This is a genomic window from Citrobacter sp. 21OH12SH02A-Citro (assembly GCF_027919895.1).
In the GTDB taxonomy this organism is placed as follows: Bacteria; Pseudomonadota; Gammaproteobacteria; order Enterobacterales; family Enterobacteriaceae; genus Citrobacter; species Citrobacter braakii.
The window spans coordinates 2,130,050-2,245,392 of the sequence record NZ_CP114801.1 but is presented as its reverse complement, the minus strand read 5'-3'; the positions used below and the strand labels follow the sequence as shown (position 1 = coordinate 2,245,392).

The 115,343-nt window shown below is 51.4% G+C and carries 109 protein-coding genes, 2 tRNA genes, 3 other RNA genes, 1 pseudogene and 1 other annotated feature (1 of these 116 cut by a window edge); of the genes and pseudogenes, 56 read left to right on the top strand and 59 right to left on the bottom strand.

The annotated features are described in order from the left end of the window. Positions 1–480, bottom strand: the 5' portion of a protein-coding gene (locus O6D90_RS10900) for an EAL domain-containing protein (RefSeq protein ID WP_016156641.1). The gene continues 210 nt to the left of window position 1, outside the view; only the first 480 of its 690 coding nucleotides appear in the window; it begins with the start codon at positions 478–480; its stop codon lies off the left edge, out of view. A gap of 441 nt (positions 481–921) precedes the next feature. Between O6D90_RS10900 and fabI the strand changes: the two genes are divergently transcribed. The 7 genes from fabI to osmB all read left to right on the top strand — a co-directional run bounded on the left by fabI (position 922) and on the right by osmB (position 9,035). After that, positions 922–1,710: an enoyl-ACP reductase FabI gene (gene fabI, locus O6D90_RS10895; protein ID WP_016156642.1), complete on the top strand. Its 789-nt coding sequence runs from the start codon at positions 922–924 to the stop codon at positions 1,708–1,710. Between the two features lie 199 nt (positions 1,711–1,909). Beyond that, positions 1,910–3,055 (top strand): carboxymuconolactone decarboxylase family protein, encoded by a 1,146-nt coding sequence (locus O6D90_RS10890; protein ID WP_016156643.1) that lies wholly within the window; start codon positions 1,910–1,912, stop codon positions 3,053–3,055. Positions 3,056–3,144: 89 nt separating this feature from the next. Next, positions 3,145–5,079 (top strand): exoribonuclease II, encoded by a 1,935-nt coding sequence (locus O6D90_RS10885; protein WP_016156644.1) that lies wholly within the window; start codon positions 3,145–3,147, stop codon positions 5,077–5,079. Between the two features lie 265 nt (positions 5,080–5,344). Beyond that, on the top strand, positions 5,345–7,336 hold the full coding sequence (pdeR, locus tag O6D90_RS10880) for a cyclic di-GMP phosphodiesterase (RefSeq protein ID WP_271143315.1): 1,992 nt from the start codon (positions 5,345–5,347) through the stop codon (positions 7,334–7,336). A 182-nt stretch (positions 7,337–7,518) separates the two neighbouring features. After that, positions 7,519–7,701, top strand: a complete 183-nt coding sequence (locus O6D90_RS10875) for a hypothetical protein (protein ID WP_016153241.1) — start codon at positions 7,519–7,521, stop codon at positions 7,699–7,701. A 94-nt stretch (positions 7,702–7,795) separates the two neighbouring features. Further along, entirely contained in the window at positions 7,796–8,548 is a 753-nt protein-coding gene (locus tag O6D90_RS10870; protein WP_016153242.1) for a DNA-binding transcriptional regulator YciT, read from the top strand. A 268-nt stretch (positions 8,549–8,816) separates the two neighbouring features. Continuing rightward, positions 8,817–9,035, top strand: a complete 219-nt coding sequence (gene osmB, locus O6D90_RS10865; protein WP_003020583.1) for an osmotically-inducible lipoprotein OsmB — start codon at positions 8,817–8,819, stop codon at positions 9,033–9,035. 90 nt (positions 9,036–9,125) lie between these two features. On the opposite strand, the gene yciH is transcribed toward osmB, so the two are convergent. The 5 genes from yciH to pgpB form a co-directional block, all read right to left on the bottom strand. Continuing rightward, positions 9,126–9,452, bottom strand: coding sequence for a stress response translation initiation inhibitor YciH (gene yciH / locus O6D90_RS10860; RefSeq protein WP_016153243.1), 327 nt, complete (start codon positions 9,450–9,452; stop codon positions 9,126–9,128). Next, on the bottom strand, positions 9,453–10,190 hold the full coding sequence (gene pyrF / locus O6D90_RS10855; protein ID WP_049282555.1) for an orotidine-5'-phosphate decarboxylase: 738 nt from the start codon (positions 10,188–10,190) through the stop codon (positions 9,453–9,455). A 191-nt stretch (positions 10,191–10,381) separates the two neighbouring features. Then, the gene (gene lapB, locus O6D90_RS10850; protein WP_016153245.1) at positions 10,382–11,551 is read right to left on the bottom strand and encodes a lipopolysaccharide assembly protein LapB; all 1,170 of its coding nucleotides are present in this window, start codon (positions 11,549–11,551) and stop codon (positions 10,382–10,384) included. A gap of 6 nt (positions 11,552–11,557) precedes the next feature. Beyond that, positions 11,558–11,866: a LapA family protein gene (locus O6D90_RS10845; RefSeq protein ID WP_006684318.1), complete on the bottom strand. Its 309-nt coding sequence runs from the start codon at positions 11,864–11,866 to the stop codon at positions 11,558–11,560. A gap of 149 nt (positions 11,867–12,015) precedes the next feature. Beyond that, entirely contained in the window at positions 12,016–12,780 is a 765-nt protein-coding gene (gene pgpB / locus O6D90_RS10840) for a phosphatidylglycerophosphatase B (protein WP_016156647.1), read from the bottom strand. Positions 12,781–12,982: 202 nt separating this feature from the next. On the opposite strand from pgpB, the gene ribA reads away from it, so the two are divergent. Continuing rightward, complete coding sequence (gene ribA, locus O6D90_RS10835; RefSeq protein ID WP_016153247.1) at positions 12,983–13,573, top strand: GTP cyclohydrolase II; 591 nt, start codon at positions 12,983–12,985, stop codon at positions 13,571–13,573. A gap of 50 nt (positions 13,574–13,623) precedes the next feature. Here ribA and acnA read toward each other — a convergent pair whose 3' ends face one another. From acnA to topA, 5 genes are all read right to left on the bottom strand, one after another. Next, positions 13,624–16,299 carry an aconitate hydratase AcnA gene (acnA, locus tag O6D90_RS10830; RefSeq protein WP_016153248.1) on the bottom strand — a complete coding sequence of 892 codons (2,676 nt, stop codon included), beginning with the start codon at positions 16,297–16,299 and terminating at the stop codon, positions 13,624–13,626. 267 nt (positions 16,300–16,566) lie between these two features. Continuing rightward, entirely contained in the window at positions 16,567–16,737 is a 171-nt protein-coding gene (locus tag O6D90_RS10825; RefSeq protein ID WP_016156649.1) for a hypothetical protein, read from the bottom strand. Positions 16,738–16,740: 3 nt separating this feature from the next. Continuing rightward, complete coding sequence (locus O6D90_RS10820) at positions 16,741–16,881, bottom strand: YmiA family putative membrane protein (RefSeq protein WP_213083732.1); 141 nt, start codon at positions 16,879–16,881, stop codon at positions 16,741–16,743. 314 nt (positions 16,882–17,195) lie between these two features. After that, positions 17,196–18,170 (bottom strand): HTH-type transcriptional regulator CysB, encoded by a 975-nt coding sequence (cysB, locus tag O6D90_RS10815; protein ID WP_016153251.1) that lies wholly within the window; start codon positions 18,168–18,170, stop codon positions 17,196–17,198. 208 nt (positions 18,171–18,378) lie between these two features. Continuing rightward, positions 18,379–20,976, bottom strand: coding sequence for a type I DNA topoisomerase (topA, locus tag O6D90_RS10810; protein ID WP_016153252.1), 2,598 nt, complete (start codon positions 20,974–20,976; stop codon positions 18,379–18,381). A gap of 397 nt (positions 20,977–21,373) precedes the next feature. On the opposite strand from topA, the gene O6D90_RS10805 reads away from it, so the two are divergent. Beyond that, positions 21,374–21,625, top strand: a complete 252-nt coding sequence (locus O6D90_RS10805; RefSeq protein ID WP_003020616.1) for a YciN family protein — start codon at positions 21,374–21,376, stop codon at positions 21,623–21,625. Positions 21,626–21,678: 53 nt separating this feature from the next. Here the strand turns inward: O6D90_RS10805 and sohB are convergent, their stop codons facing one another. Next, positions 21,679–22,725 (bottom strand): protease SohB, encoded by a 1,047-nt coding sequence (gene sohB / locus O6D90_RS10800; RefSeq protein ID WP_016153253.1) that lies wholly within the window; start codon positions 22,723–22,725, stop codon positions 21,679–21,681. Between the two features lie 210 nt (positions 22,726–22,935). Here sohB and O6D90_RS10795 point away from each other — a divergent pair, with 210 nt between their 5' ends. Further along, on the top strand, positions 22,936–23,697 hold the full coding sequence (locus O6D90_RS10795) for a YciK family oxidoreductase (protein ID WP_016156651.1): 762 nt from the start codon (positions 22,936–22,938) through the stop codon (positions 23,695–23,697). Then, the gene (cobO, locus tag O6D90_RS10790; RefSeq protein WP_016156652.1) at positions 23,694–24,284 is read left to right on the top strand and encodes a cob(I)yrinic acid a,c-diamide adenosyltransferase; all 591 of its coding nucleotides are present in this window, start codon (positions 23,694–23,696) and stop codon (positions 24,282–24,284) included. The genes O6D90_RS10795 and cobO overlap by 4 nt, the downstream gene beginning before the upstream one ends. 83 nt (positions 24,285–24,367) lie before the next feature. Here the strand turns inward: cobO and rluB are convergent, their stop codons facing one another. The 3 genes from rluB to rnm all read right to left on the bottom strand — a co-directional run bounded on the left by rluB (position 24,368) and on the right by rnm (position 26,839). Next, a complete protein-coding gene (gene rluB, locus O6D90_RS10785; RefSeq protein WP_006684306.1) occupies positions 24,368–25,243 on the bottom strand; it encodes a 23S rRNA pseudouridine(2605) synthase RluB in 876 nt (291 codons plus the stop codon). A gap of 100 nt (positions 25,244–25,343) precedes the next feature. After that, on the bottom strand, positions 25,344–25,964 hold the full coding sequence (locus O6D90_RS10780) for an L-threonylcarbamoyladenylate synthase (RefSeq protein ID WP_016153256.1): 621 nt from the start codon (positions 25,962–25,964) through the stop codon (positions 25,344–25,346). Beyond that, complete coding sequence (rnm, locus tag O6D90_RS10775; protein WP_016156653.1) at positions 25,961–26,839, bottom strand: RNase RNM; 879 nt, start codon at positions 26,837–26,839, stop codon at positions 25,961–25,963. The genes O6D90_RS10780 and rnm overlap by 4 nt, the downstream gene beginning before the upstream one ends. Positions 26,840–26,956: 117 nt before the next feature. Between rnm and trpL the strand changes: the two genes are divergently transcribed. From trpL to trpA, 6 genes are all read left to right on the top strand, one after another. Beyond that, the gene (gene trpL / locus O6D90_RS26355) at positions 26,957–27,019 is read left to right on the top strand and encodes a trp operon leader peptide (RefSeq protein ID WP_071600350.1); all 63 of its coding nucleotides are present in this window, start codon (positions 26,957–26,959) and stop codon (positions 27,017–27,019) included. Continuing rightward, positions 26,996–27,090: a sequence feature (Trp leader region), on the top strand. Its footprint overlaps the gene before it by 24 nt. A 23-nt stretch (positions 27,091–27,113) precedes the next feature. Next, positions 27,114–28,676, top strand: coding sequence for an anthranilate synthase component 1 (locus O6D90_RS10770; RefSeq protein WP_016156654.1), 1,563 nt, complete (start codon positions 27,114–27,116; stop codon positions 28,674–28,676). Further along, positions 28,676–30,271 carry a bifunctional anthranilate synthase glutamate amidotransferase component TrpG/anthranilate phosphoribosyltransferase TrpD gene (trpD, locus tag O6D90_RS10765; protein ID WP_016156655.1) on the top strand — a complete coding sequence of 532 codons (1,596 nt, stop codon included), beginning with the start codon at positions 28,676–28,678 and terminating at the stop codon, positions 30,269–30,271. The genes O6D90_RS10770 and trpD overlap by 1 nt, the downstream gene beginning before the upstream one ends. Positions 30,272–30,274: 3 nt before the next feature. Then, positions 30,275–31,633 (top strand): bifunctional indole-3-glycerol-phosphate synthase TrpC/phosphoribosylanthranilate isomerase TrpF, encoded by a 1,359-nt coding sequence (gene trpCF, locus O6D90_RS10760; RefSeq protein ID WP_016156656.1) that lies wholly within the window; start codon positions 30,275–30,277, stop codon positions 31,631–31,633. Between the two features lie 10 nt (positions 31,634–31,643). Then, positions 31,644–32,837: a tryptophan synthase subunit beta gene (gene trpB / locus O6D90_RS10755; RefSeq protein WP_003020645.1), complete on the top strand. Its 1,194-nt coding sequence runs from the start codon at positions 31,644–31,646 to the stop codon at positions 32,835–32,837. After that, the gene (gene trpA, locus O6D90_RS10750) at positions 32,837–33,643 is read left to right on the top strand and encodes a tryptophan synthase subunit alpha (RefSeq protein WP_016156657.1); all 807 of its coding nucleotides are present in this window, start codon (positions 32,837–32,839) and stop codon (positions 33,641–33,643) included. The genes trpB and trpA overlap by 1 nt, the downstream gene beginning before the upstream one ends. Positions 33,644–33,675: 32 nt before the next feature. Here trpA and O6D90_RS10745 read toward each other — a convergent pair whose 3' ends face one another. The 3 genes from O6D90_RS10745 to ompW form a co-directional block, all read right to left on the bottom strand. Continuing rightward, positions 33,676–35,148 (bottom strand): GGDEF domain-containing protein, encoded by a 1,473-nt coding sequence (locus O6D90_RS10745; protein WP_016156658.1) that lies wholly within the window; start codon positions 35,146–35,148, stop codon positions 33,676–33,678. 185 nt (positions 35,149–35,333) lie between these two features. After that, the gene (locus tag O6D90_RS10740; RefSeq protein WP_016153262.1) at positions 35,334–35,609 is read right to left on the bottom strand and encodes a hypothetical protein; all 276 of its coding nucleotides are present in this window, start codon (positions 35,607–35,609) and stop codon (positions 35,334–35,336) included. 132 nt (positions 35,610–35,741) lie between these two features. Beyond that, a complete protein-coding gene (gene ompW / locus O6D90_RS10735) occupies positions 35,742–36,380 on the bottom strand; it encodes an outer membrane protein OmpW (protein WP_016153263.1) in 639 nt (212 codons plus the stop codon). Positions 36,381–36,663: 283 nt separating this feature from the next. On the opposite strand from ompW, the pseudogene O6D90_RS10730 reads away from it, so the two are divergent. The 4 genes and pseudogenes from O6D90_RS10730 to yciA all read left to right on the top strand — a co-directional run. Further along, positions 36,664–36,750, top strand: a pseudogene (locus O6D90_RS10730) (YkgJ family cysteine cluster protein); the annotation flags it as partial. Positions 36,751–36,778: 28 nt separating this feature from the next. After that, positions 36,779–37,522, top strand: coding sequence for a YciC family protein (locus O6D90_RS10725; protein WP_271143303.1), 744 nt, complete (start codon positions 36,779–36,781; stop codon positions 37,520–37,522). 54 nt (positions 37,523–37,576) lie between these two features. Then, positions 37,577–38,116, top strand: coding sequence for a septation protein A (locus O6D90_RS10720; RefSeq protein WP_016153265.1), 540 nt, complete (start codon positions 37,577–37,579; stop codon positions 38,114–38,116). A gap of 165 nt (positions 38,117–38,281) precedes the next feature. Continuing rightward, positions 38,282–38,683 (top strand): acyl-CoA thioester hydrolase YciA, encoded by a 402-nt coding sequence (gene yciA, locus O6D90_RS10715; protein WP_016156659.1) that lies wholly within the window; start codon positions 38,282–38,284, stop codon positions 38,681–38,683. A 75-nt stretch (positions 38,684–38,758) separates the two neighbouring features. Here the strand turns inward: yciA and tonB are convergent, their stop codons facing one another. Then, positions 38,759–39,475 carry a TonB system transport protein TonB gene (tonB, locus tag O6D90_RS10710; protein ID WP_016156660.1) on the bottom strand — a complete coding sequence of 239 codons (717 nt, stop codon included), beginning with the start codon at positions 39,473–39,475 and terminating at the stop codon, positions 38,759–38,761. Between the two features lie 224 nt (positions 39,476–39,699). Here tonB and O6D90_RS10705 point away from each other — a divergent pair, with 224 nt between their 5' ends. After that, entirely contained in the window at positions 39,700–39,996 is a 297-nt protein-coding gene (locus tag O6D90_RS10705) for a YciI family protein (protein ID WP_003020675.1), read from the top strand. Positions 39,997–40,047: 51 nt separating this feature from the next. On the opposite strand, the gene O6D90_RS10700 is transcribed toward O6D90_RS10705, so the two are convergent. After that, positions 40,048–40,221, bottom strand: a complete 174-nt coding sequence (locus O6D90_RS10700) for a YciY family protein (protein WP_016153268.1) — start codon at positions 40,219–40,221, stop codon at positions 40,048–40,050. Between the two features lie 142 nt (positions 40,222–40,363). Here O6D90_RS10700 and cls point away from each other — a divergent pair, with 142 nt between their 5' ends. Further along, positions 40,364–41,824, top strand: coding sequence for a cardiolipin synthase (gene cls, locus O6D90_RS10695; protein ID WP_016156727.1), 1,461 nt, complete (start codon positions 40,364–40,366; stop codon positions 41,822–41,824). Positions 41,825–41,858: 34 nt separating this feature from the next. Beyond that, positions 41,859–42,188, top strand: a complete 330-nt coding sequence (locus tag O6D90_RS10690) for an HI1450 family dsDNA-mimic protein (protein ID WP_003020691.1) — start codon at positions 41,859–41,861, stop codon at positions 42,186–42,188. A gap of 36 nt (positions 42,189–42,224) precedes the next feature. On the opposite strand, the gene O6D90_RS10685 is transcribed toward O6D90_RS10690, so the two are convergent. The 7 genes from O6D90_RS10685 to ychE all read right to left on the bottom strand — a co-directional run bounded on the left by O6D90_RS10685 (position 42,225) and on the right by ychE (position 50,139). Beyond that, entirely contained in the window at positions 42,225–43,061 is an 837-nt protein-coding gene (locus O6D90_RS10685; protein ID WP_016156728.1) for an ion transporter, read from the bottom strand. Between the two features lie 46 nt (positions 43,062–43,107). Next, positions 43,108–44,112: a murein tripeptide/oligopeptide ABC transporter ATP-binding protein OppF gene (gene oppF, locus O6D90_RS10680; RefSeq protein WP_016156729.1), complete on the bottom strand. Its 1,005-nt coding sequence runs from the start codon at positions 44,110–44,112 to the stop codon at positions 43,108–43,110. Then, on the bottom strand, positions 44,109–45,122 hold the full coding sequence (gene oppD, locus O6D90_RS10675; protein WP_003833364.1) for a murein tripeptide/oligopeptide ABC transporter ATP-binding protein OppD: 1,014 nt from the start codon (positions 45,120–45,122) through the stop codon (positions 44,109–44,111). The genes oppF and oppD overlap by 4 nt, the downstream gene beginning before the upstream one ends. An 11-nt stretch (positions 45,123–45,133) precedes the next feature. Next, a complete protein-coding gene (oppC, locus tag O6D90_RS10670) occupies positions 45,134–46,042 on the bottom strand; it encodes an oligopeptide ABC transporter permease OppC (protein WP_003020701.1) in 909 nt (302 codons plus the stop codon). 14 nt (positions 46,043–46,056) lie between these two features. Continuing rightward, a complete protein-coding gene (gene oppB, locus O6D90_RS10665; RefSeq protein WP_003020708.1) occupies positions 46,057–46,977 on the bottom strand; it encodes an oligopeptide ABC transporter permease OppB in 921 nt (306 codons plus the stop codon). Between the two features lie 121 nt (positions 46,978–47,098). Beyond that, entirely contained in the window at positions 47,099–48,730 is a 1,632-nt protein-coding gene (oppA, locus tag O6D90_RS10660; protein ID WP_016156730.1) for an oligopeptide ABC transporter substrate-binding protein OppA, read from the bottom strand. 761 nt (positions 48,731–49,491) lie between these two features. After that, positions 49,492–50,139 (bottom strand): NAAT family transporter YchE, encoded by a 648-nt coding sequence (gene ychE, locus O6D90_RS10655; protein WP_003020714.1) that lies wholly within the window; start codon positions 50,137–50,139, stop codon positions 49,492–49,494. 487 nt (positions 50,140–50,626) lie between these two features. Here ychE and adhE point away from each other — a divergent pair, with 487 nt between their 5' ends. Further along, positions 50,627–53,305, top strand: a complete 2,679-nt coding sequence (gene adhE, locus O6D90_RS10650; protein ID WP_016153272.1) for a bifunctional acetaldehyde-CoA/alcohol dehydrogenase — start codon at positions 50,627–50,629, stop codon at positions 53,303–53,305. Positions 53,306–53,543: 238 nt separating this feature from the next. Here the strand turns inward: adhE and tdk are convergent, their stop codons facing one another. Next, the gene (gene tdk / locus O6D90_RS10645) at positions 53,544–54,161 is read right to left on the bottom strand and encodes a thymidine kinase (protein WP_019076935.1); all 618 of its coding nucleotides are present in this window, start codon (positions 54,159–54,161) and stop codon (positions 53,544–53,546) included. 623 nt (positions 54,162–54,784) lie between these two features. Between tdk and hns the strand changes: the two genes are divergently transcribed. Then, on the top strand, positions 54,785–55,198 hold the full coding sequence (gene hns / locus O6D90_RS10640; protein ID WP_003020723.1) for a histone-like nucleoid-structuring protein H-NS: 414 nt from the start codon (positions 54,785–54,787) through the stop codon (positions 55,196–55,198). A gap of 136 nt (positions 55,199–55,334) precedes the next feature. On the opposite strand, the gene galU is transcribed toward hns, so the two are convergent. The 3 genes from galU to rssA form a co-directional block, all read right to left on the bottom strand. After that, positions 55,335–56,243 (bottom strand): UTP--glucose-1-phosphate uridylyltransferase GalU, encoded by a 909-nt coding sequence (galU, locus tag O6D90_RS10635; RefSeq protein WP_016153274.1) that lies wholly within the window; start codon positions 56,241–56,243, stop codon positions 55,335–55,337. 204 nt (positions 56,244–56,447) lie between these two features. Beyond that, on the bottom strand, positions 56,448–57,461 hold the full coding sequence (gene rssB / locus O6D90_RS10630; RefSeq protein ID WP_271143302.1) for a two-component system response regulator RssB: 1,014 nt from the start codon (positions 57,459–57,461) through the stop codon (positions 56,448–56,450). Positions 57,462–57,551: 90 nt separating this feature from the next. Continuing rightward, positions 57,552–58,463 (bottom strand): patatin-like phospholipase RssA, encoded by a 912-nt coding sequence (gene rssA, locus O6D90_RS10625; RefSeq protein ID WP_016156731.1) that lies wholly within the window; start codon positions 58,461–58,463, stop codon positions 57,552–57,554. A 111-nt stretch (positions 58,464–58,574) separates the two neighbouring features. Here rssA and O6D90_RS10620 point away from each other — a divergent pair, with 111 nt between their 5' ends. From O6D90_RS10620 to O6D90_RS10590, 7 genes are all read left to right on the top strand, one after another. Beyond that, positions 58,575–59,030 carry a YchJ family protein gene (locus O6D90_RS10620; protein WP_016153277.1) on the top strand — a complete coding sequence of 152 codons (456 nt, stop codon included), beginning with the start codon at positions 58,575–58,577 and terminating at the stop codon, positions 59,028–59,030. A 55-nt stretch (positions 59,031–59,085) separates the two neighbouring features. Continuing rightward, positions 59,086–59,928 (top strand): formyltetrahydrofolate deformylase, encoded by an 843-nt coding sequence (purU, locus tag O6D90_RS10615; protein ID WP_016153278.1) that lies wholly within the window; start codon positions 59,086–59,088, stop codon positions 59,926–59,928. A 156-nt stretch (positions 59,929–60,084) separates the two neighbouring features. After that, a tRNA-Tyr gene (locus O6D90_RS10610) sits at positions 60,085–60,169 on the top strand. A gap of 36 nt (positions 60,170–60,205) precedes the next feature. Continuing rightward, positions 60,206–60,290, top strand: a tRNA-Tyr gene (locus tag O6D90_RS10605). A 44-nt stretch (positions 60,291–60,334) separates the two neighbouring features. Then, positions 60,335–60,466: non-coding RNA, RtT sRNA (locus O6D90_RS10600), on the top strand. A gap of 44 nt (positions 60,467–60,510) precedes the next feature. Beyond that, a non-coding RNA gene (locus O6D90_RS10595) (RtT sRNA) lies at positions 60,511–60,642 on the top strand. A 44-nt stretch (positions 60,643–60,686) separates the two neighbouring features. Continuing rightward, positions 60,687–60,818, top strand: a non-coding RNA gene (locus O6D90_RS10590) — RtT sRNA. Between the two features lie 166 nt (positions 60,819–60,984). Here the strand turns inward: O6D90_RS10590 and narI are convergent. The 5 genes from narI to O6D90_RS10565 all read right to left on the bottom strand — a co-directional run bounded on the left by narI (position 60,985) and on the right by O6D90_RS10565 (position 69,435). Then, positions 60,985–61,662, bottom strand: coding sequence for a respiratory nitrate reductase subunit gamma (gene narI, locus O6D90_RS10585; RefSeq protein ID WP_016153281.1), 678 nt, complete (start codon positions 61,660–61,662; stop codon positions 60,985–60,987). Further along, entirely contained in the window at positions 61,662–62,372 is a 711-nt protein-coding gene (gene narJ / locus O6D90_RS10580; RefSeq protein ID WP_271143301.1) for a nitrate reductase molybdenum cofactor assembly chaperone, read from the bottom strand. Before narJ ends, narI begins: the two co-directional genes overlap by 1 nt. Continuing rightward, positions 62,369–63,907 carry a nitrate reductase subunit beta gene (gene narH, locus O6D90_RS10575; protein ID WP_003833388.1) on the bottom strand — a complete coding sequence of 513 codons (1,539 nt, stop codon included), beginning with the start codon at positions 63,905–63,907 and terminating at the stop codon, positions 62,369–62,371. Before narH ends, narJ begins: the two co-directional genes overlap by 4 nt. After that, on the bottom strand, positions 63,904–67,647 hold the full coding sequence (locus tag O6D90_RS10570; protein ID WP_016156733.1) for a nitrate reductase subunit alpha: 3,744 nt from the start codon (positions 67,645–67,647) through the stop codon (positions 63,904–63,906). The genes narH and O6D90_RS10570 overlap by 4 nt, the downstream gene beginning before the upstream one ends. Before the next feature lie 396 nt (positions 67,648–68,043). Further along, positions 68,044–69,435 (bottom strand): NarK family nitrate/nitrite MFS transporter, encoded by a 1,392-nt coding sequence (locus O6D90_RS10565; RefSeq protein ID WP_016153284.1) that lies wholly within the window; start codon positions 69,433–69,435, stop codon positions 68,044–68,046. 340 nt (positions 69,436–69,775) lie between these two features. On the opposite strand from O6D90_RS10565, the gene narX reads away from it, so the two are divergent. Further along, a complete protein-coding gene (narX, locus tag O6D90_RS10560; protein ID WP_016156734.1) occupies positions 69,776–71,572 on the top strand; it encodes a nitrate/nitrite two-component system sensor histidine kinase NarX in 1,797 nt (598 codons plus the stop codon). Beyond that, the gene (narL, locus tag O6D90_RS10555) at positions 71,565–72,215 is read left to right on the top strand and encodes a two-component system response regulator NarL (protein ID WP_003020756.1); all 651 of its coding nucleotides are present in this window, start codon (positions 71,565–71,567) and stop codon (positions 72,213–72,215) included. The genes narX and narL overlap by 8 nt, the downstream gene beginning before the upstream one ends. A gap of 21 nt (positions 72,216–72,236) precedes the next feature. On the opposite strand, the gene O6D90_RS10550 is transcribed toward narL, so the two are convergent. Further along, the gene (locus tag O6D90_RS10550) at positions 72,237–73,622 is read right to left on the bottom strand and encodes a YchO/YchP family invasin (RefSeq protein WP_071600324.1); all 1,386 of its coding nucleotides are present in this window, start codon (positions 73,620–73,622) and stop codon (positions 72,237–72,239) included. Positions 73,623–73,798: 176 nt separating this feature from the next. Between O6D90_RS10550 and O6D90_RS10545 the strand changes: the two genes are divergently transcribed. Further along, positions 73,799–74,152 (top strand): DsrE/DsrF/TusD sulfur relay family protein, encoded by a 354-nt coding sequence (locus tag O6D90_RS10545; RefSeq protein WP_016156736.1) that lies wholly within the window; start codon positions 73,799–73,801, stop codon positions 74,150–74,152. Between the two features lie 262 nt (positions 74,153–74,414). Continuing rightward, entirely contained in the window at positions 74,415–74,660 is a 246-nt protein-coding gene (locus O6D90_RS10540; protein WP_016156737.1) for a DUF1883 domain-containing protein, read from the top strand. A 54-nt stretch (positions 74,661–74,714) separates the two neighbouring features. On the opposite strand, the gene O6D90_RS10535 is transcribed toward O6D90_RS10540, so the two are convergent. Both O6D90_RS10535 and chaB read right to left on the bottom strand, forming a co-directional pair. Further along, positions 74,715–75,410 carry a gamma-glutamylcyclotransferase gene (locus O6D90_RS10535; RefSeq protein ID WP_016156738.1) on the bottom strand — a complete coding sequence of 232 codons (696 nt, stop codon included), beginning with the start codon at positions 75,408–75,410 and terminating at the stop codon, positions 74,715–74,717. A 196-nt stretch (positions 75,411–75,606) separates the two neighbouring features. Then, on the bottom strand, positions 75,607–75,837 hold the full coding sequence (chaB, locus tag O6D90_RS10530; protein WP_016153288.1) for a putative cation transport regulator ChaB: 231 nt from the start codon (positions 75,835–75,837) through the stop codon (positions 75,607–75,609). A gap of 275 nt (positions 75,838–76,112) precedes the next feature. Between chaB and chaA the strand changes: the two genes are divergently transcribed. After that, entirely contained in the window at positions 76,113–77,213 is a 1,101-nt protein-coding gene (chaA, locus tag O6D90_RS10525; protein WP_271143300.1) for a sodium-potassium/proton antiporter ChaA, read from the top strand. 152 nt (positions 77,214–77,365) lie between these two features. On the opposite strand, the gene kdsA is transcribed toward chaA, so the two are convergent. The 6 genes from kdsA to hemA are packed head-to-tail and all read right to left on the bottom strand — an operon-like array spanning position 77,366 to position 82,670. After that, on the bottom strand, positions 77,366–78,220 hold the full coding sequence (gene kdsA / locus O6D90_RS10520) for a 3-deoxy-8-phosphooctulonate synthase (RefSeq protein ID WP_016156739.1): 855 nt from the start codon (positions 78,218–78,220) through the stop codon (positions 77,366–77,368). 35 nt (positions 78,221–78,255) lie between these two features. After that, entirely contained in the window at positions 78,256–79,065 is an 810-nt protein-coding gene (gene sirB1 / locus O6D90_RS10515) for an invasion regulator SirB1 (RefSeq protein WP_003020775.1), read from the bottom strand. Between the two features lie 2 nt (positions 79,066–79,067). Next, the gene (sirB2, locus tag O6D90_RS10510; RefSeq protein ID WP_016153291.1) at positions 79,068–79,460 is read right to left on the bottom strand and encodes an invasion regulator SirB2; all 393 of its coding nucleotides are present in this window, start codon (positions 79,458–79,460) and stop codon (positions 79,068–79,070) included. Continuing rightward, positions 79,457–80,290, bottom strand: a complete 834-nt coding sequence (gene prmC, locus O6D90_RS10505) for a peptide chain release factor N(5)-glutamine methyltransferase (RefSeq protein ID WP_016156740.1) — start codon at positions 80,288–80,290, stop codon at positions 79,457–79,459. Before prmC ends, sirB2 begins: the two co-directional genes overlap by 4 nt. Then, entirely contained in the window at positions 80,290–81,372 is a 1,083-nt protein-coding gene (gene prfA, locus O6D90_RS10500; RefSeq protein ID WP_016153293.1) for a peptide chain release factor 1, read from the bottom strand. The genes prmC and prfA overlap by 1 nt, the downstream gene beginning before the upstream one ends. 41 nt (positions 81,373–81,413) lie before the next feature. After that, a complete protein-coding gene (gene hemA, locus O6D90_RS10495) occupies positions 81,414–82,670 on the bottom strand; it encodes a glutamyl-tRNA reductase (RefSeq protein ID WP_016153294.1) in 1,257 nt (418 codons plus the stop codon). A gap of 211 nt (positions 82,671–82,881) precedes the next feature. Between hemA and lolB the strand changes: the two genes are divergently transcribed. The 4 genes from lolB to dauA all read left to right on the top strand — a co-directional run bounded on the left by lolB (position 82,882) and on the right by dauA (position 87,325). After that, entirely contained in the window at positions 82,882–83,505 is a 624-nt protein-coding gene (gene lolB, locus O6D90_RS10490) for a lipoprotein insertase outer membrane protein LolB (protein WP_016156741.1), read from the top strand. After that, complete coding sequence (ispE, locus tag O6D90_RS10485) at positions 83,502–84,353, top strand: 4-(cytidine 5'-diphospho)-2-C-methyl-D-erythritol kinase (RefSeq protein ID WP_016156742.1); 852 nt, start codon at positions 83,502–83,504, stop codon at positions 84,351–84,353. The genes lolB and ispE overlap by 4 nt, the downstream gene beginning before the upstream one ends. A gap of 217 nt (positions 84,354–84,570) precedes the next feature. After that, entirely contained in the window at positions 84,571–85,518 is a 948-nt protein-coding gene (gene prs, locus O6D90_RS10480; RefSeq protein WP_001518537.1) for a ribose-phosphate diphosphokinase, read from the top strand. A 151-nt stretch (positions 85,519–85,669) separates the two neighbouring features. After that, positions 85,670–87,325 (top strand): C4-dicarboxylic acid transporter DauA, encoded by a 1,656-nt coding sequence (gene dauA, locus O6D90_RS10475; protein WP_016153297.1) that lies wholly within the window; start codon positions 85,670–85,672, stop codon positions 87,323–87,325. Positions 87,326–87,422: 97 nt separating this feature from the next. Here the strand turns inward: dauA and O6D90_RS10470 are convergent, their stop codons facing one another. After that, a complete protein-coding gene (locus tag O6D90_RS10470) occupies positions 87,423–88,886 on the bottom strand; it encodes a pyridoxal phosphate-dependent decarboxylase family protein (protein ID WP_016156743.1) in 1,464 nt (487 codons plus the stop codon). Between the two features lie 15 nt (positions 88,887–88,901). After that, complete coding sequence (locus O6D90_RS10465; RefSeq protein WP_019076946.1) at positions 88,902–90,287, bottom strand: diaminobutyrate--2-oxoglutarate transaminase; 1,386 nt, start codon at positions 90,285–90,287, stop codon at positions 88,902–88,904. Positions 90,288–90,898: 611 nt separating this feature from the next. On the opposite strand from O6D90_RS10465, the gene lysC reads away from it, so the two are divergent. After that, positions 90,899–92,260, top strand: coding sequence for a lysine-sensitive aspartokinase 3 (lysC, locus tag O6D90_RS10460; protein WP_016156744.1), 1,362 nt, complete (start codon positions 90,899–90,901; stop codon positions 92,258–92,260). A 124-nt stretch (positions 92,261–92,384) separates the two neighbouring features. Here the strand turns inward: lysC and ychH are convergent, their stop codons facing one another. Further along, positions 92,385–92,666 (bottom strand): stress-induced protein YchH, encoded by a 282-nt coding sequence (gene ychH, locus O6D90_RS10455; RefSeq protein WP_016153301.1) that lies wholly within the window; start codon positions 92,664–92,666, stop codon positions 92,385–92,387. Positions 92,667–92,940: 274 nt separating this feature from the next. Between ychH and pth the strand changes: the two genes are divergently transcribed. After that, complete coding sequence (gene pth, locus O6D90_RS10450; RefSeq protein WP_271143299.1) at positions 92,941–93,525, top strand: aminoacyl-tRNA hydrolase; 585 nt, start codon at positions 92,941–92,943, stop codon at positions 93,523–93,525. A gap of 115 nt (positions 93,526–93,640) precedes the next feature. Next, on the top strand, positions 93,641–94,735 hold the full coding sequence (gene ychF, locus O6D90_RS10445) for a redox-regulated ATPase YchF (protein ID WP_016153303.1): 1,095 nt from the start codon (positions 93,641–93,643) through the stop codon (positions 94,733–94,735). Positions 94,736–95,125: 390 nt separating this feature from the next. Here ychF and O6D90_RS10440 read toward each other — a convergent pair whose 3' ends face one another. Beyond that, positions 95,126–96,175 (bottom strand): alpha/beta hydrolase, encoded by a 1,050-nt coding sequence (locus O6D90_RS10440; protein WP_016153322.1) that lies wholly within the window; start codon positions 96,173–96,175, stop codon positions 95,126–95,128. 219 nt (positions 96,176–96,394) lie between these two features. Here O6D90_RS10440 and O6D90_RS10435 point away from each other — a divergent pair, with 219 nt between their 5' ends. The 7 genes from O6D90_RS10435 to O6D90_RS10405 all read left to right on the top strand — a co-directional run bounded on the left by O6D90_RS10435 (position 96,395) and on the right by O6D90_RS10405 (position 102,506). Further along, on the top strand, positions 96,395–97,075 hold the full coding sequence (locus O6D90_RS10435; RefSeq protein ID WP_016156746.1) for a heavy metal response regulator transcription factor: 681 nt from the start codon (positions 96,395–96,397) through the stop codon (positions 97,073–97,075). Between the two features lie 15 nt (positions 97,076–97,090). Continuing rightward, positions 97,091–98,560 (top strand): heavy metal sensor histidine kinase, encoded by a 1,470-nt coding sequence (locus O6D90_RS10430; RefSeq protein WP_016156747.1) that lies wholly within the window; start codon positions 97,091–97,093, stop codon positions 98,558–98,560. Between the two features lie 70 nt (positions 98,561–98,630). Continuing rightward, positions 98,631–99,281, top strand: coding sequence for a flavodoxin (locus O6D90_RS10425; protein ID WP_032931593.1), 651 nt, complete (start codon positions 98,631–98,633; stop codon positions 99,279–99,281). A 51-nt stretch (positions 99,282–99,332) separates the two neighbouring features. Then, entirely contained in the window at positions 99,333–99,980 is a 648-nt protein-coding gene (locus O6D90_RS10420; protein WP_016156749.1) for a DUF4405 domain-containing protein, read from the top strand. 107 nt (positions 99,981–100,087) lie between these two features. Then, entirely contained in the window at positions 100,088–100,567 is a 480-nt protein-coding gene (locus tag O6D90_RS10415; RefSeq protein WP_016156750.1) for a (R)-mandelonitrile lyase, read from the top strand. After that, on the top strand, positions 100,545–101,306 hold the full coding sequence (locus tag O6D90_RS10410; protein WP_016156751.1) for a carboxymuconolactone decarboxylase family protein: 762 nt from the start codon (positions 100,545–100,547) through the stop codon (positions 101,304–101,306). The genes O6D90_RS10415 and O6D90_RS10410 overlap by 23 nt, the downstream gene beginning before the upstream one ends. A gap of 135 nt (positions 101,307–101,441) precedes the next feature. Further along, on the top strand, positions 101,442–102,506 hold the full coding sequence (locus O6D90_RS10405; RefSeq protein WP_016156752.1) for an alpha/beta hydrolase: 1,065 nt from the start codon (positions 101,442–101,444) through the stop codon (positions 102,504–102,506). Between the two features lie 142 nt (positions 102,507–102,648). Here O6D90_RS10405 and O6D90_RS10400 read toward each other — a convergent pair whose 3' ends face one another. From O6D90_RS10400 to O6D90_RS10375, 7 genes are all read right to left on the bottom strand, one after another. Then, a complete protein-coding gene (locus tag O6D90_RS10400; protein ID WP_016156753.1) occupies positions 102,649–102,987 on the bottom strand; it encodes a hypothetical protein in 339 nt (112 codons plus the stop codon). 231 nt (positions 102,988–103,218) lie between these two features. Continuing rightward, the gene (locus O6D90_RS26350) at positions 103,219–103,407 is read right to left on the bottom strand and encodes a hypothetical protein (RefSeq protein ID WP_016156754.1); all 189 of its coding nucleotides are present in this window, start codon (positions 103,405–103,407) and stop codon (positions 103,219–103,221) included. A gap of 62 nt (positions 103,408–103,469) precedes the next feature. Next, positions 103,470–103,862 (bottom strand): YidH family protein, encoded by a 393-nt coding sequence (locus O6D90_RS10395; protein ID WP_016156755.1) that lies wholly within the window; start codon positions 103,860–103,862, stop codon positions 103,470–103,472. Beyond that, entirely contained in the window at positions 103,846–104,727 is an 882-nt protein-coding gene (locus O6D90_RS10390; RefSeq protein ID WP_016156756.1) for a MurR/RpiR family transcriptional regulator, read from the bottom strand. The genes O6D90_RS10395 and O6D90_RS10390 overlap by 17 nt, the downstream gene beginning before the upstream one ends. Before the next feature lie 43 nt (positions 104,728–104,770). Next, positions 104,771–105,649: a hypothetical protein gene (locus tag O6D90_RS10385; RefSeq protein ID WP_016156757.1), complete on the bottom strand. Its 879-nt coding sequence runs from the start codon at positions 105,647–105,649 to the stop codon at positions 104,771–104,773. Between the two features lie 2 nt (positions 105,650–105,651). Continuing rightward, the gene (locus tag O6D90_RS10380; RefSeq protein ID WP_016156758.1) at positions 105,652–107,412 is read right to left on the bottom strand and encodes a sulfatase; all 1,761 of its coding nucleotides are present in this window, start codon (positions 107,410–107,412) and stop codon (positions 105,652–105,654) included. Between the two features lie 14 nt (positions 107,413–107,426). After that, positions 107,427–108,971 carry a PTS transporter subunit EIIC gene (locus tag O6D90_RS10375; RefSeq protein WP_016156759.1) on the bottom strand — a complete coding sequence of 515 codons (1,545 nt, stop codon included), beginning with the start codon at positions 108,969–108,971 and terminating at the stop codon, positions 107,427–107,429. Between the two features lie 157 nt (positions 108,972–109,128). Here O6D90_RS10375 and O6D90_RS10370 point away from each other — a divergent pair, with 157 nt between their 5' ends. The 3 genes from O6D90_RS10370 to O6D90_RS10360 all read left to right on the top strand — a co-directional run bounded on the left by O6D90_RS10370 (position 109,129) and on the right by O6D90_RS10360 (position 112,493). Beyond that, positions 109,129–110,358 (top strand): anaerobic sulfatase maturase, encoded by a 1,230-nt coding sequence (locus tag O6D90_RS10370; RefSeq protein WP_088582987.1) that lies wholly within the window; start codon positions 109,129–109,131, stop codon positions 110,356–110,358. Between the two features lie 267 nt (positions 110,359–110,625). After that, entirely contained in the window at positions 110,626–111,477 is an 852-nt protein-coding gene (locus O6D90_RS10365) for an aldo/keto reductase (protein WP_016156762.1), read from the top strand. 26 nt (positions 111,478–111,503) lie between these two features. Next, positions 111,504–112,493: an aldo/keto reductase gene (locus tag O6D90_RS10360; protein WP_016156763.1), complete on the top strand. Its 990-nt coding sequence runs from the start codon at positions 111,504–111,506 to the stop codon at positions 112,491–112,493. 24 nt (positions 112,494–112,517) lie between these two features. Here the strand turns inward: O6D90_RS10360 and O6D90_RS10355 are convergent, their stop codons facing one another. Then, positions 112,518–113,411 carry a LysR family transcriptional regulator gene (locus O6D90_RS10355; protein WP_016156764.1) on the bottom strand — a complete coding sequence of 298 codons (894 nt, stop codon included), beginning with the start codon at positions 113,409–113,411 and terminating at the stop codon, positions 112,518–112,520. 148 nt (positions 113,412–113,559) lie between these two features. Between O6D90_RS10355 and O6D90_RS10350 the strand changes: the two genes are divergently transcribed. Then, positions 113,560–114,351 carry an SDR family oxidoreductase gene (locus O6D90_RS10350; RefSeq protein ID WP_016156765.1) on the top strand — a complete coding sequence of 264 codons (792 nt, stop codon included), beginning with the start codon at positions 113,560–113,562 and terminating at the stop codon, positions 114,349–114,351. A gap of 142 nt (positions 114,352–114,493) precedes the next feature. Here the strand turns inward: O6D90_RS10350 and O6D90_RS10345 are convergent, their stop codons facing one another. After that, positions 114,494–115,045, bottom strand: coding sequence for a LuxR C-terminal-related transcriptional regulator (locus O6D90_RS10345; RefSeq protein WP_016156766.1), 552 nt, complete (start codon positions 115,043–115,045; stop codon positions 114,494–114,496). Further along, a complete protein-coding gene (locus O6D90_RS10340; RefSeq protein WP_016156767.1) occupies positions 115,045–115,290 on the bottom strand; it encodes a hypothetical protein in 246 nt (81 codons plus the stop codon). Before O6D90_RS10340 ends, O6D90_RS10345 begins: the two co-directional genes overlap by 1 nt. Positions 115,291–115,343 lie beyond the last annotated feature (53 nt).

Genomic DNA, 115,343 nt, shown 5'->3' with positions numbered 1-115,343 from the left:
AAAACCACGATCCAACTTCACAACATCAAAACGACCGCAAACCAGCGGACTGGCCCCAATGCTGCCGGAGCCCAGATCGCCCAGCCATAATGCGTTTGGACCGTCGCAAAGTGAATTAATCAGCAGATTATTCAGACATACGGTATTCGTCAGAAAACGCTCTGAAAGTTCCAGGGCGACAAAAGGCATGGCATGTAGCGCCGATTTAACGCTCGGGTCGCCAATTGCCAGCAGCGCCATTTCATCAATGAGGTTCAGAGTACAGAAAAGGTTGTGGCTCTCAAACCAATTACGCTTTTCGGCAATTAATCGAATTTGCTCGAGCATGAAATTACGTTTTTGTTCGCTATTCCACGCTGAAATGATGAACTCTGGATGTATCGGCGAAACCGTATCTGAAACAAACCGGACGCTCATCTCAACACCCAGTAACGTATCAGTTGTGTCTCTCATCGGTTCCGCGATGAAATGATAGTGCATAAGACCACTCCAATTGATCATAACTTCCTGATAATGCACTTTTAATCACAATCAATCAATAATAACGATCAATTTATCAATATCGATCGATAAAAACAATATATCATAACGAACTGAATACGGTCATATTTTTTGTTTTAAGAAAGTTCCTACATTGCTATGTTTTAAAACATAAGCTAGCAGTTAATAATACCATTGAGATGCCTTTAAAGCCTTGTATTTTCTCCATCCCCCCGCGCTTCGCAGAATGAATGAGACTTAACCAGGGAAAGTGTTATAACCCTCATGTGTAATGAAAAGTGATTATCAGTAAGGGATGATAACTATTCTACAAGGCACAAAGAGTGGGATATAATTGCTGCCCCATTTCGAAACACCTTCAAATTGTGATCATAACTCATTGATTGCTAAAAATAAGCAATGACCATAAGGATTAAAGCTATGGGTTTTCTTTCCGGTAAGCGCATTCTGGTAACGGGTCTTGCCAGCAAACTGTCCATCGCCTGGGGTATCGCTCAGGCCATGCATCGCGAAGGGGCTGAACTGGCGTTCACCTACCAGAATGACAAACTAAAAGGCCGCGTCGAAGAATTTGCAGCTCAACTGGGTTCCAGCATCGTACTGCAGTGTGATGTGGCGGAAGATGCCAGCATTGATGCACTGTTTACCGAACTGGGCAAAGCCTGGCCGAAATTCGACGGTTTCGTGCACTCGATTGGTTTTGCGCCCGCAGACCAACTGGATGGCGACTATGTGAATGCAGTCACCCGCGAAGGCTTCAAAATTGCTCATGACATCAGTGCTTACAGCTTTGTGGCGATGGCAAAAGCCTGCCGTTCCATGCTGAACCCAGGCTCGGCGCTGCTGACGCTATCCTATCTGGGCGCAGAGCGCGCCATCCCTAACTACAACGTGATGGGCCTGGCAAAAGCCTCACTGGAAGCGAACGTCCGCTATATGGCTAATGCGATGGGTCCTGAAGGCGTGCGTGTGAACGCTATTTCTGCCGGTCCAATCCGTACACTCGCCGCTTCCGGCATTAAAGATTTCCGTAAAATGCTGGCGCATTGTGAAGCGGTTACGCCGATTCGCCGCACTGTAACCATTGAAGATGTGGGCAACTCCGCAGCATTTTTGTGCTCCGATCTTGCTGCCGGCATCTCTGGTGAAGTCGTTCACGTCGATGGTGGCTTCAGTATCGCGGCAATGAACGAGCTGGAACTTAAATAATCGTAAGTCTTCTATGGGCGGTCTTGCCCCGCCCATGACTCTCCTCTGCCCGCCGCCATATATGCTTTTCTGATATTTATTATCACGGAACAATCTTTCATCCCCTCTTCTGCTTACGTCAGGATATTGCAGCGCAAACGATCCGGCGTAGTAGTAGACGACGTGTCCGGGTCGCCACTTTTTAGACCAAGGACCGCCCATGGAACAACGCCGAATTGAAGGCAAAAGCCACTGGTATCATGAGACGCAATCCAGCAAGCATCCGCAAGATATTCTGCCGCTGGTGCCGGAAGCCGCTCATGTCGACGACTGCTTTTTACTGGATCTGGCGATACCTGATGACGCCCTTTTGCCTTTTCAATCCTGGTTAATCCCTGCCCGTAAACTTGCCCAGGTTCTCTTCCCGGTTCACGTAAACCTGAATCAGATGCACACATTCAGCGCCTATGAACGGATGAGTACGGCGCTTACCGTCGCTCAGGTGTATGGCGTCCAGCGATTGTGCAATCACTATGCCGCGCGGTTAACACCGCTTCCTGGTCCTGACTCGTCACGGGAAAGTAACCATCGGCTGGCGCAAATCACCCAATATGCTCGCCAACTTGCCAGCTCTCCTGACGTTATAGGCGCACGCGATCGCCAGCATCTGGATGCGGTCGGGCTGACCACCAGCGATAGTATTTTGATGAATCAAATTATCGGCTTCGTCGGTTTTCAGGCCCGGACCGTGGCCCTGTTTCAGGCCTGGTTTGGACATCCGGTGCGCCGAATACCGGGGCTGGATATACAGCAATTCGCTCACGCTTCGCCATTTAGTGCAACAAACGCTACCTGGCACGCTGCGCCATTCCCAATCGAAAAATATCCTGCTCAGGACGAGACGAAGGCCAGACATTTTCCCGCTGAACTGCAAGCGTTGGTGCCATTACTGATTCATTCACCGGTCATTTTAGATTTATTCACGACACTGATTTCCAGTACCCGGCGCAGCGCAGTACCGGTGCAGGCATTTTCACTGGCGGCGCTAATGACGTCACGGATTAACGGCAGCGTGGCCTGCTTTAATGAACAGGCACATACAGCCAATGAATTAGCTAACGTTATCGCCCTGCTTCGCCAGGAGGAACGTGAATTACAGCGTTGGGAACAGCGACATCCGGTTGAGCGCGTCACCCTGCAGGCGGTACAATGGCTAACCCGAGCGCCCGACCGTTTTAGCGCCGCGCTGTTAACCCCTTTGTTCGATCAGGGCATCTCTTCTGAACAAGCGATTAACCTGCTGGCCTGGAGCGGATTGTGCGGATGGTTGAATCGCTTGAAAATCGCGCTGGGCGAGACTTATTAACCGATCCACTTACTGAAAGAGCGCTTGCCGCAACTGAGAGAATCGCGTAAAACTGTCAGCCGCTCTTTTAGCCACGAAAATAGACAATTATGCTTCAGGACAACCCGCTGCTAGCGCAGCTTAAACAGCAACTGCATTCCCAGACGCCACGTGCTGAAGGGGTGGTAAAAGCCACGGAAAAAGGCTTTGGCTTCCTGGAAGTCGATGCACAAAAAAGCTATTTCATTCCACCGCCGCAGATGAAAAAAGTGATGCATGGCGACCGCATTGTTGCGGTTATCCATACAGAAAAAGATCGTGAATCTGCCGAGCCGGAAGAACTGATCGAACCCTTCCTGACGCGCTTCGTGGGTAAAGTTCAGGGCAAAAATGATCGTCTGTCCATTGTGCCGGATCATCCGTTACTGAAAGAAGCGATCCCTTGCCGTGCCGCCCGCGGCGTTGAGCACGATTTTAAAGAAGGTGACTGGGCCGTCGCTGAAATGCGTCGCCACCCGCTGAAAGGCGATCGCACCTTCTATGCCGAGTTAACCCAATTTATCACTTTTGCTGATGACCACTTTGTCCCGTGGTGGGTCACGCTGGCACGCCATAATCTCGAAAAAGAAGCGCCGGACGGTGTGGCAACTGAGATGCTGGATGAAGGTCTGGTTCGTCAGGACTTAACCGCCCTCAACTTTGTCACCATCGACAGCGCCAGCACCGAAGATATGGACGATGCGCTGTATGCTGAAGATCTGGCCGACGGCAAACTGCAATTAACTGTCGCCATTGCCGACCCTACGGCCTGGATTGCAGAAGGCAGCAAGCTGGATAAAACAGCAAAAATTCGCGCGTTTACTAACTATCTGCCGGGGTTCAACATCCCGATGCTACCACGCGAACTGTCTGACGATCTGTGCTCTTTACGCGCGAACGAAGTGCGTCCGGTTCTGGCTTGTCGTATGACCATCACCGCGGATGGCGCGATTGAAGACAACATCACCTTCTTCGCAGCGACGATTGAGTCGAAAGCGAAGCTGGTCTACGACAACGTCTCCGACTGGCTGGAAGGCGCCGGCGACTGGCAGCCTGCAAATGACGCGATTGCTGAACAAATCCGTCTGCTACACCGTATTTGCCTGAGCCGCGGTGAATGGCGTCATAACCATGCTCTGGTATTTAAAGATCGCCCGGATTACCGTTTTGTTCTTGGTGAAAAAGGTGAAGTCCTGGACATCGTCGCTGAGCCACGCCGCATCGCAAACCGAATCGTGGAAGAATCCATGATTGCGGCAAACATTTGCGCCGCCCGCGTGCTTCGCGACAAGCTCGGCTTCGGTATTTATAACGTCCATATGGGATTCGACCCGGCCAACGCCGACGCTCTGGCCGCGCTGCTAAAAACCCATGGTATGCACGTTGATGCCGAAGAAGTCCTGACGCTGGAAGGTTTCTGCAAACTGCGCCGCGAGCTGGATGCGCAGCCTTCTGGTTTCCTCGACAGCCGAATTCGCCGTTTCCAGTCTTACGCTGAAATCAGTATCGAACCAGGGCCGCACTTTGGGCTGGGTCTGGAGGCTTATGCCACCTGGACCTCTCCTATTCGAAAATATGGCGATATGATTAACCACCGCCTGCTTAAGGCCGTCATCAAAGGTGAAACCATCGCCCGCCCTGGGGATGATACCACGGTGCAAATGGCGGAACGTCGTCGCCTGAACCGGATGGCTGAGCGTGATGTGGGCGACTGGTTATACGCCCGTTTCCTGAGTGACAAAGCCGGGACCGATACCCGCTTTGCGGCCGAGATAATTGACGTCAGCCGCGGCGGTATGCGCGTACGTTTAGTTGATAATGGTGCAGTAGCATTTATTCCTGCCCCATTCCTGCACGCCGTTCGGGACGAGCTGGTATGCAGCCAGGAAAGCGGCACGGTGCAAATTAAAGGTGAAGTGGTTTACAAAGTCACGGATGTGATTGACGTAACCATCGCCGAAGTTCGCATGGAAACCCGCAGCGTTATCGCGCGTCCAGCCGCGTAACACGTATCAATCCAGCGACCTTTCTCATTTTGTGAAAGGTCGTTTCTTTTTCCCGCCCAAATTCCCACCACCGCACTACACTTCTTTCATTCGGTCAATTTTATTTTTTTACTTTTTTCAGTTCCGTTGGCTTTGCTTTTTACGGATTCTGGATTAAACATAAATATATAAAAAAAACAATACGTTCAGCCATAATCACCCCGAATGAATCATGGCTACCCATACTTTTGAGGCTCTATGCGCTTTAAACGGGATAGTACACATGATGAAAGACGTCCGGGAGCTGGTTACGTTGTATAGCTATGTGGGCACTCATAACCCCTACTGGCGTTTGTCAGAGGATTGCAACATCCTGCATTTCTCTATCGACGAAGCGTCAGAAGCTGATCAGACCATCGAATTATTACCTGAACAAGCCGATCGCATTCGCGAAATGACGGTGATCACGTCAAGTCTGTTAATGACGTTGCCCATTGAAGATGACGACATTCCCGTGCATCTGGTCGGTCGAAAAATCAATAAGCGCGAATGGGCCGGTAGCGCATCCGCCTGGGATGACACCCCTTCCGTCGCCCGCGATCTGGCCCACGGCCTCTCTTTTGCCGAACAAGTCGTTTCCGAAGCCAATTCCGTTATTGTCATTCTTGACCGCATGAGCAACATTCAGCGGTTTAATCGCCTGTGCGAAGAGTACACCGGCCTCAAAGAACGTGAAGTCATTGGTCAAAGTGTATTCACATTATTTATGAGCCGTCGTGAAGCAGCGGCTTCACGGCGCAATATTGAGGTCTTTTTTCGCGAAGGTAACTCGTATGAGGTTGAACGCTGGGTCAAGACCTGCAAAGGCCAGCGTCTGTTTCTGTTTCGCAATAAATTTGTGCATAACGGTAGCGGCAAGAACGAAATTTTTCTGATCTGTTCCGGGACCGATATCACTGAAGAACGCCGCGCGCAGGAACGACTGCGGGTGTTGGCGAATACCGACTCCATCACTGGATTACCAAACCGCAACGCAATTCATGAACTGATCAGCAATGCGATTGAGAACGCGGGCGATACGCAGGTCGGTATTGCGTACCTCGATCTGGATAACTTCAAAAAGGTAAACGATGCCTACGGGCATATGTTTGGCGATCAGCTACTACAAAGCGTGTCGCTGGCAATCCTCAGTTGCCTCGAAGACAACCAGATCCTGGCGCGGTTTGGCGGCGATGAATTCATTGTTCTTGCCACCGAAACATCCCAGGGCACACTGGAAGCCACCGCATCACGCATTCTGACGCGTCTGCGCCAGCCCTTCCGCATCGGTCTGATTGAAGTCTATACCGGATGCTCTATTGGTATATCCCTCGCACCTCAGCATGGTCAGGACTGCGAGAGCGTCATTCGTAACGCGGATACAGCCATGTACACCGCGAAAGAAGGCGGCCGTGGGCAGTTTTGTGTTTTTTCTCCGGAAATGAATCAGCGGGTATTTGAATATCTGTGGCTGGATACTAATCTGCGTAAGGCACTGGATAACGATCAACTGGTTATCCATTATCAGCCAAAGATAACCTGGCGCGGTGAAGTGCGCAGCCTGGAGGCGCTGGTTCGCTGGCAATCTCCGGAACGCGGCCTCATTCCACCGCTGGAGTTTATATCCTACGCCGAAGAATCGGGGCTCATCGTCCCGCTGGGGCGTTGGGTTATTCTCGACGTTGTGCGCCAGGTCGCGAAATGGCGTGACAAGGGAATAAACCTGCGCGTGGCGGTAAACGTTTCTGCCCGCCACCTCGCCGACCAGACGCTTTTTACCGCACTTAAGCAGGTGCTTCACGAGCTCAACTTTGAGTATTGCCCCATCGATGTTGAATTAACAGAAAGCAGTTTGATAGAAAATGAGCAACTGGCGTTGTCAGTCATTCAGCAGTTTAGCCAGTTAGGTGCGCAAATCCATTTGGATGATTTTGGTACCGGTTATTCGTCGCTGTCTCAACTGGCCCGCTTCCCGCTAGATGCCATTAAACTGGATCAGACCTTTGTCAGAGAGATCCACAAACAATCCATTTCACAATCGCTGGTACGGGCCATAGTTGCGGTAGCACAGGCGCTCAACCTGCAGGTCATCGCCGAAGGCGTGGAAAGCGCGAAAGAGGATGCGTTTCTGACCAAAAATGGCGTCAATGAGCGTCAGGGGTTTTTATTCGCCAAACCAATGCCAGCAGCCGCATTTGAACGTTGGTATCGCCGCCACCTGAGTAAAAAACTGCGCTAATGCAGAGAGAATGAAGGCGATAAATAGCCATAAATGGACATTACATGACGACGCTATCCGCATGTAATCACAGAATATATAATATTCTTCAATCGTTCAGGTTAATACTATTTTTCCCTTCTCTTTTGCCATGAAATTCTGCATCATGAAATTCAAACTCTATTGCCATTAGGATGACGACCATGTCTGATATCGACGCTCAGCGTCTGGCCGAACGTATTGATACCGTGCTGGATATCCTCGTTGCAGGTGATTACCACTCAGCCATCCACAATCTTGAAATTTTGAAAGCTGAACTGTTAAACACGGTCAAAGAAGATGCCGAATCTTTGGCGAAAAAGCAGAAGGCGCCATGGGAGATCTGATGACAGTGATCTTTTGATGTCGCTGCTATCAGCAACTGCAGATAATGCAGTTTCCGTTTAATTTCCGATACGATATCGCAATAAAATTAATACTATGAATTCCCGACAACAATCTATTTTGCAGATGGTGACCGATAAAGGTCAGATGAGCGTCGCCGATCTGGCAAAAGTCACCGGTGTCTCCGAAGTGACGATTCGACAGGATCTGAACACGCTGGAAAAACAGAGTTACTTACGCCGAGCCCACGGTTTTGCTGTTTCATTGAACAGCGATGATGTTGAAACGCGCATGATGACTAATTTCACTCTGAAACGTGAACTGGCTGAATTCGCTGCATCTCTGGTCAGTCCAGGCGAATCCGTATTCATTGAGAATGGCAGCAGCAATGCACTTCTGGCCAGAACGCTGGCAGAGCAAAAAGATGTCACCATCATCACCGTGAGCAGCTACATTGCTCATCTGCTCAAAGAAACGCCCTGTGAAGTGATACTTCTCGGTGGAATTTACCAGAAAAAAAGTGAGAGCATGGTCGGCCCCTTAACTCGCCAGTTTATCCAACAGGTACACTTCAGTAAGGCCTTTATCGGCATTGACGGCTGGCAGGCTGATACCGGTTTTACCGGACGCGATATGATGCGTTCTGACGTGGTTAACGCGGTGCTGGAAAAAGGCGCAGAAGTTATTGTGTTGACCGACAGCTCAAAATTCGACGCCATTCACCCTTACACGCTGGGTCCATTAGAGCGATTCAGCCGCGTAGTAACGGACTCCAGACTCAGCGCCAGCGTACAAATGCAGCTCGAACATTCAGGATTAATCGTCAATATCATTGATGCCCACGCATAAAATCTTCAGTAGATGGTTTGTCAGCAGACAAATCATCTGCTCTCTGAGAGTTATCTGACAATCCAATTAAGACTTTTTACCTGTCGTTAACAGGATAAAGTCGTAAAATTAATGTTAGCGATATAACAGGAACGAACCTCCAACTTCAGGATAGTGTTTGTAATGCCTTCGCTAAACGGTTTCACGGAAATATCTTCGATAGTCTTAATTTGACGCTATCCTTAAAGAACACTGGATTCCGTGAATCAATAATTCAGGAGAAAGTATTATGTTAGTAACGAGCAAAAAAATGACCGCTGCCATTCTGGCGATTACTCTGGCAATGTCGCTGAGTGCCTGCTCTAACTGGTCCAAACGAGATCGTAACACCGCAATCGGTGCTGGTGCAGGTGCAATAGGTGGTGCAGTCCTGACTGACGGTAGCACGCTGGGTACGCTGGGTGGTGCTGCAGTAGGTGGTATTATTGGCCACCAGGTGGGTAAATAATCTACGGTTAAACGGCTCGATATAATAATACGTTTACTTTTTCAGGTCTGTATTATTAAAAAGCCACGGAAATTTTCCGTGGCTTTTTTATTAACCGCCAGCCAGTTTAACTTTCATTCCTTTAGCTTCCAGCAGCGATTTAATCAGGTCGCGTTTATCCCCCTGAATTTCAATCACGCCATCTTTCACTGCTCCACCGCAACCACACTTTTTCTTCAGTTCTGCGGCTAATTTGGTCAGTTCGGCATCGTCTTGATCAATACCGGTAATCAGGCACACGCCCTTCCCTTTGCGACCACTGGTCTGGCGCTGGATACGAACAATGCCATCGCCTTTTGGACGCTCAGGCGCTGTTTTCGGTTCATCAATACGCCCGGAGTCGGTAGAGTAGACCAGACGAGAGTTTGAGTCGTTCATTTACGCACCTCGTTTCAGGGAAGCATTGATCATCTTCAGCGTCTGCGCGGGATCGGCCGACTGGGTGACAGGACGACCAATCACCATGTAATCCACACCTGCTAATTGCGCCTGTTCCGGTGTCATAATACGACGCTGATCGCCCGCCTCGCTGCCTTCTGGACGAATACCCGGTGTCACCAGCTTAAATGCCTGGCCCAACGCCTGCTTGAATCGCACCGCTTCCTGAGCTGAGCATACGACACCATCCAGACCACAATTCTGGGTTAAGCGCGCCAGTCTTTCAGCATAATCCGCAGGTGACAACGTCACGCCTAGATCGGCGAGGTCGCTGGCTTCCATACTGGTCAGAACCGTCACGGCAATCAGCAACGGCGCGTCCTGGCCAAAAGGCACTAAGGCTTCACGGGCTGCAGTCATCATACGCGCCCCGCCAGAAGCGTGAACGTTAACCATCCAGACGCCAAGTTCGGCAGCAGCGGCAACTGCATGCGCGGTGGTATTGGGAATATCATGAAATTTCAAATCAAGAAAGATGTCAAAACCACGCTGTTGCAGATCGCGAACCAACTGAGGTCCAAAAAGCGTGAACATCTCTTTGCCCACTTTCAAACGGCAATCACGAGGATCAATTCTGTCGACAAAAGCTAATGCTTTATCACGATTAGAATAATCGAGAGCGACAACGACAGGAGAATCGGTAACAGCACGAGAAGAAGATGAAGCAGTAAACGTCATGACCAGACCTTCTTGAGGATGGGCGCCCACGGCGGCGCGAAATGGGTAAACGGCGTGCATTCTACCTGCGGTAATAGAAAATTAACAGGCGCGATTACATTTCTGCCAGGCGAACCGGCAGCGGAGGTTGAGGATGGATTGATTACATACCAATAGTATGTTGTAACTAAAGTGAGGTTTTTTTTTTAAAATTACAGCCCATCAAGTCCGCGAATGGGCTTAATGGTTGACCATGAACGGCAGGATGGACAGTGCCAGTACAGCGTATACGCCGTAAAACCGCACTTCTGACAGCGGTAGCGCGGTTTACTGCGTACCTGCTCTCCGACCATATCGCGCAGAACCATCAGGCTCTCTTTGGCACGCCCTTCTTCGGCTTCGTGGAGATGATAATCCATCAGCTTGTGGAACACGCGCATCGTAGGATGACGTTGCAGCTGACGAGTGATATAGACCTGAGCGGTATCAGCCCCCTCACGCGCCTCAAGAATATCAGCCAGCATCAGTTCGGCGGCGGCACCAGTATTTTCCTCAACGGCCCGACGTAAAAACTCCGCCCACTCATCGTTTTTCCCCAGATGCTGGTAGCAGCTTTGCAGCATTTCCAGCGTTTCGCTGACCAGCTCTTTGTCCTGGGAAATGACCCGTTGCAGGCTTTCAACCGCCTTCGCGTAATCACCTTTTTCCATGTACACGCGCCCCATCATGATGGATACTCGTGCACTGTTTTTGTCTGCCGCCGCGCCTTTTTTCAACAGCGTCATGGCGCGATCCATATCGTCGCTACCCATTTGCTGTAAGGCCAGTTCGCAGTAGAAGTGGGCTATCTCATTACGCTGCTTGTCTTTGCCGAGTTTCACCAGACGCTCTGCTACATCAATGGCTTTTTGCCATTCGCTGGTGGCCTGATAAATTTGCAACAGTTGCTGTAATGCGCCAACCCGAAAATCAGTTTCATCGGTAAGCTGATTGAACATGTCTTCCGCGCGGTCGTACAGTCCCGCGGCCATGTAGTCGCGCCCCAGCTGTTGCACGGCCAGCAAACGCTGCTCGTAGGTCAGCGAGGCACTTTCCATTAACGTTTGATGGATGCGGATTGCGCGATCGACTTCACCGCGAGAGCGGAACAGGTTTCCGAGGGTGAGATGAGCCTCAACGGTGCCTGTGTCCTCTTTTAGCATATCAAGGAACAGATCCACCGCTTTATCTTGTTGATTGCTCAGGAGGAAGTTAACCCCGGCGACATAGTCACGAGAAAGACGGTTAGCTTCATCCTGCTTGGTTTGTTGCGCACTTCTGCGACCCATATACCACCCATAGGCAGCGGCTACAGGTAAAAGCAGAAACAACAACTCCAACATAAATAATTATTCCTTCACAACCGACGAATCGGCAGATACCGCAACGTCGGTCGCAGGCGCAAGCTGGTTTTCCAGTCGTTTGATTTTACGTTCGGCGCGCGCAAGAGACACACGAACCTTCAGCCAGAAAAGGCCGCAAATTAGCCAACCAATCGCAAACCCTGCGGCAAACAATACAGCAAGCAGCGTAGAGATACGATACTCACCCTGAGCCAGCAGGTAATTAAACGTAACCTGTTGATCGTTTTGCGCACCCAATGTCACCGAAATAACAAAAATCGCCAACACCAGTAAGAAAATGAGTAAATATTTCACATTACTTCCCGTTATGTGGTTTGAGCGAATAAATCGTGTCCAACTTACCGCGTTGAGCCCTTTAAATTACCATTTTAACAACGAGTGCGAAACGGAAAAGCGCTTTCCACTTTCTGATTTAAGGGCAAAATTTGAAAAATCAATCATCGCTAGCTTTCTTGTTCTCGCTGCGCGATTTCTTTTTCCTCCTGCACTGGTGGGGTTAATGGTCCGCATACCCGCTGTGCAAGCCAGGTTGCCAGCGTCACCAACAGCCACGAAATCAGCGTTGCCACCACCAAATCACGGGGCCAGTGCATGCCTAACAGCAAGCGGCTGCCCATCACGCCGGTCGCCCAGATCAGCAGAAACACAATCGTCAGCGTACGTCTGCGCGGCCATAACAGCCCTACGCCCAGTAAAGCCCAACTGGCGGCAAACATCGTATGTCCGGACGGAAAGGCAAAACCCGTTTCTTTTTGCCAGTGCTTGCGTAAAAACGTTGGAATATCCTGCTGTTCGGCCAATTGTTCTTTGACTAAATGCCCACGATCTTTACGTTTTAAAGTGTAGAACTCATCAACCGGAATATGGTGCGTTTTTTCCAGCCACACGACAAAAGGTCGCGGTTCTTGCACCCTGTCTTTTACCCAGGACTTCACGCCCTGTCCCACTAAAATCGCCGCTGCCAGAATAGCAAACAACATTATCGCGGCTTTAAGACGAAAACGCAGGCACCACAGAAACCATGCACAAAGCGCAACGTGAGTGATAATTCCCCACGGCTGCGTCACCGTTTCCGTTACCCAGTACAAGGACTTTAACCACCAGACATTGTGCCCCGGCTGCCAGCTCCAGCCTGATACCCATACGGCAACCGGCATGATAAGTAGCAGTCCGGTCCCCACTGCGGTGCGCTTTGCAATAGACAGCATTGCCTCTCCTTTCGTCGATAAGTATCACAATCATAACTGAAAAATTCACACGTCGGGAAAATTGACAATTTTGTGCCATTCCAAAAGCGAATCCGTGGTCGCGATTAGGTGAACGTCGTTGCCTTATGGCAAAATAGTGTAATACAGAACAGAAGCCGACAGGCGAAGGCACGACGAGTGCCAGCATAATCTGGAGAATTACATGCAGCTTAAACGTGTGGCAGAAGCCAAACTGCCAACCCCCTGGGGTGATTTCCTGATGGTGGGATTTGAAGAACTGGCAACCGGACACGATCATGTCGCACTGGTTTTTGGCGATATCACAGGCCAAACACCTGTCCTGGCGCGCGTCCACTCCGAATGTTTGACTGGTGATGCGCTGTTTAGCCTGCGTTGCGATTGCGGTTTCCAGCTTGAAGCGGCCCTCACCCACATTGCTGAAGAAGGGCGTGGCATTCTGCTTTATCACCGTCAGGAAGGACGCAACATTGGCCTGCTCAACAAAATCCGCGCTTACGCGTTGCAGGATCAGGGTTATGATACCGTTGAAGCGAATCATCAGTTGGGATTTGCGGCAGACGAGCGCGATTTCACGTTGTGTGCCGATATGTTCAAGCTGCTGGGCGTGGATGCGGTACGTTTGCTGACCAATAACCCGAAGAAAGTAGAAATCCTGACCGAAGCGGGAATCAATATTGTTGAACGCGTGCCGCTGATCGTGGGCCGTAATCCAAAAAATGAACATTATCTGGACACCAAAGCCGCCAAGATGGGACATTTGCTGGGCAAATAATCGTTGTCACCGCCTATCAAAAAGCCTGCTCTCGCAGGCTTTTTTGCATTTTAATTCAACATATTACGAATCACGTAGTGCAGAATGCCGTCGTTTTGGTAATACGTTAGCTCCGTCGCGGTATCAATGCGACAGCGACATAGAATCACCTCTTTACGCCCATCTGCGCGTACCATACTCACCGGAACTGTCGCCCCCGGTTTAATGTTTTGTAGGTCCGTAATATCGATCGCCTCCTCACCGGTTAATCCCAGCGTTTTACGCGTGACGCCCTGCGGGAATTCCAGCGGTAAAATGCCCATGCCAATCAGGTTAGAACGGTGAATTCGCTCAAAAGACTCTGCGATAACCACGCGAACTCCCAGCAAACGTGGGCCTTTCGCCGCCCAGTCACGGCTGGAGCCGGATCCATATTCTTTCCCGGCAATCACCGCCAGAGGCACGTTCTCCTGCTGGTATTGCATGGCCGCATCATAAATAGCCACCACTTCGGTTCCCGGCAAATGACGCGTCATGCCACCTTCCACGCCAGGTACCATCTCATTGCGAATACGAATATTGGCAAAGGTACCACGCATCATCACTTCATGATTCCCGCGTCGTGAACCGTAGGAGTTAAAATCTTTACGCTCAACGCCATGGCTTTGCAGATAACGCCCCGCTGGGCTGTCTGGCTTAATACTGCCGGCAGGAGAAATATGGTCGGTGGTAACAGAATCTCCGAGCATCGCCAGAATACGCGCACCGTGAATGTCCTGAACCGGATCCGGCGTAGCCTGCATACCATCGAAGAACGGTGACAAACGGATATAGGTCGAGTCAGACTGCCAGCCATAGGTATCAGCGCGATCAACCTGGATTGCTTTCCATTCTGGCGTGCCTTCAAAGACTTCAGCATACTCTTTATGGAACATGGCGGTAGAGACCTGCTCAACGGCGCGGGCAATTTCCTTGGCTGTCGGCCAAATATCTTTCAGATAAACAGGATCGCCTTTTCTGTCATGGCCTAACGGATCTTTCGTCAGGTTGATATTCATATTCCCCGCCAGCGCGTAGGCTACCACCAGCGGCGGAGACGCCAGCCAGTTGGTCTTCACGAGCGGATGGATACGACCTTCAAAGTTACGGTTTCCAGAAAGCACTGCCCCAACTGTAAGATCGCCTTTTTTGATGGCTGTTTCGATAGGATCGGGTAAGGGTCCAGAGTTGCCAATACAGGTGGTACAGCCATAACCCACAAGATTAAATCCCAGCTCATCAAGGTACGGAGTGAACCCAGCCTTTGCCAGATAATCGGAAACCACCTTCGATCCTGGCGCCAACGAGGCTTTCACCCATGGCTGACGTTTCAAACCAAGCGTGACGGCTTTTTTCGCCAGCAGCCCCGCCGCCATCAATACGCTTGGGTTTGAGGTGTTGGTACAAGAGGTGATAGCGGCTATCACCACCGCGCCGTCCGGCAGCTTATACTGCTGACCGCTCATGGTATAGTCCACTGGCTGACGGTCTTTCAGCGAGCTATTCACCTCGAGTTCATTACTCGCCGAAAAGGCTTTCGGCACATCAGCCAGCGCCACCCGATCCTGCGGACGCTTCGGTCCAGCAAGGCTTGCCTCTACGCTGCCCATATCCAGCTCCAACGAACTGGTAAACACAGGTTCATCCCCTGGGTTACGCCACATTCCCTGCGCTTTGGCATAGGCATTGACCAACTCAACCTGTTCCTCACTGCGCCCGCTCAGACGCATATACTCAAGGGTAATGTCATCGATCGGGAAGAAACCGCAGGTTGCGCCGTATTCCGGTGCCATGTTCGCAATGGTTGCTCGATCGGCCAGAGGTAAGGTGTCCAGCCCATCACCGTAGAATTCAACGAATTTACCGACTACACCGTGCTTACGCAGCATCTGGGTGACGGTCAGAACCAGGTCGGTGGCAGTGATGCCTTCCCGCAGTTTACCCACCAGTTTAAAGCCCACAACATCCGGGATCAGCATTGAGACCGGTTGACCCAGCATTGCTGCTTCAGCTTCAATGCCTCCAACGCCCCAGCCCAGCACACCGAGACCATTAATCATCGTGGTATGGGAATCGGTACCGACCAGTGTATCGGGATAAGCCACCCACTCACCGTCCTGTAACTCGCTCCAGACAGCTTTGCCAAGATATTCAAGGTTAACCTGGTGGCAAATCCCCGTACCCGGCGGTACAACGCTGAAGCGACTAAATGCCTGCTGTCCCCATTTCAGGAACACATAACGTTCATGGTTACGTTCCATTTCCAGGCGCACGTTTTCTTCGAAAGCATCATCATCACCGAAACGATCCACCGTTACAGAGTGATCAATGACAAGATCCACTGGCGAAAGCGGATTCACTTTTGCCGTATCCCCACCCAGACGTTTCACCGCTTCGCGCATGGCGGCGAGATCGACCACCGCCGGCACGCCGGTAAAATCCTGCATCAGAACACGAGCAGGTCGATAGGCAATTTCTCGATCGGCATGAGCGGTCTTCAGCCAATGCGCAAGCGCATGAATATCATCTTCGGTAACGGAATTACCGTCCTGCCAGCGAAGCAGGTTTTCCAGCAAAACTTTTAGCGATTTCGGTAAACGGGTGATATCACCCAGTGATTTAGCGGCCAGCGGCAGACTGTAGTAACGGTAGGTTTTATCTTTAACCTGCAATGTGTCCTTACTGGCTTCTCGTAGGGTCGACGACATAGCTCCTCCTTAATGACAGGGTTGGATCCCCTGATTTTCCTCAGGGTTAGTATTAAAGATAACACAAACAAAATGTAACGCTTTGATAACAACTCAAATTGATAAAAGTGGAGGGCTACAAAAGGGGCAACTGAAGTATCTGGCGAGGAGAAAGGTTTAAGCGGTCAAGGTTAATACGGTGATAAGCATGGCTCATCACGATTGCCCGGAATAAAATATTTGCAGTACAAGACAACGGACTAATAATAATTATAAAATTCGTATCAATTATTGTTTCTGTTCATCATCATCCGCAAACAGATCGATAAACGCCCGTTGTTCAGGAGAGAGTTTCCAGGTCGCTGGAATATTCGGCTTATTCTCTGCGCTGCGTTGACCCTCTTGTTCATGGTCATCCGGAGATGGCATCACGGTGGAGCGTTGTTCCAGTGTGGACATGACCTACCCCCACACATTCCAGGCCACGAGCGCGACAATAACCCAGAACACGGCAGAGCCAAGAAACACAGCGAACCAGGCTTTACGTTTCATGACGGGATCCCGGCGTGCTGGCTGGTTTCCTGAAGGCATCGCTAACCTCATACTATCGAAATCACTTATCATTTAAGCACCAAACAATCGGTACAATTAATCATCAGATAGGAGGAATCCTAATAAAAAAGGTCAAAAAAAGCCAGTTAATTTTCATACTCGACCTGATAAATAAATTAATTATTTGATCGGTTATAAATATTTGAGAGGGATTTTTGGCGACCTTACTAATTTGAAACTACTTTAGCAAGTGTTTACCATAAACAATATATGGTTAATATATAGAGGAAAAATATTGAATAGATTCAGACTCTGCCGTCGGTATCGCTTTATGTTTGAGGATACCGACGAGGTAACAGCCGTTATTATTTCTCAGGCAATTTAATATCTTTAAACATGGCTTCAATATCGTCGTTGGAACGTAGCGCCACCGCAGTATCCACCACATCACGCGTCAGATGCGGCGCGAAACGTTGAATAAAATCATACATGTAACTGCGTAAAAAAGTGCTGCGACGAAAACCAATCTTGGTGGTGCTATGGCTGAAGATATCATGGGCATCAACGCGCACCAGGTCAGGGTCGGAGACAGGATCAACCGCCATACTGGCAATTACCCCCACGCCGAGTCCCAGGCGTACATAGGTCTTAATGACATCGGCATCGGTCGCGGTAAAAACTATACGCGGCTCCAGACCCGCACGGTTGAACGCGGTGTCCAGTTCCGAACGTCCGGTAAATCCAAACGTGTAGGTCACCAGCGGGTACTGCGCCAGTTCTTCAATGGATACGGCGGATTTGCCCGCCAACGGATGGTCCGGCGTAACGACAATCGAACGGTTCCAGTGGTAGCAAGGCAGCATCACCAGATCGTCATACAGGTGCAGGGCTTCCGTCGCGATAGCAAAATCTGCATTCCCTTTCGAGACGGCTTCGGCGATTTGCGTCGGCGACCCCTGGTGCATATGCAATGAGACGCGTGGATAACGCTCAATAAAGCCTTTAATAACGTTCGGCAAAGCGTAACGCGCCTGAGTGTGCGTGGTGGCGATATACAGTGAGCCTTTGTCCGGCCAGGTATGTTCGCCAGCAACGGACTTAATGGCGTCCACCTTCGACAAAACTTCTCGCGCGATTCGAATGACTTCCTGCCCCGCTGGCGTAACCTGGGTCAGGTGCTTACCGCTACGGGCAAAAATCTGGATGCCAAGTTCATCTTCCAGCATACGAACTTGCTTACTGATACCTGGCTGCGAGGTATAAAGCCCTTCCGCCGTTGAGGAGACATTAAGGTTGTGGTTCACCACCTCAACAATGTAGCGAAGCTGCTGTAATTTCATGTTAAGCCATCCCGATTTGCGCCATCAAATCATCGTTTCAGAGCAGGCTCGTTGGCGCTGCTAATACGATTTAATAATAAAAAGTGTGTTAACTATAACCACTATATCATTTCTATGTGAGCTGTATAGGGATGGCAAAAAATAATACGCCAGAAACAAAAAGGGCCGCTTACGCGACCCTTTGAGGAGAAACTCAGCCGGAATGCTGTTATTTCTTCCCTTCTACCCATTTACCGTCAACGAAGAACGCGGACCAGCCGGTCGCCTTACCGTCTTTCTCCGCAGCAACGTATTGCTGCTTGGTTTTACGGCTGAAACGAACCATCGACTTGTTGCCGTCCGGGTCAGTCTGCGGCGCATCTGCCAGATAGCGCAGTTTTTCCGGCAGACGATCGCGGAAGCGGTACAACTCTTCAACCAGCGGCGCACGTGTCTCACGTGATTTCGGGAACGTATTTGCCGCCAGGAAGATACCTGCAGCACCATCACGTAACACGAAATACGCATCAGATTTTTCACACGGCAGTTCCGGCAACGGAACCGGATCCTCTTTCGGTGGAGCAACTTCACCGTTACGCAGGATCTTACGGGTATTTTTGCACTCGTCGTTGGTACACGCCATGTACTTGCCGAAACGTCCCATTTTCAGGTGCATTTCAGAGCCACATTTCTCGCACTCAACGATAGGACCGTCATAACCCTTGATGCGGAATTCGCCTTCTTCGATCTCATAGCCGTCGCAGGTAGGGTTATTACCACATACATGCAGCTTGCGCTTAGGATCGATAAGGTAGCTGTCCATCGCCGTGCCGCACTTCTGGCAGCGACGTTTGGCGCGCAAAGCGTTGGTTTCCGCATCGTCGCCTTCCAGCACGTTCAGCACTTCGTTTTCCGGCACCAGGTTAATGGTGGTTTTGCAACGCTCTTTCGGGGAAAGCGCATAGCCAGAACAACCCAGGAAAACGCCGGTGCTGGCGGTACGAATACCCATCTTGCGACCGCAGGTTGGGCAATCAATGCTGGTCAGCACCATCTGGTTCGGACGCATACCGCCCTCTTCAGGATCTTTCTCGGCTTTATCCAGTTGCTGAGTAAAATCAGTGAAGAAGTTGTCGAGTACGCCCTTCCATTCGGCTTCGTGATTTGCCACCTGGTCGAGGCTGTCTTCCATCTGCGCGGTAAAGTCGTAGTTCATCAGTTCGCGGAAGTTTTCTTCCAGACGATCGGTGACGATTTCACCCATTTTTTCAGCGTAGAAGCGACGGTTCTCAACGCGAACATAACCGCGATCCTGAATCGTAGAAATGATCGACGCATACGTGGATGGGCGACCAATCCCACGTTTTTCAAGCTCTTTAACCAGCGAAGCTTCACTGAAGCGCGCAGGCGGTTTGGTAAAGTGTTGCGCAGGTGTCAGTTCGATGAGCGTCAACGTATCGCCTTTATCCACCGCAGGTAAAATGCGGTCTTCATCGCCCTTACGCAGCGCAGGCATCACTTTCGTCCAGCCATCGAAGCGCAGAATACGACCACGCGCCTTCAGACGGAAATCACCCGCACCCACCGTCAGCGTGGTGGAATCATATTTAGCAGGCGTCATCTGACAGGCAACAAACTGGCGCCAGATCAGCTGATACAGTTTTTGCGCATCGGCTTCCATATCTTTCAGCGATTCCGCCTGAACGGCGACATCGGAAGGACGGATAGCTTCGTGCGCTTCCTGCGAGTTCTCTTTGCTGGCGTACTGGTTCGCGCTCTCCGGCAGATACTTTTTGCCGAAATTATCGCTGATGTAATCGCGAACCATGTTCACCGCATCCTGACTCAGGTTGGTTGAGTCAGTACGCATATAAGTGATGTAGCCCGCTTCATACAAGCGCTGCGCCATCATCATGGTTTTCTTCACGCCGAAGCCCAGACGCGTGCTGGCGGCCTGCTGTAGGGTGGAGGTGATGAACGGCGCACCCGGCTTGCTGCTGGTCGGCTTATCTTCACGTTCCAGAACGCTGTAGCGCGCTTTTTCCAACAGGCTAACGGCGGCAAGCGTTTGTTCCCGGTTGACCGGACGGAACGGTTTATCATTCTGATGCGTCACCTCAAGCGGTAACGCGTCACCGCCTGGCGTCGTCGTGTTAGCATCAATTTCCCAGAACTCTTCTGGAACGAATGCTTTGATTTCGCGTTCACGCTCAACCACCAGACGCACGGCAACCGACTGTACGCGGCCTGCTGACAGGCCTCGCGCAATTTTTTTCCACAGCAGCGGCGACACCATATAGCCCACAACACGGTCCATAAAGCGGCGCGCCTGTTGCGCATTGACGCGGTCGATGTTCAGTTCGCCCGGTTTTTCAAACGCCTGACGAATAGCGTTTTTGGTAATTTCGTTAAACACCACGCGACTGTAGCGGGTGTCGTCGCCGCCGATCACTTCCCGCAGGTGCCACGCAATGGCTTCCCCTTCGCGGTCAAGGTCGGTTGCGAGATAGATGTGGTCGGCTTTTTCAGCCAGTTGCTTCAGTTCAGAAACAACTTTTTCTTTACCGGGCAGCACTTCATAGCGCGCATCCCAGTTGTGCCACGGGTCAACACCCATACGATTGACGAGAGCGCCACGTTCATCCTTTTTGGGCTTTTTAGCCGTTTTGGTGGAGGTTGAGTCGGCGCTCTTTTTAGTTGCTGAGCCACTGGTCGGCAAATCACGGATATGACCGACGCTGGATTTCACCACGTAGTCATTACCCAGATACTTGTTGATCGTTTTGGCTTTTGCCGGGGACTCAACGATGACAAGAGCTTTACCCATATTCACCTTTACCTAATTTGATTCTTCCAGAATGCGTCGCACGTTGATTCACCTTCCACTGGCGACGAGACATCGATATGGTCTCTGCGTCGGCGGATATCAACCCTTAAACTGATTCGCGCTTGTAATGTAACTCTCATGTAACTGAGTTAACAGGCTTTTTCGCTCACAAACGCTATAGCACGACGGAGTATTGGTCGAATGTCAAGCAAATCTGTTGCCAGATTGACGAAAGCGTCACACTGTACCTGATAAAATGCGTTACGCAACTTTATTAGCATGCAAAAACAAATCTCGCCACTTGCAACACTGTCGTAAGACCTTCATTTAAGTCAGGGAATATTTGCCCATAAGCCGGGCTCGGCGTAGACTAATGTCCTTGTTTAAGGAGTAAATAATGCATAAAGACACTCAACCCATCGATCGCGAAACACTGCTGATTGAAGCCAACAAAATCATTCGTGAGCATGAGGACACGCTGGCGGGGATTGTCGCCACCGGCGTAACGCAGCGAAATGGCGTGCTGGTTTTCAGCGGAGATTACTTTTTAGACGAGCAAGGGCTACCGACGCCCAAAAGTACGGCGGTGTTTAATATGTTTAAACATCTGGCGCACGTACTTTCTGAAAAGTATCACTTGATCGATTAACACGAGAAATGATTTGCCGGATGACGGCTGCGCCTCATCCGGCAATTACAATTTTACATCAGCGGTTTTTGCCCCCGCTGCCACCAGCGCATCAGTAAACGATCGGCGCTCTCGGCGGCACTGCCGGTAAAACGGTCCATCAGTTTTTTACGCTGCAGATAACGTACGTTTAATACGTCACGACCGTCCATCAGTCCGAGGATCACCTCATCACTGGTATTGATCTCATCCACCAGCCCGTTGGCCAGCGCCTGTTGACCAAACCAGTGTTCACCCGTGGCAACCTGCTCAATGTCCAGAGCCGGACGCATGCGCTGTACAAAATCTTTAAACAGATGATGGGTTTCGTTCAGGTCTTCGCGGAATTTCTGCCGCCCTTCTTCCGTGTTTTCACCAAGTAAGGTCAGCGTACGCTTGTACTGTCCGGCGGTGTGCAGTTCGATATCAATATCTTTCCCTTTCAGGAAGCGGTGAAAGTTCGGGATCTGTGCCACAACGCCAATAGAGCCGACAATAGCAAACGGCGCCGAGACAATTTTATCCGCCACGCAAGCCATCATATATCCGCCGCTCGCAGCGACTTTATCTACCGTAACGGTCAGCGGGATCTGCTTATCGCGCAGACGTTGTAACTGGGACGCGGCCAGGCCATAGCCGTGTACTACGCCGCCCGGACTTTCCAGACGAACTACGACCTGATCCTGGGGTTTAACGACCGCCAGGACTGCCGTCACCTCTTCGCGTAATGCGCTGACCTCATGGGCATCCATACTGCCTTTAAAATCAAGTACCCATACCCGTGGTTTATCAGATGACGTACTGTCTCCCAGTTTCGCTTTTGCCTTAGCGGCCTTCGCCTCAAGCTTGTGTTTCTTTTTCTGCGCCTTATGCCAGAATTTTTGCTGATGCCCATCCAATAAGGCCAGCGACAGGTCTTCTTTCATCTCTTTATATTGATCGCTGAGATTAATAACCCGCAATTCCCCACGCTGACGTTTGCGTTGTGTCGCGTTTACGATCAGCATAACTACCACCGCAATAGCCACCACGACAGTGACAATTTTTGCCAAAAACAACCCATATTCAGACAACAATTCCACGTGACCCACCTTGGTTAAACAACGCTACTTTCGCTCAGTGTACAACAGCCTTGTTAACCCGTCTTGCTTCATCCATTCAGTAAAAAGCATGACAACGCGTTCATTTTGCGGTGTTATTGCCTTTGGCTGATTGAAAAAGAACAGGGTTTAAGGCATAAAGCCCAAAAGTTATCGCGAACGAGATGGCCAGGACGTCGCCGAGGAGTAGCCGTGCATTATCAACCGAAACAAGATCTTCTACAGGACCGCATTATTCTGGTCACCGGTGCCAGCGATGGTATCGGGCGTGAAGCCGCACAGACCTACGCGCGTTACGGCGCGACCGTTATTCTGTTAGGGCGTAACGAAGAAAAGTTGCGTCAGGTTGCCCGCTCCATCGCCGAAGAAAAAGGTACGCAACCACACTGGTTCACGCTGGATCTGCTCACCTGTACGTCTGACGAATGCCACCAGCTCGCACAGCGCATTGCCGCGCATTTCCCGCGTCTGGATGGCGTACTGCATAATGCCGGATTGCTCGGTGACATTTGCCCGATGAGCGAGCAAAACCCGCAGGTATGGCAGGACGTGATGCAGGTAAACGTGAACGCCACCTTTATGCTGACTCAGGCATTGCTGCCGTTGTTGCTCAAATCCGATGCCGGATCGCTGGTCTTTACCTCCTCCAGCGTCGGTCGCCAGGGGCGCGCCAACTGGGGGGCATACGCCACCTCCAAATTTGCTACCGAAGGAATGATGCAGGTTCTGGCTGATGAATATCAGAACCGCCACCTGCGCGTAAACTGTATCAATCCTGGTGGAACGCGTACCGGCATGCGAGCCAGCGCGTTCCCGACGGAAGATCCGCAAAAATTGAAAACCCCCGCCGATATTATGCCGCTCTACCTGTGGCTGATGGGCGATGACAGCCGCCGTAAAACCGGTATGACTTTCGATGCCCAGCCGGGCCGTAAACCAGGAATCGCCCAATGAGTGAAGAACGCTATCAGCAGCGCCAGCAGCGCGTAAAAGACCGGGTTGACGCCCGTGTTGCCGCCGCCATAGACGAGCGCGGGATTATTATTGTGTTCACCGGAAATGGTAAGGGTAAAACCACCGCCGCGTTCGGTACCGCCACGCGCGCAGTAGGCCACGGTAAAAAAGTCGGCGTAGTGCAATTTATTAAGGGGACGTGGCCAAACGGTGAACGAAACTTACTCGAACCCCACGGCGTTGAGTTTCAGGTCATGGCGACAGGATTTACCTGGGAAACGCAGAACCGCGAGTCCGACACCGCAGCCTGCATGGCAGTGTGGGAACACGGCAAGCGGATGCTGGCCGACGCTGAGCTGGATATGGTGATACTGGACGAGCTGACCTATATGGTTGCATACGACTATCTGCCACTCGACGAGGTCATCAATGCCCTAAACGCGCGCCCTGCCCATCAAACGGTCATTATCACCGGTCGTGGATGTCATCGCGATATTCTGGAGTTAGCGGATACGGTCAGCGAACTGCGGCCGGTTAAGCACGCCTTTGAAGCGGGCGTGAAAGCCCAGATGGGGATCGATTACTGATAGTAGGCCGGATAAGGCGCTTACGCCGCATCCGGCTCCACGCTAACGCCTGATGGCGCGTTGCTTATCAGGCCTACTCATGATTAACCGTTGTTGCTGCGACCGCCCGGACGACGGCTGCCGCCAACCTGCGAGTGGCGCTTCACCGCACGGCGGATCTGGTTTGCCTTCATACGGCGACGATCTTTCTCGACGGCAACTTTAGAGGTGGTTTCCGGCTTCAGTTCCACCAGTTCACGCAAATAGTTGGTCTGCGCGAGGTCAAGTTCCGTCCAGCCGCCACGCGGCAGGCCCTTCGGCAGTGGGATATCACCGTAACGTACACGGATAAGACGACTTACCTGCACGCCCACGGCTTCCCACAGGCGACGGACTTCACGGTTACGCCCTTCGGTCAACGTGACGTTATACCACTGGTTGATCCCTTCACCGCCGCTGAACTTGATCGTTTTAAATGCGGCCGGACCATCTTCCAGCTGCACGCCACGACTCAGATCGCGCAGTTTCGCGTCATCAACCTGACCAAACACACGCACCGCATATTCACGTTCAACTTCGCGGCTTGGGTGCATCAGACGGTTCGCCAGTTCGCCATCGGTGGTAAACAGCAGTAAACCACAGGTATTCACGTCCAGACGTCCCACGGCAATCCAGCGCGCATCGCGCAGTTTTGGCAGACGATCAAACACGGTCGGACGACCTTCCGGGTCGTTACGGGTACACAGTTCACCTTCTGGCTTGTAATAAGCCAGAACACGGCAGATTTGCTCCGCAGATTCTTTCACCGAAATCAGATGACCGTCGATACGGATTTTCAGACCCGGCGTAACTTCAACGCGATCGCCGAGCGTGGCAATTTTGCCATCAACGCTCACGCGACCCGCGGCAATTATGGATTCAATTTCACGGCGAGAACCGTGGCCAGCGCGCGCCAGCACTTTTTGTAACTTTTCGCTCATAGAGCTTCCTTTAGATGTCGCCTTCACAGGCGTCGAACAGGAGAATCAACGGCGCCAGTCAGCGCCATTTTAAGGCCGCGTAGTATAGCGGTTCGCGCCCTTATAAGAAAGGTTTAACGTCGCCGACGCCTTCGCGCAATACCACCGGGGAATCATCGGTTAAATCAATGACCGTGGTTGGCTGCTGGCCGAGATATCCACCGTGGATAATCAAATCCACCACTTTCTCCAGACGATCTTTGATTTCTTCCGGATCTGACTCGGTAAATTCGCTGCCCGGCAGCATCAGTGATGTAGAGAGCATAGGCTCGCCCAGCGCTTCCAGCAGCGCCAGCGCAATCGGATTCGAGGGTACACGCAAGCCGATGGTCTTACGTTTTTCCTGCAACAGTCGACGTGGTACTTCTTTCGTCCCCTTCAGGATGAACGTGTAGTTGCCCGGCGTGTTGTTTTTAATTAAACGGAAGGCCACGTTGTCGACAAACGAATAGGTCGACAGTTCGGACAGGTCACGACACATCAGCGTAAAGTTGTGCCCGTCCGGCAGGTGACGGATGCGACAAATGCGCTCCATTGCGCCTTTATCTTCAATTTTGCAACCCAACGCATAGCCGGAATCAGTTGGATAGACGATCACCCCTCCTTTACGCACGATTTCAACGGCCTGATTGATCAGTCGCTGCTGTGGGTTTTCGGGATGAATATAAAAAAACTGGCTCATACTTTCCTCTCTGTGGTCTCGGGCTGTTCCCAAAGTTGCCAGACGCCTTCTACGCCTGCGGGCAACCAGAGTTTACGACCCAGCTCAATCCATGGGCAGGGTAGATGAAAATCAGACCCTTGCGATGCCCACAGTTGATGCTGACGCGCAAGCGTCGCCAGATGGGTGCGTTCATTGGGAGACTGCTGGCACTGTGCCACTTCCATCGCGTCGCCGTGATGTTCAGCAAAATGCGCAACCAGTCTTTTCAGCCACTTAGCGCTAAGATCGTACCGCCCAGGATGAGCCAGAACTGCCTTACCGCCAGAATGATGAATGACATCAATAGCTTGTTCTATTGTACACCACTGTGGCGGAACGTAACCGGTTTTCCCACGAGCAAGATATTTTTTAAAGACATCCGCCATGGTTGTGGCTTTTCCGCACTCCACCAGGAAACGCGCGAAATGCCCCCGAGTGATCGCCCCGCCATCAGCCAGGCGTAATGCCCCTTCCCACGCGCCGGGAATATGCGCTTTGTCGAGTCGTTCAGCAATCAGGCGCGCGCGCTGCTGACGACGTTCCGTTTGCTGCGCCAGAAATTCGCATATCATTGGATGGGCGATATCAATGTTCAGACCCACGATATGGATCTCATGGTTTTCCCAGACTGTTGATATCTCGACGCCAGGGATCAAATTTAACGCTAAACCCGCACGTGAAATTTCTTCTCTTGCCGCCGCAATACCCGCCGTGGTGTCATGATCGGTGATCGCCAGTGTACCGACTCGCATCTCTACCGCACGGTGTACTAAGGCTTCTGGCGTTAATCGCCCATCGGAGGCTGTAGTATGACTGTGCAGGTCATAAATCACTGCGTAATTCGTGTCGCTCAATGCGGCTCCCGTTTCACTAAATGTCTTAACCCGCCCATCATAGCGGTTTAGACAAATATACTGAAATCAGGTGTTGACTTTATTCCATTGAACTAGTTAACTAGTACGCAAGTTCACATGAAGAAGGTATCTGAGATGAAAGCAACATTGGTTCTGCACGGTTGGTGGCGCACTTCCTGATTTCGGGCAGTGTCTTACGTCTGCAATATGCAACCAGATACCCGGCCCGCCAAATGAGCGGGCTTTTTTTTGAACAAAATTAATGAGAATAACGATGCAAACACAAAAACCGACACTCGAGCTGCTTGCCTGCGATGCCGCCTACCGTGAAAATCCGACGGCGCTGTTTCATCAGGTGTGTGGCGCACGTCCGGCAACGCTGCTGCTGGAATCTGCCGATATCGACAGCAAAGACGATCTGAAGAGCCTGCTGCTGGTCGACAGCGCATTACGCATTACCGCCATCGGTGACACTGTCACCATTCAGGCATTATCCGCTAACGGCGCATCGCTGCTGCCGCTGCTGGATGCTGCCCTGCCCGCGGGTGTTGAGAACAAACAACAGCCGAATGGTCGCCATCTGCGATTCCCTGCTGTTAGCCCGCTGCTGGATGAAGACGCCCGCTTATGTTCCCTGTCCGTATTTGATGCCTTCCGTTTATTGCAGGAGCTGGTGAATGTTCCTGCGCAAGAACGTGAAGCGATGTTCTTCGGCGGTCTGTTTTCCTACGACCTGGTTGCCGGTTTTGAAGATTTACCTCAGCTTGAAGCGGGCAACCGTTGCCCTGACTACTGCTTCTATCTGGCAGAAACGCTCATGGTCATCGACCATCAGAAGAAAAGCACCCGCATTCAGGCCAGCATATTTACCCCCAGCGATGCAGAAAAACAGCGTCTTAATGCCCGTCTGGCGCAACTGAGCCAGCAGCTTACCGAACCTGCGCCGCCGCTGCCCGTCACTGAAGTTCCGCACATGCGCTGCGAATGCAATCAGAGCGATGAAGAGTTTGCCGCCGTGGTTCGTGGTATGCAAAAAGCCATTCGCGCTGGCGAAATTTTCCAGGTGGTTCCATCCCGTCGTTTCTCGCTGCCCTGCCCGTCACCGCTGGCGGCCTACTATGTGCTGAAGAAAAGTAACCCCAGCCCGTACATGTTTTTTATGCAGGACAACGATTTCACACTGTTCGGCGCCTCTCCGGAAAGCTCGCTGAAATACGATGCCACCAGCCGGCAGATTGAAATCTACCCGATTGCCGGGACCCGCCCACGCGGTCGTCGTGCGGACGGGTCACTGGACCGCGATCTCGACAGCCGTATTGAGCTGGAGATGCGTACCGATCATAAAGAGCTTTCCGAGCACCTGATGCTGGTAGACCTTGCGCGTAACGACCTGGCACGCATCTGTACGCCCGGCAGCCGCTACGTTGCTGACCTCACCAAAGTGGATCGTTATTCCTTCGTTATGCACCTGGTTTCCCGCGTAGTCGGCGAGCTGCGTAGCGATCTGGATGTGCTGCATGCTTACCGCGCCTGTATGAACATGGGTACGCTAAGCGGAGCACCGAAAGTTCGCGCCATGCAGCTTATCGCCGAGGCCGAAGGCCGTCGTCGCGGCAGCTATGGCGGTGCAGTAGGTTACTTCACGGCCCATGGCGATCTGGATACCTGTATTGTGATTCGTTCCGCCCTCGTGGAAGACGGTATTGCCACCGTACAGGCTGGCGCCGGAATTGTTCTGGATTCCGTTGGGCAGTCAGAAGCCGATGAAACCCGTAATAAAGCGCGTGCGGTTCTGCGTGCTATCGCCACCGCACACCACGCACAGGAGACCTTCTAATGGCTGACATTCTGCTGCTCGATAATATCGACTCTTTTACCTATAACCTGGCAGATCAGCTGCGTACTAACGGTCATAACGTGGTGATTTACCGCAACCATATTCCGGCCCAGACATTAATAGACCGCTTAGCGACCATGAAAAATCCGGTGCTGATGCTCTCCCCAGGTCCAGGTGCGCCAAGCGAAGCGGGCTGCATGCCGGAGCTGTTAACCCGCCTGCGCGGCAAGCTGCCGATCATCGGCATTTGTCTGGGGCATCAGGCCATTGTCGAGGCCTATGGTGGATACGTGGGACAGGCGGGGGAAATCCTGCACGGCAAAGCGTCCAGCATTGAACACGACGGTCAGGCAATGTTCGCCGGTCTGGCAAATCCGCTGCCGGTGGCGCGCTATCACTCGCTGGTTGGCAGCAACGTTCCGGCCGGATTGACCATCAACGCCCACTTTAACGGCATGGTGATGGCGGTACGTCACGATACCGATCGCGTATGTGGCTTCCAGTTCCATCCAGAATCCATTCTGACCACCCAGGGCGCACGTCTGCTGGAGCAAACGCTGGCCTGGGTGCAACAGAAACTCGAACAGACCAATACCCTGCAACCTATTCTGGAGAAACTGTATCAGGCCCAGACGCTGTCTCAGCAGGAAAGCCACCAGCTGTTCTCCGCCGTGGTACGCGGTGAACTGAAGCCGGAACAACTGGCTGCGGCGCTGGTGAGCATGAAAATTCGTGGCGAGCACCCGAATGAAATTGCCGGTGCGGCAACCGCGCTGCTGGAAAACGCCGCCCCGTTCCCGCGACCTGATTATCTGTTTGCCGATATTGTCGGTACCGGCGGTGATGGCAGCAACAGTATCAATATTTCCACCGCCAGCGCCTTTGTGGCGGCCGCTTGCGGGCTGAAAGTCGCCAAACACGGCAACCGCAGCGTCTCCAGCAAGTCGGGTTCTTCGGATCTGTTAGCGGCTTTTGGCATCAATCTGGATATGAACGCCGATAAATCCCGTCAGGCACTTGACGACCTCGGTGTGTGTTTCTTGTTTGCGCCGAAATACCACACCGGTTTTCGCCATGCTATGCCGGTACGCCAACAGTTGAAAACCCGTACGCTGTTTAACGTCCTCGGCCCGTTGATTAACCCGGCACATCCGCCGCTGGCGCTGATCGGCGTTTACAGTCCGGAACTGGTGCTGCCGATTGCCGAAACGCTGCGCGTGTTGGGGTATCAGCGGGCAGCCGTGGTGCACAGCGGAGGCATGGATGAAGTTTCCCTGCATGCACCGACCATTGTGGCAGAGTTGCATGATGGCGAAATCAAGAGCTATCAACTGACGGCGGAAGACTTTGGCCTGACACCTTACCACCAGGAACAGCTGGCTGGCGGCACGCCGGAAGAAAACCGTGACATTCTTAGTCGCTTGTTACAAGGTAAAGGTGAAGCCGCTCATGAAGCTGCTGTTGCCGCGAATGTCGCCATGTTAATGCGCCTGCACGGTGAAGAAGATTTAAAAGCCAATGCGCAAACCGTGATTAATGTACTGCGCAGCGGTACGGCCTATGACCGTGTCACTGCACTGGCAGCAAGAGGGTAAATGATGCAAACCGTTTTAGCGAAAATTGTCGCAGACAAGGCGATTTGGGTAGAAGCCCGCAAACAGCAACAACCGCTGGCCAGCTTTCAGAATGATGTTCAACCCAGCTCTCGTGATTTCTACGATGCGCTGCAAGGTGCACGCACCACCTTTATTCTGGAGTGCAAAAAAGCGTCTCCGTCAAAAGGCGTGATCCGTGATGACTTCGACCCGGCACAGATTGCGGGCGTATATAAACAATATGCTTCCGCGATTTCCGTACTGACCGATGAGAAATATTTCCAGGGGAGCTTTGATTTCCTGCCCATCGTCAGCCGCATCGCACCGCAACCGATTCTGTGTAAGGACTTTATTATCGATCCTTACCAGATTTACCTGGCGCGCTTCTATCAGGCGGACGCCTGTCTGCTGATGCTGTCGGTGCTTGATGATGAGCAATATCGTCAACTCGCCGCCGTCGCCCACAGTTTGAAAATGGGCGTACTGACCGAAGTCAGTAACGATGAAGAGCTGGAGCGAGCTATCGCACTGGGCGCCAAAGTCGTCGGTATCAACAACCGTGATTTACGCGACCTGTCGATCGATCTGAATCGCACCCGCCAACTTGCGCCGCGACTGGGTCATGGCGTAACCGTCATCAGCGAGTCCGGTATCAATACCTATGGTCAAGTGCGAGAACTCAGCCACTTCGCCAACGGTTTTCTGATTGGCTCTGCGTTGATGTCGCATGATGATCTGCATGCTGCCGTGCGTCGCGTTCTGCTCGGCGAAAATAAAGTCTGCGGTTTAACCCGGCCTCAGGATGCAAACGCGGCATACGAAGCGGGTGCCATATACGGCGGGTTGATTTTTGTGTCCACATCGCCACGCGCGGTCAGCGTTGAACACGCGCGCGAGGTCATGACCGGCGCACCGCTGCAATATGTCGGGGTGTTTCGCAACGCAGAGATCACCGACGTGCGCGAAACAGCGGCGGCTCTGGGGCTAACAGCCGTGCAATTGCATGGTAGCGAAGACCAGGCCTATGTTGACGCCCTGCGCGACGCGCTACCCGAACAGGTGCAAATCTGGAAGGCGTTAAGCGTCAGCGAAACGTTGCCAGCTCGTGATTATCAGCACGTCGATAAATACGTATTCGACAATGGTCAGGGCGGCAGCGGTCAACGCTTCGACTGGTCACTTTTAGGCGGACAATCGCTGGATAACGTTTTACTGGCTGGCGGACTCGGCGCTGATAACTGCGTTGACGCGGCAAAAACCGGCTGTGCCGGTCTCGATTTCAATTCTGGCGTAGAGTCACAGCCGGGCATCAAGGATGCACGTCTTTTGGCTTCGGTCTTTCAGACGCTGCGCGCATATTAAGGAAAAGGACATGACAACATTACTCAATCCGTATTTTGGTGAATTTGGCGGTATGTATGTGCCACAGATTCTGATGCCTGCCCTGCGTCAGCTGGAAGAAGCTTTTGTCAGCGCGCAAAAGGATCCTGAATTTCAGGCGCAGTTTACAGACCTGCTGAAAAACTATGCTGGTCGTCCAACTGCACTGACCAAATGCCAGAATATTACTCAAGGCACCAACACTACGCTGTATCTCAAACGTGAAGATTTGCTGCACGGCGGCGCGCACAAAACCAACCAGGTGCTGGGCCAGGCATTGCTGGCGAAACGTATGGGGAAAACGGAGATCATCGCCGAAACCGGCGCGGGCCAGCACGGTGTTGCATCAGCTCTCGCCAGCGCACTGCTGGGGCTGAAATGCCGTATTTATATGGGTGCAAAAGACGTTGAACGCCAGTCGCCAAACGTTTTCCGTATGCGTCTGATGGGGGCTGAAGTTATCCCGGTTCACAGCGGTTCTGCAACGCTGAAAGATGCCTGTAACGAAGCGCTGCGCGACTGGTCTGGCAGCTACGATACCGCGCACTATATGCTCGGTACGGCGGCAGGTCCACATCCCTTCCCGACCATTGTTCGTGAATTTCAGCGCATGATCGGCGAGGAAACTAAAGCGCAGATCCTTGAAAAAGAAGGTCGCCTGCCGGACGCGGTTATCGCCTGCGTGGGCGGCGGTTCTAACGCCATCGGTATGTTCGCGGACTTTATTAATGAAACCAGCGTCGGTCTGATTGGCGTCGAGCCTGGCGGCCATGGGATTGAATCAGGGGAACATGGCGCACCGTTGAAGCATGGTCGTGTCGGGATTTACTTCGGCATGAAGTCCCCGATGATGCAGACCGAAGAAGGACAGATTGAAGAGTCTTACTCTATTTCCGCGGGGCTGGATTTCCCGTCTGTCGGGCCGCAGCATGCGTATCTGAACAGCATTGGTCGCGCCGATTATGTTTCGATCACCGACGACGAAGCGCTCGAGGCCTTCAAAACGCTGTGTCTGCACGAGGGGATTATTCCGGCGCTGGAGTCCTCCCATGCCCTGGCACACGCATTGAAAATGATGCGTGAAAACCCGGAAAAAGAGCAGTTACTGGTGGTTAATCTCTCCGGTCGCGGCGACAAAGACATTTTCACCGTACACGATATTCTGAAAGCGCGAGGGGAAATCTGATGGAACGTTACGAAAACCTGTTTGCACAGCTGAAGGACCGCAAAGAAGGTGCTTTTGTCCCCTTCGTAACTCTGGGCGATCCGTCTGTTGAGCAGTCACTGAAAATCATTGATACGCTGATTGAAGCCGGTGCCGATGCCCTTGAGCTCGGTATTCCGTTCTCCGATCCGCTGGCTGACGGTCCAACCATTCAGGAAGCTACCCTGCGTGCATTTGCCGCCGGCGTCACGCCGTCGCAATGCTTTGAAATGCTGGCGTTGATTCGCCAGAAGCACCCTACGATTCCCATTGGCTTGCTGATGTATGCCAACCTGGTGTTTAGCAAGGGCATTGACGAGTTTTACGCCCAGTGTGAAAAAGTGGGCGTGGATTCCGTGTTAGTGGCCGATGTTCCCGTTGAGGAGTCCGCGCCATTCAGAGCTGCGGCGCTCCGCCACAACATTGCGCCAATTTTTATCTGCCCACCGAACGCTGATGAAGAACTGCTGCGCCAGATAGCCTCTCATGGCCGCGGCTATACCTATTTGCTTTCGCGTGCGGGCGTGACCGGTGCAGAAAATCGAGCGGCATTACCGCTGCATCACCTGGTCGAAAAGTTGAAAGCATATGATGCTCCGCCTTCTTTACAGGGATTTGGTATCTCTGCGCCTGAACAGGTAACCGGCGCGATTGACGCTGGCGCTGCTGGCGCTATTTCCGGCTCGGCAATTGTGAAAATCATTGAGAAAAATGTTGCGGCACCGGAACAGATGCTGGCTGAGCTGAAAGCTTTTGTCAGCGCGATGAAAGCCGCCACCCGGCAGTAAGCTAAATCAACCGCCAGAGACTTCTGGCGGTTTTACGCTTCTTTCGTGTGCTTCATTTTATACATGGCGCTATCTGCATTCTGAATAGCCACATCCAGTTCACCGTTCACCTCTGCAATCCCCCACGATACTGACAATGGCACGGTATGACCATCCACTACAAACACATGGCTGGTCACCTGCCCGCTGATACGTTGAGCGATTGCGATGGCATCAGTTGCCTGCGAGCGAAACAGCAGGATCATAAATTCATCCCCGCCGGTACGAATCACAATATCGTGACTTGTGCGGGTGTTTGATAACATCCTGTTGGCGATAATTTGCAGCGCACGATCGCCTGCCGCGTGACCCCAGGTATCATTGACGGCCTTGAACTTATTGCAGTCCAGTAGCACCACCGAACAGTGTGATAAATCTCGGCGCTTGATGATGTCGAGTATTCGGCGATTAAAGCAACCGGTCAGGGTGTCTATATAAACCTTCAGGTCGCTTTCGTTCAGCCATGATTTTAGCGAGAAACTAATTATGATGAAAAAGAACGGTGCCAGCAGGATCACGATCCCGGCATGGGGATCGCGTGTCATAAAACGGCCTAATGAAAGCGAATAGTGCAGCGCATATTTCTCCGAAAAATTGCGCACTAAAAAACGGGATTGACCTGTACATTTACCGGATAAACAGAGACTTTCATTGTTGGTCAAATTTACCAATTCCACATTCAGCTCTGGTGGGAGCTGGTAGTCAAATGCTTGAGCCAACGCTTCCTGCAATTCGGGCTTTGAATGGTCATAAACCAGATAGGCCACGATTTGGTCTGATATCTCTTTGCCAGACAGATCGTAGATATAGCTCACCACGCTGTAAGCTTTTTCACCGGTAATTTTATCGGTATAGAAGTTCGTTGAACTAAGGGCTTTGTTTTTGACGTTTTTTTGCAACAGTCGGGTATAGAAATCGACCGGCGGATAGAAAAAGTTGGTGAGATCCCGCGCCATTTCAGAATTTGAGAAACTGAAGTTGCGCGAATCGGAAGCCATAAACCAGTAAAAATAATCAGAATTTTTGGCGATAATATAACGATGTTCATCGAAGCTGCCCGGATTTAGCTCGTTAACCATACCGCGAATAAACTCCGCCGCCGTATACATACACAGCGCGTTGTGGCTGGCTTGCTGGGCAATAATTGTCCCTGTTACCGAATGCAGACGCTTTGGGTCGGCGTTAATTCCCCATTCAATCTCATTGCGGGGAACAAATTGTGAAATATCGCCACATTGCTCACCCGATTTAATATGGTGATAGCGCTCACCAATCGCATCGGCGATCAGCTCATTATCGTTAAAAATGTCCATCATGCGCGCTTGCATGCGGTTAACACCGTCACTGACTGCAGCCATCCGCTGCTCATAAATTATAAACAGAAACAACGACGTAAATATCAACGTAATGAGCCCTGATACCAGCAGTGCCTGCCTGTTTCTGAGCTTGTCCTGCACAATCTTCACGAGTTCACCCTGATAGTTAACATATTGCCAAACCGGTTACCCGTTTCTGTCGTTGCATAACTGCGCTGTATGTTGATTGAGAATGTTAACCGTCCCTAAGCTGATGCCTTAGAAGCCCGCCGTTGTGTGCGCTAAAGTTACAGACTTATACAATAAAAGCACATTTTTGTTAACATAAATGCAAACTAATCATCACCCTCAATCGGATACCCTGCCCGACGAATGGCCTCACGACAATCGCTCACGCCTGCGGCATAGCCCGCTTCAATCTCACAAACAGGACTGGCGCTGCAATAAGGTAGTTTAACCGGAGTCGCAATGCGTTTCTCCAGCACTTCAATTTTATCCATAAAATTCAATAAATCACGCGCGGCACTCACGGCGAACTCTGCCGTTTCATCTCCGGTGAATGGTTCCAAAAGTGTGATTTTTTGTTGTAGCAGGTGGCGAGTCAACATCATCGTCAATACCCTCAAAGCCAGTTTGCTTAAAGAGTAGCATTACATCGATGGGGAGAAAGGCAGGAAGAAATAAACTGGTAATAAAAAAGCTGACCGTGGAACGATCAGCTTTTCCGTATTTTAATCAAGAACTTAGAAGCGATAACCCGCGGAGAACATAAACACCCACGGATCGAGGCGGACGCTGTCATGCTGCTGCGCGCCAGCCAGTTTGTAGCTCGCGGTGGTGTCGATATCCATGTACCAGACTGACATGTTAATCAGCCAGTCGCGGTTAATCAGATAGTCCATACCCACTTGCCCTGCTGCGCCCCAAGAGTCTTTCAGGCTCAGGTCAGATAAACCGGTTTCTTTGCCGTTATTGTTAAAGCCTTCGTCAAAGAAGGTGGTGTAGTTCACACCGACACCAACGTAAGGACGCAGTTTGCTGCTGGAATCGCCGAAATACCACTGTGCCATTAAGGTCGGCGGTAAATGGTGAACGGTCGCAATATCACCTGTTGTGGCAGTGCCAATTTTATGGCGGAACGGCGTGGCTGCCAGTAATTCAACACCGATATTGTCGGTTGCCATGTAGGTAAATGTCAGACCCAACTGCGTGTTATTGCTGACATCAAAGCCACCCAGGCTCCCCAGCGTACCACCCGCGCCTTCCGTCGGTCTGACGGTGGCAGAACCTGCACGAATAAAGAATTCTCCGGCCTCATGCGCAAATACGTTACCAGAGAGAAGAGTTGTTAAAGCCACTGCTGCAACTGTTAATTTTTTCATGTCCGCTCCATCGTTATGGTTATAAAAGCGGAACGAATATACCCACATTGGAGTAATAAGTGATCTAACCTGGATCACATTGACTTTGATAATTTAACATTTATTGATCCAGATTAAGTTAGAACTTGCATTCAAAATCCTGGTTAACCTAATTCAGATCAATTTTGATATATTTTCGCCACGCAAGTACCTGGCCTCCGTTGCAGAATAGCGATGGTTATTTGTTCGTGATGCGCAGAGAACAACCAACGTTCTTGCATGACGCTGAAGTCATAGTCAAAAATTACCGGGGCTTTACAAAGATATGCTTTTCCATACACCGCGCGATGCTGCCACTGTAGAGTTATCCAGGGTACAATTGCCCACAAATGAACACCTGCAAAACTCAAGGAGAGTGCATGTCTATCACGGCGAAATCCGTTTACCGTGACACGGGAAACTTTTTCCGTAATCAATTCATTACCATCTTGCTGGTATCGTTGTTGTGCGCGTTTATCACAGTGGTGTTAGGGCATGCCTTTTCTCCCACCGACGCACAAATTGCGCAACTTAGTGAAGGCGATCAGTTAACCAGCAGCGTGGGATTGTTCGATCTGGTGCAAAACATGACCCCGGAGCAACAGCAAATTTTGCTACGCGCTTCCGCGGCGTCGACGTTTTCCGGTCTGATTGGTAATGCCATCCTCGCCGGAGGCATTATCCTGATGATTCAGCTGATTTCAGCCGGTCATCGGGTCAGCGCGTTACGCGCCATCGGTGCCAGCGCGCCGGTTTTGCCGAAGCTGTTTATTCTGATTTTTCTGACTACTCTGCTGGTGCAAATCGGTATTATGCTGGTTGTGGTACCCGGTATTCTGCTGGCTATCCTGCTGGCACTTGCACCGGTGATGTTAGTACAGGACAAAATGGGTGTCTTTGCCGCGATGCGCAACAGTATGCGTCTGGCGTGGTCGAATATGCGCCTGGTTGCACCAGCAGTGATCGGTTGGCTGTTGGCAAAAACGTTGTTGTTGCTTTTTGCGCCAAGTTTTGCGGTACTTACGCCAAATGTAGGCGCGGTATTGGCGAATGCGCTGAGCAATATGATCTCCGCCGTGTTGCTGATCTATTTGTTCCGCCTGTACATGCTAATTCGCCAATAAACCCTGAACGCATTCCGGGCTTGTACCCGGTGCTTTTGATGACGGAATCGAAGAATGAAGCAGTTTCTTGATTTTTTACCGCTGGTTGTCTTTTTTGCTTTTTATAAGCTCTATGACATCTACGCGGCGACCTCGGCGCTGATTGTTGCGACGGCTGTGGTTTTGATTTACAGCTGGGTCCGCTATCGCAAGGTCGAGAAGATGGCATTAATCACTTTTGTTCTGGTAGCCGTGTTCGGTGGCCTGACCATTTTCTTCCACAATGATGAATTCATTAAGTGGAAAGTAACGGTGATTTACGGGCTGTTTGCCGGTGCGCTGCTGGTTAGCCAATGGGTGATGAAAAAGCCGCTGATTCAGCGCATGTTAGGTAAAGAGCTGAGCTTGCCACAGCCGGTTTGGACAAAACTTAACTTCGCCTGGGCCGTCTTCTTTATCCTGTGCGGTCTGGCGAATATCTATATCGCGTTTTGGCTACCGCAGAATATTTGGGTCAACTTTAAAGTATTCGGCCTGACCGCCCTGACTTTACTATTTACGTTACTGAGCGGAGTCTATATTTACCGCCACCTTCCGCAGGAAGATAAATCGTAATAAATGCTCGCCAGATCTCCGGATCTGGCGAATTTTTATCCCTTCGCGTTCCTTGTTGCCATCAACCAGGCTTACTTCCGCCTCGCAGGCCGCATCACCTCTGTTCTCAGCGCGTAAATTCTAGTAGCATCGCGCCTGTAATCTTTCTCTATAGTCGGTTCTACAATGACAATAACGAATAACACTCCCCAGGGCGAACTGGTTTTACGCACTCTGGCTATGCCTGCCGATACCAACGCAAACGGTGATATTTTTGGCGGCTGGCTGATGTCACAAATGGATATAGGTGGCGCTATTCAGGCCAAAGAGATCGCACATGGTCGCGTGGTAACGGTGCGGGTTGAAGGAATGAGCTTTTTGCGCCCGGTTGCCGTGGGCGATGTGGTTTGTTGCTACGCACGCTGCGTGAAACGCGGGACGACCTCGATCAGCATTAATATTGAAGTCTGGGTGAAGAAAGTCGCTTCAGAACCTATTGGCCAGCGCTATAAAGCTACCGAAGCCCTGTTTATCTACGTTGCCGTTGATAAAGACGGTAAACCGCGGCCGATTCCCTCCCTGGCCTGATAGCACGCGCAAGCATCGCCATCCGGCAATCATTCTGCCGGATTTGGCGGCGTAACGCCAAATCCGGCCTGATGCTTACTCGATCTGTGTTGTGCCGTTCAGGCGGAAAACAATATTCACCACCAGCCCGGAACCAGGCTTACCGGCTTCATAACGCCATCTGCGCATCGCATTTTTCACTTCACGCTCAAACATATTCGCAGGCTGTGCGGACAGAACTTCCACATTTTCAACCCGGCCATCCGAGGTCACGTCAAATTTGACCTTCACACGGCCTTCAATGCGCAACGCCTGTGCACGTGCCGGATATTGAGGCTGATTACGACTTAAGGCTCGCGGACCCGATGGAGCACTCACCGCCGGTTTAGTGGTTGCCGGAGCGGTACTGGTTGTTGGACGCGCAGGCGCCGTATTTTCAAACGGGGACGTCGGACGCGGCTCTGCTGGTTTAACATCACGCTTCGGCTGCTCTTCCACCTTTTTCACCGGTTTTGGCTTCGGTTTAGGCTTGGGCTTCGGTTTCTCAATCACTACCGGCGCTTCTTTTGGCGGTTCGGGGATCGGTTCTGGCTCCGGTTCAGGCTCGACGACGGGTTCCGGCGGCGGCTGAACGGCCTGAGGCGGTTCAAGATCGGCAGGCGCAACCATCGTAACGGAGATCGGCTGCGCTGGCGCAGGCAGTTCAATAACCTGATGTACCGAGGTATACAGCAAACCTGCCACTACAGCACCATGAATGCCGACAGAAAGTAACGTAGGCCAGGGAAAGCGACGAGGTAAATCAAGGGTCATTGAAGTCATAATCGTTTCAGTAAAAAAACCAGGCCCTGATTTTAAATGCAAATAGCAATCATATTCAATAAGACCGTGAAGCTAACTGGCATTTAAAACGCGATTTTATGATAAAAAACCATTTTCAAAGTATGGCCTTAACATATTAGTTATCTTTCCGTTGCAGTTACCAGGCCTTTCCAATAACGTAAATATGACCTTTTACCGTTCAAGGAGCTCTACCCGTGCTGTACGTTATTTACGCTCAAGATATCGCAGACTCTCTCGAAAAACGTCTTTCCGTACGCCCTGCTCATCTGGCTCGTCTGCAACTCCTTCATGACGAAGGCCGTTTGCTCACGGCGGGTCCTATGCCAGCGGTTGACAGTAACGATCCGGGCGCCGCAGGCTTTACCGGCTCAACGGTGATCGCAGAATTTGAATCTTTAGAAGCCGCGCAGGCGTGGGCGGAAGCCGATCCCTACGTGGCGGCAGGTGTTTACGCGCAGGTTTCAGTAAAACCGTACAAAAAAGTATTTTAAAAACAAAACGAAAAGCAGACATTGGGCACCGACAGCGGTGCCCTTTTGAGATCAGATGTTGTGGATCGCAAACAGCAACGAGTTACGTTGATGGTTGAGAATACACTTTCTGATGGTATGGATACGCATATTACGGCGCGATTGTCCTTCAAGCCAACGTGCTTTACGGCGGCTAGCCTGACGCAGCATCCGCCAGCGTCCCACTTCCGTTCTACTACGCTTCATGTTTACTACTCTTTCAGTCACTGAGCGGCCATTATAACGCCACACCGAATGCAGACCAGTGGTTTTCCCGTGTTTTTATTTGCCAGATTAATCCTGATGCGTAAACTCTTAACAATACGCTTTCAAAAGGATTTTTAAATTTATGACAACCTTCTACACCGTGGTGAGTTGGCTGGTCATTCTGGGTTACTGGGTACTCATTGCTGGCGTAACATTACGCATTCTAATGAAACGACGCGCAGTGCCCTCCGCAATGGCCTGGCTTTTGATCATCTATATTCTGCCATTGGTAGGGATCATTGCTTATCTTTCCTTCGGTGAGCTCCACCTGGGTAAACGTCGCGCCGAACGCGCCCGGGCAATGTGGCCGTCAACGGCCAAGTGGCTGAACGATCTTAAAGCCTGTAAGCATATTTTTGCGCAGGAAAACAGCAGCGTCGCGTCATCCTTATTTAAGCTGTGCGAGCGTCGTCAGGGAATCGCTGGCGTTAAAGGGAATCAATTGCAGTTGCTCACCAGTTCAGAGGACGTGATGCAGGCATTGATCCGTGATATTCAACTGGCGCGTCACAACATCGAGATGGTGTTCTACATCTGGCAACCAGGCGGTATGGCCGATCAGGTCGCCGAGTCATTAATGGCTGCCGCAAGGCGTGGAATTCACTGCCGCCTGATGCTGGATTCCGCGGGTAGCGTGGCGTTCTTCCGCAGCCCATGGGCGGCGATGATGCGTAACGCGGGTATCGAGGTTGTTGAAGCGCTGAAAGTAAACCTGATGCGTGTATTTTTACGCCGTATGGACCTGCGTCAGCACCGCAAAATGATCATGATCGATAACTATATTGCTTATACCGGCAGCATGAACATGGTCGATCCGCGTTTCTTCAAACAAGATGCCGGCGTCGGGCAATGGGTGGATTTGATGGCGAGAATGGAAGGCCCGGTAGCCACCGCTATGGGCATTGTCTATTCCTGCGACTGGGAAATTGAGACCGGCAAGCGCATTCTGCCCCCGCCGCCAGACGTCAATATCATGCCATTTGAGCAGGCCAGTGGCCACACCATTCACACAATCGCTTCGGGACCTGGCTTCCCTGAAGATTTGATTCATCAGGCGCTGTTAACCGCGGCTTATTCGGCGCGTGAATATTTAATAATGACCACGCCCTACTTCGTTCCCAGCGACGATCTGCTGCACGCGATCTGTACAGCGGCGCAGCGCGGGGTCGACGTCAGTATTATTCTTCCACGCAAGAATGATTCCCTGCTGGTTGGCTGGGCAAGCCGGGCCTTTTTCACTGAGTTGCTGGCGGCTGGCGTTAAAATCTATCAGTTCGAAGGTGGCTTACTGCACACCAAGAGCGTACTGGTCGATGGCGAGCTGAGCCTGGTCGGTACCGTTAACCTGGATATGCGCAGTCTGTGGCTCAATTTTGAAATCACGCTGGTCATTGATGATGCCGGATTCGGTGGCGATCTCGCGGCAGTACAGGATGATTATATTTCGCGTTCCCGTCTGCTTGATGCCCGTTTGTGGGTAAAACGACCACTCTGGCAGCGGATCGCTGAGCGACTGTTTTACTTCTTTAGTCCGTTGCTGTAAAACGTGCCCATCAGACAGTAAACAGGTAGTCATTATGGATATGGATTTGAACAATCGCCTGACTGAAGACGAAACGCTTGAGCAGGCTTACGATATTTTTCTCGAACTGGCTGCGGACAACCTGGATCCAGCCGACATCATTCTGTTCAATTTACAGTTTGAAGAGCGCGGTGGTGCCGAGTTATTCGACCCGGCAGAAGACTGGCAGGAGCATGTTGATTTTGACCTGAACCCTGACTTCTTTGCCGAAGTGGTGATTGGTCTGGCAGATACAGAAGACGGCGAGATTAACGATATTTTTGCGCGCGTTTTATTATGTCGCGAAAAAGATCACAAACTCTGCCATATTCTCTGGCGCGAGTAACAAACAAAAAAGCTGCTCTCGCAGCTTTTTTCATTTTTATCCCGGCAGTTTACTTCCGCAGCGGTTACAAAACTGCGCACTATGTTCATGCTGCGCCTGCTGACACTGTGGACATCTACGCTGATATCCGCGCTGTTGGAACGCACTGCTCATGTGTGTGGTTATCAATCCGGTCGGTATCGCAATCACAGAGTATCCAATCAGGATAAGCACTGACGCCACCATGCGTCCCAACGGCGTGTGCGGTGTAATGTCACCGTAGCCGACGGTGGTGACCGTAACAATAGCCCAATACACAGACGCATTCAGCGTAGTAAAGCCATATTTGGGCCCTTCTATCAGATACATCATCGCGCCGAAAACAACCATCAGAATGGCAATAAAGGAATAGAACAACATCAGTTGATGACGGGCGCTTTTTAACGCATTCCAGAACACTCGCAGAGAAGGCATAAAACGCAGCAGCTTGAGAATACGCAAGACGCGCAGGACACGCATCGCTCGCCAGGCGAAGACATAGCTCAAACTGATTTCAGGCCATAGCCACATCACGTACAGCGGTAGAATGGTGGCCAGATCGATAATCCCCCAGAAGCTAAACACATATTTAGCGGGATTGGCCCAGCTGCATAAGCGAAGAAAATATTCGAGGGTAAAGACCAGAGTAATAAAGACCTCCAGCCAGACAAAAATGCGCCATTCCTCGAAGGTTAAATGGTATTGCGTCCCGACGCCGGACTCAATGAAGATAACAATAACGCTGAGCAAGGCGAACAGCGCACACATACCTTCAAAGCGACGCCCTGAACGGGTGTTTAAATCGAATAATTTGCGATAGAGCGCGCGGCGGACAGAAGAGACTAAACCTGACACATATACCTCACCAAAAAGAAGGGCTGACCTTTGTCAGCCCTCTGGATTATAGCGGGTCTACTTTCAGGCAGGAAACTGCGTGACGGAAACTTCCTTCGAGAACCGGGCGGGTTTTTGCGCATTCCGGTCCGGCAATCGGGCAGCGCGTACGGAACACGCAGCCGGAAGGAGGATTAATCGGCGACGGTAATTCGCCTTCCAGCAACTGGATAACCTTGTTCCTTTCCTGATCCGGGTCGGGAATCGGCACTGCAGACATCAACGCCTTGGTATAAGGGTGCAGCGGATTATGGTACACCTCATCATAAGTCCCTAATTCCACCGCGTGTCCGAGATACATGACCAGCACGCGATCGGAGATATGTTTCACCACCGCCAGGTCGTGAGCAATGAAGATTAACGATAATCCCATTTCACGCTGGAGCTGTTGTAACAGGTTCACCACCTGGGCCTGAATGGATACGTCCAGCGCCGAAACCGGTTCATCGCAAATAATCAGCTTCGGCTCGAGGATCAGCGCCCGGGCAATACCAATACGCTGACACTGACCGCCGGAAAACTCATGCGGGTAGCGGTTAATCAGATTTGGCAGCAACCCCACCTTCATCATCATCGCCTTCACACGGTCGCGGACTTCCTGACCAGACAGGTTCGGATGATAAGTCCGCAGCGGTTCGGCAATGATTTCACCGATGGTCATGCGCGGATTCAATGATGCCAGCGGATCCTGGAAAATCATCTGAATATCGCTACGCACTTCCCGCCACTCATCGGGTTTCATGCCCAGCAAATCTTTACCCAGCCAGGCGACTTTTCCATCAGTGGCTTTCACCAGGCCAATAATCGCACGGGCAAAAGTCGATTTTCCACAGCCTGATTCGCCGACCACGCCCAGGGTTTCACCTTCATACAGTCGCAGAGTCACGCCATCAACCGCTTTCAGGGTTTTAGACGGCTGCCAGAACCACTGCTTGCCGTCTTTAATGTCGAAATGGACTTTAAGATCGGCAATTTCAAGGAGCACTTTTCGTTGTTCGGTGACCGCATTCATACCAGTTCCTCCACCGGTTTAAAGCAGGCGCGCAGGCGGCCCGGACTAAACTCTTCCAGTGGCGGAGCACTGCTACAGATTTCCATCGCATGCGGGCAACGCGGCTGGAATGGACAGCCTTTTGGTAGACGCAACAGGTTCGGCGGGTTGCCCGGGATAGTCAGCATCTCTTCCCCTTCGGCATCCAGACGAGGTACGGCATTCAGCAAACCAATCGAATACGGATGAACGGGCTTATAAAAGACATCCCGCGCACTGCCATATTCCATGGTACGTCCGGCGTACATCACCAAAACTTTATCGCAAATACCGGCCACTACTCCCAGATCGTGGGTGATCATGATAATCGCAGTGTTGAATTCGCTTTTCAGTTCATTCAGCAGGGTCATGATTTGCGCCTGTACCGTAACATCGAGCGCAGTAGTCGGCTCATCGGCTATCAGTAATTTAGGCCTGCACAACAGTGCCATGGCGATCATTACACGCTGACGCATCCCGCCGGAGAATTCATGCGGATACATTTTCATACGCTTACGCGCTTCCGGCATTTTCACCGCATCCAGCATTCTTACAGATTCTTCAAAGGCTTCCGCTTTGCTCATGCCTTTATGCAGCATGAGAACTTCCATCAACTGCTCGCCGACTCGCATGTACGGATTGAGAGAGGTCATCGGGTCCTGGAAAATCATCGAGATTTGCTCGGCGCGCAGTTTGTTCAACTCTCGTTCCGGTAAATTCAGAATTTCACGTCCGTTGAAGGTTGCGGAACCTCCGATACGGCCATTTGCCGCCAGCAGGCCCATCAGGGCAAAGGCCGTTTGCGATTTCCCTGAACCGGATTCCCCAACAATTCCCAGCGTTTCTCCAGCTCGCAGAGAAAAGTTTAAATCGTTTACCGCGGTCACATCGCCGTCGGGGGTGGCAAACGTCACGCGCAGATCTTTAACGTTCAGCAGTGCGTTAGCCTGTTGTTGCGCGAGCGGCGCGGTTGAGGTTTCAATTACGCTCATGGCTGCACTCCTTAACGGTCTTTCGGGTCGAGGGCATCACGCAGGCCATCGCCAATAAAGTTAAAACAGAACAAAGTGACCACCAGGAATCCTGCCGGGAACAGCAGCAGCCATGGTGAGACTTCCATCGAGTTGGCACCATCACTCAGCAACGCCCCCCAGCTACTTAACGGCTCCTGCGTCCCTAATCCCAAAAAGCTCAGGAAGGATTCAAACAGGATCATGCTGGGCACCAGCAACGAAGCGTACACCACCACCACGCCCAGCACGTTCGGCACAATATGACGGATAACGATGCGCACGGTAGATACCCCACCCACTTGCGCTGCTTCAATAAACTCTTTGCGCTTGAGACTCAGCGTTTGTCCACGCACGATACGCGCCATATCCAGCCAGGATACCATCCCGATAGCGACAAAAATCAGCAGGATATTTTGCCCAAAGAAAGTGACCAGCAGAATCACGAAGAACATGAACGGGAAGGAGTTGAGGATTTCCAGCAGACGCATCATCACGGAGTCGATTTTACCGCCGAGGTAGCCCGACAGAGAACCGTATAGCGTGCCAACAACTACCGCGACCAACGCCGCGGCAATGCCGACCATCAGCGAGATGCGACCGCCAATCGCCACACGAACCAGCAGGTCTCGACCTGACGAGTCGGTGCCGAAATAGTGTCCAGATTCTGTATCCGGCGCGCTGGACATCATACCCCAGTCGGTATCGAAGTAGGTAAACTGCGACAGCATCGGCGCCAGCGTCACAAACAGCGCAATAATCACCAGCACGACCAGGCTTGCTACCGCCGCGCGGTTATGCATAAAGCGTCGACGCGCGTCCTGCCACAGACTGCGGCCCTCGACCTCCAGCTTTTCACTGAAATTCTCCAGCGCTTCGCTGTTTTTCTTACTTAACATCATAGCGAGCTCCAGTATCAGTAACGAATTTTCGGGTCGATAACGGCATACAGCACGTCAACAATCGCGTTAAACACGATGGTCAGCGTCCCTACCAGTATGGTGAGGCTCAGGACCAGCGAATAGTCGCGGTTTAACGCGCCATTGACGAACAGCTGGCCAATGCCCGGCAAACCATAGATGGTTTCAATAACCATCGAACCGGTAATAATGCCGACAAATGCTGGTCCCATATAGGACAGCACAGGCAACAGCGCAGGTTTTAACGCATGGCGGAAAATAATCCGCCGCATCGGCAACCCTTTAGCGCGTGCGGTACGAATAAAGTTAGAGTGCAGCACTTCAATCATCGAACCGCGGGTAATACGGGCGATACTGGCGATATAAGCCAGTGACAAGGCCACCATCGGCAGGATCATAAATTTCAACGCCCCGCCATTCCAGCCGCCTCCGGGCAGCCATTTCAAGGTTATGGCAAATATCATGACCAATAAGGGAGCGACCACGAAACTGGGGATAACCACCCCGGTCATTGCCACCCCCATCACCGTGTAGTCCCAGCGCGTATTTTGTTTCAGCGCGGCTATCACCCCAGCGCTAACGCCAACGAGGACCGCCAGAATAAAGGCCGCAGCTCCCAGCTTCGCAGAAACCGGAAAGCTCGAGGCCACAAGGTCGTTTACCGTATAGTCTTTATATTTAAAAGATGGCCCAAAATCGCCATGTGCCAGCTGCTTGAGGTAGCTGAAGTACTGCGTCGAGATAGGATCGTTAAGATGATATTTCGCTTCGATATTAGCCAGTACCTCTGGCGGTAACGCGCGTTCCCCGGTGAATGGACTTCCCGGCGCAAGGCGCATCATAAAGAATGAAATCGTAATAAGTATAAACAGCGTCGGAATCGCTTCCAGACAGCGACGTAATATAAATTTTAACATTGCCCGTACCTTCTGGCGTGTGCCTTTACACCTCTTCTACCCAGACGTTCAGGTAAAGTGGTGTTAATAGTTCGAAGAAAAAAGACACTGTGGGGCAAAATGATTGCCCCACGTCTTGCCATTAATGCTTGATAATATACAAGTCTTTAACGTGGATATTATCCATCGGGTCTTTACCGGAGTATCCGCCAACCCATGGTTTCACCAGGCGGGCGTTAACATAGTAATAAACCGGTACAATCGCAGAATCTTTATCCAGCTGCTGTTCCGCTTTCGAATACAGTTCGCTGCGCTGCGCTTCATCAGTCACTTTCAGCGTATCCGCAATCAGCTTATCAAACGCCGGGCTCTTATAGTGGACGGTGTTGTTGGAGCTGTCAGACAGCACCATATTCAGGAAGGATGTTGGTTCGTTGTAATCCGCACACCAGCCCGCACGCGAAACATCATAGTTACCCTGATGGCGCGTATCGAGGAACGTTTTCCATTCCTGGTTTTCCAGCTTCACGTTGGCGCCCAGATTTTTCTTCCAGATAGATGCCGCAGCGATGGCCAGCTTTTTATGCAGATCTGAGGTGTTATACAGCAGGTCAAAGGTCAACGGTTTTTCAGCGGTATACCCGGCTTCAGCCAGCAGTTTTTTCGCTTCTTCATTACGTTTTTCCTGAGACCATTTGAACCACTCAGGTTCAACCAGTTTCGCGCCATCGGTGTAAGGAGGGGTAAAGCTATACGCCGGCAGGTCCCCCTGGTTTTTAACTTTGTTGACGATAATGTCACGATCCAACGCCAGTTTCAGGGCGGTACGAACACGAACATCGTTGAACGGTGCTTTCTGGTTGTTGATTTCGTAATAATAGGTGCACAGATACGGGTCAACGTGAACTTCGTTCGGGATCTCTTTTTTCAGTTTCTGGAATAACTCGATCGGCATGTTGTTATAGGTCATGTCGATTTCGCCGCTGCGATAGCGGTTAACGTCAGTCACTTCAGAAGAAATTGGCAGGTAGGTAACCTGGTTAATAACCGTTTTGGCGTTGTCCCAGTAGTTGGTGTTACGCTCAAGTACAATGCGCTCGTTGACCACCCAGTCTTTCAGCTTATAGGCGCCGTTGGTGACGATGTTAGCGGGCTGGGTCCATTTCTCACCGTATTTTTCAACCGCTGCTTTAGGAACCGGAGAAACGGATGAGTGCACAAGCAATTTGTAGAAATAAGGAACCGGCTCGCTCAGGGTGACTTCAAATGTATGTTCGTCGAGAGCTTTGACACCGAGATCGGTGATCGGCTTTTTGCCGGCGATAATATCGTCAATATTGACAATGTGACCGTACTGTAAATAACTGGCGTACGGTGACGCGGTATTTGGATTAGCCAGGCGTTGCCAGCTATACACGAAATCTTGCGCGGTAACAGGCGTGCCGTCAGACCACTTAGCGTCCTTACGCAGATGGAATGTCCACACCTTAAAGTCTTTATTTTCCCACTTTTCAGCCACGCCAGGCGATGGTTTGCCATCGACATCGCTGATTAATAAACCTTCAAACAGGTCACGGTTGATATTGGATTCAGGTACACCTTCGATTTTATGTGGATCGAGTGACTGAACTTCCGAACCGTTATTACGCACCAGAGTCTGCTTTTCAGCAAGCTGCACACCTGCTGGCACAACTGCCGCCGTAGCAACATTCCCAGCGATTAGCGCAGTTAGGATCCCCGCAGCTACTAAACTTTTTTTAGTGATGTTAGTCATTGTGTTTGTACTCCCTCATTATTATGGCTGGTTTTTTAACCAGACTGTTAATCCTGTCAGGATCCCTGTACGGCACCGGAGATTTTCTGCCGTCAGGTAGTTTCTTGTTTTACTGCTTGCTATCACCGACTTTATTTATTTCTGGCGATTCGTATGACCACCTTGCGTCGATTATCTACGTGCCTCCCCTGCCGGAAACACGCTATTACCCTGTTGAGAGAAACTAATTGAAAATGATTCTCATCAACGTGAATTCTTCTGCATAATACCTGGCCGGAAAGTATCAAATGCGTTTCTTAACCGCCAATACATTTTACAAATTTGTTAACCAATTCTCTTTTATTGGAAATAAATCTCACTAAAAAAGTCTTACGAATGAAAGATTGTGACAATAAAAATATAAAAATCAATATATTGCATCACACGCAGTGTTAACCCCCCAGTCCTGTGTCAACACCACGCCAAAATGCACATAAATTTAACAATTGGTTATTAATTAGCACATTCATCTAAAAAAAACGCTGAAATAACTAATAACATTTCGATAATCCTTCAGCAAGCCCCAGAGTATGATGTTAATAAAATAACAGTGACATCGGGATCCCTCTGATGGACCATTGAGTGTTATATCCATAAAATCAATGAATAACCATCAGGTATTTTTTATATTTCTATACTGATTTTCAACTTTAGTGAGAAGTTTTACTAATAACGAAAGGAAACGGAGCCGAAAGAGGCTCCGTTGATGCCGAAGAGGAATATCAGGCAAGTAAACCGGGGAAAATGGACTTGATTCCAGTCACAATGAATTCGATCCCTAAGGCCATTAACAACAATCCCATAATACGCGTAATGACGTTGATACCGGTTTGGCCCAGCAGCCGTACCAGCCACGGTGCCATGCGGAACAGTCCCCAACAGCACAGGGCAAACAACGCAATCGCCACAAAAAAACCAAACAGGTTAATCGCACTGTGATAACGCGTACCCCAAACAATAGTTGAGCTTATCGCCCCTGGCCCCGCCATTAACGGCAATGCCAGCGGCACTACGCCGATACTTTCGCGGATTGCTGTTTCTGATTTTTCCTGTTTGTTTTGCTTATCTTCGCCCAGTTTTCCGCTAATCATGGACATTGCGATAGTCACCACCAGAATGCCGCCGGCAATCCTGAACGAATCTATCGAGATACCGAAGAGCTGCAGAATACCGTCACCAAGGAACAGCGAAGTCCACAGGATGATGGCAACCGACAGGTTTGCCGTAAGGTTGGTTTTATTTCGCGCAGCAGCCGTTTGATAGCTGGTCATACTGATAAAGACTGGGATGATCCCGACCGGGTTAACCAATGCGAATAACCCAATGAAAAACTTAAAATAGACAGGAAAATCAAATAGCGTTTGGATCACGGTTAGCTCCGAAGCGTTAGCCGGATAAAATGAGTCATAAAAATTGATAAAATCCGCGCTGAAGATACGCCTTTTGTCAGCATACTTCACCTTCTATCTGTGTATATCTACGTAAATACACATCCAATACTTAGTGTTATTAATATGTATTAAATATGCTAATGTTAATGGCATTCACCCCATCAATTTATTAACACTTACCGATAAACGCTAAAAGGGCCTGCTGAAAGGTGTCAGCTTTGCGAAATTTTGATCCAGATCACGCAATTACTACTCAGAAGTGAGTAATCTTGCTTACGCCACCTGGAGGTAGCGCGTTAGAATTAAGTGGCGCTAGCGTATAAGCTCTTTTAGTAAATCAAGGTAAAGTGGACGTTAATTAACCGTTTGATTTTCAAAACGTTACACAAATTTTCGTCGATCTGTCTATACTCTCGTATCGAGCAGATGATTTACTAAAAAAGTTTAACATTATCAGGAGAGCATTATGGCTGTTACTAATGTCGCTGAACTTAACGCACTTGTAGAGCGCGTAAAAAAAGCCCAGCGTGAATATGCCAGTTTCACTCAAGAACAGGTTGACAAAATCTTCCGTGCCGCCGCTCTGGCTGCCGCAGACGCTCGAATCCCTCTCGCGAAAATGGCCGTTGCCGAATCTGGCATGGGCATCGTCGAAGATAAAGTGATTAAAAACCACTTTGCTTCCGAATACATTTATAACGCATATAAAGACGAAAAAACCTGTGGTGTGCTGGCTGAAGACCACACTTTCGGTACCATTACCATCGCTGAACCGATTGGTATCATCTGCGGTATCGTTCCAACCACTAACCCGACTTCTACTGCAATCTTCAAATCACTGATCAGCCTGAAGACGCGTAACGCCATCATCTTCTCTCCGCATCCGCGTGCTAAAGATGCCACTAACAAAGCGGCTGATATCGTTCTGCAGGCAGCAATTGCTGCTGGCGCACCGAAAGATCTGATCGGCTGGATCGATCAACCTTCCGTAGAACTGTCAAACGCGCTGATGCACCACCCGGACATCAACCTGATCCTTGCGACCGGTGGTCCAGGCATGGTTAAAGCAGCATACAGCTCCGGTAAACCGGCAATCGGTGTAGGCGCAGGTAACACCCCTGTGGTTATCGATGAAACCGCTGATATCAAGCGTGCTGTTGCATCTGTTCTGATGTCTAAAACCTTCGATAACGGCGTAATTTGTGCTTCTGAACAGTCCGTTGTTGTCGTTGACTCTGTATACGACGCAGTACGTGAGCGTTTCGCGACTCACGGCGGCTACATGCTGCAAGGCAAAGAGCTGAAAGCCGTTCAGGACGTTATCCTGAAAAATGGCGCGCTGAACGCGGCTATCGTTGGTCAGCCGGCATACAAAATTGCTGAACTGGCAGGCTTCTCCGTACCAGAAACCACTAAGATTCTGATCGGTGAAGTGACAGTTGTTGACGAAAGCGAACCGTTCGCTCACGAAAAATTGTCTCCGACGCTGGCAATGTATCGTGCGAAAGACTTCGAAGACGCCGTTATTAAAGCTGAAAAACTGGTTGCGATGGGCGGTATCGGTCATACCTCTTGCCTGTACACCGACCAGGACAACCAGCCAGAACGTGTTGCTTACTTCGGTCAGATGATGAAAACCGCACGTATCCTGATTAACACCCCAGCTTCTCAGGGTGGTATCGGTGACCTGTACAACTTTAAACTCGCGCCTTCCCTGACTCTGGGTTGTGGTTCCTGGGGTGGTAACTCCATCTCTGAAAACGTTGGTCCTAAGCACCTGATCAACAAGAAAACCGTTGCTAAGCGAGCTGAAAACATGTTGTGGCACAAACTTCCGAAATCTATCTACTTCCGTCGTGGCTCTCTGCCAATCGCACTGGATGAAGTGATTACCGATGGTCACAAACGTGCGCTGATCGTGACCGACCGCTTCCTGTTTAACAATGGCTATGCTGACCAGATCACCTCCGTGCTGAAAGCTGCTGGCGTTGAAACCGAAGTGTTCTTTGAAGTTGAAGCTGACCCAACTCTGACCGTTGTACGCAAAGGTGCTGAGCTGGCTAACTCCTTTAAACCAGACGTGATCATCGCGCTGGGTGGCGGTTCCCCGATGGACGCCGCGAAAATCATGTGGGTTATGTACGAACACCCAGAAACCCACTTCGAAGAACTGGCACTGCGCTTTATGGACATCCGTAAACGTATCTACAAGTTCCCGAAAATGGGCGTAAAAGCGAAGATGGTTGCCGTCACCACCACTTCCGGTACTGGCTCTGAAGTTACTCCGTTTGCGGTTGTTACTGACGATGCAACTGGTCAGAAATACCCGCTGGCAGACTATGCGCTGACTCCGGATATGGCGATTGTTGACGCAAACCTGGTGATGGATATGCCTAAGTCCCTGTGTGCGTTCGGTGGTCTGGATGCCGTCACTCACGCCCTGGAAGCTTACGTATCCGTGCTGGCTTCTGAGTTCTCCGACGGTCAGGCTCTGCAAGCGCTGAAACTGCTGAAAGAAAACCTGCCAGCGTCCTACCATGAAGGTTCTAAGAACCCGGTAGCGCGTGAGCGTGTACACAGTGCAGCAACCATCGCCGGTATTGCGTTTGCTAACGCCTTCCTGGGTGTATGTCACTCAATGGCGCACAAGCTGGGTTCTCAGTTCCACATTCCTCACGGTCTGGCGAACGCCCTGCTGATCAGCAACGTTATTCGTTATAACGCGAACGACAACCCGACTAAACAGACTGCATTCAGCCAGTACGACCGTCCGCAGGCTCGTCGTCGCTACGCTGAAATCGCAGACCATCTGGGTCTGAGCGCACCGGGCGACCGTACTGCTGCAAAAATCCAGAAACTGCTGGGCTGGCTCGACGAAATCAAAGCTGAACTGGGTATTCCTAAGTCTATCCGTGAAGCTGGCGTTCAGGAAGCTGACTTCCTGGCACACGTGGACAAACTGTCTGAAGATGCGTTTGATGACCAGTGTACTGGTGCTAACCCGCGTTACCCGCTGATTTCTGAACTGAAACAGATCCTGATGGATACCTACTACGGTCGTGAATACAGCGAAGATCAAACCGCCGTTAAGACTGAAGCAGTAGCAGCGCCGAAAGCTGAGAAAAAAGCGAAGAAATCCGCTTAATTCATCCAGATAAGTTTTAGTTTCACCATAAACGGTCCCAAATTGGGGCCGTTTTTTTTTACATCTTTCGTTATCAGAATCGATACATGACCAATTCAGCGACGTGTAAAGGATAGACCTGTAAAAGGATGCTTAGGAGGATGCGAGAATAGCGTCAGGAGAGTGTCTGACAGGGTAGCGAACATTAGCGAATGTCGTAGCCTACCCTGTGCTAATAAGCGCCCAGAAGCGCGTAGAGTTAATCGTGGTTGTGTCGTTCTTGTATCGCCGTCAGAGAGCCCTCAGACTGTGCTTGCTTATAATGTTTACGGCATACCGATACATAACGTTCGTTCCCGCCAATCACCACCTGTTCGCCCTCGTTATAAGGTCGTCCTGCCTGATCAAGACGCAACACCATGCTGGCCTTACGCCCACAGAAACAAATGGTTTTTAATTCAACCAGTTTATCTGACCATGCCAACAGGTATTCGCTGCCGCCAAATAACTCACCACGAAAATCGGTACGCAAGCCGTAGCACAACACGGGAATATCCAACTGATCGACAACTTCAGATAATTCATAAACCTGCTGTCGAGTCAGAAACTGTGACTCATCAACCAGTACACAGTGAATTCTTTGCTGCTCATTCTCAGCCCGAATCTCTTCGAACAATGATGAATTTTGGTTAAACAATTTTGCAGGTGACGACAGACCTATACGCGAACTTACTTTTCCAGCACCAAAGCGGTCATCAATTTCCGCTGTATATACCACGGCACGCATCCCACGTTCCTGATAATTGTACGAAGATTGCAGCAATGCAGTCGACTTACCGGCATTCATTGCAGAATAGTAAAAATATAGCTGTGCCATTGACCGTAGGCCCTCACCCGGGGAAATAAATATGGGCAGGATTGTACCATATTTCACGAACGTGTCGGTGTAGCGTTGCCTGCATAGGCGTATAAATAGGCGTTCAGACTCGCTCAGTGTCGCCTAAATAACCGATCCTTTAAGTGACATGGGAGCGCTAGTACACTCCAGTCATAGCCCAGGTAGCCTGAAACTGGACGGGTATATACACACTCTTTCACAAATAGTGCTCATGAAATTTATCCATACCTCTTATCTTCTTACGGCAATAAAGAAACCCTTCCCTTATTGTTTTTGAATCTACCCACTGTCGCCATGTATTAGCGAATTCATGTAAGCAAAACTAATACAAAAGGTTGAAATCACTGCAAAGAGATACTATTTGTACACCATAAAATGTGACCTGAATCTTGAATTTTTACTCTCAGCCGCTGAGAAGCCCCCTCACCAATAAGCCTTTTTTATGCCCAACGTCGCGGTGAATTTAAGACAGATGAATTAATTCTGATACTAAATAAAGCGCAATTTTGAATTCCTTACATTCCTGGCTATTGCACAACTGAATTTATCGCTCTATTATTAGCTCAACAAACCACCCCCAATATAAGTTTGAGATTACTACAATGAGCGAAGCACTTAAAATTCTGAACAACATCCGTACTCTTCGTGCGCAGGCAAGAGAATGTACTCTGGAAACGCTTGAAGAAATGCTGGAAAAATTAGAAGTTGTTGTTAGCGAGCGCCGTGAAGAAGAAAGCGCTGCAGCTGCTGAAGTTGAAGAACGTACTCGTAAACTGCAACAATATCGTGAAATGCTGATCGCTGACGGCATTGACCCGAACGAACTGCTGAATAGCATGGCTGCTGTTAAATCTGGCACCAAAGCTAAACGCGCTGCACGTCCGGCTAAATATAGCTATGTTGACGAAAACGGTGAAACTAAAACCTGGACTGGTCAGGGTCGTACACCGGCAGTGATCAAAAAAGCGATGGAAGAACAAGGTAAACAACTGGACGATTTCTTAATCAAAGAATAATTCAGAAATAGTTTGCTTAAAATCCCGCCAGTGGCGGGATTTTTTTACCTGTACTTCGCACAGTCCCTACCCAGTTCAGGTATAAAAAAACGGTGCTGGATTAACAGCACCGTTCAGACCTGATAATACCAGCAGGTTACTTCTTAATACCCATCTCATCTTCCAGCCAGGCTTTAAATTCAGCGCCGAGAGTATTATGGCGAATACCATATTCAACGAACGCCTGCATATAGCCCAGCTTATTACCACAGTCATGGCTTTTGCCCTTCATGTGATAAGCTTCAACCGTTTCTTTTTCAATCAGCATATCGATAGCATCAGTCAGCTGAATTTCGTCACCGGCTCCCGGAGGCGTTTTTGCCAGCAGAGGCCAGATATCCGCGCTAAGGACGTAACGCCCCACGACGGCCAGATTAGATGGCGCCACATTCGCTTTCGGCTTTTCAACAACGCCAACCATCGGTACGCTTTCGCCCGGCGCTAATTCAACGCCTTTACAATCAACAACACCATAAGCGGTAACATCTTCTACCGGCTCAACCATAATCTGGCTGCTGCCTGTTTCATCGAAACGATGAATCATTTCGGCAAGGTTGTCGCGTGATAAATCAGATTCGTATTCGTCAAGAATGACGTCCGGCAAGATAACCGCAACGGGCTCATCGCCAACCACCGGGTGCGCGCACAATACCGCGTGGCCCAGACCTTTGGCCAGTCCCTGACGGACCTGCATAATAGTGACATGTGGCGGACAAATAGATTGCACTTCTTCCAGAAGCTGGCGTTTTACACGTTTTTCCAGCATAGCTTCAAGTTCAAAGCTGGTATCGAAGTGGTTTTCAATCGAATTTTTAGACGAGTGAGTTACAAGTACAATTTCAGTGATGCCCGCAGCAATACATTCGTTTACGACGTACTGAATTAATGGCTTATCTACCAACGGTAGCATCTCTTTCGGGATTGCTTTCGTAGCCGGTAACATCCTGGTTCCTAATCCCGCAACCGGGATAACGGCCTTTTTGACTTTTGAATTAAGGGCAGCCATTTAAAACTCTCCTGGACTGTTCATGTATTGAACGTGTTCATCAATCTGTATCGCATCCAAGTATATCAGTACCGCGACAAGCTTCTGGTCTGAAAAGGACGCGCGTCGGTATAATTAAGATAAATACGAATAAATCTGGCGCTGATAGTAGCACTCACAGCATGAGGGGAGTGAGCCAATTTCATTCTCACTCCACTCGGTTGTTCATTCTGCAGACAACATCAGGCGCAGCCGACCACCGGCCCCCCAAATTTGGCATTGCCAGGATTCGCAACGTTGGCTCAGTTGATTAAGATACGCATTCCCTAAGGTTCCCAACGGAACGCCATTGCTGATTTGTACATTGTGGGAACCTGTATTTAATGTCGCATTCAGCCCTGCTGATACCAGAATCAGGTTTTTTAATCCGCTGTGGTAATAACCCACCAGCAAAGGGAATTGTCCGGGCAAATTAGCCTGGCGCAATAAATGGTTAACCTGTTTCAATAACGCACCGAGCTCCGGCAATCGTTGATTTTGATGCGCGAGCTGTTCCTGCAGCAAACCGTTAAATAGCGCCCGCAGTAACAATGCTGCCAGAACGCCATTATCCCCTGCCCGCGTCACATCCAGACAATAAAACGCAAGGTCATGGTCCGATAGCGGTGCAATATCCAGTACCAGCCCCGGTTGATCGGCGGCCACCAATTGACGATAGTTGATCCGACATCGTGAAATAACTTGCGACACAGGAGGCTGTAATTCTTGCAACAGCTTTGCTGCAGCGGCGGGATCACCAACCATCGCATCCCAGTCACGAAACAGCCGCTCTTCTTCTTCCACGCGTGAATTAAACATATTCGGATACAGACACGCAAAGACGGTTTCGCGCAGGCGGTTCAGGTCCTTTACCGGCTTTAGCAGCACATCATCCACACCCAATCGCAGTGCTTTGGCTATATCAGACATGTTTTCCGTCGCTGATATCACCAGGATTGGGGTCTGATCGCCACGATTACGCAGATACTCTACTAGCTTAAGGCCGTTCATACGTGGCATAGCCAGGTCGCAGATAATCAGGTCGGGGTTAAAGTGCCCGAGTAATTCAAGTGCTTCAAGTCCACCGCCAGCTACCGCCGTTGTCGCTCCCAAAGAGGAAAACCATGAGTCCATGAGTGAGCGAAATACCGGCTCATCCTCAACGATAAGAATCTGTTTTCCGACCAATGGCTGCGTCATATTCTCCCCCCTGACTGGCTTTAGTAAATAGTGGCATGCTATTGCTACTCACGCCTGTCAGAATTTGCTTAAGTGTTGATAAAAAATGCGTTAGATGTTGGTTTTCACCAGGGGTAGAAGCTCATCCATTTTCTTCTCGACCGCCAGTTGTCCAGCAGCAATTGCTGCGCTGGCGCGGTGAAAATCCAGCGTGGATATTTGCGGACAAAACGGCTGAATCAGGATGTCTGGCGGGTCACCGGCCATGCGGTTACGTTTCAGACGGTTTTCCAGAACCTGAATAGAAGTCGTCATGATCTCCATCGCCGTCGGCGCGGTTACCGCACGCCTGGCCGTTATGTTGCTCAAGCGCTCTTTCAGTCGGGCACGCCATGAAAGCGCGTCGACATCATCACCCGTTTCGGCATCACTGCTGACGTTGAAGGAGAGTAAATCTTGCTGCATAAGATGCGCATCGTGTTGCAGATCGACGGCAATAACGATGTCAGCGCCCAGCGCGCGAGTTAAGGATACAGGAACGGGATTCACCACCGCGCCATCGACCAGCCAGTAACCATTATGCGCTACAGGGGACATCAGACCAGGAATACTGCAGGAGGCCCGAACAGCCAGATGCAAATCACCTTCCGTGAACCAGAGCTCCCGACCCGTACTCAGATTAGTAGCCACAGTTGCGAAACGGCGAGTGCATTGCTCAATTGCTTCTACCGGCATGACATTACGGTACTGATTGAATACCCGTTCACCACGCAGTAAACCGCCCCTGCGCCACGAGAGATCCATCAGACGTAAGACATCCCAATAACTGAAAGAACAAACCCATTGTTCGAGAGCAGGTAACTTATTGCATGCGTAGGCTGCACCAACAAGCGAACCAATGGAACACCCTGCCACAATATCAACATCAATGCCCATATGCTTTAGGGCCTTAATAACGCCAATATGCGACCAACCTCGCGCCGCGCCGGAACCTAGCGCCAGCCCAATTTTTATTTTTCTCATTGTACGTACAAACTTCCCCTGGCTTGCAGACGTAGCAACATCGCTACCGCTCAGTTAACATAGTGCTACCTTGGCGTTTTTACGCCGTTTTTTTATTCCAGGGAGTACTTTGTGTCTCAGCTTTGTCCCTGTGGTAGCGCTGTCGAGTATAGCCTATGTTGCTACCGTTATGTGTCTGGCGCGCAAGTAGCACCTACGCCGTCACATCTCATGCGTTCTCGTTACTGTGCTTTTGTGATGAAAGACGCAGATTACCTTATCAAGACCTGGCATCCGGACTGTCATGCAGCCGCGTTTCGCGACGACATTATCGCAGGATTTAGCCACACTGAATGGCTCGGGCTGACCGTTTTTGAACAACAAACGGCAGACACAGAAAATATCGGCTATGTCAGCTTTGTTGCGCGATTTTCTGAACAAGGTAAAACAGGTGCAATTATCGAGCGCTCTCGTTTTTTAAAAGAAAACGGTCAGTGGTACTATATAGACGGTACACGCCCTCAAATTGGACGAAACGATACCTGCCCTTGTGGCTCCGGTAAAAAATTTAAAAAGTGCTGCGGCTAATCAACGCCCGACAGTATCAATTTTGCAAACATTCTCAACAGGATCACCGCTGCAAATGCATTCATTACAACGAAAAGTGCTGCGTACTATTTGTCCGGACCAAAAAGGTCTGATCGCGCGCATTACGAATATCTGTTACAAGCATGAACTGAACATCGTGCAGAACAATGAGTTCGTGGACCACCGGACCGGGCGCTTTTTTATGCGTACCGAACTGGAGGGTATTTTTAACGACGTCACGCTGCTTGCCGATCTGGATAGTGCCCTTCCAGATGGATCCATTCGTGAATTAACGCCAGCAGGACGCCGCCGTATCGTCATTTTGGTCACCAAGGAAGCACATTGTCTGGGTGACCTGTTAATGAAGGCCAATTATGGCGGGCTGGATGTTGAAATCGCCGCTGTGATCGGCAACCACGAGACGCTGCGACCTTTGGTTGAACGGTTTGATATCCCGTTTGAGCTGGTCAGCCACGAAGGTTTAACGCGTGACGAACATGACCTGAAAATGGCCGACGCTATCGACGCGCACCAACCTGACTATGTCGTGCTGGCAAAATACATGCGCGTTCTAACACCAACGTTTGTTTCACGCTTCCCGAATAAGATTATCAATATTCACCATTCATTCCTGCCAGCGTTTATTGGCGCTCGCCCTTACCATCAGGCTTATGAGCGCGGTGTGAAGATCATCGGTGCAACAGCCCACTACGTGAATGATAACCTCGATGAAGGCCCAATCATTATGCAGGACGTAATTCATGTGGATCACACCTACACCGCGGAAGACATGATGCGTGCGGGTCGCGACGTTGAGAAAAATGTATTAAGCCGCGCGCTGTATCAGGTTCTGGCTCAACGCGTCTTTGTTTACGGTAACCGAACGATTATTCTGTAATCGATTGATAATTGAATTGGTTACCTTTACATCTTTACGCGTAAAAATCAGGCAACCAGTTCTTTTTTATCAACGGAATACTTTACAGGGGCGCATCATTTGATATGATGCGCCCCGCTTCCAACGGAAGCAGGCCAGTAACTAGCATTACCCCGTGGTGGGGTTCCCGAGCGGCCAAAGGGAGCAGACTGTAAATCTGCCGTCATCGACTTCGAAGGTTCGAATCCTTCCCCCACCACCATTCATTCCGATAGATTCATAAAATTAGTATACCCCTGGTGGGGTTCCCGAGCGGCCAAAGGGAGCAGACTGTAAATCTGCCGTCATCGACTTCGAAGGTTCGAATCCTTCCCCCACCACCATCACCTCATAAAGCACCTGTATCAAATCCATCTGTTATGCCTCATATTCTGCCCAGACGGGAAGGATGAGAAGCTTCGACTAAGGTTCGATTCGAGCGTTAGCGAGAAAGCGTTGCCGCAGGCAACGACCCGAAGGGCGAAGCGCACCGCGCTGAGTAATCCTTCCCCCACCACCATCACCCCATAAAGCACCAGCATCCCATCCATCTGTAATGTCTCATATTCTGCCCAAGCGGGAAGGATGAGAAGCTTCGACTAAGGTTCGATTCGAGCGTTAGCGAGAAAGCGTTGCCGCAGGCAACGACCCGAAGGGCGAAGCGCACCGCGCTGAGTAATCCTTCCCCCACCACCATCACTTCATAAAGCACCAGCATCCAATCCATCTGTAATGTCTCATATTCTGCCCCAGCGGGAAGGATGAGAAGCTTCGACTAAGGTTCGATTCGAGCGTTAGCGAGAAAGCGTTGCCGCAGGCAACGACCCGAAGGGCGAAGCGCACCGCGCTGAGTAATCCTTCCCCCACCACCATCACCTCATAAAGCACCAGCATCCCATCCATCTGTAATGCCCCATACCCGACCCTCGATCAAGCCTCAATTCGGGTCGGCAATTTACCTGATGCACAATGCTTATCCGGCAATTAGTCGTAAAAAAACCCCGCCGGAGCGGGGTTTTGTCTTACACAGATAACCGATTAATGACGCGCACGAACAATCTGGTATTTGCGCGTCAGATATTCGACCGGAACGCTCCAGATGTGCACCAGACGCGAGAACGGGAACAACAGGAACAGCGTCATACCCAGCACCAGGTGCATACGGAAAATGAACGCGACGCCATCCAGATATTGAGACGCCCCCCCCTGGAAGGTCACCACTGTCTGCGCCCAGTTCACCAGCTTCATCATCTCGCTGCCGTCCATATGCTGGGCGGAGAACGGAATGGTCAGCAGGCCCAGCGCACACTGGATCACCAGCAGGGAGAGGATCAGAATGTCCGCTCCGGTAGTGGTCGCCCGCACACGTGGGCTGAACAGGCGGCGTTTCAGCAGCAGGACGCCGCCAATCAAACACATCACACCACTGGCACCACCCGCGAACATCGCCATCTTTTGTTTCACTTCAAGCGGCAGCCACGCTTCATACATCCAGTGTGGTGTCAGCATGCCAAGGAAGTGCCCGGCAAAAATCCCCAGGATCCCGATGTGGAACAGGTTTGACGCCAGGTTCATCCCTTTGCGATCCAGCATCTGACTGGAAGCCGCGCGCCAGGTATACTGCCCATAGTCATAACGCAGCCAACTGCCAATCAGAAAGACAGAACCCGCGATGTATGGATAGATGTCAAAGAAGAACGTATTCAGGAAGTGCATTATTGCTGTCCTCCGGTGGTGATATTCAGATACTGCGGCGCAACAGCCCCGGCAAAACGACGCTGGTGAGCGGAAATTTCCGACTCACCACACCCCTGATCGGCGAAGAATTTCACCTGCTCTTCTTCCCAGACCGCATCCAGCGCTTGTGGGGTATTGTCACGCGCTTCATCTGCAATTTTTTCAGCCACTTTATCGCTGTCGATAACAGTATTCGCCAGTTTTAACAGCAGATCGAACAGCACCGCATAACGGCTTTCACGCTGTTGCAAGCGAGCGCTGAGCAGCGCCAGAATCGGCGCGATATCCTGTAACCCCCCTAATGCTTCGCTTTTCGGCAACTGCGCAAGGTATTCCAGATACAGCGGCAGATGATCGGGAAGTTCGCGGCTGTCGAGCTGCAGACCGTGCTGTTCATACTGCGCCATCAAGTCAACCATAGCCTGACCACGATCGCGGGACTCGCCGTGTACATGTTCAAACAGCAACAACGAGGTGGCGCGGCCACGGTCAAACAGTTCGCTATAGCTTGCCTGCACATCCAGCATGTCCTGCGCGGTGAGATCGCGCAGGAAAATGCCCAGAGTCTGGGCATCCTCTTTATCCAGGTTCTCAGATGACGCGAGTGCATCGAAAAGTTCCTGCTGATGCTGCCACAAGGCAGCATCCGGGTACTCGAGCAGACGCGAAACAATGACAAGTTCAATCATTGGTGCGGCTCCGTTTTGCTGGTCACATCGACAGCGTCGATGCGGCGGCTGTTGAACAGATTGAATTTAGTATCAGAACCGTGGCAACCGTCACCGAAGGTAAAGCCACAACCGCTTTTCTCCGGGAACGCGTCACGCGCCAGTTCACGATGGCTGCTCGGTACCACGAAACGATCTTCGTAGTTAGCAATCGCCAGATAACGATACATTTCCTGTGCCTGCGCTTCGCTTAAGCCCACCTCTTCCAGCGCACGGGTATCAACTTTACCGTCAACGGTTTCCGCACGTTTGTAGTGACGCATCGCCAGCATACGTTTCAGCGCCAACAGTACCGGCTGAGTGTCGCCTGCGGTCAGCAGGTTCGCCAGGTACTGAACCGGGATACGCAGACTGTCAACGTCCGGCAGAATACCGTTGCTGCCCAGCTCGCCCGCATCGGCGGCAGACTGGATCGGTGACAAAGGCGGCACGTACCAGACCATCGGTAGCGTGCGGTATTCCGGATGCAGCGGCAGCGCCAGCTTCCAGTCCATCGCCATTTTGTAAACCGGCGACTGCTGTGCAGCATCAATGACGCTCAGCGGAATACCATCTTTCAGCGCTTGTTCAATAACAGCCGGATCGTTTGGATCGAGGAACACGTCCAGTTGACGCTGGTACAGATCTTTCTCGTGCTCCGTGCTTGCCGCACTTTCGATCGCATCTGCGTCATACAGCAGTACGCCGAGGTAACGAATACGGCCTACGCAGGTTTCGGAACAAACGGTCGGCTGACCGGCTTCGATACGCGGGTAGCAGAAAATGCACTTCTCAGATTTCCCGCTCTTCCAGTTGAAGTAGATCTTCTTATACGGGCAGCCAGTGATACACATACGCCAGCCGCGGCATTTATCCTGGTCGATCAGCACGATGCCATCTTCTTCACGCTTGTAGATAGCGCCGCTTGGGCAGGTCGCCACGCACGCCGGGTTAAGGCAATGCTCACACAAACGCGGCAGATACATCATGAAGGTATTTTCGAACTGACCGTACATCGCCTTCTGCATGTTTTCGAAGTTCTGGTCTTTGGCGCGTTTTTCGAACTCGCCCCCCAGAATTTCTTCCCAGTTCGGACCGCTGGTGATTTTATCCATCCGCTGACCGGTGATCAGCGAACGCGGACGGGCAATCGGCTGCGCCTTACTGTCTGCTGGGGCGTTGTGCAACGTTTGGTAGTCAAAATCAAACGGCTCATAGTAATCATCCATGCCCGGCAGATGCGGGTTAGCAAAGATTTTACCCAGCAGCAGTGCTTTGTTACCCATGCGCGGCTGCAGCTTGCCATTGATTTTACGGATCCAACCGCCCTTCCATTTTTCCTGGTTTTCCCAGTCGTTCGGGAAGCCAACGCCAGGCTTACTTTCGACGTTGTTGAACCAGGCGTACTCCATACCTTCACGGCTGGTCCAGACGTTTTTGCAGGTCACTGAACAGGTGTGGCAGCCGATGCACTTATCGAGATTCAGCACCATGCCGACTTGTGAACGAATTTTCATTTTACGCTCTCCTGTACCTGGTCATTGCCTTCGCCATCCAACCAGTTAATGTTCTTCATCTTACGTACAACTACGAACTCATCGCGGTTTGAACCGACGGTACCGTAGTAGTTAAAGCCGTATGCCAGTTGCGCATAACCACCGATCATGTGAGTTGGTTTCGGCGTAATACGGGTTACCGAGTTGTGGATCCCGCCGCGCTGCTGGGTGATTTCAGAACCCGGCAGGTTAACAATACGTTCCTGCGCGTGGTACATCATGGTCATCCCGGCCGGCACACGCTGGCTGACAACTGCACGCGCCGTCAGCGCCCCGTTGCTGTTGAAGACTTCGATCCAGTCGTTATCTTCGATACCCAGATCCTTCGCATCAACTTCACTCATCCACACAATCGGACCACCGCGAGACAGCGTCAGCATCAGCAGGTTGTCGCTGTAGGTGGAGTGGATACCCCATTTCTGGTGCGGCGTCAGGAAGTTGAGCGCTTTTTCCGGGTTACCGTTAGATTTCTCGCCGATCACCGCTTTCACCGAACGGGTGTCGATTGGCGGACGATACACCAGCAGGCTCTCACCGAAGTCACGCATCCACTGGTGATCCTGATACAACTGCTGGCGACCAGACAGCGTACGCCATGGGATCAGCTCATGAACGTTGGTATAACCGGCGTTATAAGACACATGTTCATCTTCCAGACCTGACCAGGTCGGACTGGAGATAATTTTGCGCGGCTGCGCTTGGATGTCGCGGAAACGAATTTTTTCGTCTTCTTTATTCAGCGCCAGATGCGTATGGTCACGACCGGTAAATTCACTCAGCGCCGCCCAGGCTTTAACGGCAACCTGACCGTTAGTTTCCGGAGCCAGCGTCAGGATCATCTCAGCAGCATCAATGGCGGTATCCAGCATCGGTTGGCCTTTCGCCGGACCGTCAGCCTTGGTGTAGTTGAGCTTACGCAGCAGATCCATTTCGCTCTGGGTGTTCCAGGCAATCCCTTTACCGCCGTTACCGATTTTTTCCATCAATGGACCGATGGAGGTGAAACGCTCGTACGTTGCCGGATAATCACGCTCAACGGTCATGATGTGCGGCGCCGTAACACCTGGAATCAGGTCGCATTCCCCTTTTTTCCAGTCCTTCACGTCCAGCGGCTGCGCCAGTTCAGCGGCGGAGTCGTGCTGTATCGGCAGCGTAACGACGTCGGTTTCTTTACCGAGGTGGCCCACACAAACTTCAGAGAATTTCTTGGCGATGGCTTTATAGATTTCCCAGTCGCTCTTCGATTCCCAGGCCGGGTCAACGGCCGCAGACAGAGGATGAATAAACGGATGCATATCCGAGGTATTCATGTCGTCTTTTTCATACCAGGTAGCGGTCGGCAGCACGATATCGGAATACAGACAGGTACTCGACAGGCGGAAGTCCAGCGTAACGACCAGATCCAGTTTGCCGTCCAGTCCGTTATCCTGCCATTCCACTTCTTCTGGCTTCACGCCGCTCTGCTGGCCGAGATCTTTGCCCTGAATACCATGTTCAGTACCCAGCAGATACTTGAGCATGTACTCGTGGCCTTTACCGGAAGAACCGAGCAGGTTTGAACGCCAGATAAACAGGTTACGCGGATGGTTTTTACCGTTTTCCGGCTGCTCTGCCGCAAAGCGAATAGAACCTTCTTTCAGGGATTTAACGGTGTAGTCCACCGGCGTCATACCTGCTTTCTGCGCTTCTTTCGCGATATACAGCGGGTTAGTCCCTAACTGCGGCGCAGACGGTAACCAGCCCATACGTTCAGCGCGAACGTTAAAGTCAATCAAATGACCGCTATAGCGGGATTTGTCTGCCATCGGGGACAGCAGTTCCTGCGCAGTCACCGTCTCATAGCGCCATTGGCTGGAGTGGTTATAGAAGTAGGAGGTGCTGTTCATATGACGAGGCGGACGCTGCCAGTCAAGAGCAAACGCCAGCGGCTGCCAGCCGGTTTGCGGACGCAGTTTTTCCTGCCCTACGTAGTGGGCCCAGCCGCCGCCGCTCTGGCCGATACAGCCACAGAACACCAGCATATTGATCAGGCCACGATAGTTCATATCGAGGTGGTACCAGTGGTTCAAACCGGCGCCGACGATAATCATCGAACGACCGTGCGTTTTATCTGCGTTATCCGCAAATTCACGGGCGATGCGTACAATCTGAGAACGTGATACGCCTGTAATTTTTTCTGCCCACGCTGGCGTGTACGCTTTCACATCATCGTAGCTGGTCGCGCAGTTTTCATCGTTCAGACCACGTTCCAGGCCGTAGTTGGCCATAGTCAGATCGTAAACGGTGGTCACCAGCGCCGTAGATCCATCGGCCAGTTGCAGGCGTTTAACGGGCAATTTATGCAGCAGAATGTTTTCCAGTTCGACTTTACTGAAGTGCTCGGTGCCTTCGCCGCCAAAGTACGGGAAGCCCACTTCAGCGATATCATCCTGGCTACCCAGCAGGCTGAGCTGCAGTTCGGTTTCATCACCGGATGTGCCATCGCGCTGCTCAAGGTTCCATTTGCCTTTTTCGCCCCAACGGAAACCAATTGAACCGTTCGGCGCAACCATTTCGCCGTTGCTGTTGAAAGCGACAGTTTTCCATTCCGGGTTATTTTCCTGGCCCAGAGAGTCAACCAGATCCGCAGCACGCAGCATACGACCAGCAGCATAGTAGCCGTCGCGCTCTTCGAGCATCACCAGCATTGGCATGTCGGTATAACGACGTACGTAGTCGGTGAAATATTGGCTCGGGTTATCGAGGTGGAACTCGCGCAGCATGACATGACCCATCGCCATTGCCATCGCCGCATCGGTTCCCTGCTTCGGAGCCAGCCACAGGTCGCACAGTTTGGCGATTTCTGCGTAGTCCGGGGTAATTGCTACTGTTTTGGTGCCTTTATAACGAACTTCAGTAAAGAAGTGCGCATCCGGGGTACGGGTCTGCGGTACGTTAGAGCCCCATGCCAGAATGTAGCTGGAGTTATACCAGTCGGCAGATTCCGGTACGTCGGTCTGCTCGCCCCAGGTCTGCGGGGAAGCTGGCGGCAGGTCACAGTACCAGTCATAGAAGCTCAGGCAGGTCCCGCCAATCAGCGACATATAACGTGCGCCGGACGCATAAGAAACCATCGACATCGCCGGGATCGGCGAGAAGCCTGCGACGCGGTCAGGACCATAGGTTTTGATGGTGTAAACGTTAGATGCGGCAATCAGCTCATTCACTTCCTGCCAGGAAGAACGAACGAATCCACCACGACCACGCGCTTGTTTGAAGCTTTTTGCTTTATCGGCGTCTTCGATAATGGATGCCCATGCATCTACCGGATCGCTGTGCAGTCTTTTTGCTTCACGCCACATCTTCATCAGACGTTTGCGCATCAGCGGGTATTTCAGACGGTTAGCGCTGTAGAGATACCATGAATAGCTTGCACCACGCGGGCAGCCGCGAGGCTCGTGGTTGGGCATATCTGGACGAGTGCGTGGGTAGTCAGTTTGCTGGGTTTCCCAGGTCACCAGACCATTTTTCACATAGATTTTCCAGCTGCATGAGCCGGTGCAGTTTACACCGTGGGTTGAACGCACGATTTTGTCATGCTGCCAACGCTGGCGGTATCCATCCTCCCAGTCCCTGTTGGTATTGAGAAGCTGGCCGTGCCCATCGGCAAAGGTTTCGCCCTTCTGCTTGAAGTAGCGAAACCGGTCCAGGAATTTACTCATCGGTTTTCTCCTGTAGGAGCCTGACGGCTCTCTGATAAATCGACATTGCTTGATTGAGAGCGAAGGTAACGCTCTGAAAGGGCGTGAGAATTGATAACGATCAAGGCAGGCAGGGATGAAAATTGAGGGCCGATTTTGACATACCCCCTTAGTGGGATATCGATAAATCAATCAACATATTGAATTTTATTGAGTTTTTTAAACTCACTTATCATACAAATGTTAAATTCTTTATAAGTGGGTATTAAGGGGTATCCCCCCTGTTTAGCATATTACGAGCACCGTTCTAACAGGCTGTTGTCGCGTCACAATATAAAAGTATGTTGTAACTAATAGCGGGCAAAAAAAAGCGCGGTCTAACACCGCGCAATGGATAATCAACAGTTACTACTTTTTTTACTTTTTAGAATGACGTCCGTACACCGCCCAGGTGATAACCACACAGGCGACATAGAAGATCAGGAATACTTTCATCGCATCGACCGGAGAGCCAGTTAATGCCAGGGACGTACCGAATGCTTTCGGGATAAAGAAGCCGCCGATCGCACCAATAGCTGAGATAAAGCCCAGCGCCGCCGCGGTGTCGGTCGCCGCCTCGCGCATCGCTTTCTCTTCTGAACCGCCTTCAGCTTTCACTCTGTCCATCGTCAGCTTGCGAAAGATGACGGAGATCATCTGGAAGGTTGAACCACTCCCCAGACCAGCCGTCAGGAACAGCGCCAGGAACACCGCAAAGAAGGCGATAAAGTTGCCACCGACACCGTTTGATGGCAGCGTCAGGAACAGTAAGGCACTGAAAATAGCCATCAGCACGAAGTTCACCAGCGTTACGCGGGTCCCCCCCAGTCGGTCAGAGATTGCGCCGCCTGCTGAACGTGCCAGGGCGCCAATCAACGGTCCAAAGAAGGCGTAATGCAGGATCTGTACCTCAGGAAACTGCGTTTTTGACAGCATCGCGAAACCGGCAGAGAAACCGATAAATGAACCGAAGGTTGCCAGATACAGCAGGCTCATAATCCACAGGTGCCCGCGTTTCAGCACCGGCAGTTGCTCTTTCAGCGAAGCTTTTGAGGTTGCCAGTTCATTCATACCAAACCATGCAGCCAACGTTAATACAGCCAGGAACGGTACCCAAATCCATGCGGCGTTTGCCAGATACAGCTGCGTACCATCCGGTTGTTCAACACCCTGGCTGCCAAATGCGGCAAAGATTGACAGTGAAACCACCAGCGGAGCGACCAACTGCATCACGCTGACGCCCATGTTACCCAAACCACCGTTCAGACCCAGCGCGCCGCCCTGTTTCTGTTTTGGAAAGAAGAAGCTGATGTTTGCCATGCTGGAGGCAAAGTTCGCACCGGCAAAACCGCACAACAGCGAGATAATGATAAAGGTACTAAATGGCGTGGAGGTATCCTGCACCGCAAAACCTAGCCATACGCAAGGAATGATCAGGATACCGGTGCTGAACGCCGTCCAGCGACGTCCACCAAACAGGGGGACCATAAAGGAGTACGGTACACGCAGCAGCGCGCCGGACACCGAAGGTAATGCCGTCAGCATGAACAGTTGTTCAGTGGTGAAATCAAATCCGACTTTCGGTAAGTTCACCGCCACGGCGCTAAATAACATCCACACGCAAAACGCCAGCAGCAAACAAGGGACGGAAATCCACAGGTTACGGCTGGCGATTCGATGACCACGCTGCTGCCAGAAGGCGGGATCTTCCGGCCGCCATTCAGTAATTACAGCTCCAGATGCCCTTTCCGGGGCAGATGAGTGACTCATAGACACCTCTGATACTTGTTTCGATGCCTGCCACATTAGGGTTTACAGCTGGAGGTAAGTTGATATAAATCAAAGGAAAAGGTGTCATTATTGATGCCTGAAATTTATCATCATCCTAAATGAGTACATAACTTCGGTAAAAAAGATGTGGTTTTTCACGCTTCTGTCGTCCCCTACTCCCCCTCGTTTAGGATCTCTCCCTCTGGCGGCAATTAAGGGGTAGCCCGTTTGAGGTATGGGTATACTCCAGTGTATCGCCGAGAATAACGCCACTGCCTGCAGCAGAATCGTCATTCAATAAGGTTTTCGGTTTTACGAAAACCCGAAGGAACAAGTCACCATGTTTAAACGTTGTCTTTCCCCGCTTACGCTGGTCAACCAGGTGGCGCTGATTGTTTTATTGTCTACTGCCATCGGCGTGGCGGGTATGGCAGTCTCTGGCTGGCTGGTTCAGGGCGTTCAGGGTAGCGCGCATGCAATCAACAAAGCGGGATCGCTGCGCATGCAAAGCTATCGCCTGCTGGCGGCCATACCGCTGGACGCCAACGATCAACCACTGCTGGATGAAATGGAGCAAACGGCGTTTAGCCCGGAATTGACGCGTGCCGCGCAGCGTGACGGACAACAGGCGCAGTTAAAAGCCTTACAGGATTACTGGCACACCAAACTGGCACCGGGGCTTGCGCATGCGCAAACGCCTGATGCGGTAGCGCAGGATGTCAGGCGCTTTGTGGGCGGACTGGATAAGCTGGTCACCGCCTTTGACCATACCACCGAGTTACGCATTGAACGCGTCGTCTTGCTGCATCGCCTGATGGCCGTATTTATGGCATTGCTGCTGGTCTTCACCATTATCTGGCTGCGCGTGCGCCTGTTACAGCCGTGGAAACAACTGCTGGCGATGGCGCGAGCCGTCAGTCAACGTGATTTTACCCAACGCGCACATATCAGTGGACGTAATGAGATGGCAGCGCTGGGCTCGGCGCTGAATAATATGTCGGAAGAACTGGCCGAAAGTTACGCGGTGCTGGAACAGCGGGTACAGGAGAAAACGGCGGGTCTGGAGCACAAAAATCAGATCCTCTCTTTCCTGTGGCAAGCCAACCGCCGCCTGCACTCTCAGGTGCCGTTGTGCGAACGCCTCTCTCCGGTACTGAACGGCCTGCAAAATTTGACCCTGCTGCATGATATTGAACTGCGGGTCTATGATCTGGAAGATGAAGATAATCATCAGGAATTTACCTGCCAGTCCAATGTTAGCTGTGATGAGAAAGGCTGCCATTTGTGTCCGCGCGGTACGCTACCCGCCATTGACGGCGGTATCACACTGAAATGGCGGCTAACCGACGCCCATACCCAGTATGGTATCCTGCTCGCGACTTTGCCGTACGGACGCCATCTCAGCCACGATCAGCAGCAACTGGTTGATACCCTGGTTGAGCAACTGACCGCAACGCTTGCACTCGACAGGCATCAGGAGCGTCAGCAGCAGTTGATCGTGATGGAAGAGCGTGCCACCATTGCGCGCGAACTTCATGATTCTATTGCACAATCGCTCTCCTGTATGAAGATGCAGGTGAGCTGTTTGCAGATGCAGGGCGATGCGCTTTCAGATAACTGCCGCGAGCTGCTCAGTCAGATTCGTAACGAGCTAAACGCCTCCTGGGCGCAACTGCGCGAGCTGTTAACGACCTTCCGTTTACAGCTGACGGAACCTGGATTGAGACCGGCGCTGGAAGCCAGCTGTCAGGAATACAGCGCACGTTTTGGCTTTACGGTTAAGCTGGATTATCAGCTGCCACCGCGTCTGGTCCCTTCGCATCAGGCGATTCACCTGCTACAAATTGCGCGCGAAGCCCTGAGCAACGCCCTCAAACACTCTCAGGCCGATGAAGTGGTCGTGACGGTGGTGCAAAATGGTAAGCAGGTCAAACTTACAGTGCAAGATAACGGCTGCGGCGTACCGGAAAACGCCGAACGCAGTAACCACTACGGCATGATAATCATGCGCGACCGTGCGCAAAGCTTGCGCGGCGATTGCCGTGTACGCCGTCGCGAGACAGGCGGTACTGAAGTTGCTGTCACTTTTATTCCCGAAACAAACTTCACAGAAGTCCAAGGAGATACCCATGAGTAATCTGGAACCGGCAACCATCCTGTTGATCGACGATCATCCGATGCTGCGAACCGGTGTAAAACAGCTTGTCAGCATGGCGCCCGATATCACCGTTGTCGGCGAAGCCAGCAATGGTGAGCAGGGTATCGAGCTGGCAGAATCCCTTGATCCCGATCTGATCCTTCTTGATCTCAACATGCCCGGCATGAACGGTCTGGAAACACTCGACAAGCTGCGTGAGAAATCACTGTCAGGCCGTATCGTCGTGTTTAGCGTATCCAACCATGAAGAAGACGTGGTTACTGCACTGAAGCGCGGTGCCGACGGTTATCTGCTGAAAGATATGGAGCCGGAAGATTTGCTGAAAGCATTGCAGCAAGCGGCTGCCGGTGAAATGGTGCTGAGCGAAGCCTTAACGCCGGTTCTGGCCGCCAGCCTACGCGCCAATCGTGCAACGTCCGACCGTGATGTTACCCAACTGACGCCGCGCGAACGCGATATTCTTAAGCTCATCGCCCAGGGCCTGCCTAACAAGATGATCGCCCGCCGCCTGGACATCACCGAAAGCACGGTAAAAGTTCACGTGAAGCATATGCTGAAGAAAATGAAGCTCAAATCACGTGTTGAAGCCGCGGTATGGGTGCACCAGGAACGTATTTTCTGATAACGCGCGCATGCGTCATTGTTAACGAGGATCATTTTCCGAAACGGTAGTAAACGGTTCGGTCAGTGATAGCGTGATCTCATTGGAAGAGACACGCTGGCCCTGCTCATCTTCTACCACCACAGACAACCGCCAGCGGTTCGTCGCACCTTCTCTGCTGTCCCACTTCGGCATAATAATCGTCCAGCCCTGCGCGCTTCGGTTATTGCTGCCAGCCGTTAAGCTCAACGCCTGAGTATCGCCCTGCCACGTCAGGTGGCGGATCCCATGCAAACTACGCACCTGCAGCTTCAGCGCCACCGTCTCTCCCGGTTTGAGATCCCAGGGTGGCGTGGCCAAAAATACCGACAGCGTTTTACGCTGGCGATACTCCAGCGTCGGCAAATTGTTACGCTGCGGATCGTCATAACGACTGCCGCGCAGTGAACGGCTGTTCGCCACCTCACTGACCATCAACTGTTTTTTTAACGGCACGCCAAAACGGTAACTAAGGGTTAAGCCGAGGTTATTCTGGCTGATGCCGCTTTCCCCCTGCTTATGCTGCGCTGTCACCGTGATTAGCGGCACCGGTGTATAGCTCAGCCCGAGGTTCACCGCCACCGGATTGTGATACCCGGTTCCCGAATGAAATAGATCCACCCGGTCGCCAAAATACTGTTCCACGCTGACGCTAGTATTGAGGTGTTGATAGAACGGCATCCGCATTTGCGCGGTCAGATCGTAGCCGCGGGCCATCCGTTGTTGCTGGGTTGCAAAACGATCCTGCCAGGAAGACAACGGTTGATAATAGTTAGCGGATAAGCGCAAATATTCGCCCCATGCCTCCGCGCCGAGGCCTCCCCGGGGCAGATTTTCATCCAGTAAGTTGTCATAAAAGGTGTTGTAACCCAGTAACCAACCGTCGCGTACCCAACGTTGCCCAATCCCCGCATTACTGACTAAGCCGTCGTCCTGTTGCGTCACTCCTAGCTGGCTCCAGGTAAGATAACGTTGGTTGTCCTGCCACGGCACAAACCAGCTTCCCCGACTCCCGGTAAAACTGCCTTCGTTATCAACCTGCAACCCGATACTGGCATTTCCCCAGGGAGAGAGCCAGGATTCCAGTTGCTGATTCACCTGTTCACTGACCGTATCACGCACCTGGCCAAACGCGAACTGCTTCGCCTGTTCACCGGTATCAAGCCCGTTATCAGTCATGCTGGCTTCACCAAACGCTTTGACCATTTCGGCAAAATGCTTTTCGCCTGCCCGCGACTCCGGGGCCATGCCAAGATCGGGCAAGCCATCACTATTGTTATCGAAAGGGTTTTCAGCCTGGTGCACAAAGGACGACTGCGCGTTAGCAGTACCGCCTGCCAGCGGCAAGAGTGCGAATACAGCAAGAGAAGAACAGATAATACGGCTCAAATCGTTAGTGGTTTCTTACATCAATTAGCCACAGTGGCATACTTATCTTAAACCATAACGTTTTTCAGCGTTGATTTTCAGCCCCTCCCCCTTTTTTCGGCATTATCCTGGCATTGAGAAATAGGTGTAACATACGTGTCGGTTATTAACGCTTACATGCAGTAACAGGAGTAAAAATGCAAAAGATAGTGATCGTCGCGAACGGAGCGGCTTATGGAAGCGAATCGTTATTTAACAGCCTGCGTCTGGCTATCGCCCTGCGCGAACAGGAAGCCGGTCTCGACCTGCGTCTGTTTTTAATGTCTGACGCCGTAACCGCAGGATTACGTGGTCAGAAACCCGCGGAGGGCTACAATATTCAGCAAATGCTGGAGATCCTGACAGCGCAAAATGTTCCGGTAAAACTATGCAAAACCTGCACCGATGGTCGTGGGATCACGGCGCTGCCGTTAATTGATGGAGTGGCCGTCGGCACGCTGGTAGAACTGGCTCAATGGACGCTGGCTGCAGATAAAGTGTTGACCTTCTGATACACCGTTTTCAGGCAAGCGCACTGAAAGTGTCGATAATTTCCGGATTTAATATTTGATGGGCGCGGTTTCGTTGAACGTTAGCACGCCCGTTCAACCCTTTTGAGGTGTTTTGTCACTTTTGTTTAATCGTTATGCCATTTTTTGATCAAAATCAGCATCCTGTTGCTCCCCCTTTGGTGTTATGCAATGAGTGAAATGTGAACAACATCACGCAGCACTTTCGACAGAAAGTACGTTGTTTTCAAGAACGGGGTGAAAAATGGCAATAGTGAAGGCAAGTTTAAAGTTATTTGGTGGCGATACGGTGGTTGTGCGCTGTTCCGAGCGCTGTCACATCCATCTGATGAGCGAAAAAAATCACGTCAAAGACACGCAGTCCGACATCTTAAGCGTGCAGGATCGTGATAACGCATGGTTGACCGTGCCCTATACCGGCGTCTGGAACGTGCTGATCGACAGCCACAGTCAGTCGCTTGAGCATTCGATAAGTTATATTGCAGCCTAAGCGTGACATGCCCGAAAAGCACCTGGCTTTCGGGCATACAATTCCACGCCGGGTTCAGGCAAACCCTGGCCGCATAACGCCTTCCGGCAGGTTCTCTCCCAACAATCGTTTGACCGTGATCACCAGATCATTAAGACAATCATCCTGCATCCCCAGCTTGACCAGCTCTTGTTCCAGCGAGAACAGATACTGGGCATTGGTGCCTAAAGGTCCGCTGGCCGCGGCGATAAGCGGCGCGATCACCTGCGCGCGCGTGTCTGACTCAAACAGCGGATGGCGCGGATCCATAATAAACACCAGCGCGTTCACCGTACGGCCGTCATCAAGCGCCAGCTGGCACCAGGTCGGCAGATAGCATCCGGTGATCATTTCTCGCTTCCACAACAGAGAAAGCTCTTGTTCCAGCGACGCGTCCGGCAAGCGGTAGGCCACACCGGTGGTACGTCCGCCCTCTTTCAGGGCCAGCATGCGGCCTGGCTGACACGCCGTTCCTCGCCCCGCCGTCAGGCGCAGACAAAATGCACGGTGCCAGCCGACTAATGTGCCGGTACAGGACTCTTCAAACTCTAAGGCCGGGTTCCACATCAACGATCCATAACCGAAGATCCACACCGGTCCATCATCTGGTCGACAAGCGAGCGTGGCGGCCAGTGAGGCTGCACGTTGTTCCGCTGACCAGAGTAGTGATTCTTCAATAGCACCAAATGCCGTCTTACAGTCGGCATTCAATAAAAAATCACGCGTTAACACCTTACACCTCCGCCACTGCTGCTTCCCTGCGACAACTTTTTTGACGCCTTCCGGGCTTTTTTACTGCTCATTTTGAAACCAATAGCTGGACAATAGGCAATTCACCGCTCGCTTGCAAGCCAGTAACCGCGCGGCGTAGCACGATTCGCTAACGCCTGATGCACGCGAGTTTATAAAGGCATTATAATTGATACTGTTACGTCTTTTTATGCCATTTACCATCATCACCTTTTTGGTAATCATTTTTAACCGCGGCCCACGCCACCTTATGTGCCGTCTCTTCTCGGGTGGCATCGTCACGGCGGTCAGATTTGTCTTTATACTGTTCCCAGGCGCTGTTGAAAGCTTCTTTATAAATGTCCTGAGCATGGGCTGGCAGAACGTGCTGCACGCTGTCAGGCAGATCGCTTTTAGATTTATAGGGCATTGTGAACTCCTCTTTTTAGGCTAAACCTTAAGTGTGGTTAACAATGCGGCGAGACGCCAATAATGGACATTTTTAGAAATTTTCTTTACCTAACCTTCTGTTAATTAAACAGTCTATAAACAAGAAATTGGTTTTTGGCCGCTTTGAGAGGGAAAATAGGTGATGTAGTAAAATTTCGTAAAATGTCACCTACAAAACCGCGTTTTCTGTTATTTTTTACATTCTTTAATACTTTTTATAATTATAAATACCTGCAGAGATGGAGAATTAATGCAATGACACAAGCACATGAGGCGGTAAAAACCCGCCACAAGGAGACCTCTCTCGTCTTCCCGATTTTGGCGCTGGTAATCCTGTTCTTCTGGGGGAGCAGTCAGTCACTACCAGTGGTCATCGGTATTAATGCGCTGGCCCTTATTGGTATATTAAGCAGCGCATTCAGCGTTGTCCGTCATGCGGACGTATTAGCGCATCGACTTGGCGAACCCTACGGGTCGCTGATCCTCAGTTTGTCCGTTGTTATTCTTGAAGTCAGCTTAATCTCCGCATTAATGGCAACCGGCGATGCCGCACCTACGCTCATGCGCGATACGCTGTATTCAATCATTATGATCGTAACCGGGGGTCTGGTCGGTTTTTCATTACTGTTAGGTGGCCGTAAATTTGCCACTCAATATATGAACCTATTTGGTATTAAGCAGTATTTAATCGCCCTGTTCCCACTGGCCATTATTGTACTGGTATTCCCGATGGCGTTGCCGGGGGCAAATTTCACTACCGCGCAGGCGCTGTTGGTGGCGTTAATTTCTGCGGCGATGTACGGCGTATTTTTGCTGATTCAAACTAAAACGCACCAAAGTCTGTTCATTTACGAGCATGAAGACGAGGGTGACGACGATGACCCGCATCACGGTAAGCCGTCTGCGCACAGCAATCTGTGGCACGCCGCCTGGCTTATCATTCATCTGATCGCTGTTATTGCCGTGACCAAGATGAACGCCAGCCCGCTTGAGACCTTGCTGACTGAACTGAATGCGCCAGTCGCATTTACGGGTTTCCTGGTCGCGTTACTGATCCTCTCGCCTGAAGGACTGGGCGCACTGAAAGCGGTTCTGAGCAATCAGGTACAGCGGGCAATGAATTTATTCTTCGGTTCGGTATTAGCCACAATTTCGCTGACCGTACCGGTGGTGACGCTGATTGCATGGGCAACCGGGAATGATTTGATGTTTGCGCTGGGTGCGCCAGAGATGATTGTGATGGTTTCATCACTGGTTCTGTGTCAGATCTCTTTCTCCACCGGACGCACCAATGTGCTTAACGGTGCAGCGCATCTGGCACTGTTTATTGCCTATCTGATGACAATATTTGCCTGATTATTATTTTAGACGTACCCCACGGTCCTCTTCAGGGCCGTTTTCTTTTCTGCCGATATAACACAATCAATGGCGCGTCTGGTGCCTGACGGCGACCTTTATACCCTTTTCAAATAGCAGGCCGGAGGGAAACTCCGGCCTGTCACACTCTCTTAGTTCTCGGTATCCAGCTCGTCGAAGCTTTTCACCAGGTCATCAATCGCTTTAATCTGCGTCAGGAACTGTTCCAGCTTCGCCAGCGGCAGCGCGGATGGACCATCGCATTTCGCATTGGCTGGATCCGGATGCGCTTCAATAAACAGACCTGCCAGACCAACCGCCATACCGGCACGCGCCAGTTCGGTAACCTGCGCACGACGACCGCCGCTTGCTGCGCCAAACGGATCGCGGCACTGCAGCGCATGGGTAACGTCAAAAATCACCGGTGAGTTGCCGGAGACTTTCTTCATCACGCTGAAGCCCAGCATGTCCACAACCAGATTGTCATAACCAAAGTTCGCACCACGGTCGCACAGAATAACCTTATCGTTGCCGCCTTCATGGAATTTATCCACGATGTTGCCCATCTGAGCCGGGCTGATGAACTGCGGTTTCTTCACGTTGATAACGGCACCGGTTTTCGCCATTGCTTCCACCAGATCGGTCTGACGAGCAAGGAATGCCGGAAGCTGAATCACATCCACCACATCAGCAACAGGCTGTGCCTGGCTGGCTTCGTGAACGTCGGTGATCACTTTTACGCCAAAAGTCTGTTTCAGTTCCTGGAAGATTTTCATCCCTTCTTCAAGGCCCGGTCCACGGTAAGAGTGGATGGAAGAACGGTTGGCTTTATCAAAGGAGGCTTTAAACACGTAAGGGATACCCAGCTTTTGAGTAACGGTTACGTAGTGCTCACAAATGCGCATCGCCAGATCGCGGGATTCCAGCACGTTCATTCCGCCAAACAGCACGAACGGCAGGTCATTTGCCACGTTGATGTCGCCAATGCTAACCACTTTTTGTTTCATAGGATCGCCTTAAACGGTAGGTAAAGTGTGATTAATCAATGCAATACAATTTGTTTGTGCGAAATAGTATTAATTTGCGCACGAATCATTTCGCTGATCGGGTCTTCCGGACACTGTTCAACGAAATAACTTAAATCTGTCAGCGCAACATGTTCGCACTCGAGTTGCGCGTATATTAAACCACGATCGCGAATTTCATACGGATCTTCAGGATTAAACTGCAATAGTGCTTCACTGGCACGCAGCGCCAGCTCCATTTGCCGCTCTTCCATCAGTGATGATTTCAGCGTGTCGAGCAGTTTGCGGATCACTTCCGCGTTATCCGCCTCATCCAGGTCTTCGTTAAACAGCTCCGCGACCGGGCTGATGTTCCCCTTCAACCACACTTCCAGCGTGTGCTCATTTAACGTTTCGCCATTGAATGGATTGATTAGCCACATTTCACCATCGAGCGACTCAATACGAAGGATCAGTTGCGTCGGGAAAATCACCGGTACCAGCGGCAGCTCCAGTCTGTTGGCAATCCACAATAAGATCGCCCCCAGAGACACGGCGCTGCCCTGCCGATTTTTCAGTACCTGGTCAAGCCAGAGTGCATCAGAAAGACGATAGACGCCGTGGGTATCCGTAAATCCCCATTCGCCGTAAAAAAGTGCCAGCAGTTTTTCCAGTTGCTCATCCTGAGACAGGAGCTGGCTAATTTCTTCTTGCGCCAGACTGACCAGACGTTCCAGTTCGTCGTAGACAGTTTGTGTTGGAAAATCCAGACGGATAGACTCCGACGCCAGGATCATCCCATCACACAATGGCGCTTTATTAAATTCGAAATCAGCTAACGACCTCATGCTTACCCCAGTAACGGTATTTTTGTGGTGGCGAGTTTAATGATGATGTACAGCACCACCAGCGCCAGCGGAAATGCGACTAATCGCGCCTGCTGACTGCGCGCCCGACGATAATCGAGCGCAATAAAACCCAAAACGATGTAAATGATAACCCCAAACAGCTTTTCAGTCAGCCATGTCCCGTGCTCAGTGAATGGCAGGATGTGCGCTTTAACCATTAGCGCCACGCCGCTGAGTAATAAAACGGTATCCACAACCGGTGGCACAATGCGCGTCCAGCGTGCGCAGGCAAGACGCGAGTCGGTGTAACGCCACCAAAAACGCAGCGTCAGCAAGCCAACGGAAAGCGCAATACTGATGAGATGAATGTTGAGTAACACACTGAAGGTACTCATGATGGGATGCGTCCAAGCGTAATTCGCTCGTTGCCGCCATAATCACGGCAGGTTTCAACCGCCTGGTAACCCGCACGAGTAAAGACGTCCCGGACGGCCTGCCCCTGCTGCCAGCCATGTTCCAGCAACAGATAGCCGCCAGGCGTTAACACGCGCTGAGACTGGTCAATGATATGCACGATATCCGCCAGTCCCCGATCGCCCGCCACCAGTGCCGACAGAGGTTCAAAGCGTACATCGCCTTGCGCCAGATGCGGATCCTGTTCGTCGATATACGGCGGATTGCTGACAATCATATCAAACTGCTGTCCCTGCAAAGCGCTGAACCAGTTGCTTTGCAGCACGCAAACATTGTCGATGCCCAGATGCTGTTTGTTGCGAGTGGCCAGCGCAACGGCATCCGGCATGCGGTCAACCGCCGTTACTGCGCAATCCGGACGTTCGGTTGCCAGTGCCAGCGCAATGGCGCCCGTGCCGGTTCCCAAATCGAGAATGCGGCACGCTGAGGCCGGCAGGCGAGCAAGCGCCTGTTCCACCAGACACTCAGTATCCGGACGAGGGATAAGCGTAGCCGGAGACACAAACAGCGGCAACGACCAGAACTCCCGCACGCCGGTTAAATGCGCCACCGGCTCACCCCGCTGACGGCGCTCCAGTAATGTGTCGAGCTGTTGGCGCTGCGCCTCGGTTAATACCGTTTCACCGAAAGCCAAAATAAAGGTGCGTCCCTTACCGGTAACAAACTCGAGCAAAATCTCGGCGTCACGGCGCGGGCTTTCACTTGCCTGTAATTGGCTTATCGCTTCACGCAGCCAGTGCTGATAATCCATTAATCCTGCTCGGACAACGCCGCCAGTTGGTCGGCCTGGTATTCCTGGACAATTGGCTCAATGAGCATATCCAGTTTGCCTTCCATCGCTTCATCCAGACGGTAGAGCGTCAGGTTAATGCGGTGATCGGTCACGCGACCCTGCGGGAAATTATAGGTACGGTTGCGATCGCTGCGATCGCCACTGCCCAACAGATTGCGACGCTCAGAGGCTTCTGCCTGTTGACGTCTTGCCACTTCGGCGGCACGAATTCGCGCCCCCAGCACCGACATCGCTTTCGCTTTGTTTTTATGCTGCGAACGTTCGTCCTGGCATTCCACTACGATACCGGTCGGCAAGTGGGTAATACGGATTGCGGAGTCGGTGGTGTTAACGTGCTGACCCCCTGCGCCTGATGAGCGGAAGGTATCAATACGCAGATCGGCCGGGTTGATGTCCGGCAGTTCGGCATCTGGTAGTTCCGGCATGACCGCGACCGTACAGGCAGAAGTGTGAATACGGCCCTGTGACTCCGTCGCAGGTACGCGCTGCACACGATGCCCACCGGACTCAAATTTCAGTCGACCGTACACGCCTTCGCCGCTAATTTTGGCAATAACTTCTTTAAACCCGCCATGTTCGCCTTCGCTGGCGCTCATGATCTCTACCCGCCAGCGACGCGATTCAGCGTAACGGCTGTACATGCGGAACAGATCGCCGGCAAACAGCGCGGCCTCATCACCACCGGTTCCCGCACGCACTTCGAGGAAGGCGTTACGTTCGTCATCAGGATCTTTAGGCAACAGCAGAACCTGCAGATGTTGCTCCAGCTGCTCGCATTTATCTTTTGCTTCACGCAGTTCATCCTGCGCCATTTCACGCATTTCAGGATCGTCGAGCATCATCTGAGCCGTCTCGATATCTTCCTGAACCTGTTGCCAGTCCGTAAAACAGCGAGATACATCGCTTAATTGCGCATATTCGCGCGACAGTGCACGAAAGCGTTCCTGGTCTGCGATAGTACCCGCATCCCCGAGCAGCGCCTGAACTTCTTCATGGCGTTCATGCAGGGCTTCCAGTTTGGCAACGATAGAAGGCTTCATAGGCGTAAATGCACCCTGTAAAAAATAAGATTGGTGTGCTGCTACTCCAGCCCGAGGCTGTCGCGCAGAATATTCAGGCGTTCACTATCCCCGTCACGGGCGGCCTGTTGAAGTGATTTGGTTGGTGCATGGATCAAGCGGTTGGTCAGTTTCCAGGCCAGATCCTGCATAATGGCTTGCGCATCACCACCCTGTTGAAGAGCGGCCAACGCTTTGGCAGTCAGTTCATCACGGATCTGTTCTGACTGACTGCGATACTCGCGGATAGTTTCACTTGCGCCCTGAGCGCGTAGCCAGGCCATAAATTCGCTGGTTTCCTGCGCCACAATGGTTTCGGCTTCCACGGCCGCCGCTTTGCGCTGGGCCAGGTTATGCGAAATGATGCTTTGCAGGTCGTCAACGCTGTACAGATAGGCGTTGGACAACTTACCCACTTCTGGCTCGACATCGCGCGGTACGGCGATATCCACCAGCAGCATAGGTTGATTACGGCGATTTTTAAGCGCGCGCTCCACCATTCCTTTGCCGATAATCGGCAGCGGGCTGGCGGTAGAACTGATAATAATATCGGCATCCTGTAAACGCGCATCGATATCACTCAGTGAAATCACTTCGGCGCCGACTTCATCCGCCAGCACCTGCGCCCGCTCGCGGGTACGGTTGGCGATGATCATCTTCTTCACTTGATGCTCACGCAGGTGTCGCGCCACCAGCTCAATGGTTTCGCCTGCGCCCACTAACAGCACGGTCACCGTGGAGAGCGATTCAAATATTTGCCGCGCCAGCGTACAGGCGGCAAAAGCCACGGACACGGCGCTGGCACCGATGTCTGTTTCTGTTCGTACACGTTTAGCGACAGAGAATGATTTCTGGAACATGCGTTCCAGCGCACTGGCGTTCAGGTGACCTTTTTGCGAATCCGCAAAAGCTTTTTTCACCTGCCCCAGAATCTGCGGTTCACCAAGCACCAGCGAATCCAGACCGCTGGCAACACGCATCAAATGACTGACGGCGTCGTTGTCCTGGTGCCAGTACAGGCTATTGCGCAAGTCTTCTTCATTAAGATTATGGTAATCGCACAGCCAGCGAACCAGCGCTTCTTGCAGGTTATCCTGCTCTTCAACGCTGAGATACAGTTCCGTACGGTTACACGTCGACAGCACCACCCCGCCCTGCACCATTGGCTGCGCAAGCAGGCTGTCCAGCGCCTGATCGAGCGTATCCGGCGAAAACGTTACGCGTTCTCGCAGCGATACAGGTGCCGTTTTATGGTTAATACCAAGCGCTAAAAGGGTCATGTGTGCGGGAATAGTACCAGCGTTGATAAGGTTAGACTGGGTGCATCATACAGGATGCGTGCGGTCAATAAAAGAGACTGCCCCCTTTTGGAGTAATAGCTTAGTGCACAAATTTGAGCGATTTAAGATAACTTGAACGTAGACGATGTATGATGGCGGCGCTAGCATTAAGAGTTATAACTGCAACGTATCTCAAGGATTTGTCATCATTATGACCCTGCCTGATTTTCGCCTGATTCGCCTGCTGCCGTTGGCGGCCCTGGCTCTTACCGCCTGTACGCTCAACGCGCCGAAAGGTCCCGGCAAAAGCCCTGACTCTCCACAGTGGCGCCAGCACCAGCAGGAAGTACGCGCCCTGAACCAATATCAGACGCGCGGTGCGTTTGCGTATATTTCCGATCAACAGAAAGTCTATGCCCGCTTTTTCTGGCAACAAACCGGACAAGATCGCTACCGTCTCCTGCTGACCAATCCCCTGGGCAGCACTGAACTGGAACTCAATGCCCAGCCGGGCAACGTCGAACTTGTCGATAACAAAGGCAAGCACTACACCGCTGACGACGCCGAAGAGATGATTGGTAAGCTGACCGGCATGCCTATTCCATTGAATAGCCTGCGCCAGTGGATCCTTGGCCTGCCGGGAGACGCCAGCGATTACAAACTCGACGATCAGTATCGTCTGAGTGAAGTGAACTACAGCAAAGACGGTAAAAACTGGAAAGTGGTCTATAGCGCCTACGACAGCAAAATTAATCCTGCGATGCCGGCAAACATGGAACTGTCCGACGGCGATCAGCGTATTAAGCTGAAAATGGATAACTGGATTGTGAAATGATGACCCACTGGCCCTCTCCGGCAAAACTGAATCTGTTTTTATACATCACCGGGCAGCGTGCGGACGGTTATCACACTTTGCAAACGCTATTCCAGTTTCTTGATTATGGCGACACGATAGGTATTGTGCTGCGTGGCGACGGCGAAATCCGCCTGTTAACGCCGGTGGAAGGCGTTGCACATGAAGACAATCTCATTGTCCGTGCGGCGCGCTTGCTGATGAAGGCGGCGTCTGAAAGCGATCGCCTTCCCAAAGGGAGCGGCGCCGATATCAGTATCGAAAAACGCCTACCGATGGGCGGCGGTCTTGGCGGAGGTTCGTCGAATGCGGCTACCGTCCTGGTGGCGCTGAATCACCTTTGGCAGTGCGGACTTTCGGTTGATGAACTGGCAGGACTCGGCTTAACGCTGGGGGCGGACGTTCCCGTATTCGTGCGCGGCCATGCGGCCTTTGCTGAAGGCGTAGGTGAAATTCTGACCCCGGTCGAGCCAGAGGAAAAATGGTATCTGGTCGCACACCCGGGAGTCAGTATTCCGACGCCGGTGATTTTTAAAGATCCCGACCTCCCGCGCAACACGCCAAAAAGGTCAATAAAAACGTTACTAAAATGTGAATTCAGCAATGATTGCGAGGTTATCGCAAGAAAACGTTTTCGCGAGGTTGATGCGGCGCTTTCCTGGCTGTTAGAATACGCGCCGTCGCGCCTGACTGGTACAGGGGCTTGTGTCTTTGCTGAATTTGACACTGAGTCTCGTGCTCGCCAGGTGCTTGAGCAAGCCCCGGAATGGCTCAAAGGCTTTGTGGCGAAAGGTGTCAACCTCTCCCCATTGCACAGAGCGTTACTCTAAATCATTCGGGTTTCAGGAAGATGGCGAAATATGCCAGCACACATGAAACGTGAAAGATGACGAGTAAGCCGGGCAAGCTGAGTTGCGGTGACAACGTCACCCTGTTCCAGACGTTGCATCGCGCTCTTTAATACACCGCATGGAGAGGATACTGCCTGGCCCGCACAGTTTTCGGCAGATTCTTTCCACCAATGGACGCATGCCTGAGGTTCTTCTCGTGCCTGATATGAAGCTTTTTGCTGGTAACGCCACCCCGGAACTAGCACAACGTATTGCCAACCGCCTGTACACTTCACTCGGCGACGCCGCTGTAGGTCGCTTTAGCGACGGCGAAGTCAGCGTACAAATTAATGAAAATGTACGCGGTGGTGATATTTTCATCATCCAGTCCACTTGTGCCCCTACTAACGACAACCTGATGGAATTGGTCGTTATGGTTGATGCGCTGCGCCGTGCTTCCGCAGGCCGTATCACCGCCGTTATTCCTTACTTCGGCTATGCACGTCAGGATCGTCGCGTACGTTCCGCTCGTGTACCGATTACTGCTAAAGTCGTCGCTGATTTCCTGTCCAGCGTTGGCGTTGACCGCGTCCTCACCGTTGACCTGCATGCTGAACAGATCCAGGGCTTCTTTGACGTACCGGTTGATAACGTATTCGGTAGCCCGATCCTGTTAGAAGACATGCTGCAGCTGAATCTGGACAACCCGATTGTGGTTTCTCCGGACATCGGTGGCGTCGTGCGTGCCCGCGCTATCGCTAAACTGCTGAACGATACCGACATGGCTATCATCGACAAACGACGCCCGCGCGCGAACGTTTCTCAGGTGATGCATATTATTGGTGACGTTGCAGGTCGTGACTGCGTGCTGGTTGATGATATGATCGATACCGGCGGTACGCTGTGTAAAGCAGCAGAAGCACTGAAAGAACGTGGTGCAAAACGCGTATTTGCTTACGCTACCCACCCGATCTTCTCAGGTAATGCGGCAAACAACCTGCGCAATTCAGTGATTGATGAAGTCGTTGTCTGTGACACTATTCCACTGACTGACGAAATCAAAGCACTGCCAAACGTGCGTACATTGACCCTGTCGGGTATGCTGGCCGAAGCGATTCGTCGTATCAGCAACGAAGAATCCATCTCTGCTATGTTCGAGCATTAATCGAGCCCGGCTCAAAAACCCGCTGCGGCGGGTTTTTTTATCTGCAACATCTATTTGTATGACTTATGCCTCCTTCACCTGCCATTTAGTTGACAGATGATGCGCTCATGGATGAAACATTATTGTGAACAGATTATTTTCCTCACATGTGATGCCTTTCCGCGCCCTCATCGACGCTTGTTGGAAAGAAAAATATACCGCTTCTCGCTTTACCCGCGACCTGATCGCCGGGATAACCGTTGGGATCATTGCCATTCCGCTGGCGATGGCCCTGGCAATAGGCAGTGGCGTGGCGCCGCAGTACGGCTTGTATACCTCAGCCGTGGCTGGGATTGTTATCGCCCTTACCGGGGGTTCACGTTTTAGCGTATCTGGACCAACTGCCGCCTTCGTGGTGATTCTGTATCCGGTGTCGCAACAGTTTGGGCTGGCAGGCCTGCTGGTCGCAACGCTAATGTCCGGGATATTCCTGATCCTTTTCGGCCTCGCCCGTTTTGGTCGCCTGATCGAATATATCCCGGTATCCGTTACGTTAGGTTTTACATCGGGTATTGGTATCACCATCGGTACCATGCAGATTAAAGATTTTCTCGGTCTGCAAATGGCCCATGTCCCGGAGCACTACCTGCAAAAGGTCGGCGCGCTGTTTATGGCCCTGCCAACCCTCAACGTTGGCGATGCCGCAATTGGCGTGGTGACGCTGGGGATCCTGATTTTCTGGCCGCGTCTGGGGATCCGACTGCCGGGCCACCTTCCTGCGCTGCTGGCAGGCTGTGCGGTAATGGGGATTGTGAACCTGACCGGCGGCCATGTCGCCACCATCGGTTCTCAGTTCCACTACATTCTGGCTGACGGCTCGCAGGGTAACGGCATCCCGCAGTTGCTGCCGCAACTGGTATTACCGTGGGACATGCCGGAGTCAAACTTTACCCTGAGCTGGAGTTCGTTACAGGCGCTGTTACCGGCCGCCTTCTCCATGGCGATGCTCGGGGCGATTGAATCTCTACTGTGCGCCGTCGTGCTCGATGGGATGACCGGCACCAAGCATAAAGCCAACAGTGAGCTGATTGGCCAGGGCCTGGGTAACATCGTGGCACCGTTCTTCGGTGGTATCACCGCCACGGCGGCAATTGCCCGTTCTGCGGCAAACGTCCGCGCCGGGGCGACCTCACCAATTTCAGCGGTCATCCACGCGATTCTGGTGATCCTTGCCCTGCTGGTGCTTGCGCCGCTGCTTTCCTGGTTACCGCTTTCCGCCATGGCCGCCCTGCTGCTGATGGTGGCATGGAACATGAGTGAAGCGCATAAAGTGGTGGATCTGCTGCGTCATGCGCCAAAAGACGACATCATTGTCATGCTTATGTGTATGTCGCTGACGGTGCTATTCGACATGGTGATCGCCATCAGCGTCGGTATCGTTCTCGCCTCCCTGCTGTTTATGCGTCGTATCGCGCGCATGACGCGTCTGGCGCCGGTCAACGTAGATGTACCTGACGATGTGCTGGTGCTGCGCGTTATTGGCCCACTTTTCTTTGCCGCTGCGGAGGGATTATTTACCGATCTCGAATCGCGTATTGCAGGTAAACGTATTGTGGTCTTAAAGTGGGACGCGGTCCCGGTACTGGATGCCGGTGGTCTGGACGCTTTCCAGCGGTTTGTAAAACGCCTCCCGGAAGGGTGTGAACTGCGGATCAGTAATCTGGAATTCCAGCCGTTACGTACAATGGCGCGCGCGGGCATTCAGCCGATTGCCGGACGCCTGACGTTCTTCCCGAATAAAGACGCCGCGCTGGCAGATATCAGCTGACGTGTAGCCCGGCCAGGCGAAGCGCCGCCGGGCTACAAATGACAGGCAAAAAAATGGCTCCCGTGTGTGGGAGCCATTTTTATAATCAGCTTATTGCTTACGCGTTCAGCAGTTGCTCAGCTGTCGCTTTCACGCTTGCCAGCAGGACTTTGACATCCTCCAGACACACCGTTGGGTTCAGCAGCGTCAGCTTCAGGCAGGTTACGCCATCTGCTTCGGTCACGCCAACGTTGGCGCTACCAGAAGCCAGCAGAACGTCGCCAATACGCTGGTTCAACAGCGCAACGAACGCCATGTCGTCACTGTGCGGACGGAAACGGAACAGCACGCTTGCCAGCTGCGGCTCCATCACCAGTTCCAGGTGTGGCTGAGTTTTCACAAACGCAGCCACATCACGCGCCAGCGTTACGCCGTTATCAATGATTTCGGCATACTGCTTTTTGCCCAGCGCTTCGAGCCCCATCCACAGCTTCAGCGCGTCAAAACGGCGCGTGGTCTGCAGCGATTTCGACACCAGATTCGGTACGCCCGCCTCTTCATCAAAATCAGAGTTCAGGTACGCCGCCTGGTAACGCATCAGCTCGTAATGACGCGCGTCTTTCAGCAGGAACGCGCCGCAGCTGATGGTCTGGAAGAACTGTTTGTGGAAGTCCAGCGTCACGGAATCCGCCAGTTCAAGGCCGTTCAGGAAGTGACGATACTGCTCAGAAAGCAGTAACGCCCCGCCCCATGCTGCATCCACATGCATCCAGATCTGGTGTTCTGCCGCCAGCGCCGCAATGTCCGCTAACGGATCGATTGCGCCCGCATCGGTAGTACCAGCAGTGGCGACAATCGCCATCACCTGTTCGCCGTTGGCTTTCGCCTGGGCCAGCTTGTCTTTCAGGTCAGCCAGATCCATGCGTGAGAACGCATCGGTCTTCACCTGGGTGACGGAACGGTAACCCAGCCCCATCAGCGCCATGTTCTTCTGCACAGAGAAGTGCGCGCTTTCAGAGCAAAATACTTTGATTTTGCTCAGGTCGCCGGTCAGACCATTCTGCTGAATGGAATGCCCCTGGCGGGCAAAGAAGGCGTCGCGCGCCAGCATCAGGCCCATCAGGTTGCTTTGGGTGCCGCCGCTAGTGAACACGCCCGCGTCGCCTGCCGCATAGCCCACCTGCTCACGCAACCATTCGATCAGTTTGATCTCAATGATGGTCGCCGACGGGCTCTGATCCCAGGAGTCCATACTCTGGTTGGTGGCGTTGATCAACACTTCTGCCGCCTGGCTAATCACCAGGCTCGGGCAGTGCAGGTGCGCCACGCACTGCGCATGGTGAACCAACAAGCTGTCTTTCAGAAAGTATTCAACCGCACGCTCAATAGCGGCCTGGTTGCCCAGGCCCTGAGACGTAAAATTCAGGTTGATACGTTCGCGCAGTTGCTCAACGGTTTTGCCCTGATACATCTCAGGCTGCTTCAACCATTCAACGACCGCTTGCGTACTCTGCTCGATCGCGTCCTGGTAGGCAGCAATGCTTTGTGCCGAGCCGGACAGAATCGGATTTACGTCTGACATTCGATCCAACTCCGTTTAAACCGGCTTCACGCCAGCGCCCAGCAGGGCATTTTCGAATTTATCGAGGAAAATCTCCAGCTCTGCGTTGGTGATCAACAGAGACGGCAGCAGACGCAGTACGCAACCGTTACGGCCGCCACGCTCCAGAATCAGGCCGTTTTCGAAACATTTTTTCTGCAGCAGCGCGGAAAGCTCTCCATCGGCCGGGTAGCAGCCCATGTGATCCTGCGCTTCGTTCGGCTTAACGATTTCCAGACCAATCATCAGGCCCAGACCACGTACCTGGCCGATAACCGGGTAACGTTTCTGCAGGTCAGTCAGTTTGCCTTTCAGCCACTCGCCCTGCGCAGCAACTTTATCGGCAATCTTGTCGTCTTTGAGGATTTTCAGCGTTGTCAGACCGGTCGCCATCGCCAGTTGGTTGCCGCGGAAGGTGCCAGTGTGATGGCCCGGAGCCCACGCATCGAACTGCTTTTTAATGCCCAGTACCGCCAGTGGCAGACCGCCGCCAACCGCTTTGGACATCACGATGATATCCGGCTCAATACCGGCGTGTTCGAAGGCGAACAGTTTACCCGTGCGCGCGAAGCCAGCCTGAACTTCATCGATAATCAGCAGAATGCCATGTTCCTGGGTCACTTTACGAATACGCTGCAGCCACTCGATCGGAGCCGGGTTTACCCCGCCTTCGCCCTGCACCGCTTCGAGGATTACGGCAGCCGGTTTACGCACGCCGCTCTCAACGTCGTTGATCAGGTTTTCGAAGTAGTAGGTCAATGCTTTGACGCCAGCGTCACCGCCGATACCCAGCGGGCAACGGTACTGATGCGGATACGGCATAAACTGCACTTCCGCCATCATGTTGCTGACGGCTTCTTTCGGCGACAGGTTGCCGGTCACGGACAGCGCGCCGTGGGTCATCCCGTGGTAGCCACCGGAGAAGCTGATGATGCTGGAACGGCCGGTAACTTTCTTCGCCAGCTTCAGCGCCGCTTCAACGGCATCGGCACCGGACGGCCCGGTGAACTGCAGGCAATACTCTTTGCCCTGGCCCGGTAATAAAGAAAGTAAATACGATGAGAATTCATCTTTTAACGGTGTGGTAAGGTCAAGCGTATGTAACGGTAAGCCGCTTGTGATGACACTTTGAATGCTCTGCAGCACTTCAGGATGATTATGACCAAGCGCCAGGGTTCCGGCACCTGCCAGGCAATCAAGATATTGATTATTTTCTACGTCAGTAATCCAGACGCCCTGCGCTTTAGCAATCGCTAATGGCAGTTTACGTGGATAGCTGCGGACATTAGATTCAAACTCAGCCTGTCTTGCTAAAAAGGTATCATTGCTCTGTGGTAATGAATTAGCACTTAAAGTATCAATACGGACTTTATCCGTCATCATATCACTCCTACAACCAGGTGTAGATTAACGCCTGATTGAATAAATGGTTATAAGGGTTACCTGTAAAAAAGCGCGGCTAATATATGTTGTTTTAGCCCTGGACTCAATCATTTATTTTTCAACACATTTAGCGGGTGTTTTTTCTTTATAATTCAAAGTGTAACAGCCACCCTTCATTACGAAATCCTAAAGAAATATATCTATTTAATTAACAATTACCGTAGCCAATTGCAACGCATACGATGTTATAAAAACCATGTAATTTTCATGTTTTTATTATTTTTTTACACGTTTTTACCATTAATAATGTACGCGTTTTCTTGTTACGACATGATTTTTCACTTATTTGTCGATAAATCGAATAAAAAAGTCGATCCCTAAATATAAATCACTTAGTATGGCGCGCTTATTTGCAGGCTATGTAAATAAAATTAATGCGCAGCACCCGGTAACGCGTACAGGCGACACGCGTTTTCGACAACAGGAATTCCCTGGGTTGTCAGCAGAAATGTTCGCGGGCGGACATTTCGTAAGGCGAACACCGTTTCCCCTTATGCCGAGAATGAAAATTTTCTAGCCATACTTTTATGGCGCCCTGATATGAGATTGTTATGACTCGCATTTATCCACCATCCGTCGTTGCCAAATTTGGCGGCACCAGCGTCGCTGATTTTGATGCGATGAACCGAAGCGCCAGCATTGTCCTTGCTGATCAAGATGTCCGTTTAGTCGTGCTGTCTGCTTCAGCAGGCGTTACAAACTTACTGGTCGAGCTTTCTGAAGGTCTGGAAACGCATCAACAATTAGATAAGCTTGAGACCTTACGCGCCATCCAATACAACATTATTTCCCGCCTGAAGCAGCCGTCCGTTATCAGCACGGAAATCGATAATCTTCTCAACAACATCCGCCATCTTGCACAAACGGCGACCGTTTCACCGTCTGATGCGCTAAGCGATGAATTGGTCAGTCACGGCGAGCTGATGTCCTCTTTACTGTTTACTGAAGTCTTACGTGAACGGCATGCCGAGGCCGGGTGGTTTGACGCCCGCAGCGTGATGCGTACCAACTCGAGTTTCGGCTGCGCCGAACCCGAACTCAGTACCTTGCACCACCTGGTGGAGACTCACCTGCGCCCTCGTCTTGAGCAAGCGATTATGGTGACCCAGGGGTTTATCGGCCGGGATGCCGCAGGGCATACCACTACGCTGGGACGCGGTGGTAGTGATTACACGGCGACGCTTCTCGGTGAGGCGCTTCACGCCGCACGCGTGGACATCTGGACCGATGTCGCAGGGATCTACACCACCGATCCGCGTATTGCGCCGCGGGCCAAACGGATTGACCACATCTCATTTTCCGAGGCCAGCGATATGGCCGCCTTCGGTGCGAAGGTCCTCCACCCGGCTACGCTGCTTCCGGCAATGCGTAAAAGCATTCCGGTTTTTGTTGGCTCAAGTAAGGATACGGCTGCCGGTGGTACGCTGGTGCATAACACCACCGACAACCCACCTCGCTATCGTGCGCTTGCCGTGCGCCGTAAACAGACGCTGTTGCGATTACATAGTCTGGAGACACAACCGTCCGGTTCTTTCCTGGCGCAGTCCTTCGCCATTTTAGCTCGCCACGCGGTCACGGTGGATTTGGTTACAACCTCAGAGAACAGTATTGCGCTGGCGCTGGACGCGACTCACGCAACCTCAGGTGAAGATCATATACTGACCAGCGCATTGTTTACCGCATTATCCTCCCACTGTCGTGTGGAAGTGGAAACCGGACTGGCATTAGTCACTTTGGTGGGGAATCGACTGACTCAGGCGGCGGGAGTTTGCAAAGACGTTTTTGCCTGGCTTGAAGGGCATACGGTGCGAATGATTTGCCACGGCGCGTCAAATGACAACCTGTGTTTCCTGTTGCCCGCTGAAGACGCGGATAGCGCGGTTAAAACGTTACATTATCGGTTATTCGAATAACGTTTCTTATATTCCATAGCGAATATAAAAGTGCGTTCTATGCAAGGATAATGAACAAGCAAAGTCCTGGTTTTTCAACCAGGACTTTGTATTCAAACCGCAGCCCTCTCTACCGGGAAACGATTTAGTTATGACGATGAGTGGTATCACCGCGACGACAGCGTTTGTCATAATGGCGTACCCACCAGTAACGGTCACTGATTTGCTCGTGCCCGCCCACTCTGGCTCCCGCCAACCACAGAACACCACCTACAAAAATACTGAGCACGGCACCATGTGCGAAAAACTGTGGCAGATTAAATTGCGGCAATTGGTTTAAAATAGAGTAACCAACACCCCCCACCATCACCACCAACCCTAAAGCCATGAGCACGTTACCGAGTAACGAAGCGTTTTTGCGTTTCATGTGTCACCTCCGGAACTTTGGGTTGCTACAGGGAATACCCCTAATCCTTATGTGTAAAGTATAGACAACACTGCCGTTCGCAAGTGCGGGAGCGATCACAATTACAAACACTCGCGCAACAAAACTTTACAAATAAGCTACTGAACATACTCAATTTCTAATAGTCCATTTGTGCAATTATTCAGTTTTTGGCGATTAGAACGCAGTTTTTTGTCAAGAGCAGCATCAGACAGTAAACTACACGTCGTTTATGGAAACACTCAGGACAAAACACGTGACGATTAAATTGATTGTCGGCCTGGCGAACCCCGGCGCAGAGTATGCGACAACGCGACACAACGCAGGCGCATGGTATGTCGATTTACTGGCAGAGAGATTACGCGCGCCCCTGCGTGATGAGCCGAAATTCTTCGGCTACACCTCCAGAGTAACGCTCGAAGGGGAAGATGTCCGTTTGCTGGTACCGACCACATTTATGAATCTCAGCGGCAAGGCAGTAGGTGCGATGGCCAGTTTTTATCGTATCAATCCCGATGAAATTTTGGTCGCGCACGACGAATTAGACCTGCCGCCTGGCGTGGCAAAATTTAAGCTCGGTGGCGGTCATGGCGGACATAATGGCCTGAAAGACATCATCAGCAAGTTGGGCAATAACCCCAACTTTCATCGTTTACGCGTGGGAATTGGTCATCCGGGTGATAAAAACAAAGTTGTCGGATTTGTTTTAGGCAAACCGCCTGTTTCAGAACAGAAGTTAATTGATGAAGCAATTGACGAAGCGGCACGTTGTACCGAGATTTTATTCAAAGATGGCCTGACCAAGGCAACGAGCCGGTTACACACCTTTAAAGCGCAATAAGCAGCGATGTGCGGCATTTTTCTCGCGTGCTGTGTATAATAGGCAGAGTTATTTACTTTTCTACAATCTGTTTTCCATAACAGGTTGAATATCAAAAGATTAAGGTGATTTAAACATGGGATTCAAATGCGGTATCGTCGGTTTGCCAAACGTAGGCAAATCCACCCTGTTCAACGCGCTCACAAAAGCGGGTATTGAAGCGGCAAACTTCCCGTTCTGTACTATCGAGCCGAACACAGGTGTTGTCCCGATGCCCGATCCGCGTCTGGATCAGTTGGCCGAAATCGTCAAACCGCAGCGTATCCTGCCAACAACGATGGAATTCGTCGACATTGCCGGTCTGGTAAAAGGCGCGTCCAAAGGCGAAGGTCTGGGTAACCAGTTCCTGACGAACATCCGTGAAACCGAAGCTATCGGCCACGTGGTTCGCTGCTTTGAAAACGACAACATCATCCACGTTAATAACAAAGTGGATCCGGCTGACGACATTGAGGTTATCAATACCGAACTGGCGCTGTCTGACCTGGATACCTGTGAGCGCGCTATCCATCGCGTACAGAAGAAGGCCAAAGGCGGCGATAAAGACGCTAAAGCGGAACTGGCTGCACTGGAAAAATGCCTGCCACAGCTGGAAAACGCTGGCATGCTGCGTGCGTTGAAAACGCTGACCGATGAAGACAAAGCGGCTATCAAATACCTGAGCTTCCTGACGCTGAAACCAACCATGTATATCGCCAACGTTAACGAAGACGGTTTTGAAAACAACCCATACCTCGATAAAGTGCGTGAAATCGCCGCAGCTGAAGGCTCCGTGGTTGTTGCAGTTTGCGCTGCCGTTGAAGCTGACATCGCAGAACTCGATGATGCTGACCGTGAAGAATTCATGGCTGAAATGGGTCTGGAAGAACCTGGTCTGAACCGCGTAATCCGCGCTGGTTACGAACTGCTGAACCTGCAGACCTACTTCACCGCTGGCGTGAAAGAAGTTCGTGCATGGACCATTCCTGTTGGCGCAACGGCTCCGCAGGCGGCGGGTAAAATTCATACTGACTTCGAGAAAGGCTTTATCCGCGCACAAACCATCGCGTTTGAAGATTTCATCACCTATAAAGGTGAACAAGGCGCGAAAGAAGCCGGTAAGATGCGTGCAGAAGGTAAAGATTACATCGTTAAAGATGGCGATGTGATGAACTTCCTGTTCAACGTCTAAACAAAACTTCTCGTCTCATGAGGTTTCATCAAATCTCATGAATATTGAAAAAGTCTACAAAATCCACGCAATTGCGTGGATTTTTTCATTTCATAGAGTGTAAATCCATCTCGTAACGAGACAGTACAAACAAGGACTCGTTATGCTCACCGGCACTCAATGCCGTAATGCTAAACCTAAAGTTGGCCTGTACCACAAAGTAAACCTTACAGGCAAAAACATAATCCTCAGATGTCCCTGCCGTTTTATGAATTTCATTCATAACGGCTATTTAATGTGCGTAATTATCTTTCCTCCCGACTTCGTTAGTCTTGGTCACATGCGGACACACTCATTATGTCCTGATATGACCAGCCTGAGTGGCTGGCCAAAGGTATCGTCTGATAGGGGTTAAATACTCTTATCGAAGAAGACGTCCAGCTTTTGCAAAGCCTTGTCGACGTACTCAGGAACCCAATACGTCTCGATATGGGTAGCGCCATCAATGAGGAAGAGTTCTTTGTCTTTTGTACCGGTGGCTTTCGCAAACGCATCTTCCGTCATATAGAGCGTGTCGGCTTTTGTACCAGCAATCATCAGCAGCGGTTTATTGATGAGATTGATATGGTCCGTAACGTCAAAACTCATCAAATCTAACAGGCTGCTTGTCGTGTATTTAAACGTAGAGTTCGGGTGCGCGTGAGTTTTCCAGTAGTACTCATAGCCCTGTCGATATAAGGCAAAAGGTAACTTAGCGATCTGTTCATCAGTCAGATTGGCATCACCGGAGTACAGGACTTCGCCTCCGGAAGCTTCCTGAGCACGTGCGTCAGAAGCCTGCTGAAGACGCTGCTGAATAGTATCCAACTGTGAGTCCTGAAAACCGTTGCGGCGCACCAGGCCTGAATTAAACATGCTGATGGTTGCGATCGATTTAAACCGTTGATCCGTTTCGGCCGCAACAAGTGAATAACCGCCACCTCCGCAAATACCCAGCAGACCGAGGCGGGAAGTATCCACTCCCGGATACTGGCTGATGTAGTCAGCCATGCCGTGGATATCCTCGATACGATTAGCGGGTTTATCCACGCTGCGAGGCATCCCACCGCTCGCGCCCTGATAAGCCGCGTCGGCAGTAATCGTGATGTAGCCCTGTTCGGCGAGACGCTGGGCATACAAGCCTGCGACCTGCTCTTTTACGCCGCCATTCGGATGTGCAACCACCACGGCAGGGTATTTTTTGGCGGGATCATAGTTAGCAGGGGTATAGACATTCGCAGCTATCTGTATGCCATGCAGATCGTACTTCACCGGATGAATGTTGACCTTGCCTTTGACGTTCTCAGTGATGGCACCGTCATAGGCCAGGGTGAATGGATTTTTTTTGTAATCAGCCGCATTGACTGAGGTGGCCCCGGTTATTGCCGTGAGCAGTATTGCAGTTAACAGATTGAATTTCATGGTCTCTCCCGATGAGTTTCAGGCTTGCGGATTTAAATGTGCAGACTCAGGTTAGAGAGAGAGGCCTGTCAGCATCGTGACAGGTAAATAACATTTTTGTCAGCAAGCAGGCTGAGATGGCTTCATGTTTCTGACAATGCTGTCAGGTAAGCGTCAGCTTTATGTTGGCAATCAAGAGGCAGAATAAGCCCGATTGAACAGTTAAGAGGAAATCCCGTTATGCGCCTGTTGCTAGTCGAAGATGAAGAAAAAACGTCAACCTATCTCAACCGTGCGTTGAGTGAATCGGGATTTACGGTAGATGTCTCTGCAGATGGCGCTGAAGGTCTTCATTACGCACTGGAGCTTGACTACGACGCGATAATCCTTGATGTGATGCTGCCGGGGATGGATGGCTACCGGGTACTCGAGGGGGTGCGGGCCGTCAAACAAACGCCGGTACTGATGCTCTCGGCACGAGGATCGGTCGACGAGCGCGTCAAAGGGCTTCGGCTTGGCGCGGATGATTATCTCCCCAAGCCCTTCTCTCTTATCGAACTGGTGGCGCGCATTCAGGCTCTGGTGCGTCGCCGCGCTACGGATGGCGCAGACATCACCCAGCTGCAAATTCACGATCTGCATCTCGACCTGCTGGCCCGCCGCGTATTTCGCGCCGGAACGCGACTGGAGTTGACCGCAAAAGAGTTTTCCCTGTTAAGTCTTCTGGCCCGGCATCAGGGGGAGATCCTGTCAAAAATGATGATTGCTGAGCAGATATGGGACATGAATTTTGACAGCGATGCCAATGTGGTTGAAGTCGCCATTAAACGTCTGCGAGCCAAAGTGGATACCCCGTTCGACGTCAAACTGTTACATACCGTTCGTGGCATGGGATATGTCCTCGAAGTCCGGTCGGAATAAATGAAGAGGCTCAGCATGCCTAAACGTTCCATCTCCGTTCACCTGGCGCTGATGTTTGCCTTATCCGCGCTGCTGATTGTGTCCATTATCGGTATCTTGCTCAGAAGCTCCTTACATGACTCTTTGCAAAAGCAGATGCACAACGAGCTGCTGTTCCGGGAATCATTAATGAGCCCGTGGATCACCGCACGAACCTCGGCTGACGGCTGGTCGACGTTGGCTAATAAATTTACTCTGCTAACCAATTCTGAAGGTGAGCGCGTTCGTTACTGGATAGTGAGCGATAACCCGCGCTTTAGCATGGGGGGAATACCACCGGTGGGCGTTCAGTGGTCTTCTTTGCAGGAGGGATTTAATAAAGTGCCCGGCGCATCGGAAGGTGCATGCTCACTGTTCCTGTTAGTGAAAACCATCCCCGCCAACGGTGAAAGGCCTGAGCTGCGCTATGTGGTTGCCATCGACTCTACGCCGTATATGGGCACACTTGATGCGTTCACACGAACGCTGTTGATTATTGCCGCGCTGGGCGTACTGATTGTCGCCTTACTGGGATACGTTGTTTCACGGATTGGCCTGCGTCCGGTGGGCATGCTCAGTCAGCAGGCACAACACCTTGCACCAGGTGACCATGGCCAGCGCCTGAATACCTGCGCGTTGCCCGAAGAACTGCAGCAACTGGCATCATCATTTAACGGCGTGTTAGAGCGTCAGGAAATCGCCTGGCGACAGCTCGAGAGCTTTAATGCCGATGTTGCGCATGAACTTCGTACCCCGCTGACTAACCTGATCGGTCAGACGCAACTCGGGCTATCACGCCGACGTTCACAAGATGAACTGGAAGAGTTATTGGGTTCCAATCTGGAAGAACTTGAACGCATGACGTCGATAGTTAACGACATGCTGTTCCTGTCTCATGCGCACGCAGGTGAACATGCTTCCCAGCTTACGCAAGTCTCCCTGCGAGAAGAAACCCTGAAAACAGCGGAATATGTTGAACCCTCTTTTGCTGAAAAACAGCTTTCGCTGGAGGTTGAGGGCGACATCACCGCGCATATCGACAGGCGGCTGTTTCACCGTTCACTGGCTAATTTGCTGGAAAATAGCGCCAGGCATTCCCCCTCCAATAGCACGGTTACGGTGCGCTTAAGCGAAAAAGGCAATCAAGTTTGTGTAGACGTTTCTAACCCTGGCGATCCGATAGCGCCAGAGCACTTACACCGGCTTTTCGAACGGTTCTATCGTGTTGACACCTCCCGAGCCAGGAGTGATACCCATCATGGGCTGGGCCTGTCGATTGTCCGTGCCGTCGCCATTATGCACCGGGGAGATGTCTTTGCCCGTAGCGAGAACGGTATCAATACCTTTGGCCTGACGTTTGCTAAACAGCCTGACGCTATCCGAATCGGGAGACTGATTTCAGAGACAAAATCGGGATCTCCGCGCGCAAAGACTTCTGACAAAATTGTCAGAGAGTCGTCAGTCTGATGTCAGGCTATCTGCGCCAGAATGACTGCTGATACTCACCACGGCTGATTGAAGGAATGAAACAGTGAGAATGAAAAAGGTATTTAGCGGGTTTCTGGCGATGATGGTCATGGGGCTTCTGGGGCAGCCCGCGTTCGCATCAGAGGATTCATCCGCACACGCCCGCACGCTGATTATCTACTTTTCACAACCAGAGGAGATGAAACCTGGTGCCGTGGATGGTTTTTCCGGGGCCAGCGTATTACAAAAAAATACGCCAGAGACCGGCAGCACGCAGTTTATTGCGCAACTTATTCAGAAGCAGACTCACGGCGACCTGTTTCGCATTGAAACCGCCACTCCCTACCCTCGCCAGCATGATGCACTTTTGCGCGTTGCCGAAAAGGAACAGCAAACGAAAGCCAGACCCTCGCTAAAAACGCCGCTCCCTGACCTGAGCGATTACGACACCATTTACGTCGGCTACCCCATCTGGTGGTATACCATGCCAATGGTGATATACAGCCTCTTTGAGCAAAATGACTTTGCAGGCAAAACGGTCGTTCCCTTTACCACCCATGGTGGCAGCAGGTTAGCCGACTCCCTGCGAGAAATTGCTCGCATGCAGCCACAGGCCAAATTAGTCACTCGTGCGCTCGCGATCTCGCGCAACGATATTTCAGCTCCTGACGTACCCGCGCAGGTTGAGCAATGGGTAAAACAAGTCCAGCCACAGCGTTAATCCATCGACATGAAGAAAATTTATATTTTCCAGGTCATGCAGGATGCGCTGATGACGTTACTTCTGTTGGTATTGATGGGATTTCACCTTCACGGTGAAATCGTGCATGAATGGGCGGGTATTATTTTTACGCTGCTCATCATGCTGCATTTATATCTTAACCGGCATCGCTTGTGGTCACTGTCGCCCAATATTCCGTTAACCATGCTGGTAGTTAACAGAATCATTAATGCAGTGACATTCGTTGTCATTCTGACCGCGATTGTCTCGGGCATGATGCTGTCCCGACATATCCTTCTGGACCTGGCGTTCCACAACCCGGCGAGCGGGGTCAGGAAAGTACACATGACGTCGGTCCACTGGGGAATGCTCATTCTGGCGCTGCATATCGGGTTGCACTGGAAAATGCTGGCAACCTTTTTCTGCCGGGTCCTGAACATCTCCAGCAATTCATTCTTTGCAAATGTCATGATGCCAGGAATTTTTTCGCTAATCGCTCTACTGGGATTGTACGAATTACTAAACCGGGACTATCTCGATTATTTGTTGATGAAGGTCGATTTCTCCTTTTTCGATTACGATGAATCTGCCCTTCTTTTTTATCTACGCTACCTGGCCATTATTGTTTTATTTTCATTAATGACACGGTTTTCGCTTTGGGGCCTTATTTTTAGAAAAGACAAAGCAGCGTCACCATAATAAGGGTTAACTGACAGAATTGTCAGGCTGGCGTCAGTCTGACGACATCTCCCCCTGATTAGAATCATTGCAGACCCTCTCCATCATTGTAGATAAGGACGCTTTGCATGATCAGACATTTACGTTACCTCGGGCTGTTACTGCCCCTCTTTACGTTTTCATCCTGGGCGGCGGAGCAAAATCCCGCTGTCCATATCGCCACCGCCGGAAGCCAGAATGCGGTGTACGGGCCAGCAGAGAACTTTACCGGTCGCGTCCGGGTTGATCCTCTCTTCAAACCAGATAACGAAATTAGCGTTTCCGGGGCTTATGTCACCTTTGAGCCAGATGCTCGTTCCGCCTGGCATACGCATCCGGCAGGCCAGCGGCTGATTGTGACCTCGGGAGTTGGGCTTACCCAACAAGAAGGCCAGCCGGTGCAGGTCATCCGCGCTGGCGACGTTGTCTCTTGCCCGGCGGGCGTCAAACACTGGCACGGGGCGGCACCCGGCAGCGCAATGACGCACCTGGCGATAACCGGGATTGTGGATGGCAAAAGCGTTAACTGGATGGAGAAAGTGACAGATGAACAATACCACGCCCATTAAGGCATTAACGGCAGCGGTACTGCTGACCTTTGGTTTGGGTCTCACGGCACATGCTGCGCCCGTCAATAAAGGAGCCTCAGAAATGAACCACGAACAAACGGTTTCAGATACGCTGTCAGCTCGCCAGCAAGCCATCCCGTTGATTGCGGCATCAATGGCCAGCAGTCAGATGGATAAGCTGAATGCGGCACTGAATCAGGGGCTTGATGCAGGACTCACGATAAACGAGACCAAAGAGATTCTCGTTCAGCTCTATGCCTATACGGGATTTCCCCGTAGCCTGAACGCGCTGAATGAACTGATGAAAGTCGTCGAAGCACGTAAACAACGTGGCGTTGAAGACGTTGAAGGTAAAGAGCCGGTCGCCACCATCCCTGTCGGAGATGAGCTTCGCCGTGTCGGTACCGCAAACCAGACTAAAATCTCCGGCGCCCCCGTCCAGGGACCTCTGTTTGATTTTGCCCCGGTCATTAATCAATTCCTACAAACGCATCTGTTCGGCGACATTTTCGCCCGCGATAACCTCGACTGGCAAAGCCGCGAGCTGGCAACGGTTGGCGCATTAGCCGCCACGCCGGGCGTTGAAGCTCAGCTGTTATCGCATACGCGAGCCAGCATGCGAGTCGGCCTGACGGCAGCGCAACTGCGCCAACTGGCACAAGTTCTTCGTGAAAATGGCGAAGAAGATGCGGCTACGCGGGCGGAACAGGCGCTGCAACGGGCGTTAGCAAACAGTTAGGCGTTGGTTTGAGACGATACGGTGCTAATCCTCCGCATTCATGAGTCTGCCAAATAAGGGCAATCAGAGGTGCTAAATAATTCACGCTGACAACTCAGATATGATTGAACGGCAAACATAACAGAGGATGTAATCTTGAAAACTGTCTTAAAAACGCTGGCCATCTGCGCGATGGCGGGTGGCATGGTGGCTCAGTCGGTATACGCCGAGCCGCTGGTCATTCAGGAACAGGGAAGCTTTTCTGCTGGTGGCACTATCATCACCGCACCAGGGAAATTTGACGCGAAAACGCCGCTGGACTCTGCGGGTCAAACCTGGCATGGCGATCATGCGTCTGTGTTCTACCAAATTCCGGAAAATCCGCATAAATACCCTATCGTCATGCTGCACGGCGCAGGTCAGTTCTCCCGCACCTGGGAAACCACCCCGGATGGTCGCGAAGGGTTCCAGAACATATTCCTGCGTCGTGGATTCTCTACTTATCTTGTCGATCAGCCCCGCCGGGGCAGCGCCGGGCGCACGACGGTAGAAGGTACGGTTACGCCTAAACCGGATGAACAGATGTGGTTTAACCAGTTCCGCGTTGGCGTGTGGCCAGAGTATTTTCAGGGCGTTCAGTTTTCTCACGACAAAGAAGCCCTGAATCAGTATTTCCGTCAGATGACCCCGAATACCGGGCCGTTTGATATCAATGTTATCTCCGATGCGATGTCCGCCGTCGTGGATAAATCTGGCCCGGCTATCCTTTTCACCCACTCTCAGGGTGGCGGACCAGGCTGGTACACGGCGATGAAAAATGACAAGGTCAAAGCCATTGTCGCCTTCGAGCCTGGTAGCAGCTTTGTCTTCCCGGAGAAAGAGCTCCCTGCCCCAATGCCAAGCGCGTTCGACACGCTGAAGGGTGAACCGGTGCCGATGGAGCAGTTTATGGCACTGACTAAAATTCCGATTCTGATTATTTACGGCGATAACATCCCTGATAAACCTGTCGCCATGCCCGCGCAGGACAGCTGGCGCGTGCGTCTGGCAATGGCTCGCGAGTGGCGTGACGTGGTGAATAAGCATGGCGGAGATGTCACTGTGACGCATCTGCCTGAAGTGGGAATCAAAGGTAATACCCACTTCCCGTTCTCCGATTTAAATAATGTGCAGATTGCTGATTTGGTGAGTCAATTCCTGAAGGAAAAAGATCTGCAATAGAAAGAGATAATATTGAGCCTTCATTATTGAGGGCTCAATACAAACATCAGCTTTATCAAAAAAATAAAATGGGAACGTGACGGTCTGCTTGGCACGAGGAGCGGACATGTGGCAGTTCAATAGTAACGCCCGCACCTCCATCCTACTGTGGAGTGCAATCTATGGATAAAATCGTTTTCCGCGTCTTAGCTTCTGGAGGGGTCATTTCGTCACTTTCGCTGATATTGAAGCTCCATGCGCCAACGTCTTCGACTTTCGAAAACAACAATTCACCTTCATAGCCCAGATCGTCAGTGCCACTGATTATGACCATACCACTAAGCGTTCTCTGGTATGCATTCTCAAAAACACGACCGTCATAAACAATGGTCGCCCGCTCTTTGTCGAAGACAACCTCTTTGTCGCCCTCACAACGCATTACTGACTTGGCTTGTGACACACAGGAAAACCCTAGAAGGGTCAATATCAGCAGTCTTTTCATTCTTCATCTTCTACATGCATAATTAAGGGGATAATTTCTCATAAATCCATTGATTTAATATTAGCACCAACTGACATGCTGGACGACGGCAGATAACGCATCGGAGATTCCGATTGCTTCCAGTGTAGAGGTCAACTAAAACAGGCCCGCCAACCGAGTGAAAGAGTGACTGCCCTGAGACGAAATCCTTCCTGTAAACTAAATTCTACCTCTACGTCCTTCACGGTGCGCTTATAACTGAGATAACAAGAGCAATACACCTGCAATCATTACATTGAATGAGATCACTACATGCCGGCAAGTGAGGGCTCCGCAGAAAATAGCGAAAGAACCAGCCATCAGCAGCATACCCGCCACACCGTAGAGAAGATTACCAGTATGACTCCATCCCCGAAAACACAACAGACCAGGCGCGAGCATTGACCATCCTGTTCTTCGCCATGACAGGTGTGTACGTTCTGGTTGTAAGCCCGGATCTCTTTTCATAATGGTCTTCCCTGCCAGAGTAATATACCCAGCAATATTGCGAGAACCAGCATCAGTATTGACAGAACCACCAGCAAACGGGTGTAAGGTAAATCATTTTCAAGACGCATAGCATATTCATTCTTGCGCCAGCGTCGCCAGGCCATATATCCCATCGCTGATGCAGCGACCAGCAGCAGTGTTGAAATACCGATACGCAGTTCCGCAGAAGATAATTGGGGGGAAAACTGCTCGATGCCGACAGCACCGGCCATGAGTGCCAGCGCAGTACGGATCCAGGCAAGAAATGTACGCTCGTTGGCGAGCGTAAAACGATAATCGGGGGTTTTGCCCTCAAGCCACCACTTCCCCTTTGGGCGTATTGACGGAGTATTATCCTGTAGACTCACGTTTAATCCTTTCTTTTATCAACAATTCTTTAATAGACAGTCCGGTCGATTCGCTGTCGCGCAGATTGTGGCGAGTGATTTCTGTGCACAGAAACTCAATCATGAACAGCTGTGACATACGGGTGGCGATCGAGTCTCCCTGGTAGGGGCCAGCACTACCGCTGGTCAGCAACCAGGTGTCTGCCAGTTCATTCAGCGGTGACTGCGGACTGTGCGTTATTGCCAGACAATGCGCGCCCGCTTTTTTGGCCAGCCGGAAGGCATTAACCACTTCCGGTGTTTCGCCTGAATGAGAAAATGCGACCACCAGATCTTCTGGTTTGAGGTTGGCGAGTTTCAACGTCATGGTAAAACGGTCGGTATAGGCTTCCGAATCAATGCCCTGACGGTTCATTTTGTCGCGGGCTTCCATTGCGGAAAGACCTGAGGCTCCAAACCCCACGAACAAAACGCGGTTCGCGGTCAAAAATCGCTCAACCACTGGATTGACCACTTTCATGTCCAGCAGACCGATGGTCTCATTCAGGGTGGTTTCAACCGTCATGGCTATTTTCTGCGCCACATCGTTGCGGGAATCATCCAGGAAGATGTCCGGGGACGATGGCAGCAGTTGCTCGCGATCGGCCAGAAGCTCACGTTTAAGCGCCGCTTTCAGCTCGAGCAGCCCGGTATAACCAATTTTTTTGCAAAAGCGCACGATCGTCGCTTCACTGACTGATATGGCTTCGGCCAGTTTACGTACCGGCATTTGCGCTACAGTAGCGGGCTGCTCAAGAATAAACCGGGCAATATGCTGGTCAGTTTCACCAAGTCCACCCAGCACGTTACTGATATACACCCGCACATTTTCACGATTTACGCTCATCGCAACACCCGATCCTTTTGCATGAAAAATAACGGGTATTCTGTCAATCCCCTTCGCATGCGTCCACCGTAAAACGCAGTTTCACGGAGAATCTCTGACTCTGGTTCGGTGCAAGCAGTCGTATTCCGCGCTTCTTCTCCACCGTTCCGTCAAAATCTGGCGCATCGGTCGTCCCGGCGAGTGGCTCGATACAGAGCAAGTCAGCACCGGGAACGCCCCAGAGCGCAAGCCAGTCATATTCAGCCGTTTCAAGCGTCATGACGATTGTGCCGTCGGGTGAACAAACCCTGATCTGTTGCTGCTGGCAGTCACCGAAGTAAATGGCACCCTCGCGAAAGGCTGCCTCTGTCAGTGCAAAGGACTGCGTTGTTCGAGTCAGGTCTTCCGTGACAAGTGTTCTGTTACGCGTAGGAAAAGGCCCTCTGACCGCCAGCTCACCAAACTTCACCTGCCATCCCGTTTGGCTGGACACAGGCAGCGCAAACCCGGGGTGCCAGCCAATGGAATACAAGAATGGCTGACGGTCATCATTAAAAACTCGCTGTGTCACACTGACCCCAAACTCATGCAACATGAGCCGTAACTGAATCCGCCAGCACCATGGCCATACGCCAAGGGTTTCAGAGGTGGAGCAGGCTTCCAGCAACAGATGGTTCACACCTTGTTCAAGGCAGGTAAACGTCTGATGTCGTAAAAAACCGTGCGCCGATAACGGCAGATGTCGATTGTCTACACGCAGTCCCTCATGGATGAGCGCCCCGACCACAGGAAACAGCTGCGTAGCCGAGTTATTCCAGACGCCTGGCTGCCGTTGCCACAACCATTCACGCCCCGTGGATTTATCGCGCAGAGAAGATAGCTCACCGCCCGCCGCGTTCACCACGACCAGAAAGCGGTTATTTTCAAGCTGCCAGACGTTCATGATTACTCTGTCCTCAGCAGCAATCGGCTCTGATAAACCAGCGCCTTATGCCGGTCTCCGGTGAAACAAGCATCAATCAGCGTGAAGATATCCCTTTCAGCCAGTGAATGTCCGGCCGGGAAATGCTTCAGCAACGCATCCTGCGTTATGCCCTGCTCTTTGGCTGCACTGAGGACAAAACGTAATGCCTCTTCCACGCCATGATGCGCACAGCGATAGGCTTTCCCGGTCCATGGACGCTGTCTGGCCCAGTGCTCAGCGAAGGCCATCTCGCGTTCCAGCGTTAGCATGTCCAGTTCAAAACGGACGTAGAGTTCTGGTGGTGCATCATGCCGTTCCATCAGCCCAGTTATTGCCTGTGCGTAGTGAAACGCACGTTCACTGTCGTGAAGAGGACGCATCTGCTGCGGATCGGCGTTGAGGTCGAAGAGTTTATCCCCGAACCGCCACGGATTCAGATAACCAAAGGTTGCAGGAATTTGCATGACCTGCGCGCCCTGGGTGAAATCAAAGCCGGGATGGATAGTGATATTCTGCAGCTCATTCACCTTGAACATGCTGTCGATTCGGGCCGGCATCAGGGTATATTCATACAGCCCCCCCTTCCCTTCCTCCCGTGGGCAGCGCATATAGACGTACTCGCCGTCGGTGATATTGATGTGGCCGCCAAAGTAGCCAAACATCGCATAATCACGTACTGGGGTATCATTTTCCACAGCCGGACGCAGCGGCTTACCGGTCATGGATGGCGGACGTGGAACGTCGAAATACTCCAGCAGAGTTGCCGGAATATCGATAGTCTGTGCCAGCGCGCTGCGGCGTACGCCTTCTGCTTTACAACGTGGATCGCGGATAAAGAACGGTGTGTTTGCGATTTCGTTGTACACCGGCATGATGTTCTTGCCCCACCATTGATGCTCTCCCAACAGGAATCCGTGGTCGGTACAGACGATGAACAACGTGTCCTCCCACAGCTCCAGTGCTTTCAGCTTGTCCATCACCTGGCCAAGGTAGTCGTCACACATGGTGATGAGTGCCTGGTAGAATTTTCGGACTTTATCATCATCCCTGCCGCCTGGTGCGCCGCAGTAGTAAGGCACCCACCCGTCAAATTCATCAGGGGTGCAGCCATACTGCGCAAGGTATTTTTCCGGTACGAAGAACGGTTCATGGGGATCGAAACATTCGATCTGCAGGAACCAGTTATCCTGATCTTTATTGGTTTCCAGGAAATCTATACCGGCACTGATGGTACGGTGAGTAAAGTGATCGTCCTGGATGGGCATCGCCGTACGGTTAATCAGGTCCTGGATCATACGCCCGCTGCGACGGCGCAGGGTTTCTTCGTCTTCCATTCCCTGCCAGTTGATGGCTGGTTTTTCAACCTGCCCTTTCCAGCAATCCCCTTCCTGGCCGCGGATAAACTCAAAGGTGGAATAACGGGTATGGTAGGTCGCTCCGCCATCACGCCAGTAGTGTTTATGGTCGGTCACCATATGGGTATGAATGCCAGCCTGCTTCAGCGCCTGGAACGTTGAGAAATCGAACGGCTCCAATGGCCCCCAACTGCGGTGCAGAAAATTATAACGCCCAGTATGCAGTTCGCGTCGGGCTGGCATGCAGGGCATGCTGCCGACATAGAAGTTATCAAACTGCGCAGACTCACGGGCTAGCCGGGTAAAATTGGGAGTGATGGCATCGCCCCCATAAGGGGCGAGGTGGTTACGCGTCAGCGTATCAAACATCAGCATTACAGCTTTCATAAAACGTCTCTTCTTTATGAACCGATAAATTCTTCGACTTCGTTTTTAATCAGCGTCACGTGTGGGCCGTAGACTACCTGCACCCCCTCTCCACGGATAAACGCCCCACGGCTGCCGAGTAGTTTAAAGGCGTCCACAACAACGCTTTGTGGGTTTTTGACTGTGATACGAAGACGAGTGGCGCAGCAATCCACATCAACAATATTGTCCCGGCCCCCCAGTGCCTGCACGATCCCTGCAGCCCGTTCACTGCCACTGACAGATGCCGCTACCGGCTGTTCATCTTCTGCGTCATCTTCACGGCCCGGCGTGTTCAGTTGACGCCATTTGATAAGGAAGCGGAAGGAGAAGTAATACAGGCAGAACATGACCACACCGAGTGGGAGCATCAGCAACCAGTTGGTTTTGGCATTACCCTGAAGAACACCAAACAGCAGAAAGTCGATAAGCCCACCGGAGAATGTCTGTCCAACCGTGATTTGCAGGATGTGTGTAAACATAAATGCCACGCCTGTTAGCACAATGTGCATGCCATACAGCAACGGCGCGCAGAACATGAACGCAAATTCCAGCGGCTCAGTAATGCCGGTGACAAACGCAGTCAGCGCAGCGGAAAGCATCAAGCTGGCAACTTTTTTCTTGTTCTCAGGACGGGCAGAATGGTAGATAGCCAGCGCTGCACCCGGCAGGCCGAACATAAAGTCTGCGAAACGCCCGGCCATGAAACGGGATACCCCGATGTAGTACTGCGTCACAGAGGGATCGGCCAACTGGGCAAAGAAGATTTTTTGCGTTCCTTGTACCAGGTGTCCGTTCACCATTTGCTCCCCTCCCACACTGGTCAGCCAGAATGGCAGGTAGAACAGATGATGAAGGCCCAAGGGAATGAGGCATTTGAGGATCATGCCGTAGAACAGGGTCCCAACATAACCGGTTTTTTCAACCAGCCCCCCCAGATGGGTAATGCCCGTCTGGATATGAGGCCAGACCCAGAACAGCGCCACCCCGAGGAAGATGGCAAAAAAGGAACTGACAATAGGCACGAAACGGGAGCCGCTGAAAAAGGCCAGCAGACTGGGTAGCTCGGTTTTGCCAAACCGCTTTTGAACCCAGAAGGCCAGCAGACCACTCATGATCCCGCCCATCACACCGGTTTGTAGCGTAGTGATCCCCATTACACTCGCCTGCCCGGCTGCGGCCAGATTCTCTGAGGCCAGCGTTCCAGATAGCAATAGTGACGCGTTGATCGCCTTGTTCATGACGATAAAGCAAAGTACTGCAGCAAGACCGGCCGTTCCCTTGTCGCTTCGTGCCATACCTACAGCGATGCCCACGGCAAACAGCAGAGAGAGATTATCGAAGACCACGCTACCACACAGTTTCATGACGGTAAAAATCGCCTGAATCACTTCACTGTTGAGGGCTGGATAGGTGGAGATGGTAACCGGATTGGTGAACACGCCACCGAATCCCAGAAGCAGACCTGCGGCTGGCAGGACGGCAATCGGCAGCATAAACGATTTACCCAGATTTTGTGCTCCGGCAAACAGTTTGCTCATAAAGACCCCTAATGTTGGTGTTATGAAGTTTATATTTCATGTTATATTGATATCAATGAAAACTATGTTTCAGTCTTTTTTGGCCAAAGTCAAAACACAGTGATAAAAGAGTGAGCAATATCACTAAATTTCGTGTGTGATTTATTCAGGAGCGACCATGAGCAAACCATTCCATTTGATGGCCAAGCCCGTCAGCTATCAGTGCAATATCGCCTGCGATTACTGCTTCTATCTGGAAAAAGAACAGAGCACGCTGAAACCCCATAAACCCGCCCGGCATATGGATGATGTCACGCTTGAAGCCTATGTGCGGCAGTACATTGAGGCGAACCCTGGCCCAGAGGTGGAATTTACCTGGCAGGGAGGCGAACCAACGCTTGCCGGTATTGCTTTCTATGAAAAGGCGATGCAGTTGCAGAGCAAATATGCCGGGAAGAAGCGTATCAGTAACAGCATCCAGACCAATGGCGTGCTGATTGACGAGGCATGGGCTGCATTCCTGGCGAAAAATCAGTTTCTGGTCGGCCTGTCGATTGACGGTCCAGCCTGGTTGCACGACCGCTACAGGAAGACCCGGAGTAAGCAGTCTGTTTTTGACAACGTACTGCGGGCGATGGATTTGCTGAAGAAACACCATGTTGATGTGAATGTTCTGACTGTCGTCAATAATGTCACCGCTGATCATCCGCAAGAGATTTACGCGTATCTGACCCAGGAACTGAAGGCTGAGTTTGTTCAGTTTATCCCGGCGGTCGAGCAGCGCCCGGCTAACGAAAAGTATGGTGAATTACTCTACCCGCAGACACTCGCCGGTTCCGTCACGGAGTGGTCAGTATCCGGGGAACAATGGGGGAACTTCATGAAGGGGGTATTTGACCTGTGGATACGCAGGGACGTTGGCCGCGTGTATGTACAGATGTTTGATAGCGCGCTGGCGGCCTGGCTTGGTGAAAAGCCATCACTGTGCGTAATGCAGTCTTCCTGCGGTTTTGGTCTGGTCGTGGAGCAAAACGGTGACGTCTACAGCTGCGACCATTACGTTTACCCTGAGCACCGGTTGGGAAATCTGCGCCGGGATAGCCTGGCGAAGATGGTCGCCAGCAAACAGCAACGCAGGTTTGGGCTTGCTAAAACAGAGGTGAGTTCAGAGTGCATGCGCTGTGAGTGGCGATTTGCCTGTCATGGCGGTTGCCCGAAGCACCGGATACATAAAATGGGCGAGCGCTGGCATAATCACCTGTGTGCGGGCTACAAGGCAATTTTCAGTCATGTCGACCCTTACATGCATTATATGGCCAGACAAATCAGTATGCAGCGACCACCAGCAGAGGTGATGCAGGTGGCCGCGATTATTGCTAATCAGGAAAGCCATTCCCGGGGCTCATAGATAACGCATCAGCAATAAATCGCTGATGGATTCCAGTAATGGATATATTTTCGGCCACTCAAGAAAATAAGGCTGTGTGCTAAGTTCGTCAGACAAACCTTTGTTGAAGGTCTCAGGGTGTGAATGACGATATCTGGCGCAACACCGCCCATCAGCCCTCCTCAAAATTAATGAACACATCTAATAAACCCTAGCTAATTACCCCATCTAATCGAATAAATAACTTTGCGTTATGCTTTTCCTCGACAACAGCCAAAGGATAACGTCATGCAAACTGTAAAACTGAACAACGGTATTGAAATGCCCCTGCTGGGCTTTGGTGTGTTTCAAATGTCTGATGCGGCTGAATGCGAAAGAGCCGTGATTGATGCGATCGATACGGGATACCGCCTGATCGATACCGCCGCGTCTTACCAGAATGAAACCCAGGTCGGGAACGCTCTGAAACAAAGCGGTATCGACCGTAACGAACTCTTTGTAACGACCAAGCTGTGGCTGCAGGATACTCATTACGAAGGCGCTAAAGCCCAGTTCGAACGCTCCCTGAATCGTCTGCAACTTGATTATGTTGACCTGTATCTGATTCACCAGCCTTACGGTGATGTCCATGGGGCATGGCGTGCCATGGAAGAATTACAACAGGCAGGAAAAATTCGCGCTATTGGCGTCAGCAACTTCCATCCTGACAGACTGGCCGACCTTATCGCCTTCAACAACGTTGCCCCTGCGGTAAACCAGATTGAAGTTAACCCCTTCAACCAGCAGCTGCATGCCGTTCCTTGGAATCAAAGCCGTGGCATTCAGCCGGAAGCCTGGGCTCCGTTTGCTGAAGGGAAAAATGGTCTGTTCCAGCATCCCGTGTTAACGGCAATTGGTCAGAAGTACGGCAAAAGCGTGGGCCAGGTTGTTCTGCGTTGGATCTTCCAGCGAGGCATCATTTCACTGGCGAAATCGGTGCGCAAAGAACGCATGGCAGAGAACATTAACATTTTCGATTTTGAACTCAGTTCTGAAGATATGCTGCAGATTGCTGCCCTCGACACTGCAACCAGCGCCTTCTTCTCTCACCGCGATCCGGCGATGGTGGAATGGCTGACCGGCCGCAAACTTGATGTTTAAGTCGCGATAAAAGAGGTATTCATTCAATGCAAAAACGTTATCTGGGTAAATCCCGACTCGAAGTATCCGCGCTTGGGCTCGGCTGCATGGGCTTAAGCCATGGCTACGGTCCGGCGACCGATACCCGTCAGGCTATCGAGCTCATTCGCGCTGCGGTTGAACGTGGCGTCACCTTCTTCGATACCGCTGAAGTGTATGGCCCCTTTCTTAATGAAGAGGTTGTAGGCGAAGCCTTAAAACCGTTTCGTGACCGTGTGGTTATTGCCACCAAGTTTGGTTTTACCTTCGGTGCGGACAACAAGCAGCAGATTTTAAACAGCCGTCCGGAGCATATCCGTGAAGCTGTGGAAGGATCATTACGCCGCCTTAAGACTGATGTCATTGATCTGCTGTATCAACACCGTGTCGACCCGGATGTCCCCATTGAAGATGTCGCGGGAACCGTGAAAGACCTGATAGCGGAAGGCAAAGTCAAACATTTCGGTCTGTCCGAAGCGGGCGCACAAACCATTCGTCGTGCGCATGCTGTTCAACCGGTTACTGCGCTGCAAAGCGAATACTCTCTGTGGTGGCGCGAACCTGAGCAGGAAATCCTGCCGTTACTGGAGGAACTGGGTATTGGTTTCGTTCCCTTCAGCCCATTAGGCAAAGGCTTCCTGACGGGATCGATTAAGCCAGGAACCACTTTTGGCAAGGATGATTACAGAAGCCAAGTGCCGCGTTTCGCCGAACAGGCAATTGAAGCCAATGAAAAGCTGGTCTCCTTGCTGGGTGAACTGGCGGCAGAGAAAGGCGTGACGTCTGCGCAAATCGCGCTGGCATGGCTGCTGGCACAAAAGCCGTGGATTGTTCCTATCCCTGGTACCACCAAACTACACCGGCTGGAGGAAAACCTGGGGGCTGCCGACATCATTCTTTCACAGAAGGATACGCAGCAGATAACCCAGGCGCTGGAAACGATTAACATCGTCGGTGAACGTTACTCTCCTGAGCACCTGGCCCGCGTAGGCCGTTAATACCCGAACGGGTCCACGGACCCGTTATTGGGCGTAGCGAAGTGCATCAATCATCAGCGCAAATGCGGGCGGGTGCTGCTTACGGCTCGGGTAGTAGAGATAATAGCCGGGAAAAGATGGACACCAGTCCTGCAGAACCTGAATAAGCTCTCCTGACTTTATATAATCCTGCACTCTGTCTTCAGGCATACAGGCAATGCCAAAACCGGATAAAGCAGCATCAATCCTTTCTGCCTGCTGATTAAACGTTACCTGCCCTTCCACTCTGACCCGTAACGGTTTCCCTTCCTTCTCAAACTCCCAGTGATAAAGCCCACCGGCAGTCGGCAGGCGCATATTGATGCACCGATGATTTTGTAGCTCGTGCGGCGTTTCAGGTGCAGGGTTTGCCGCGAAGTAAGACGGTGCTCCCACCACGGCCATGCGCATGTCCGGGCCAATTCTTACAGCAACCATATCCTTATCCACGCTTTCGCCCAGGCGGATCCCGGCATCAAAACGGCCCTCAACAATATCGACAAAGCCGTTATCAACCACCAGTTCGAGATTAATTTCCGGATATTCCCTGAGGAAAGGTTTTAACTTTGGCCATACCAGACTTCGCGCGGCATGCTCCCCAGCAGATAAGCGGATATTGCCGGAGGCAGTGCCGTTCAGTTGAACCAGCGATTCCAGCTCCTGTTCAAGATCGGCAATACGCGGTTCAAGGCAGGCAATAATTCTCTCACCGGCCTCTGTAGGGGCAACGCTTCGGGTCGTACGGGTCAGAAGGCGGATATTGAGCCTTTCCTCCAGCGCCTTCATCGCATGGCTGAGTGCAGACTGAGATACACCCAGTTTGCCCGCTGCTTTGGTAAAACTTCGCTCCCTTGCCACCACCAGAAAGATTTGCAGTTCGTTGAAGTTTTCTTTGAGCATCGGCGATTTCCTTATGGTGGCATTCCCTTCATCGCGCACTCATGAAGGGTGTTCATAGACACAATCATTTTAGCCCTATTACTGACAATAATGATAATTGATATTCTGGCTGTAGAGAAAATAAGTCTGAATTATCAGAAGGTTTATCATGAAAATACTCATTGCAGGCGCGACCGGAAGTATTGGTCTTCATGTCGTGAATACCGCTATCGAAATGGGCCATCAGCCCGTGGCGCTGGTCAGAAATAAACGGAAAGTAAAATTACTTCCGCGTGGAACGGATGTTTTTTACGGCGATGTTTCAATGCCTGAAACACTTACCAATTTGCCGAAAGATATTGATGCCATCATCTTCACTCTCGGTTCCGATGGCCAGGGGCGTATTGGCGCCAGAGCGATAGATTACGGCGGTGTGCGTAACATTTTACGACTCTTCAGGGATACACCTGTACGCATCGGTTTAATGACCACGATTGGCGTGACTGAACGACTCAGTACCTGGAATCAACGCACTGAGGTTCATGACTGGAAAAGACGTGCCGAACGTCTGGTCAGAGCGAGTGGTCACCCGTATACCATCGTCAGACCCGGCTGGTTTGATTACAACAATGATGATGAACACAGAATCGTTTTGCTCCAGGGGGATCGTCGCCATGCAGGAACACCAGAAGATGGTGTGATATCAAGGCAGCAAATCGCCCAGGTTCTGGTCAGTGCCCTGACTAACGAGGCGGCAAAAAATAAAACGTTTGAGCTGGTGGCCGAACGAGGCGAAGCACCGCGGGATCTTACTCCACTGTTTGCAGACCTGCAGGCTGATGATCCACAAAAAAATGATGGCGTTTTAGATATAGACAATATGCCTCTGTGTGAAGAACCTGAGTGCATTATTAACGAGCTGAACCGCACGGGGTTGCTGAAATCTATAAATAAATCATAAGCATCTCGACAAGGCTGTATCATCGCCCTCTTATAATGCGCGTTAATTTATGTTCACAACAGAAGACATCATCGATGAGATAACCCGAGCGATTGATTTAAACTTACACAAATCGCTGAAGGTAAGTTCAGCGTATCGATGATCAGGCATGCTTCAGCCAGTTCCGGAATATTTGCGCTTGCAGTATTCCCTGAAAATCAATCAGCCCTGAGCAACCAAGTTTCTTGATCAGATTCTGCCTGGCCTGGTAAATGGTTTTTAAGTGTAGATTTAACATGGCAGATATCTCAAAAACAGTTCGCCCCTCCCCTAGCTGCGTTAAAATATATTTATCTCGCGCAGTCAAGGAGATATTGAGTTCCGATTGATGCTCGTGCTTTCCACCAGCACGAGTAATATCAATAATAAATTGCTTGATTGAGGCAACATCGCTATCTACTGGCAGTCTGTAAAGTGAGATGTCATTGAGATACTGATACAGATGGCCATCAATCAGCAGCACCAGACGATATGTATTCAGATCGTAATTTTGCTTTTTTACCGCGTCAAAGTGATTAGCGGTGAAGAAAACAAGTCGCGCCTTGTCATCTTCAAAAACGATATCTGCAAGGATATTCTTTAACCCTTGCCTGATATAGATATCATCAATCCATAAAACTGCGTTTCCAGCATGTTCCTGCACGATGTTCATCATTATGACCTCAACGAAAAATCACCATTGACCTCACCGGGCTGCGAAGTTTTATCGAGTTGAAGATGTGCCAGTATCTGTGAATAGAGATCGGTCAGTATCACATTCTTCTCATTCTTCAACTGCGTGCTGAATGCCTGAATAAGAACATCATTACTGATACAACCCTGTTTTAACATGACATTACGCTCTATATCCTTATACAAAGCGCAGCGGAAAATAAAATCTTCCGGAATTGAATTAGCCATATCAACTCCATAATATGCAGTCATAAAAATAAGAGGATGCTATGTATAGTCTT

Coding starts and splice junctions, on each gene's coding strand:
- fabI (WP_016156642.1), top strand. CDS start 922: ATGGGTTTTCTTTCCGGTAAGCGCATTCTGGTAACGGGTCTTGCCAGC.
- O6D90_RS10890 (WP_016156643.1), top strand. CDS start 1,910: ATGGAACAACGCCGAATTGAAGGCAAAAGCCACTGGTATCATGAGACG.
- O6D90_RS10885 (WP_016156644.1), top strand. CDS start 3,145: ATGCTTCAGGACAACCCGCTGCTAGCGCAGCTTAAACAGCAACTGCAT.
- pdeR (WP_271143315.1), top strand. CDS start 5,345: ATGAAAGACGTCCGGGAGCTGGTTACGTTGTATAGCTATGTGGGCACT.
- O6D90_RS10875 (WP_016153241.1), top strand. CDS start 7,519: ATGTCTGATATCGACGCTCAGCGTCTGGCCGAACGTATTGATACCGTG.
- O6D90_RS10870 (WP_016153242.1), top strand. CDS start 7,796: ATGAATTCCCGACAACAATCTATTTTGCAGATGGTGACCGATAAAGGT.
- osmB (WP_003020583.1), top strand. CDS start 8,817: ATGTTAGTAACGAGCAAAAAAATGACCGCTGCCATTCTGGCGATTACT.
- yciH (WP_016153243.1), bottom strand. CDS start 9,452: ATGAACGACTCAAACTCTCGTCTGGTCTACTCTACCGACTCCGGGCGT.
- pyrF (WP_049282555.1), bottom strand. CDS start 10,190: ATGACGTTTACTGCTTCATCTTCTTCTCGTGCTGTTACCGATTCTCCT.
- lapB (WP_016153245.1), bottom strand. CDS start 11,551: ATGTTGGAGTTGTTGTTTCTGCTTTTACCTGTAGCCGCTGCCTATGGG.
- pgpB (WP_016156647.1), bottom strand. CDS start 12,780: ATGCTGTCTATTGCAAAGCGCACCGCAGTGGGGACCGGACTGCTACTT.
- ribA (WP_016153247.1), top strand. CDS start 12,983: ATGCAGCTTAAACGTGTGGCAGAAGCCAAACTGCCAACCCCCTGGGGT.
- acnA (WP_016153248.1), bottom strand. CDS start 16,299: ATGTCGTCGACCCTACGAGAAGCCAGTAAGGACACATTGCAGGTTAAA.
- O6D90_RS10825 (WP_016156649.1), bottom strand. CDS start 16,737: ATGTCCACACTGGAACAACGCTCCACCGTGATGCCATCTCCGGATGAC.
- O6D90_RS10820 (WP_213083732.1), bottom strand. CDS start 16,881: ATGAGGTTAGCGATGCCTTCAGGAAACCAGCCAGCACGCCGGGATCCC.
- cysB (WP_016153251.1), bottom strand. CDS start 18,170: ATGAAATTACAGCAGCTTCGCTACATTGTTGAGGTGGTGAACCACAAC.
- topA (WP_016153252.1), bottom strand. CDS start 20,976: ATGGGTAAAGCTCTTGTCATCGTTGAGTCCCCGGCAAAAGCCAAAACG.
- O6D90_RS10805 (WP_003020616.1), top strand. CDS start 21,374: ATGCATAAAGACACTCAACCCATCGATCGCGAAACACTGCTGATTGAA.
- cobO (WP_016156652.1), top strand. CDS start 23,694: ATGAGTGAAGAACGCTATCAGCAGCGCCAGCAGCGCGTAAAAGACCGG.
- rluB (WP_006684306.1), bottom strand. CDS start 25,243: ATGAGCGAAAAGTTACAAAAAGTGCTGGCGCGCGCTGGCCACGGTTCT.
- O6D90_RS10780 (WP_016153256.1), bottom strand. CDS start 25,964: ATGAGCCAGTTTTTTTATATTCATCCCGAAAACCCACAGCAGCGACTG.
- O6D90_RS10770 (WP_016156654.1), top strand. CDS start 27,114: ATGCAAACACAAAAACCGACACTCGAGCTGCTTGCCTGCGATGCCGCC.
- trpD (WP_016156655.1), top strand. CDS start 28,676: ATGGCTGACATTCTGCTGCTCGATAATATCGACTCTTTTACCTATAAC.
- trpCF (WP_016156656.1), top strand. CDS start 30,275: ATGCAAACCGTTTTAGCGAAAATTGTCGCAGACAAGGCGATTTGGGTA.
- trpB (WP_003020645.1), top strand. CDS start 31,644: ATGACAACATTACTCAATCCGTATTTTGGTGAATTTGGCGGTATGTAT.
- trpA (WP_016156657.1), top strand. CDS start 32,837: ATGGAACGTTACGAAAACCTGTTTGCACAGCTGAAGGACCGCAAAGAA.
- O6D90_RS10740 (WP_016153262.1), bottom strand. CDS start 35,609: ATGATGTTGACTCGCCACCTGCTACAACAAAAAATCACACTTTTGGAA.
- ompW (WP_016153263.1), bottom strand. CDS start 36,380: ATGAAAAAATTAACAGTTGCAGCAGTGGCTTTAACAACTCTTCTCTCT.
- O6D90_RS10725 (WP_271143303.1), top strand. CDS start 36,779: ATGTCTATCACGGCGAAATCCGTTTACCGTGACACGGGAAACTTTTTC.
- O6D90_RS10720 (WP_016153265.1), top strand. CDS start 37,577: ATGAAGCAGTTTCTTGATTTTTTACCGCTGGTTGTCTTTTTTGCTTTT.
- yciA (WP_016156659.1), top strand. CDS start 38,282: ATGACAATAACGAATAACACTCCCCAGGGCGAACTGGTTTTACGCACT.
- tonB (WP_016156660.1), bottom strand. CDS start 39,475: ATGACCCTTGATTTACCTCGTCGCTTTCCCTGGCCTACGTTACTTTCT.
- O6D90_RS10700 (WP_016153268.1), bottom strand. CDS start 40,221: ATGAAGCGTAGTAGAACGGAAGTGGGACGCTGGCGGATGCTGCGTCAG.
- cls (WP_016156727.1), top strand. CDS start 40,364: ATGACAACCTTCTACACCGTGGTGAGTTGGCTGGTCATTCTGGGTTAC.
- O6D90_RS10690 (WP_003020691.1), top strand. CDS start 41,859: ATGGATATGGATTTGAACAATCGCCTGACTGAAGACGAAACGCTTGAG.
- oppF (WP_016156729.1), bottom strand. CDS start 44,112: ATGAATGCGGTCACCGAACAACGAAAAGTGCTCCTTGAAATTGCCGAT.
- oppD (WP_003833364.1), bottom strand. CDS start 45,122: ATGAGCGTAATTGAAACCTCAACCGCGCCGCTCGCGCAACAACAGGCT.
- oppC (WP_003020701.1), bottom strand. CDS start 46,042: ATGATGTTAAGTAAGAAAAACAGCGAAGCGCTGGAGAATTTCAGTGAA.
- oppB (WP_003020708.1), bottom strand. CDS start 46,977: ATGTTAAAATTTATATTACGTCGCTGTCTGGAAGCGATTCCGACGCTG.
- oppA (WP_016156730.1), bottom strand. CDS start 48,730: ATGACTAACATCACTAAAAAAAGTTTAGTAGCTGCGGGGATCCTAACT.
- adhE (WP_016153272.1), top strand. CDS start 50,627: ATGGCTGTTACTAATGTCGCTGAACTTAACGCACTTGTAGAGCGCGTA.
- tdk (WP_019076935.1), bottom strand. CDS start 54,161: ATGGCACAGCTATATTTTTACTATTCTGCAATGAATGCCGGTAAGTCG.
- hns (WP_003020723.1), top strand. CDS start 54,785: ATGAGCGAAGCACTTAAAATTCTGAACAACATCCGTACTCTTCGTGCG.
- galU (WP_016153274.1), bottom strand. CDS start 56,243: ATGGCTGCCCTTAATTCAAAAGTCAAAAAGGCCGTTATCCCGGTTGCG.
- rssB (WP_271143302.1), bottom strand. CDS start 57,461: ATGACGCAGCCATTGGTCGGAAAACAGATTCTTATCGTTGAGGATGAG.
- rssA (WP_016156731.1), bottom strand. CDS start 58,463: ATGAGAAAAATAAAAATTGGGCTGGCGCTAGGTTCCGGCGCGGCGCGA.
- purU (WP_016153278.1), top strand. CDS start 59,086: ATGCATTCATTACAACGAAAAGTGCTGCGTACTATTTGTCCGGACCAA.
- narI (WP_016153281.1), bottom strand. CDS start 61,662: ATGCACTTCCTGAATACGTTCTTCTTTGACATCTATCCATACATCGCG.
- narJ (WP_271143301.1), bottom strand. CDS start 62,372: ATGATTGAACTTGTCATTGTTTCGCGTCTGCTCGAGTACCCGGATGCT.
- narH (WP_003833388.1), bottom strand. CDS start 63,907: ATGAAAATTCGTTCACAAGTCGGCATGGTGCTGAATCTCGATAAGTGC.
- O6D90_RS10570 (WP_016156733.1), bottom strand. CDS start 67,647: ATGAGTAAATTCCTGGACCGGTTTCGCTACTTCAAGCAGAAGGGCGAA.
- O6D90_RS10565 (WP_016153284.1), bottom strand. CDS start 69,435: ATGAGTCACTCATCTGCCCCGGAAAGGGCATCTGGAGCTGTAATTACT.
- narX (WP_016156734.1), top strand. CDS start 69,776: ATGTTTAAACGTTGTCTTTCCCCGCTTACGCTGGTCAACCAGGTGGCG.
- narL (WP_003020756.1), top strand. CDS start 71,565: ATGAGTAATCTGGAACCGGCAACCATCCTGTTGATCGACGATCATCCG.
- O6D90_RS10545 (WP_016156736.1), top strand. CDS start 73,799: ATGCAAAAGATAGTGATCGTCGCGAACGGAGCGGCTTATGGAAGCGAA.
- O6D90_RS10540 (WP_016156737.1), top strand. CDS start 74,415: ATGGCAATAGTGAAGGCAAGTTTAAAGTTATTTGGTGGCGATACGGTG.
- chaB (WP_016153288.1), bottom strand. CDS start 75,837: ATGCCCTATAAATCTAAAAGCGATCTGCCTGACAGCGTGCAGCACGTT.
- chaA (WP_271143300.1), top strand. CDS start 76,113: ATGACACAAGCACATGAGGCGGTAAAAACCCGCCACAAGGAGACCTCT.
- kdsA (WP_016156739.1), bottom strand. CDS start 78,220: ATGAAACAAAAAGTGGTTAGCATTGGCGACATCAACGTGGCAAATGAC.
- sirB1 (WP_003020775.1), bottom strand. CDS start 79,065: ATGAGGTCGTTAGCTGATTTCGAATTTAATAAAGCGCCATTGTGTGAT.
- sirB2 (WP_016153291.1), bottom strand. CDS start 79,460: ATGAGTACCTTCAGTGTGTTACTCAACATTCATCTCATCAGTATTGCG.
- prmC (WP_016156740.1), bottom strand. CDS start 80,290: ATGGATTATCAGCACTGGCTGCGTGAAGCGATAAGCCAATTACAGGCA.
- prfA (WP_016153293.1), bottom strand. CDS start 81,372: ATGAAGCCTTCTATCGTTGCCAAACTGGAAGCCCTGCATGAACGCCAT.
- hemA (WP_016153294.1), bottom strand. CDS start 82,670: ATGACCCTTTTAGCGCTTGGTATTAACCATAAAACGGCACCTGTATCG.
- lolB (WP_016156741.1), top strand. CDS start 82,882: ATGACCCTGCCTGATTTTCGCCTGATTCGCCTGCTGCCGTTGGCGGCC.
- ispE (WP_016156742.1), top strand. CDS start 83,502: ATGATGACCCACTGGCCCTCTCCGGCAAAACTGAATCTGTTTTTATAC.
- dauA (WP_016153297.1), top strand. CDS start 85,670: ATGCCTTTCCGCGCCCTCATCGACGCTTGTTGGAAAGAAAAATATACC.
- O6D90_RS10470 (WP_016156743.1), bottom strand. CDS start 88,886: ATGTCAGACGTAAATCCGATTCTGTCCGGCTCGGCACAAAGCATTGCT.
- O6D90_RS10465 (WP_019076946.1), bottom strand. CDS start 90,287: ATGATGACGGATAAAGTCCGTATTGATACTTTAAGTGCTAATTCATTA.
- lysC (WP_016156744.1), top strand. CDS start 90,899: ATGACTCGCATTTATCCACCATCCGTCGTTGCCAAATTTGGCGGCACC.
- ychH (WP_016153301.1), bottom strand. CDS start 92,666: ATGAAACGCAAAAACGCTTCGTTACTCGGTAACGTGCTCATGGCTTTA.
- ychF (WP_016153303.1), top strand. CDS start 93,641: ATGGGATTCAAATGCGGTATCGTCGGTTTGCCAAACGTAGGCAAATCC.
- O6D90_RS10440 (WP_016153322.1), bottom strand. CDS start 96,175: ATGAAATTCAATCTGTTAACTGCAATACTGCTCACGGCAATAACCGGG.
- O6D90_RS10435 (WP_016156746.1), top strand. CDS start 96,395: ATGCGCCTGTTGCTAGTCGAAGATGAAGAAAAAACGTCAACCTATCTC.
- O6D90_RS10430 (WP_016156747.1), top strand. CDS start 97,091: ATGCCTAAACGTTCCATCTCCGTTCACCTGGCGCTGATGTTTGCCTTA.
- O6D90_RS10425 (WP_032931593.1), top strand. CDS start 98,631: ATGAAAAAGGTATTTAGCGGGTTTCTGGCGATGATGGTCATGGGGCTT.
- O6D90_RS10420 (WP_016156749.1), top strand. CDS start 99,333: ATGACGTTACTTCTGTTGGTATTGATGGGATTTCACCTTCACGGTGAA.
- O6D90_RS10415 (WP_016156750.1), top strand. CDS start 100,088: ATGATCAGACATTTACGTTACCTCGGGCTGTTACTGCCCCTCTTTACG.
- O6D90_RS10410 (WP_016156751.1), top strand. CDS start 100,545: ATGAACAATACCACGCCCATTAAGGCATTAACGGCAGCGGTACTGCTG.
- O6D90_RS10400 (WP_016156753.1), bottom strand. CDS start 102,987: ATGAAAAGACTGCTGATATTGACCCTTCTAGGGTTTTCCTGTGTGTCA.
- O6D90_RS26350 (WP_016156754.1), bottom strand. CDS start 103,407: ATGCTCGCGCCTGGTCTGTTGTGTTTTCGGGGATGGAGTCATACTGGT.
- O6D90_RS10390 (WP_016156756.1), bottom strand. CDS start 104,727: ATGAGCGTAAATCGTGAAAATGTGCGGGTGTATATCAGTAACGTGCTG.
- O6D90_RS10385 (WP_016156757.1), bottom strand. CDS start 105,649: ATGAACGTCTGGCAGCTTGAAAATAACCGCTTTCTGGTCGTGGTGAAC.
- O6D90_RS10380 (WP_016156758.1), bottom strand. CDS start 107,412: ATGAAAGCTGTAATGCTGATGTTTGATACGCTGACGCGTAACCACCTC.
- O6D90_RS10375 (WP_016156759.1), bottom strand. CDS start 108,971: ATGAGCAAACTGTTTGCCGGAGCACAAAATCTGGGTAAATCGTTTATG.
- O6D90_RS10370 (WP_088582987.1), top strand. CDS start 109,129: ATGAGCAAACCATTCCATTTGATGGCCAAGCCCGTCAGCTATCAGTGC.
- O6D90_RS10365 (WP_016156762.1), top strand. CDS start 110,626: ATGCAAACTGTAAAACTGAACAACGGTATTGAAATGCCCCTGCTGGGC.
- O6D90_RS10360 (WP_016156763.1), top strand. CDS start 111,504: ATGCAAAAACGTTATCTGGGTAAATCCCGACTCGAAGTATCCGCGCTT.
- O6D90_RS10355 (WP_016156764.1), bottom strand. CDS start 113,411: ATGCTCAAAGAAAACTTCAACGAACTGCAAATCTTTCTGGTGGTGGCA.
- O6D90_RS10350 (WP_016156765.1), top strand. CDS start 113,560: ATGAAAATACTCATTGCAGGCGCGACCGGAAGTATTGGTCTTCATGTC.
- O6D90_RS10345 (WP_016156766.1), bottom strand. CDS start 115,045: ATGATGAACATCGTGCAGGAACATGCTGGAAACGCAGTTTTATGGATT.
- O6D90_RS10340 (WP_016156767.1), bottom strand. CDS start 115,290: ATGGCTAATTCAATTCCGGAAGATTTTATTTTCCGCTGCGCTTTGTAT.